This window comes from Vibrio hepatarius, assembly GCF_001274785.1.
Taxonomy (GTDB): domain Bacteria; phylum Pseudomonadota; class Gammaproteobacteria; order Enterobacterales; family Vibrionaceae; genus Vibrio; species Vibrio hepatarius.
Genome location: NZ_LHPI01000001.1, coordinates 576,715 through 692,057, shown reverse-complemented (window position 1 = coordinate 692,057; position 115,343 = coordinate 576,715). Strand labels below are relative to the sequence as shown.

93 protein-coding genes (1 of these 93 running past the window's edge) are annotated in these 115,343 nt (G+C 45.4%); 43 read left to right on the top strand and 50 right to left on the bottom strand.

From position 1 onward, the window contains the following. A protein-coding gene (locus AKJ31_RS03075) for an inosine/guanosine kinase (RefSeq protein WP_053407607.1) crosses the window boundary here: on the top strand, positions 1 to 262 show its final stretch. Its footprint begins 1,043 nt before the window's first position; 262 of the gene's 1,305 nt are visible here — the last part of the coding sequence; its start codon lies off the left edge, out of view; its stop codon occupies positions 260 to 262. Between the two features lie 45 nt (positions 263 to 307). On the opposite strand, the gene AKJ31_RS03070 is transcribed toward AKJ31_RS03075, so the two are convergent. Continuing rightward, complete coding sequence (locus AKJ31_RS03070; RefSeq protein ID WP_053407606.1) at positions 308 to 919, bottom strand: beta-phosphoglucomutase family hydrolase; 612 nt, start codon at positions 917 to 919, stop codon at positions 308 to 310. 136 nt (positions 920 to 1,055) lie between these two features. On the opposite strand from AKJ31_RS03070, the gene AKJ31_RS03065 reads away from it, so the two are divergent. Next, positions 1,056 to 2,816 (top strand): methyl-accepting chemotaxis protein, encoded by a 1,761-nt coding sequence (locus AKJ31_RS03065; protein ID WP_053407605.1) that lies wholly within the window; start codon positions 1,056 to 1,058, stop codon positions 2,814 to 2,816. 50 nt (positions 2,817 to 2,866) lie between these two features. Here AKJ31_RS03065 and AKJ31_RS03060 read toward each other — a convergent pair whose 3' ends face one another. The 4 genes from AKJ31_RS03060 to AKJ31_RS03045 all read right to left on the bottom strand — a co-directional run bounded on the left by AKJ31_RS03060 (position 2,867) and on the right by AKJ31_RS03045 (position 9,635). Continuing rightward, on the bottom strand, positions 2,867 to 4,480 hold the full coding sequence (locus AKJ31_RS03060) for a peptide ABC transporter substrate-binding protein (RefSeq protein ID WP_053407604.1): 1,614 nt from the start codon (positions 4,478 to 4,480) through the stop codon (positions 2,867 to 2,869). A 202-nt stretch (positions 4,481 to 4,682) separates the two neighbouring features. Next, positions 4,683 to 7,835, bottom strand: coding sequence for an efflux RND transporter permease subunit (locus AKJ31_RS03055; protein ID WP_053407603.1), 3,153 nt, complete (start codon positions 7,833 to 7,835; stop codon positions 4,683 to 4,685). A 10-nt stretch (positions 7,836 to 7,845) separates the two neighbouring features. Continuing rightward, positions 7,846 to 8,973, bottom strand: coding sequence for an efflux RND transporter periplasmic adaptor subunit (locus AKJ31_RS03050; protein WP_053407602.1), 1,128 nt, complete (start codon positions 8,971 to 8,973; stop codon positions 7,846 to 7,848). A gap of 101 nt (positions 8,974 to 9,074) precedes the next feature. After that, entirely contained in the window at positions 9,075 to 9,635 is a 561-nt protein-coding gene (locus AKJ31_RS03045) for a GNAT family N-acetyltransferase (protein ID WP_053407601.1), read from the bottom strand. A gap of 164 nt (positions 9,636 to 9,799) precedes the next feature. Here AKJ31_RS03045 and AKJ31_RS03040 point away from each other — a divergent pair, with 164 nt between their 5' ends. Further along, positions 9,800 to 10,927 carry an acyl-CoA desaturase gene (locus AKJ31_RS03040; RefSeq protein WP_053407600.1) on the top strand — a complete coding sequence of 376 codons (1,128 nt, stop codon included), beginning with the start codon at positions 9,800 to 9,802 and terminating at the stop codon, positions 10,925 to 10,927. 34 nt (positions 10,928 to 10,961) lie between these two features. Here the strand turns inward: AKJ31_RS03040 and AKJ31_RS03035 are convergent, their stop codons facing one another. The 5 genes from AKJ31_RS03035 to AKJ31_RS23515 form a co-directional block, all read right to left on the bottom strand. Further along, the gene (locus tag AKJ31_RS03035) at positions 10,962 to 11,375 is read right to left on the bottom strand and encodes a GFA family protein (protein WP_053407599.1); all 414 of its coding nucleotides are present in this window, start codon (positions 11,373 to 11,375) and stop codon (positions 10,962 to 10,964) included. Positions 11,376 to 11,389: 14 nt separating this feature from the next. Continuing rightward, positions 11,390 to 11,923 (bottom strand): GNAT family N-acetyltransferase, encoded by a 534-nt coding sequence (locus AKJ31_RS03030; protein ID WP_053407598.1) that lies wholly within the window; start codon positions 11,921 to 11,923, stop codon positions 11,390 to 11,392. A gap of 24 nt (positions 11,924 to 11,947) precedes the next feature. Continuing rightward, positions 11,948 to 13,204: a DEAD/DEAH box helicase gene (locus tag AKJ31_RS03025; protein ID WP_053407597.1), complete on the bottom strand. Its 1,257-nt coding sequence runs from the start codon at positions 13,202 to 13,204 to the stop codon at positions 11,948 to 11,950. Between the two features lie 36 nt (positions 13,205 to 13,240). Next, positions 13,241 to 13,816, bottom strand: coding sequence for an acyl carrier protein phosphodiesterase (locus tag AKJ31_RS03020; RefSeq protein WP_053407596.1), 576 nt, complete (start codon positions 13,814 to 13,816; stop codon positions 13,241 to 13,243). Positions 13,817 to 13,913: 97 nt separating this feature from the next. After that, complete coding sequence (locus tag AKJ31_RS23515; protein ID WP_281173327.1) at positions 13,914 to 14,036, bottom strand: hypothetical protein; 123 nt, start codon at positions 14,034 to 14,036, stop codon at positions 13,914 to 13,916. 334 nt (positions 14,037 to 14,370) lie between these two features. Here AKJ31_RS23515 and AKJ31_RS03015 point away from each other — a divergent pair, with 334 nt between their 5' ends. The 3 genes from AKJ31_RS03015 (at position 14,371) to AKJ31_RS03005 (ending at position 17,741) form a co-directional block, all read left to right on the top strand. After that, complete coding sequence (locus AKJ31_RS03015) at positions 14,371 to 15,573, top strand: aromatic amino acid transport family protein (protein WP_053407595.1); 1,203 nt, start codon at positions 14,371 to 14,373, stop codon at positions 15,571 to 15,573. 127 nt (positions 15,574 to 15,700) lie between these two features. After that, positions 15,701 to 16,837, top strand: a complete 1,137-nt coding sequence (msrB, locus tag AKJ31_RS03010; RefSeq protein WP_053407594.1) for a peptide-methionine (R)-S-oxide reductase MsrB — start codon at positions 15,701 to 15,703, stop codon at positions 16,835 to 16,837. Positions 16,838 to 17,009: 172 nt separating this feature from the next. After that, on the top strand, positions 17,010 to 17,741 hold the full coding sequence (locus AKJ31_RS03005; protein ID WP_053407593.1) for a MipA/OmpV family protein: 732 nt from the start codon (positions 17,010 to 17,012) through the stop codon (positions 17,739 to 17,741). A gap of 61 nt (positions 17,742 to 17,802) precedes the next feature. Here the strand turns inward: AKJ31_RS03005 and dbpA are convergent, their stop codons facing one another. Continuing rightward, entirely contained in the window at positions 17,803 to 19,179 is a 1,377-nt protein-coding gene (gene dbpA, locus AKJ31_RS03000; protein ID WP_053407592.1) for an ATP-dependent RNA helicase DbpA, read from the bottom strand. A 110-nt stretch (positions 19,180 to 19,289) separates the two neighbouring features. After that, positions 19,290 to 19,943: a GTP cyclohydrolase I FolE gene (gene folE, locus AKJ31_RS02995; RefSeq protein ID WP_053407591.1), complete on the bottom strand. Its 654-nt coding sequence runs from the start codon at positions 19,941 to 19,943 to the stop codon at positions 19,290 to 19,292. Between the two features lie 178 nt (positions 19,944 to 20,121). Here folE and moeA point away from each other — a divergent pair, with 178 nt between their 5' ends. The 8 genes from moeA (at position 20,122) to AKJ31_RS02955 (ending at position 29,656) form a co-directional block, all read left to right on the top strand. Continuing rightward, the gene (moeA, locus tag AKJ31_RS02990; protein ID WP_053407590.1) at positions 20,122 to 21,357 is read left to right on the top strand and encodes a molybdopterin molybdotransferase MoeA; all 1,236 of its coding nucleotides are present in this window, start codon (positions 20,122 to 20,124) and stop codon (positions 21,355 to 21,357) included. Positions 21,358 to 21,366: 9 nt separating this feature from the next. Beyond that, positions 21,367 to 22,116: a molybdopterin-synthase adenylyltransferase MoeB gene (gene moeB, locus AKJ31_RS02985; protein WP_053407589.1), complete on the top strand. Its 750-nt coding sequence runs from the start codon at positions 21,367 to 21,369 to the stop codon at positions 22,114 to 22,116. A gap of 31 nt (positions 22,117 to 22,147) precedes the next feature. Beyond that, positions 22,148 to 22,462: a hypothetical protein gene (locus AKJ31_RS02980; protein WP_053407588.1), complete on the top strand. Its 315-nt coding sequence runs from the start codon at positions 22,148 to 22,150 to the stop codon at positions 22,460 to 22,462. Positions 22,463 to 22,804: 342 nt separating this feature from the next. Continuing rightward, entirely contained in the window at positions 22,805 to 24,850 is a 2,046-nt protein-coding gene (locus AKJ31_RS02975; protein ID WP_053407587.1) for a GGDEF domain-containing protein, read from the top strand. A gap of 283 nt (positions 24,851 to 25,133) precedes the next feature. Then, positions 25,134 to 27,080: a methyl-accepting chemotaxis protein gene (locus AKJ31_RS02970; protein WP_053407586.1), complete on the top strand. Its 1,947-nt coding sequence runs from the start codon at positions 25,134 to 25,136 to the stop codon at positions 27,078 to 27,080. Positions 27,081 to 27,178: 98 nt separating this feature from the next. Beyond that, positions 27,179 to 28,003: a sulfurtransferase gene (locus tag AKJ31_RS02965; RefSeq protein ID WP_053407585.1), complete on the top strand. Its 825-nt coding sequence runs from the start codon at positions 27,179 to 27,181 to the stop codon at positions 28,001 to 28,003. A 169-nt stretch (positions 28,004 to 28,172) separates the two neighbouring features. After that, the gene (locus AKJ31_RS02960) at positions 28,173 to 29,000 is read left to right on the top strand and encodes an AraC family transcriptional regulator (RefSeq protein WP_053407584.1); all 828 of its coding nucleotides are present in this window, start codon (positions 28,173 to 28,175) and stop codon (positions 28,998 to 29,000) included. A 50-nt stretch (positions 29,001 to 29,050) separates the two neighbouring features. Beyond that, on the top strand, positions 29,051 to 29,656 hold the full coding sequence (locus tag AKJ31_RS02955; RefSeq protein WP_053407583.1) for a LysE family translocator: 606 nt from the start codon (positions 29,051 to 29,053) through the stop codon (positions 29,654 to 29,656). Positions 29,657 to 29,733: 77 nt separating this feature from the next. On the opposite strand, the gene AKJ31_RS02950 is transcribed toward AKJ31_RS02955, so the two are convergent. Beyond that, positions 29,734 to 31,032, bottom strand: coding sequence for a glycoside hydrolase family 18 protein (locus tag AKJ31_RS02950; RefSeq protein ID WP_053407582.1), 1,299 nt, complete (start codon positions 31,030 to 31,032; stop codon positions 29,734 to 29,736). A gap of 253 nt (positions 31,033 to 31,285) precedes the next feature. Here AKJ31_RS02950 and AKJ31_RS02945 point away from each other — a divergent pair, with 253 nt between their 5' ends. After that, the gene (locus tag AKJ31_RS02945) at positions 31,286 to 31,933 is read left to right on the top strand and encodes an alanyl-tRNA editing protein (RefSeq protein WP_053407581.1); all 648 of its coding nucleotides are present in this window, start codon (positions 31,286 to 31,288) and stop codon (positions 31,931 to 31,933) included. A gap of 61 nt (positions 31,934 to 31,994) precedes the next feature. On the opposite strand, the gene AKJ31_RS02940 is transcribed toward AKJ31_RS02945, so the two are convergent. Further along, complete coding sequence (locus AKJ31_RS02940) at positions 31,995 to 33,005, bottom strand: sugar-binding transcriptional regulator (protein WP_053407580.1); 1,011 nt, start codon at positions 33,003 to 33,005, stop codon at positions 31,995 to 31,997. Positions 33,006 to 33,470: 465 nt separating this feature from the next. On the opposite strand from AKJ31_RS02940, the gene tal reads away from it, so the two are divergent. The 8 genes from tal to AKJ31_RS02900 all read left to right on the top strand — a co-directional run bounded on the left by tal (position 33,471) and on the right by AKJ31_RS02900 (position 42,229). After that, positions 33,471 to 34,421 carry a transaldolase gene (gene tal, locus AKJ31_RS02935; RefSeq protein ID WP_053407579.1) on the top strand — a complete coding sequence of 317 codons (951 nt, stop codon included), beginning with the start codon at positions 33,471 to 33,473 and terminating at the stop codon, positions 34,419 to 34,421. 80 nt (positions 34,422 to 34,501) lie between these two features. Further along, a complete protein-coding gene (tkt, locus tag AKJ31_RS02930; protein ID WP_053407578.1) occupies positions 34,502 to 36,508 on the top strand; it encodes a transketolase in 2,007 nt (668 codons plus the stop codon). A 453-nt stretch (positions 36,509 to 36,961) separates the two neighbouring features. Next, entirely contained in the window at positions 36,962 to 37,405 is a 444-nt protein-coding gene (locus AKJ31_RS02925) for a PTS sugar transporter subunit IIA (RefSeq protein WP_053407577.1), read from the top strand. Between the two features lie 16 nt (positions 37,406 to 37,421). After that, positions 37,422 to 38,822 (top strand): PTS mannitol transporter subunit IIBC, encoded by a 1,401-nt coding sequence (locus tag AKJ31_RS02920; protein ID WP_053407576.1) that lies wholly within the window; start codon positions 37,422 to 37,424, stop codon positions 38,820 to 38,822. A gap of 49 nt (positions 38,823 to 38,871) precedes the next feature. Further along, on the top strand, positions 38,872 to 40,143 hold the full coding sequence (locus AKJ31_RS02915) for a zinc-binding dehydrogenase (protein ID WP_053407575.1): 1,272 nt from the start codon (positions 38,872 to 38,874) through the stop codon (positions 40,141 to 40,143). 58 nt (positions 40,144 to 40,201) lie between these two features. Next, the gene (locus AKJ31_RS02910) at positions 40,202 to 40,720 is read left to right on the top strand and encodes an MltR family transcriptional regulator (protein ID WP_053407984.1); all 519 of its coding nucleotides are present in this window, start codon (positions 40,202 to 40,204) and stop codon (positions 40,718 to 40,720) included. A 10-nt stretch (positions 40,721 to 40,730) separates the two neighbouring features. Then, the gene (locus tag AKJ31_RS02905) at positions 40,731 to 41,465 is read left to right on the top strand and encodes a nucleoside/nucleotide kinase family protein (RefSeq protein WP_053407574.1); all 735 of its coding nucleotides are present in this window, start codon (positions 40,731 to 40,733) and stop codon (positions 41,463 to 41,465) included. A 17-nt stretch (positions 41,466 to 41,482) separates the two neighbouring features. Beyond that, on the top strand, positions 41,483 to 42,229 hold the full coding sequence (locus tag AKJ31_RS02900; RefSeq protein ID WP_053407573.1) for a phosphatase: 747 nt from the start codon (positions 41,483 to 41,485) through the stop codon (positions 42,227 to 42,229). A 77-nt stretch (positions 42,230 to 42,306) separates the two neighbouring features. Here the strand turns inward: AKJ31_RS02900 and fhuB are convergent, their stop codons facing one another. The 4 genes from fhuB to AKJ31_RS02880 are packed head-to-tail and all read right to left on the bottom strand — an operon-like array spanning position 42,307 to position 48,143. Then, positions 42,307 to 44,277, bottom strand: a complete 1,971-nt coding sequence (gene fhuB, locus AKJ31_RS02895; RefSeq protein ID WP_053407572.1) for a Fe(3+)-hydroxamate ABC transporter permease FhuB — start codon at positions 44,275 to 44,277, stop codon at positions 42,307 to 42,309. Continuing rightward, on the bottom strand, positions 44,274 to 45,215 hold the full coding sequence (locus tag AKJ31_RS02890) for an iron-siderophore ABC transporter substrate-binding protein (protein ID WP_083439945.1): 942 nt from the start codon (positions 45,213 to 45,215) through the stop codon (positions 44,274 to 44,276). Before AKJ31_RS02890 ends, fhuB begins: the two co-directional genes overlap by 4 nt. Continuing rightward, entirely contained in the window at positions 45,206 to 45,991 is a 786-nt protein-coding gene (locus AKJ31_RS02885; RefSeq protein WP_053407571.1) for an ABC transporter ATP-binding protein, read from the bottom strand. Before AKJ31_RS02885 ends, AKJ31_RS02890 begins: the two co-directional genes overlap by 10 nt. 46 nt (positions 45,992 to 46,037) lie before the next feature. Further along, positions 46,038 to 48,143 (bottom strand): TonB-dependent siderophore receptor, encoded by a 2,106-nt coding sequence (locus AKJ31_RS02880; RefSeq protein WP_053407570.1) that lies wholly within the window; start codon positions 48,141 to 48,143, stop codon positions 46,038 to 46,040. Between the two features lie 142 nt (positions 48,144 to 48,285). Between AKJ31_RS02880 and AKJ31_RS02875 the strand changes: the two genes are divergently transcribed. From AKJ31_RS02875 to leuE, 3 genes are all read left to right on the top strand, one after another. Further along, complete coding sequence (locus AKJ31_RS02875) at positions 48,286 to 50,109, top strand: ABC transporter ATP-binding protein (protein ID WP_053407982.1); 1,824 nt, start codon at positions 48,286 to 48,288, stop codon at positions 50,107 to 50,109. A gap of 234 nt (positions 50,110 to 50,343) precedes the next feature. Then, positions 50,344 to 51,825, top strand: a complete 1,482-nt coding sequence (locus tag AKJ31_RS02870; protein ID WP_053407981.1) for an alkaline phosphatase D family protein — start codon at positions 50,344 to 50,346, stop codon at positions 51,823 to 51,825. A 144-nt stretch (positions 51,826 to 51,969) separates the two neighbouring features. Next, positions 51,970 to 52,611, top strand: a complete 642-nt coding sequence (gene leuE / locus AKJ31_RS02865) for a leucine efflux protein LeuE (protein WP_053407569.1) — start codon at positions 51,970 to 51,972, stop codon at positions 52,609 to 52,611. A gap of 26 nt (positions 52,612 to 52,637) precedes the next feature. Here the strand turns inward: leuE and AKJ31_RS02860 are convergent, their stop codons facing one another. The 6 genes from AKJ31_RS02860 to AKJ31_RS02835 all read right to left on the bottom strand — a co-directional run bounded on the left by AKJ31_RS02860 (position 52,638) and on the right by AKJ31_RS02835 (position 59,289). Then, positions 52,638 to 53,852, bottom strand: coding sequence for an acetyl-CoA C-acetyltransferase (locus AKJ31_RS02860; protein WP_053407568.1), 1,215 nt, complete (start codon positions 53,850 to 53,852; stop codon positions 52,638 to 52,640). Between the two features lies 1 nt (position 53,853). After that, a complete protein-coding gene (gene fabG / locus AKJ31_RS02855; RefSeq protein WP_053407567.1) occupies positions 53,854 to 54,588 on the bottom strand; it encodes a 3-oxoacyl-ACP reductase FabG in 735 nt (244 codons plus the stop codon). A 57-nt stretch (positions 54,589 to 54,645) separates the two neighbouring features. Next, positions 54,646 to 56,199, bottom strand: a complete 1,554-nt coding sequence (locus AKJ31_RS02850) for an acyl CoA:acetate/3-ketoacid CoA transferase (RefSeq protein WP_053407566.1) — start codon at positions 56,197 to 56,199, stop codon at positions 54,646 to 54,648. Between the two features lie 128 nt (positions 56,200 to 56,327). Further along, on the bottom strand, positions 56,328 to 57,278 hold the full coding sequence (locus AKJ31_RS02845; RefSeq protein ID WP_053407565.1) for a LysR family transcriptional regulator: 951 nt from the start codon (positions 57,276 to 57,278) through the stop codon (positions 56,328 to 56,330). Beyond that, entirely contained in the window at positions 57,278 to 57,907 is a 630-nt protein-coding gene (locus AKJ31_RS02840; RefSeq protein ID WP_053394707.1) for a response regulator, read from the bottom strand. Before AKJ31_RS02840 ends, AKJ31_RS02845 begins: the two co-directional genes overlap by 1 nt. Then, the gene (locus AKJ31_RS02835; protein WP_053394706.1) at positions 57,904 to 59,289 is read right to left on the bottom strand and encodes a cache domain-containing protein; all 1,386 of its coding nucleotides are present in this window, start codon (positions 59,287 to 59,289) and stop codon (positions 57,904 to 57,906) included. Before AKJ31_RS02835 ends, AKJ31_RS02840 begins: the two co-directional genes overlap by 4 nt. Before the next feature lie 212 nt (positions 59,290 to 59,501). Here AKJ31_RS02835 and AKJ31_RS02830 point away from each other — a divergent pair, with 212 nt between their 5' ends. The 11 genes from AKJ31_RS02830 to AKJ31_RS02780 all read left to right on the top strand — a co-directional run bounded on the left by AKJ31_RS02830 (position 59,502) and on the right by AKJ31_RS02780 (position 70,838). Beyond that, the gene (locus tag AKJ31_RS02830) at positions 59,502 to 60,575 is read left to right on the top strand and encodes a TRAP transporter substrate-binding protein (RefSeq protein WP_053407564.1); all 1,074 of its coding nucleotides are present in this window, start codon (positions 59,502 to 59,504) and stop codon (positions 60,573 to 60,575) included. A 61-nt stretch (positions 60,576 to 60,636) separates the two neighbouring features. Beyond that, positions 60,637 to 61,179 (top strand): TRAP transporter small permease subunit, encoded by a 543-nt coding sequence (locus AKJ31_RS02825; protein WP_083439944.1) that lies wholly within the window; start codon positions 60,637 to 60,639, stop codon positions 61,177 to 61,179. Then, entirely contained in the window at positions 61,166 to 62,551 is a 1,386-nt protein-coding gene (locus AKJ31_RS02820) for a TRAP transporter large permease (protein ID WP_053407563.1), read from the top strand. Before AKJ31_RS02825 ends, AKJ31_RS02820 begins: the two co-directional genes overlap by 14 nt. A 202-nt stretch (positions 62,552 to 62,753) precedes the next feature. Beyond that, positions 62,754 to 63,365 carry a thermostable hemolysin gene (locus tag AKJ31_RS02815; RefSeq protein WP_053407562.1) on the top strand — a complete coding sequence of 204 codons (612 nt, stop codon included), beginning with the start codon at positions 62,754 to 62,756 and terminating at the stop codon, positions 63,363 to 63,365. Between the two features lies 1 nt (position 63,366). Beyond that, complete coding sequence (locus AKJ31_RS02810) at positions 63,367 to 64,842, top strand: AMP-binding protein (protein WP_072161205.1); 1,476 nt, start codon at positions 63,367 to 63,369, stop codon at positions 64,840 to 64,842. Positions 64,843 to 64,873: 31 nt separating this feature from the next. Next, on the top strand, positions 64,874 to 65,554 hold the full coding sequence (locus tag AKJ31_RS23170; RefSeq protein WP_053407979.1) for an iron-containing redox enzyme family protein: 681 nt from the start codon (positions 64,874 to 64,876) through the stop codon (positions 65,552 to 65,554). Between the two features lie 8 nt (positions 65,555 to 65,562). After that, a complete protein-coding gene (locus AKJ31_RS02800) occupies positions 65,563 to 66,369 on the top strand; it encodes an SDR family oxidoreductase (protein ID WP_053407561.1) in 807 nt (268 codons plus the stop codon). Positions 66,370 to 66,380: 11 nt separating this feature from the next. Continuing rightward, the gene (locus AKJ31_RS02795; protein WP_053407560.1) at positions 66,381 to 67,016 is read left to right on the top strand and encodes a tetratricopeptide repeat protein; all 636 of its coding nucleotides are present in this window, start codon (positions 66,381 to 66,383) and stop codon (positions 67,014 to 67,016) included. Beyond that, a complete protein-coding gene (locus AKJ31_RS02790; RefSeq protein ID WP_053407559.1) occupies positions 67,016 to 67,672 on the top strand; it encodes a response regulator in 657 nt (218 codons plus the stop codon). The genes AKJ31_RS02795 and AKJ31_RS02790 overlap by 1 nt, the downstream gene beginning before the upstream one ends. Beyond that, the gene (locus tag AKJ31_RS02785) at positions 67,662 to 69,056 is read left to right on the top strand and encodes an ATP-binding protein (protein ID WP_053407558.1); all 1,395 of its coding nucleotides are present in this window, start codon (positions 67,662 to 67,664) and stop codon (positions 69,054 to 69,056) included. The genes AKJ31_RS02790 and AKJ31_RS02785 overlap by 11 nt, the downstream gene beginning before the upstream one ends. Before the next feature lie 189 nt (positions 69,057 to 69,245). Next, positions 69,246 to 70,838: a phosphoethanolamine transferase gene (locus tag AKJ31_RS02780; RefSeq protein WP_053407978.1), complete on the top strand. Its 1,593-nt coding sequence runs from the start codon at positions 69,246 to 69,248 to the stop codon at positions 70,836 to 70,838. A 76-nt stretch (positions 70,839 to 70,914) separates the two neighbouring features. On the opposite strand, the gene AKJ31_RS02775 is transcribed toward AKJ31_RS02780, so the two are convergent. From AKJ31_RS02775 to AKJ31_RS02765, 3 genes are all read right to left on the bottom strand, one after another. Further along, entirely contained in the window at positions 70,915 to 72,600 is a 1,686-nt protein-coding gene (locus AKJ31_RS02775; protein ID WP_053407557.1) for a sensor domain-containing diguanylate cyclase, read from the bottom strand. A 229-nt stretch (positions 72,601 to 72,829) separates the two neighbouring features. Beyond that, complete coding sequence (locus AKJ31_RS02770) at positions 72,830 to 73,045, bottom strand: helix-turn-helix domain-containing protein (RefSeq protein ID WP_053407556.1); 216 nt, start codon at positions 73,043 to 73,045, stop codon at positions 72,830 to 72,832. Between the two features lie 11 nt (positions 73,046 to 73,056). Beyond that, entirely contained in the window at positions 73,057 to 73,584 is a 528-nt protein-coding gene (locus AKJ31_RS02765) for a DUF2975 domain-containing protein (RefSeq protein ID WP_053407555.1), read from the bottom strand. A 161-nt stretch (positions 73,585 to 73,745) separates the two neighbouring features. Between AKJ31_RS02765 and AKJ31_RS02760 the strand changes: the two genes are divergently transcribed. Then, positions 73,746 to 74,069, top strand: a complete 324-nt coding sequence (locus tag AKJ31_RS02760; protein ID WP_053407554.1) for a hypothetical protein — start codon at positions 73,746 to 73,748, stop codon at positions 74,067 to 74,069. A 120-nt stretch (positions 74,070 to 74,189) separates the two neighbouring features. On the opposite strand, the gene AKJ31_RS02755 is transcribed toward AKJ31_RS02760, so the two are convergent. Further along, entirely contained in the window at positions 74,190 to 74,567 is a 378-nt protein-coding gene (locus AKJ31_RS02755) for a VOC family protein (RefSeq protein ID WP_053407553.1), read from the bottom strand. A gap of 332 nt (positions 74,568 to 74,899) precedes the next feature. On the opposite strand from AKJ31_RS02755, the gene AKJ31_RS02750 reads away from it, so the two are divergent. Beyond that, on the top strand, positions 74,900 to 75,283 hold the full coding sequence (locus tag AKJ31_RS02750) for a hypothetical protein (protein WP_053407552.1): 384 nt from the start codon (positions 74,900 to 74,902) through the stop codon (positions 75,281 to 75,283). A gap of 127 nt (positions 75,284 to 75,410) precedes the next feature. On the opposite strand, the gene AKJ31_RS02745 is transcribed toward AKJ31_RS02750, so the two are convergent. The 19 genes from AKJ31_RS02745 to tssB form a co-directional block, all read right to left on the bottom strand. Further along, positions 75,411 to 76,619 carry a GGDEF domain-containing protein gene (locus tag AKJ31_RS02745; RefSeq protein WP_245639014.1) on the bottom strand — a complete coding sequence of 403 codons (1,209 nt, stop codon included), beginning with the start codon at positions 76,617 to 76,619 and terminating at the stop codon, positions 75,411 to 75,413. A 165-nt stretch (positions 76,620 to 76,784) separates the two neighbouring features. After that, positions 76,785 to 77,381 carry a response regulator transcription factor gene (locus AKJ31_RS02740; RefSeq protein WP_053407550.1) on the bottom strand — a complete coding sequence of 199 codons (597 nt, stop codon included), beginning with the start codon at positions 77,379 to 77,381 and terminating at the stop codon, positions 76,785 to 76,787. Beyond that, the gene (locus AKJ31_RS02735; protein WP_053407549.1) at positions 77,374 to 78,546 is read right to left on the bottom strand and encodes an EAL domain-containing response regulator; all 1,173 of its coding nucleotides are present in this window, start codon (positions 78,544 to 78,546) and stop codon (positions 77,374 to 77,376) included. The genes AKJ31_RS02740 and AKJ31_RS02735 overlap by 8 nt, the downstream gene beginning before the upstream one ends. Beyond that, on the bottom strand, positions 78,536 to 82,180 hold the full coding sequence (locus AKJ31_RS02730) for an ATP-binding protein (protein WP_053407548.1): 3,645 nt from the start codon (positions 82,178 to 82,180) through the stop codon (positions 78,536 to 78,538). Before AKJ31_RS02730 ends, AKJ31_RS02735 begins: the two co-directional genes overlap by 11 nt. A 320-nt stretch (positions 82,181 to 82,500) precedes the next feature. After that, positions 82,501 to 83,676, bottom strand: a complete 1,176-nt coding sequence (locus AKJ31_RS02725) for a type VI secretion system ImpA family N-terminal domain-containing protein (protein ID WP_245639021.1) — start codon at positions 83,674 to 83,676, stop codon at positions 82,501 to 82,503. Positions 83,677 to 83,735: 59 nt separating this feature from the next. Next, positions 83,736 to 87,284, bottom strand: a complete 3,549-nt coding sequence (gene tssM / locus AKJ31_RS02720; protein WP_053407546.1) for a type VI secretion system membrane subunit TssM — start codon at positions 87,282 to 87,284, stop codon at positions 83,736 to 83,738. Between the two features lie 15 nt (positions 87,285 to 87,299). Beyond that, complete coding sequence (gene tssA, locus AKJ31_RS02715; protein ID WP_053407977.1) at positions 87,300 to 88,718, bottom strand: type VI secretion system protein TssA; 1,419 nt, start codon at positions 88,716 to 88,718, stop codon at positions 87,300 to 87,302. A gap of 38 nt (positions 88,719 to 88,756) precedes the next feature. Next, entirely contained in the window at positions 88,757 to 89,419 is a 663-nt protein-coding gene (vasI, locus tag AKJ31_RS02710) for a type VI secretion system-associated protein VasI (RefSeq protein ID WP_053407545.1), read from the bottom strand. After that, complete coding sequence (locus AKJ31_RS02705; protein WP_053407544.1) at positions 89,419 to 90,993, bottom strand: sigma-54 interaction domain-containing protein; 1,575 nt, start codon at positions 90,991 to 90,993, stop codon at positions 89,419 to 89,421. Before AKJ31_RS02705 ends, vasI begins: the two co-directional genes overlap by 1 nt. A gap of 1 nt (position 90,994) precedes the next feature. Continuing rightward, entirely contained in the window at positions 90,995 to 93,592 is a 2,598-nt protein-coding gene (tssH, locus tag AKJ31_RS02700; RefSeq protein ID WP_053407543.1) for a type VI secretion system ATPase TssH, read from the bottom strand. 46 nt (positions 93,593 to 93,638) lie between these two features. Further along, positions 93,639 to 94,418 (bottom strand): type IVB secretion system protein IcmH/DotU, encoded by a 780-nt coding sequence (gene icmH / locus AKJ31_RS02695; protein WP_053407542.1) that lies wholly within the window; start codon positions 94,416 to 94,418, stop codon positions 93,639 to 93,641. Positions 94,419 to 94,420: 2 nt separating this feature from the next. Beyond that, on the bottom strand, positions 94,421 to 95,755 hold the full coding sequence (gene tssK / locus AKJ31_RS02690; protein ID WP_053407541.1) for a type VI secretion system baseplate subunit TssK: 1,335 nt from the start codon (positions 95,753 to 95,755) through the stop codon (positions 94,421 to 94,423). 2 nt (positions 95,756 to 95,757) lie between these two features. Next, the gene (gene tssJ / locus AKJ31_RS02685) at positions 95,758 to 96,231 is read right to left on the bottom strand and encodes a type VI secretion system lipoprotein TssJ (protein ID WP_053407540.1); all 474 of its coding nucleotides are present in this window, start codon (positions 96,229 to 96,231) and stop codon (positions 95,758 to 95,760) included. Beyond that, positions 96,231 to 97,745 (bottom strand): type VI secretion system-associated FHA domain protein TagH, encoded by a 1,515-nt coding sequence (gene tagH, locus AKJ31_RS02680; protein ID WP_053407539.1) that lies wholly within the window; start codon positions 97,743 to 97,745, stop codon positions 96,231 to 96,233. The genes tssJ and tagH overlap by 1 nt, the downstream gene beginning before the upstream one ends. Positions 97,746 to 97,756: 11 nt before the next feature. Next, positions 97,757 to 98,776: a type VI secretion system baseplate subunit TssG gene (gene tssG, locus AKJ31_RS02675; protein WP_053407538.1), complete on the bottom strand. Its 1,020-nt coding sequence runs from the start codon at positions 98,774 to 98,776 to the stop codon at positions 97,757 to 97,759. Beyond that, a complete protein-coding gene (tssF, locus tag AKJ31_RS02670) occupies positions 98,740 to 100,503 on the bottom strand; it encodes a type VI secretion system baseplate subunit TssF (RefSeq protein ID WP_053407537.1) in 1,764 nt (587 codons plus the stop codon). The genes tssG and tssF overlap by 37 nt, the downstream gene beginning before the upstream one ends. Then, on the bottom strand, positions 100,503 to 100,943 hold the full coding sequence (gene tssE / locus AKJ31_RS02665; protein WP_053407536.1) for a type VI secretion system baseplate subunit TssE: 441 nt from the start codon (positions 100,941 to 100,943) through the stop codon (positions 100,503 to 100,505). The genes tssF and tssE overlap by 1 nt, the downstream gene beginning before the upstream one ends. After that, the gene (tssC, locus tag AKJ31_RS02660) at positions 100,943 to 102,421 is read right to left on the bottom strand and encodes a type VI secretion system contractile sheath large subunit (RefSeq protein ID WP_053407535.1); all 1,479 of its coding nucleotides are present in this window, start codon (positions 102,419 to 102,421) and stop codon (positions 100,943 to 100,945) included. Before tssC ends, tssE begins: the two co-directional genes overlap by 1 nt. A 60-nt stretch (positions 102,422 to 102,481) precedes the next feature. Then, the gene (gene tssB, locus AKJ31_RS02655) at positions 102,482 to 102,979 is read right to left on the bottom strand and encodes a type VI secretion system contractile sheath small subunit (protein ID WP_053407534.1); all 498 of its coding nucleotides are present in this window, start codon (positions 102,977 to 102,979) and stop codon (positions 102,482 to 102,484) included. Positions 102,980 to 103,760: 781 nt separating this feature from the next. Here tssB and ylqF point away from each other — a divergent pair. The 4 genes from ylqF (at position 103,761) to AKJ31_RS02635 (ending at position 108,700) form a co-directional block, all read left to right on the top strand. Further along, the gene (gene ylqF / locus AKJ31_RS02650; RefSeq protein WP_053407533.1) at positions 103,761 to 104,705 is read left to right on the top strand and encodes a ribosome biogenesis GTPase YlqF; all 945 of its coding nucleotides are present in this window, start codon (positions 103,761 to 103,763) and stop codon (positions 104,703 to 104,705) included. Positions 104,706 to 104,818: 113 nt separating this feature from the next. After that, the gene (locus AKJ31_RS02645) at positions 104,819 to 105,793 is read left to right on the top strand and encodes a CobW family GTP-binding protein (protein ID WP_053407532.1); all 975 of its coding nucleotides are present in this window, start codon (positions 104,819 to 104,821) and stop codon (positions 105,791 to 105,793) included. 423 nt (positions 105,794 to 106,216) lie between these two features. Continuing rightward, the gene (gene clcA, locus AKJ31_RS02640; protein WP_053407531.1) at positions 106,217 to 107,617 is read left to right on the top strand and encodes a H(+)/Cl(-) exchange transporter ClcA; all 1,401 of its coding nucleotides are present in this window, start codon (positions 106,217 to 106,219) and stop codon (positions 107,615 to 107,617) included. Positions 107,618 to 107,731: 114 nt separating this feature from the next. Continuing rightward, positions 107,732 to 108,700, top strand: coding sequence for a TDT family transporter (locus AKJ31_RS02635; RefSeq protein ID WP_053407530.1), 969 nt, complete (start codon positions 107,732 to 107,734; stop codon positions 108,698 to 108,700). 12 nt (positions 108,701 to 108,712) lie between these two features. Here the strand turns inward: AKJ31_RS02635 and AKJ31_RS02630 are convergent, their stop codons facing one another. The 3 genes from AKJ31_RS02630 to AKJ31_RS02620 form a co-directional block, all read right to left on the bottom strand. Continuing rightward, positions 108,713 to 110,767, bottom strand: a complete 2,055-nt coding sequence (locus tag AKJ31_RS02630) for an ATP-binding response regulator (protein WP_053407529.1) — start codon at positions 110,765 to 110,767, stop codon at positions 108,713 to 108,715. A 115-nt stretch (positions 110,768 to 110,882) separates the two neighbouring features. Beyond that, entirely contained in the window at positions 110,883 to 113,924 is a 3,042-nt protein-coding gene (locus tag AKJ31_RS02625) for an SbcC/MukB-like Walker B domain-containing protein (protein ID WP_053407528.1), read from the bottom strand. 9 nt (positions 113,925 to 113,933) lie between these two features. Next, the gene (locus tag AKJ31_RS02620; RefSeq protein ID WP_053407527.1) at positions 113,934 to 115,064 is read right to left on the bottom strand and encodes an exonuclease SbcCD subunit D; all 1,131 of its coding nucleotides are present in this window, start codon (positions 115,062 to 115,064) and stop codon (positions 113,934 to 113,936) included. Between the last annotated feature and the right edge of the window lie 279 nt (positions 115,065 to 115,343).

Genomic DNA, 115,343 nt, shown 5'->3' with positions numbered 1-115,343 from the left:
AGAGATCAAAAACACCAACGGTGCTGGTGATGCTGCACTTTCTGCCCTGCTCCATGATATGGCGGCGAACAGCCACCACGCGAACAACGTGCCGAATTCATCAAAGCATGACAAGCCGTATCTGACTTACTCCTCGTTATCGCAAATTTGTAAATACGCAAACCGAGTGAGCTACGAAGTATTGACCCAGCACTCGCCACGCTTGACTCGCGCTCTGCCAGAACGTGAAGACAGCTTGGAAGAAGCATACTGGGACCGCTAGTCGCAAATATATTAAAGCCGCTCAGTGAGCGGCTTTTCGTTATCGTTAATTGGATACATTATTCACTGGATAAAACACCAGTTTATCCCCTTCAACCATAATACAATCCATACCGCCTGCGTGTGCCGCTTGTTTACCTAATTCGGTATCTTCAAACACAACACACTGACTAGGCGCTAACGACAGCAGACTCGCGGCTTGCAAAAAGGTATCCGGCGAAGGCTTATGATTTTCTACATCCGTTGCGGTAACAATTGCATCTAACTTATCGATTAAGTTTGCCTTGTTTAGAATGCGCATTGCACCGTCTCTGTGGCTGCCCGTCCCTACTGCGAGTTTTCGCTTGCCGTAGAAATAATCCAGGACATCGTTGGTGCATTGAATCGGTTCACCGTGCTCTTCTAAAGATGCAAACGCGGCCATTTTAAAGCGCGACACTGCTTGTGGGTCTAGGTTCATGCCGTACTTCTGATTGATTTGATCGGCAATCTTAAAGCTTGGCATTCCGCCTAAACTATGGAGCCATTCCACTTGGCACGGAAAATTAAAATGTTCTGCTGTTTTTGTCCACGCTTGCATATGTGCAGGCATGGTATCAATCAGCGTTCCATCCATATCAAAAATAAGTCCTTGATAAGTCGAAACTATCTCTAACATATTGAAAACATCCAGTTTTAAAAATTTAACATGACAACCCTAGCACTTTAGTCGTTATTGCAATTGATAAACTAGTCATTTGCGACTAACATCACGACAAAGCACACACAATTTTATCCCAGACCTAGGTAATCTTATGAATATTAAACACAAAGTATATTCATTAGGTGCAGTTGCCATTTTGGGCGTTGTTTCTCTACTTTTTTCAACGTCTCATTTTGCCAAGACAACCTATCAGCTAAACCACGCGAACCTTCTCGTTGCCGACTTAGAAGTTCGTTTGCTGAACTTGCGCCGTAATGAAAAAGACTTTTTGTTGCGCAAAGACATGAAGTACCTAACCCGCTTCAATGAAAACATGGATAAGTTCCTCGCAACTGAGGCTGAGTTATCCGGTATTCTAACATCTCATGATATGGCGAGCAGCGCGCAACTTAAAAAAGACATTCTTAAATACCAGTCTGGCTTTACCGCGCTGGTTAACGCTTATGATCAGATGGGGTTAGACCCAGAATCCAAATTGATCGGCAACTATAATGCTGAACTTGAGGATGCACGTACTCATCTGTCTAGCGACCAACTCGTCAGCTTGTTTGAGTTTGATGAAAAAGTCGAACGTGGCGAGCTTGATAGCAACTTAGTACCTGCTGAATCAGAGAAGCTACTGGCTGCTGCACAGGCGCTTATCGCTCAAAAAGAGAAGATTGGCCTTAAGTACAATGTTGGCCTACTCGGCGAAACACGCGCACTCTCTCATACTGTTGAAGAGCAATTTACTGATTTCGTAAACACCTTGGCGACACAATCTGAAGAAACCAGTAATAGGCTTGCGACATTCAAAATGATCGTCACTGCATTGGTCATTTTGGTCATCGTTTTGTTTATCCTGCAAATCTCGCGCTCTATTAACCGCCAGGTATCTAGTTTGCTTGAGATCATTCAGGAGATTGCCCGTTCAAACAACGTCTCTTTGCGTGCAAACTTAAAAGGTAAAGACGAGCTGGTTTCTATTGGCAATTACTTTAACCGCCTACTCGAAAAGCTAGAACAGCTTATTTCAGGTACACAGATGAAGTCGTCTGAGCTATCTGCAAGTACCGCCAACATGCATAATGAGCTTGAAAACGTTATTGAGCAGTTCAACGTTCAAGCCGACCATACCATGACAATGGCAACCTCTGTTCAGCAAATGGTGTCGACGATTCGCGAAATATCAGAAAGCACCGCTGTAGCCGTTGAAGGCGTGCAGCAAGCGGCTGTAAACGCTGGTTCTGGTCGTGACGTGGTGAAATCGACGGTTGAGAATATTGGCCAGTTATCGATGATCCTGGGCGACAGCCAAACTTCAATTAACTCGCTTAACACGCACGTCGATAAGATTGGTGATGCGGTAAACATCATTCAAGAAATCGCCGAGCAAACCAACCTACTCGCACTTAACGCTGCAATCGAGGCAGCACGTGCTGGTGAGCAAGGTCGCGGGTTTGCCGTTGTGGCAGACGAAGTACGAGCGCTCGCAAGCAGAACGCATCAATCAACTGAAGAAATCACTAAAGTGGTTACCGCTATCCAATCGCAGATGCACACCGTAGTGATTAATATCGACCAATGTAATGAGCAAGGCCGTCAAACCCTTGATTCATCGGCGTCATTGGATGACAGCCTAACGCAAATCATCACCGATATGGACAATATCCAGGCGAACTCTGAGCGTATTGCGTCAGCAATTGAAGAGCAAGGCATCGTGATGAATCAAGTGAGCGATTCAATTACCGAGCTAAACAGCATTTCGGAAAGCAACATGCACTCAGCGCAGCAATGTCTGAACGAAGTCGACCGCGTATCAGCTCAAGCTATTGAGATGGACAAAGCCGTCGCCGAATTTAAGACTTCATAGATGAAGCATCATTAAACAAAAAGCCCGCGTAACGCGGGCTTTTTTTCGTTTTATTCAGCGATGAAATACATATCTTTTGCGTAGATATTGCCTTTCGGGTTGTTTTCCGGGAAACCTTTTAATGTATTACGCACTAAACGAGTATGATTGTAGTGATAAAGCGGAATCATCGGAGCTGCCTCGCCAAGTAATGCCTCAGCTTGAGCATACAATTTATAACGTTGCTGCTGTGAAGGCGCTTCTGAGGCTTTCACCATCAGTTGATCAAACTGCTCGTCACAATAACCACTCTCATTCGCGACATGGCCACAAGTAAACGCTTCTAGAATCGAAGATGGCTCTGGATAATCGCCAAACGCCCAAGAACGTGCCAACTGGTAATCACCGACACTTTTCGCCGAGACATACGCTTTCCATTCCATATTCTGCAGATCAACTTTAACGCCGAGAGGTTTCCACATCGAGGCAATCGCCAGTGCGATCTTCTTATGGTTCTCGCTGGTATTGTACGTCAGGGTAAAAGTAAGTGGATTCTGCGCATTGTACCCCGCTTCAGCCAAGAGTTGTTTTGCATTCTCCAGGTTTTGTTCACGCGTCAAAGTTGCGAAACTTGGCGCGGGTGCTTGATAAGATGGAATCGTAGTTGGCACTGGTGAAAATGCTTTTGGCTCGCCCTGTCCCGTGATCTTTTCAACTAAGATATCTCGGTCAACTGCCATACTGAGCGCTTTACGAACCTTGACGTCGTCAAACGGTGGCTGCTTGGTATTAAACGAATAAACGTAAGAACCCAACAGCGCCTGAGCTTTTATCTGCTCTGGGTTGTTCTTCATGTATCTTTGATATTGCTCCAATTGAACTCGGTTGGTCATATCAATTTCACCAGCTTGGTAACGTAACAATTCAGCGTTTTGAGAATTGAGCCCGAGATAAGTGACTTTATTGATCACCGTTTGGCTATTGTTCCAATACTTGGTGTTGCGCTCGACTTCAACGTACTCGTTCGGCACCCACTTAACCAGCTTGTATGCGCCGTTGGTGACGATATTCTCTGGTTTGGTCCAAGCGTCTGCATGCTTTTCAACTGTCGTTTGCGGTAACGGGAAAAAGGTTTTCACACTCAAAAGGCTAAGCAAATAAGGCGTTGGTTTTGCGAGAGTGATTTCTAATGTATCGGCGTCTATTGCTTTAATGCCTAGAGCTTGTGGCTGCTTTTCACCCTCTTGAATGGCTTTTGCATTGGCGATATTCGCGGTGACAAAATAGTGGCCAGTGTTGTTACCTGTCTTTGGATTAACTGCGCGCTGCCAAGCAAAAACAAAATCATTCGCCGTAACAGGTTCGCCATTAGACCACTGAGCCCCTTTACGTAAATTGAAGGTGTAAGTTAAGCCGTCGTCAGATACTGTCCATTGGGTCGCTTGGCCGGGAATAACTTGTCCTTGAGAATTCTCGATCACCAAGCCTTCAAACATATCGTTGGCAATGATATCGCCAGGCATACCAGAGTTAACAAATGTTGGGTCAAGCGTGCTTGGCTCAGCACCGTTACCGCGCACTAAATGTTGTTCTTTAGCCAGTTTGACGTCACTTGGAAGCGTTGCAGCGTAAGCAGGCGCGCATAATGCAGCAGAAACAAGAATCGCGATGGATGTTCTATTCATTATTGTATTTCCTATACGACAAAGACCATACCTTGGTCTGAATTGGATTGTGTTCTTCAATATGAAGGCAATGACATAGTAATAGCGAACACGCGCAGAAAACAGTGCTAACTCATAGATTTGTTGGTATGCAGGTGTAAACATAGAAACAAAAAGCCAACGTAGATACGTTGGCTTTTGTTGTCATGAGTGGCTTAGCTTGTTACTCATCATCTAACGGGATAAGTTTGGTGTTACCACCATGTACTTTTTCACGTTGACGCTGAACCAGAGCATAAAAGCCTGGGATCAGGAATGTACCTGCGAGTAACACACACAGTAGACCGCCAACCAGCGAAATGCCCAATGAGTTTTGGCTCACGTGCCCCGCACCGGATGCAAAGATCAGTGGGAAGATACCTAAGATGAACGACCAAGACGTCATGTTCACAGCACGGAAGCGTAGCTTACCGCCATTTACCGATGCCTCATCAATTGGGATATCTTTCTCTTCTCGCTCTTGTTTAGCGAACTCCACAATCAAAATTGCGTTCTTCGCCGCCAATGCTATCAAGAGAACCAAACCAATCTGCGCGTATAGGTTTAGTGGCGTACCTGTTAGATTCAATGCGAGGAATGTACCCAGCGTTGCAACTGGCACAACCAAGATGATTGCCAGAGGAATACTCCAACTCTCATATTGCGCCACCATAAACAAGTAGATAAAGATCAGTGCCAAGGCAAACGCATAGATAGCTTGGTTGCCTGCTAGCACCTCTTGATAGGCCATACCCGTCCATTCGTATTGGTAGCCTTGCGGGAGAACATCTGCCGCAACACGCTCCATCGCAGCGATCGCGTCACCACTCGAATAACCCGGCGCTGGCTGACCTTGAATAATCGCACTGCGGTACATGTTGTAACGCCATGCGACATCCGGCTCAAACACTTGCTCATAACTCACCAACGTGCTGAGTGGGATAAGCTCACCTTTTGAAGAGCGCACATGGAAACGCTCTAGGTCTTCCATTCCGCTGCGGTATTCGCTATCTGCCTGCATGGTCACGCGGAAGTTCTTACCAAACATGGTAAAGTCGTTCACATAGAGCGAACCCAAGTTACCCTGTAGCGTTTGGAAAATGCTGCTGAGTGAAATCCCCAGTTGCTTTGCTTTCTCACGGTCAATATCGACATAGTAATGTGGCACATTCGCACGGAACGTACTGAAGGCATAAGCGATTTCTGGCTGCTTAGTCGCCTCTTCAATCACCTGGCCCATCACCATAGCCAAATCGGTACGGCTGCGACCTAGTGTGTCTTCCAACACAAATTCAAAACCCGAAGCCGCGCCCATACCCGGTACAGCAGGTGGTCCCATCGCGAACACAACAGCCTGAGGAAGATCCATAGCAGCTCGACCATTGATGCGTTGTGCAATAGCGTTTGCTGCATGCTCACCATCAAGCGCGTTTCGTGTTTCCCAGTCATGAAGCTTAATGAACAAGGAGGCTCCGTTAGATGCCGCCGCGCCCGTCATAAACGCAAAACCGTTCGCAACGGTCACGCCGTCCACACCCGGTTCTTGTTCAACCATGGCAACCAACTGCTCAGTCACTTCTTCCGTACGCGAGAGTGAAGCCGAATCAGGTAGCTGAACGTTTACCAATAAGATGCCTTTATCTTCCTGCGGTACAAACGCAGAAGACGTGTTTTTGGCGAAGAAAGTTACTGCAGAGATAGCGACGATAAAGAACACCACTAGCAATGCAGATTTCTTGACTAAGAAACCCGCCACTTGGCCATAACGGTGTGTGATCCGTTCTAAACCTTCGTTGAACGCGACAAACCAGCGAGCCGTATTACCGCCGCCCTGCTTTAGAACCAACGAACACAACGCTGGGGACAGCGTCAGCGCGTTGATTGAAGAGATAACAACGGAGATACAGATGGTCAGCGCGAACTGACGATACATGATTCCAGTGATACCCGGTAGCATCGCGACTGGCAGGAATACTGCAAGCAGAACCAAGGTTGAGGTGATAATAGGCCCCGTGACCTCTTTCATCGCCAGTAAGGTTGCCTTACGTGGGCTGATACTTGGGTCTTTTGCCATTGTGGTATCCACGTTTTCGATTACCAAGATCGCATCGTCGACCACAATACCAATCGCCAAAATCAAACCAAACAGCGTAACCGTGTTAATCGTAAAGCCAGTCATTTGCATCACTGCAAACGTACCGATTAATGACACAGGAATCGCAACAACCGGAATCAACGTCGCTCGACCACTACCTAAGAATAGATAAGTCACCGCAATAACCAGCAAGATCGCTTCAATTAAGGTTTTGACAACGCCTTGAATCGACTCTGCAACAAACAGCGTTGTGTCATAACTGGTTTCGTAAGCCATGCCATCCGGGAAGTTAACGCTCAACTTCTCAAGCATTTCCATGACCGCTTGACCGCTTTCTAGCGCGTTTGCATCGGATTGAAGTGAAAGTGCAACGATAGACGCTTGTTGGTCACGGAACTTACCACTACCGTCGTAGAACTTCTTGCCCAACTCAACGCGAGCAATATCTTTGAGGTATACAGTTGAACCATCGCTATTGGCGCGTAGAACGACGTTCTCGAACTCACTCACGCTCTCTAGACGGCCTTTGGTTACGAGGTTGAACTGCACTTCCTGCACATCATTGTATGGCGCAGCGCCAATGCGACCAGCCGCGACCTGAACGTTTTGCTCCGCTAACGCCGCATAAACGTCAGATGTGGTCAGTTTTAGGCTCGCCATCTTATCCGGGTCAAGCCAAACCCGCATCGCGTACTCACCGCCGCCAATAACGTTGACTTCACTGATGCCTTTAACACGCGCCAGTTGGTCTTTGACGTTAAGGTTGATGTAGTTGATCAAGAACTGATCGTCATACTTACCATCTGGTGAATAGAAGTTCAGTACCATCAACAAGTCAGGTGAACGCTTTTTCACCGTCACGCCGACCATACGCACTTCCTGCGGCAGCTTCGACTCAATCTGCGCCACGCGGTTTTGCACGTTCACCTGCGCCATATCAGGGTCCGTACCGACATCAAACGTGACATTGAGGCTGTACGAGCCGTCATTCGCACTTTTAGAGGACATGTAGATCATGTTCTCAACGCCGTTGACCGATGTTTCTATCGGGTCGGCTATCGCTTGTTCAACAACTTCTGCACTTGCCCCAGTGTAATAAGCCGTGACACTAACGGAAGGAGGACTGATTTTTGGGTATTCCGCCACCGGCAGTACCATTAAAGCTATCGCCCCTGCCAGAGTAAGAATAATCGAGATGACCAGCGCAAACTTAGGACGCTGGATAAAGAAACGACTTAACATTTAAGCACCTTTATTCAGCGGATTGCTCTGATTGTTGGATTCGAACCGGAACACCATTACGGATACGTTGTAGGCCTTGAGTGATCACAATATCGTCTTGAGTGACACCGTCACTAACGATAATTCCTTGTTCTAATTGACGTCCTAGTTTGACGTTGCGGCGTTCTGCGACATTCCCTTCTGCCACGACCATAACAAAGTTACCTTCGAGGTCGGTCTGCACTGCGCGACGCGGCACGACTAAAACTTGGCTAGATTGTTTTTGTCTCAGCTCGACACGCACGTGTTGCCCTGGCAGCAAGCGATAATCCGGATTAGGTACTTCAGCACGCATCGCAATCGTTCCCGTATCGGTATTGACTCGGTTACCCAAGTAGTCGAGCTGACCTAGATGCTCAAATTTCTCGCCATTTTCAAGTACCACTTGAACTTCTACTTTGCTCGCTTCCACTTCGTCATTGGACTTAATGCGATCCATGCCCATTTCAAGGCGTTCGCGTTCACTGATACTAAAGCTCGTGTGCACTGGGTCTAAGCTCACCAACGTGGTTAATATTCCAGCTTGTGGCGAAACCAGATCACCAGTACTGACTTTACTTTGTGCGATACGGCCAGAGAATGGCGCTTTGATTTGTGTATAAGACAGGTTGACTTCAGCTAAGTGAAGTTGCGCTTTGTTTGCTTCCAGTTGGGCTTTAGCGCCTAGCAACGCAGCATTTAAGTTATCAAACTCCGACTGAGAAATACTCCCTTTCGGTAATAGGTTTTTGCCGCGTTGGAAATCCAGTTCTGCTTTTTTCAGCGCAGCTGTTGCTTGCGCCACAGACGCTTTCGCGCTGGCAACCTGAGCTTTGAAAGAAGAAGGCTCGATACTGTAGAGCAACTGACCTTTTTCGACCATTTGGCCTTCTTCAAAATGGCGTTGCTGTAGGTAACCAGTAACTTGAGCGGTAATGTTGGTGTCTTCAACCGCTTCGACACGGCCGATATAAGATTTACTTGCCTGATGAGAGACCATTTGCGCGGATTCCACGGCCACAAGTGGCGCTTGCGCTTGGTTCGGTCCTTGATTCTGTTCTCCACACCCTGACAACAAGATTGCGCTAGAAAGAGCGCTCAATAGAAGTGTTTTTTTCATGAGTAAACCATTAGGCAATAGCGTATTTTTAGCTAGAGCAAATTACCTAACGGTTTACCACACAATGTCCGAGAAATATCAGGATGGATAACAGAAATGTATCAGTTTATTACTAAATCGCATTTACTGTGACTGTGTAGCGATTTACGCAACTCTGAAGCAGAGTTCCAAGTGTAAACCAGCTCCGGCAATTGGTTACCACATGGCGATTCCCACAAGCGTTCGAGGGTGTGTTCACCACCAATATGCTCGTAAAACTCAATTGCTTGCTTGTTCTTTTTCATCACTTCCAGATAGACACCAGTCTCTGAAAAGTACTGTTCGATCCATTTAGCCATCTCTTCGATTAAACGAGCGCCAAGTCCTTTGCCACGATACGCATCATCCACATGTAACGCATCAATGATGGTGCCCTTTTCAAAGTCATGATTACCGAATGCGCATATAAATCCACACAACTGCCCGTTTTCTTCCAACAAAAGTACGTGTTGATTGAAAGGAGGATTGATTAGACGGGTCTGCCAAATTACTAAGCGGTCATTAAGCACTTCTTCTTCGAGGTAATCTCTTCCTAAGATGCCTTGGTAGTGCTTCTGCCAGCTCTTTGCGTGAAGCTCTGCAATACGCTGGTAATCGCTATATTCAGCTACTTTTAGTTCCATTATTAGTTCCTTTTTACTTCCTGTAAGGATGTTGTACCCATTCATACTATTCATTCACAATCCAAAAGCCAAACATTCTGTTCACATTGTTAGCCTTTTTATTTGACTTACACATGTACGCTGATATTCTGGCGCACAACTGTTAGCTGAAATGGAAATGAAAGATGTCTCATAAGGAAAAGCCACCTTTGATCTGGGTGAATGTCCTACTGTTTTTGGTGAGCTTTGCTTGTGCCGTTGTCGTCGCGCCTTGGTATGGTTATCAATTTGGTTATTCAATTGAGCATTGGTTGTGGCTGGCTATCACCTATTCCTTCTGTAATCTGTCAATTACTGCGGGTTACCACCGCCTTTGGTCACATAAAACTTACGAAGCGCACTGGTCATTGCGTTTGCTATTCGCCCTAGGTGGCGCTTTTGCCTTGCAGAATAGCGCGTTGCACTGGAGCTCTGATCACCGTGTCCACCACAAACATGTCGACAATAATGACAAAGACCCTTACTCGGCGAAGCGTGGTTTCTGGTTTTCGCATATCGGTTGGATGCTGAGACAGTACAATAAAGACAGCTACGCGGATTACACCAACTCTCGTGACTTACAGAAAGATAAGATAGTTATGTGGCAGCACAAACACTACTTGTTGCTCGCGTTGGTGACCAATATTGGTATTCCACTCGCATTAGGCCTTATCTATCAAGATATCTGGGGCATGCTTTTGATGGTGGGTGTTGTGCGTTTGGTACTTAGCCATCACTCTACATTCTTCATTAACTCACTCGCGCACATTTGGGGCTCTCAGCCTTACACGGACAAAAACACCGCTCGCGATAACGCTGTGCTTGCTGTATTTACGTTCGGTGAGGGTTACCACAACTACCACCATATTTTCGAGAATGATTACCGAAATGGTATCTATTGGTGGCAGTACGATCCGACTAAATGGCTGATCAAAAGCTGTTCATGGCTCGGATTAGCCAACAAATTGCGTGTTACACCTAAGATTAAAATCGAAAAAGCGAAAGCGAAGAAGGCGCTGACAACCGCATCGAATAAAATCAGCATGTTACCTAACGCCAAGCAGCTTAATGAAGCATTAAACGAAGAGTTTGAAGCGTTAGTCAGTAAGCTATCAGACTACTACGAATTGAAAAAGCAGCTCGTAGAAGCGAAGAAAAGTGACTTAGTGAAAAAATATGAACACTCGGTTTTGCTACTGCGCTATAAGCAACTTAAAAAAGATTTGGAAAACCAGCGCCGCAGTTGGAATAGCTTAGTTGCACAATACGCCTAGTTCAAAAAAAAGGAGCGAAATCGCTCCTTTTTCTTTATGGCTGTTTATCAAAGCACTTCATGCCTTGCGGGATGTCAACCCAATCCAATTTCTCACTTACCCAAACATGAGCCTGTGGTTTAAATACCGAGTCATGTTTCATACCAACAGGTTTGAGTTTAAGTTTCACCGTTTCTGGCGCGTCTGGATTGTAGTGATAGATGCGATTCCCACATTGAGGGCAGAATTTGGCGTGATTCTTATTACCGCTTTCTGCAAGTCGCGACCACTCACCCATTTCACCAGAAAATTCCACATCGTTGGTGTCGCAAATTGCGGTAACGCTATATGCACTGGTTGCAAGTTTCTGGCACTCCTGACAATGGCAAGCAAACACTTTTAACGGCTGAGCCTTGAGTACATAACTGACTTGTCCGCACTGACAAGAAGCATGAATCGGAAATTCCATTTCTCTATCCTTGATTAACTGAGTTGGCAGCTAAACTCTATACAACTAATTGAACGGCCGTGCAACTCTGCGAAATCGTCGACCACGCGTATGCTACGAAAACCACTCGATGTTAACACGCGTTGCGAGGCAATATTAGATTGCTCTGCGTAGGCAAACAGCCTTTTCATTCCTTGCTCTTGCAGCTCAGATTTTGCTAGTGCCAGCGCACGTTTGGCGACGCCTTGTGAGGTAAATGCTTTGCCAACACGATACCCAACGTGCGCGGTGCCTTTTTTGGCATTGATACTAGTAAAGTTCATTCGGCCAACAATCTGTTTTTGTGCGTTTTTGATTAAAAATGGCACCAATTGTTTGCACTGATAATCCAATAGAAACTCTTGAATATGTTCCGTGACGCCTTGGAGTGAGTAAAAGTCGGATTCGCGAGGCGGAATAAACTGATCGAACCAATCTTTGTTTTCAGTTTCAAATGCCAAAAGCTGCTCCGCATCATCGATGCTAAGCAGCTCTAACGTTAACGGGTGTGTATCCTTACTGCTTTGCAATGGTCACTCCTTTCTGGCCATCTATTAGCGCTTTTTGCCACGATTAGCGTGAATCTTAAGCTTAGCTTTCATCTTGCGCTTATCGGATGAGCGGCCTTTCTTTTTCGGCGAGCGGTCAGGTTCTAAATCTTCAATTAGACTCGGTTCGAAGCCTTGCAGCCATTCTTGCGGTAAACGCGTGTCCAGCAGTCGCTCAATCGCTTCTAGCAGGTATTCTTCGTCACGACTCATTAGAGACGCTGCAAAGCCCTCTTTACCTGCGCGACCAGTACGTCCGATACGATGGACATAGTCTTCCGCTTTGTATGGCATGTCGAAGTTCACCACTTGCTCAAGCTGGTTGATATCTAAACCGCGAGCAGCAACGTCTGTGGCAATCAGTGCGCGGATTTTACCGTCTTTAAAGTCGTCCAGAGCCTTCTGGCGAGCACCTTGGCTTTTATCACCATTAATCGACGCTGCTTTAATACCGTCTAATTTAAGCTCTTTTGCCAGTGCGTCGCTACCTTGTTTGGTTTTAGTAAACACCAGTACTTGCTGCCAGTTACGTGAACCAATTAGGTAAGCTAGTAACTCTGCCTTACGTTTCTTATCTACTGGATAAACAATCTGCTTAACGGTTTCAGCGGTGCTGTTGGTTGGCGTCACTTGCAACTCGACCGGTTCTTGCAACATTTTGTAAGCAATATTTTTGATGCGTTTGTCAAAGGTCGCGGAGAAAAACAACGTTTGGCGCTCTGGCGAAACCTTTTTCAAAATACGTTGGATATCAGGCATAAACCCCATATCTAGCATCCGGTCTGCTTCATCGAATACAAGATAACCCGTCTTACGCAAATTGATATTTTTACAGAACAAGTGATCCAGTAATCGACCCGGAGTTGCGATCAGAATGTCACAACCATTGGCTAGATTTCTCGTTTGGACGTTCATGCTGGTTCCGCCGTAAGCGGCCACAATATGGATGTCGCAGCCTTCAGCATATGAAATAAGGTTGTCGAATACTTGCTGCGCTAGCTCACGTGTTGGAACGAGGATCAGCGCGCTGACATCGTTACCTTGTGGATCTCGGCGAACATTACTTCCAGACAGCATTTGAATCAGAGGCAAACCAAACGCTGCCGTTTTTCCGGTTCCTGTTTGCGCCCCAGCTAAAACATCTTTGCCTTCCAATACATGCGGGATCGCGTATTGCTGAATTGGCGTAGGTTGACTAAAACCAAGTTTTTCAATCGTGGTCAATAAAGCTGGGCAAACACCCAGTTGTTGGAATGTAGACATGAACAGGTACCGAATAAAACAGAACGTGCGATTCTATCAGAATCGCTGCGCAGCGTTTAGTACATCTGGGTACATCGCTTTAAATACTTTTACGAGATCAGCGTAATTTTTGTCTAAGGTGTTAAAACAGTTGGCCAGTTCACCCATTCTTGGGCTGCGATTCGACATCCGCTGCAAAGCATACTCGATATTTTCGAGATCTTGGTAAGACTCCATCCAACGCCCCTGCCACATCGCAGCAGTTACTCGCGTAAACCGTTCAGGTAGTTCTGCGTCGTGTTCTCGTGACACCAACACGCGTTGCTGCTCGCAGAACTTACGCAGTCCATGGTCGTGGTATTGCTGCCAATTCGACGCTAAGCAGTGGTCCCAGAACATATCGAGTGCGATACCCGAAAAGCGCCTCTGCTTACCCGCGAACAACTGCCTTGCTTCACGCACAAGTTCATGGCTATCCGTATAAGAGTCGACAAAACGATGCAGGCGGATCCCCTGCACGACGTCATTATCGTATTGATTGTCTGGGTTCCCTTTTACAAAGTCACCCAATAGGTTACCAAGCGCGTTGGAATTACAGTGGTCGGCGATATGTAAGTGGGCAAGATAGTTCATCGATTACAACAGCTTTTCTAATTTGTCTTTTCATAAAAGCACAAAGCCAGCGCGATTGCACTGGCTCTTCTGGTTTCACCCTTTTTAAGCAGGGTAATTAGCTGTTGAAGATTTCTTCTGCAACGTCTTCGATTGACTGGTCATAATCTGACAAATCAAAGCCAATCTCCATTGCATCTAAAAGCTCTAGGCTTTCTTCATTAAATCTGTGGTCACTCATCCTGGACCTCCTATAACTAGAATTGAATTAACTCCACACCTCTATGTGTGGACGATTATCCCTTTTTAAAGGACTTATATGACAGTTTTTTGAAAGCACAAAGCAAAATATCCTTTAGGTATGATTTTTGTCTCAGGTAAACGATTACTTTTGACGAATAGCCATCAATGTAAATATAAATTTACATCAATGGTAATTAATCTGTACATTTTGCTTGAAAATACGGTTTTTATCTTACACAATGCGTCCATACATGGTGAGTCGAACCACTTATTGCTTTAAAATTGGTCAATTCATCTAGATAACAAATTAAACAACGTAAAGAATTGTATACATGACAAAATCAAAGGTTTTAGGAAGTACTTTGATCATTGCTGGCACAACCATTGGTGCTGGCATGCTCGCTCTACCACTCGCTTCTGCCGGAATCGGCTTCTCCACATCATTGATGATTATGATCGCGCTATGGGCATTTATGGCTTACACCGCGCTGTTAATGATTGAAGTCCACCAGCACGCAGAACAAGACGCCACATTGCATACACTGGCTAAACAGTTTCTCGGTACTAAAGGGAAATGGGTGGCGAGCTTCGCCATGATGTTTTTGTTCTACGCTCTTTGTGCTGCGTACATTGCAGGCGGCGGCGCCCAGTTTGGTGAACGTATTGCAAGCTTTACTGGTATTGAGGTGTCATCAACGACAGCAACACTGCTATTTACTTTAATTGTCGCGGCGATTGTCACCGTCGGCACAGCAACCGTTGATAAAGTAAACCGCGTGCTGTTTTTAATTAAGATTGTCGCAATGGCGCTAGTGTTAACATTCTTAGCTCCCAATGTGACTGAGTCTTACCTGCTTAGCATGCCTGTAGAACAAGGTTTGGTTATTGCCGCTATTCCAGTAATTTTTACCTCTTTTGGCTTCCACGGTAGTATCCCTGCAATCGTTAACTACTTAGACGGTCACACACCATCATTGCGTAAAGCGATTTTGATCGGTTCAGCGATTCCTTTGATCATCTACATCTTCTGGCAAGTCGTGACTTTGGGCGTAGTGAATCAGTCAACGCTATTAGAAAATCAAGGTCTGAGCGCACTGATTTCAACGCTTTCAACCACGGTTCATCAGTCAAACCTAGGGCAAGCGATTGGTATCTTTGCTGACTTGGCGCTACTTACTTCTTTCTTGGGTGTTAGCCTCGGTTTATTTGAGTTTCTAGGCGATACGATTAAAAAGCGTACCAATGGCAATTCACGTTTGGTTGTAGGTCTGGTGACATTTTTACCGCCAATGGGCTTTGCAATGTTTTACCCGCAAGGCTTCATTATGGCACTTGGTTACGCAGCTATTGCCCTTGCGGTACTGGCTATCTTCCTACCAATCATGATGGCGAAGAAAGCACGCTCACAAGCGCAAGAGTCTCATTACCAAGTATTTGGCGGCAATGTTGGCTTGGTTGCGAGTAGCGCAATAGGCGTGCTCATTATCGGCGCACAAATCCTCATTACTATCGGCGTGTTACCGGCACTAGGTTAACTCTCCGAAAACAGAAAAGCGGCTCATTGGGCCGCTTCATATCAATAAAACTATTAGAACTGTGCAATTTTTTTTGTGGTTACTCGTTCTTTATATGGCGATAACGAAAACAATCGATGAGGTTGATATGAAAGTGAAGTTGAAGTTTATTTTCCCTGTAGTCGCTGCGGTTGCTGCCCTAGCTTCTTTTATCGGCGTTGCGGACAGTGATATGTCCAAAACAGATGCAAATGCCAAGATCGAAGTCGCGACTCTTGCTGGTGGCTGTTTCTGGTGTACCGAATCTGACTTGGAAAAACTTCCGGGCGTTGTCGATGTTGTCTCTGGTTATGCAGGTGGTAATGTAGACAATCCAAGCTACAAACAAGTGTCATCGGGCAAAACCGGGCATATCGAGGTGGTCGAAGTCAAATACGACGCCAACAAAGTCAGTTACGAGAATGTCTTAGACCAGTTTTTCCGCCACATCGACCCTACCGATGATCAAGGATCCTTTGTCGATCGCGGCTCACAGTATCGCCCTGCCATCTTCTATCACAATGAACAACAAAAACAGACTGCAGAACGTTTTATGCAAGAAATCGAAGCGCTTGGGGTATTCAAAGCACCGCTTAAAACTGAGCTGATCAAATTCGATAAATTTTGGCCTGCAGAGGATTACCATCAGGACTACTACAAGCGAAACAAAATCCGCTATAACTACTATCGCCACGCTTCAGGGCGCGACCAATACTTAGATAAGATTTTTGGTGAAGACCGCAACGAAAATCCAGTAACGCTGCGCGAGCTGATTGATCGTAGTAACAACAAAGCTGCGAAAAAAATGTACACCAAACCAAGTGACGCTGAGATCAAAGCGAAACTCACAGAGATGCAATATTACGTGACGCAAGAAGACGGCACTGAGCGTGCGTTTCAAAATGAGTATTGGGACAACAAGCGCGAAGGTATTTATGTAGACGTGGTTTCTGGCGAACCTTTGTTTTCCTCTACAGATAAATACAAATCGGGCACGGGTTGGCCAAGCTTTACCAAGCCTATTAAAGACGACTTCGTCGTGACGCAAACTGACTTCAAACTGGTGTATCCACGTACTGAGGTTCGCAGTAAGTTTGCCGACTCTCACCTTGGTCATGTGTTTAAAGATGGCCCTAAACCAACGGGTTTGCGCTACTGCATGAACTCGGCAGCGATGCGCTTTGTTGCCAAAGAAAGCATGCAGCAGGAAGGCTACGGCGATTATCTCTATTTGTTTGACCGTTAATCCATCCAAACTCGGTCTTAAAGCCAGCTTTTATAGTTGGCTTTATTTTTGCGGTAAGGCTTATACCAATCGTAGTAAATAGCTGTTCATATTAAAAATTAAAATCTTTGAATTATAAGGAAATTTATTATCCTTTTTCTCGTTCTTCTTATTAATCGATAAGGAGAATCATATGCTGAAATTAGTCAAATTTGCGCCACTGGTAGCGCTTACTTTGTTGCCTACTTCTAACGCCTTTTCACAGCAGCAATACCAAGATTTTGCATTTATCGGCATTAGTGGCGAACTGGGAAAGTCGGTGTTTACCGATGGCAGTAAAGCGAAAGCTTCGGTGCAACCTAACCTTTTTTACAACGGCGAGTATGGGTTTATTGATGGTAGCCTCGCCAACGTTACATTATTCCCTTATGTCGGACTGAGCGGACATTGGCGTTTTGCTGAGGTATCCGACGATTTTGATGACATTTCCAATGGCATTGAAAATCGAGATGGTAACGGTGAGCTTGGGATTACTTTGGGTACAGTTGGCGCACGAGTGACGTTTCTGCAAGATGTCACCAACCAACATAACGGCTATGAAGTGCAACTACACTTGGGCCGCACGTTCGACGTCATCGACAATTACTTTACGATCACTCCTTACGTCGAAGTAGATTATCGCAGCCGTGAGTTATCACAGCATTTGTACGATATCTCTTTTCAGGAATCCACGGCTTCAGGGCTAGAGCAGTTCGAATCGGGTCATACATGGGTCTACCAGGGCGGGCTTATTGGCTTAGTTGATGTTAATACCAATTGGTCTGCGCTAGGAAAGTTAGAGTTGCAACATCACGATTCAGATAGTCCATTGATACAGCGTGATCTAGGTTGGTCGTTTAGCCTTGGTGCAGTTTACAAGTTTTAAAGTAAAGCCCTAGAAACAGACGTTACCTAGGGCTTTTGGACTTGGAGTAAATTTGCAGGAGTTACTTCATTACACGCGCTTTGAAGTTTCGTCCTTTCATCTTGCCGGTTTGCAGTTGTTTAAGTGCTGGTTTCACCACGTCATGTTCTACTGCAACGTAAGACACCATCGGCAAGATATTGATTTTACCGATTTTCTTGCCGTCGATACCGGCTTGTTTAGTCAGTGCACCTAGAATATCGCCCGCACGTACTTTCTGCTTTTTACCACCCAAGATCTGGATGGTTTGCATGCTTGGGTAAAACGGTCGCTCTACTGGCTTTTCTGGCAATGTTGAAGGTGAAATCGCGATATCCATGTACTCATCGATACGCGCAACACGATACTCTTCTTTGTCGCTGTAAAAGCTAAAAGCGATGCCTTTTGAACCCGCGCGACCTGTACGACCAATGCGGTGTACATGAACTTCTGGATCACGTGACAGTTCAAAGTTGAACACCGCGTCTAGGTTATCAACATCTAGGCCACGAGCTGCAACGTCTGTTGCCACCAAAATCGAAATACTCTTGTTAGCAAACATGGTCAACGCTTGTTCACGCTCACGTTGCTCCATATCGCCATGCAATTCAACCACACTGAAACCACGATGGCTCAGCTCATCGGTTACGTTCTGCACTTCTTTTTTGGTGTTACAGAACACGACTGATGATTCAGGCTTATGCGTCAAAAGTAACGCTTCAAGCGCATCATCACGCTCTTCTGTGGTGTTTAGCTTAAAGAAACGTTGCTCGATGGTGCTGTGTTGATGGGTAGATTCCACTTTCACCATTTCTGGTTGCTTCATTACCTTCGCCGCTAGCGTCTCGATATCGTGCGGGAAAGTCGCACTGAATAGCAATGTCTGACGATCTGACGGCGCTTGTTCAATAATGGTATCGATCGCGTCTTCAAAACCCATATCCAACATACGGTCTGCTTCATCTAGTACCAAAGTATTGAGTTCATCTAAGCTGATGCGCCCTTTTGACATATGGTCAAGGATTCGTCCAGGCGTACCAACCAGTATGTGCGCACCGTGCTCCAATGAACCAATTTGTGGTCCCATTGGCATACCGCCGCACAATGTCAGTACTTTAATGTTATGTATGCCGCGTGCCAGAGTACGAATTTCTTTTGCTACTTGGTCAGCCAACTCACGTGTTGGACACAATACCAAGGTTTGTACGCGAAAACGCTGTACATTTAAGTTGCTCAGTAAGCCAAGCGAAAATGCTGCCGTTTTTCCTGAACCCGTCTTACCTTGACCAATCACGTCTTTGCCTTGTAAAACGATAGGCAATGCTTGCTGCTGGATCGCGGTCATTTCTGTGTAGCCAAGTGAGTCTAATGTTTCTAGTAATTCTGCTCTCAGGCCCAGTGTTTTAAATGAATTTGTCACATTTATACCTTTAAAAGATTCGCTGAATTTACAGTGTGAACTCAGCAAAACGAAAAACCGCTTCGACTGGGAAGCGGTTTTAAAATCAATCTGTTGTCAATCTTAGCAGACTAGCGAATTCCGTGGAGAAATTCGTGTCTTGTCGCTGGATTCGACTTAAAAATACCACCTAAAGCTGTGGTTGTTGTCTCGCTAGTTGCGTCCATTACGCCACGTGATTTCACGCAGTAGTGCGTTGCGTCGATCGTTACCGCCACATCATCTGATTCAAGCAACGTTTGCAACGCTACTAAGATTTGCTGTGTCATGCGTTCTTGGACTTGCGGACGTTGAGCAAAGAAACGAACAATACGATTGATCTTTGAAAGACCAATAATCTTACCGCGAGGAATGTACGCCACCGCAGCGCGACCATCGATAGTTACCAAGTGATGTTCGCAAGTACTGGTGACAGTGATGTCTTTCACACGCACCATTTCGCTCACGTCCATCTTATTCTCAATCACAGTGATCTTTGGAAAGTTAGAGTAGTCTAGACCCGAGAAGATCTCGTCCACGTACATTTTCGCAATACGGTGCGGCGTTTCTTCTAGGCTGTCATCAGAGAGGTCGAGCTCTAACAGAGACAAGATTTCACGCATATGGTGTTGAATCTTCTCTTTTTTCACTTCTCTGCTGAACTGATTAGGCACCATTGGCGTCTCTAATCCTCGACGTTCTAGCGCATCTTTTACCAACTTCGCTGATTCGCTAAGACCTGACATTCCACTTCCTCTCATTTGTCAAGAATCCCAATACGAGATTACCCCTTTAGGATGGCAGACAAGGATACTCGGATTTTTGAATAATTACACCCATATTTTATAGGGGGTCATTATTGCCATAGTCAATTCTATGGTAGAGTGACGGCAACAAATTATTATAAACATTTAGGATTTTGTTATGGGCTGTTGTGATGCGCCGGGCTTAATGCCACTTGAAGAAGCGATGGAAAACATGCTATCGCGTATTAAACCAATTCAAACCACATTACAGTTACCTCTCGCTGAAGCCATTGGCTATGTGTTAGCGGAAGACATCCTCTCTCCTATTTTCGTTCCTCCATTTGATAACTCTGCGATGGACGGATACGCAATTCGCATTGCTGACCTAAGCAACAATGCCACGATGCCAGTGGCGGGCAAATCCTTTGCAGGGCAACCGTTTGAAGGTGAATGGCCACAAGGTAGCTGCGTGCGTATTATGACTGGTGCGAAAATTCCTGACGGATGTGATGCGGTCATCATGCAAGAGAACACCGTTGTCAGCGAAGATGGCGTTACTTTCACGCAAACTGAGGTGAAGCCACAAAACAATATCCGCCCTACTGGTGATGATATCCGTAAAGGCGACATTGTGTTGCCGAAAGGCTCGCGTCTTACATCCCGTGATATACCGATGATCGCTACGCTAGGTATTAGCCATGTAACGGTGGTGCGCAAACCGCGCGTTGCGTTCTTCTCAACCGGTGATGAGTTAAAGCCGCTGGGTCAACCTTTGGCTGAAGGTCAAATCTACGACAGCAACCGCTATGGCATCAAACCGCTAATTGAAAACTTCGGTTGTGAGCCGATCGATCTTGGTATTATCCCAGATTGTCCTGAAACACTAAAAGCGACCTTTGAACAAGCGCAATCCTTGGCTGACGTGGTGGTCACTTCAGGCGGTGTGAGCGTTGGTGAGGCAGACTACACCAAAGATATCCTTGAAGAACTGGGGGAAATCGGCTTTTGGAAATTGGCGATTAAACCAGGTAAACCATTCGCATTCGGCAAACTGTCTACCGCTTGGTTCTGCGGTTTACCGGGTAACCCTGTCTCAGCAGTGTTGACTATGTACGTATTGGTTCAACCTATGCTTGCTAAGCTTTCTGGTCACACTGAATGGAAAGCACCAGAGTCTATTCCTGCAACCACCAAAACCGCATTTAAGAAAGTGCCGGGACGAACCGATTACCAACGCGGGATCTACACGATTGAAGATGGTAAGTTTGTTGTCGAAACCACTGGTAATCAAAGCTCAGGTGCATTCCGTTCGATGAGCTTGGCAAATTGCTTTGTGGTGCTTGAAAGAGAACGTGGTCGCGTAGAAGTTGGCGAAACCGTCAATATTCAGCTATTTAACTCAACACTTTACTAGGAGCTTGTTTTGGAGATCTTGTCTGATCAAGAAATGCTTCGCTATAACCGTCAAATTATCCTTAAGCAGTTTGATTTTGAAGGTCAAGAAGCACTGAAACAGAGCTCTATCTTGGTGTTAGGTGCCGGCGGCTTAGGCTGCGCTTCTAGCCAATACTTGGCAACGGCTGGCGTAGGCAAATTAACTTTGATCGATGACGATGTGGTTGAGTTATCCAATTTGCAGCGCCAAGTTTTACACCATGACGCTGATATTGGTAAAAAGAAAGTGCTGTCAGCGTCGGAATCACTGACACAGCTTAACCCTTATCTAGAAGTTGCGACTATCGACAAACGTTTATCTGATAGTGAGCTGAAAGATCTTATTGCTCAACACACTTTGGTGTTGGATGCATCAGACAATGTTGAAACACGAAACCAACTTAACAAGTTGTGTTTTGAGTTGAAAACACCTCTAGTCTCAGGCGCAGCAATTCGTATGGAAGGACAAGTAAGTGTTTTTTCATACCAAGACCCTACCCAACCCTGCTATCAATGCCTAAGCGCACTGTTTGGCAATGCAGCGCTTAGCTGTGTGGAAGCCGGTGTCATGGCTCCCGTTGTAGGCATAATTGGCGCGGTGCAAGCGATGGAGGCAATCAAAGTCATTGCTAATTACGGCACGCCAAAACAAGGCAAAATCCTCATCTTAGACGCGCTGACGATGTCTTGGCGTGAAATGAACCTGATGAAAATGCCTAACTGCCCTGTTTGCAGCTAGACGTTTATCAAGTAGCGAATGGAGTCATAAGGTGAACAGTCCAAAAGTCTTCATCGCTACTTTATTTTTGCTGGTCGCCTTACTCGCTGCCTTGTTCTACTTAATGCCAGACGAGCCACAAGAGCGATTACAAGCAGAGGTTGTCACACAAACTCTGACGCAATCCCTAGATGGTCATCGCAAATACCTGAATGTACAACTCGCCGATGGCTCACAACAGCTCCTGTCCATTCCACCAAGAATTGACTGCCCAGCGGGTTCAATCGTTGAACTATCGACAAAAATGCCTATCACAGCAGATAAAGCACGCTACGAACTTGTTCAGTGTAAACCTGGTAAACAATAGAATATTCATCCCCACTCAACATCCCACTATTTTCACAATGATGCCTGCTTGCAATAAATCTTCATTGTTTAGCGTGATGTATACCATTGAGAAACCATAAGTAAAGCAGATACTAAGATCACAATTTTAGCCATCATTTTGTCTCCAAAATGAGATTTTAGAGTTTATATTCAAAATTTTAAAAGTAACTGGCGATTGACCTTTCGCCCGCTAAAGTTGGTGATTTACTATTACCCTAATAATTAGGGAGCGATGTTTGGCTACAATCTAACATCAACATATAAAAAGATAATTTACCTATCCCATTACACTGAGTTAGCTGCCCATTAGGGAACAATAATAATGTCAAAATTCTATATGCAGATTGCATTAGCGCTTGCATGCTCGTTTGCTCTTGCGACTACACCCGCAGTAGCGGAAAATTCTGAGTCAAAAAGCAAATTCTTGCAGTCGCTTGAGGGGATCGAAAGCCAAATTTATTCTCTGCCACAAAGTTCACTGGCGCAGATAGAGTCTCTCGAGGAAGAGTCTTTGGTACAAAACCAACCAAAGGAACTACTGGTTCGCTATTGGCTTGCTAAGGCAACTGTACTGGAGTTGCTCGGCCGAAACGAAGAAAGCTTAGCAGTGACGAACAAAGGCCTTGGCTTGGTTGCCAAACAAAGCAACCAATACCTACAATTTAAGTTACTCCAAGTCCGAGCCATGATGGGCAAACATGATATAGAGGACGCGCTTTCTTCGATTGATTCCCTACTGGAAACATCCCGCAAAGAGAGCAATAAGCAACTTGAATCGGAAGTGCTGCTACTCAAAGGCCGTTACTACAACGATCAAGGTGACTTCAAAAAATCTTATGCTGCGCTAATGTCTTCAATGGAAGCGGCTGAGTCTTCTGGCGTACAGGGACTCGTCGAGCGAACGGCGCTAGAGCTTGGCGGCGTTCTGGTAAGAATCCAAGGTTATGAACGCTCAGAAGTTATCTTGGAGCAAGCTTATCAGTACTTCAAAACACGACGCATGTCGTTTAATGAGCTACTTAGCGTGCTAACCATTGCCAAGTTACACAAAGCACAGTTTCAGTATGAAAAGGCCATCGATTCTTATCAAACCGCACTAAAACTCGCACAGGTGATCGGCGACGGACGCTTCCGCTTTCGCATTAACCTTGAGCTTGCGTCTTTGTACCGTGAAACTAACGACGATAAGAATATGCTACGCCACTTAAGTCTCGCGGAAAACTTGCAGTACCGTGAAACATCGAGCGCTTACTTGGCAACGTTTAAACTGCTGCACGCGGAATACATGTTGGAGCGTAAGCAATATCAAGCGCTATTAGAGATGATCACGCCAATGCTCTCCGACATCATTAATCAGCGTTACATACAGCAGCAACAAATGGAGTTAATCAAAGTCGCAGCGATGGCGTACGCGGGTGAGAATAACTTCCAGCAGGCTTACCAAACCTACGGCCAATATCACGAGAAGTTTATTCAGTTCAGTAATCAACGCGAAGTTGAAAACCTAGAGCTACAGAAGACACTGTTTGAGCTAGAACGACTAGAATACGAAAACGAGAATTTAAATTGGAACAATGTCTTACAGCGATTAGAGCTTGAAAACAATCAGCGCACATTTTTCTTTCTCGGCGAAGCATTGCTCGTCATGCTTGGAATTCTATTGCTAATGACATTGGTATTCTTGGCAGTTAACCGATCGCGTTTGAGAATGCGTCGCCTGGCGAAAACTGACACCTTAACCGGACTATTCAACCGTCGTTTCTTGGAAGAATGGTTTGTTCAACCTAAAGAGCGTCAGCCAAAGCCATTAACGAAGCCTGTATCTCAATCAAACAAAGAAATGCTCATTTACTATATAAGCAAACAAGTGTTGCGCTTACAACACGGCTTCCTCACTCTCAATCACTGGATTGAACGCAAATTGGACAAACAAAAGCTCGTCGCCAAGAAACCAGATTCCGGTCCAATAACGCTAGTGATGATGGATGTTGACCACTTTAAACAAGTTAACGATACCTACGGACATGCATTTGGCGATACGGTCTTAACCGGTGTTGCGGGAGTGTTGGAATCGACAGTGCGCAAAAACGATATAGTGGCACGCTTTGGTGGCGAAGAATTTGTCATCGTATTGCCTAAGACCGATTTACAAGAAGCGACAAAGTTAGCGGAGCGCATGCGTCTTGCACTCTCACAACACACATTTACGACAGATGACGATCAGCCTGTTAGTGTCACTTGTAGCTTCGGCGTGATCACAACCAAAGACGTTGATATCGCATTTGACGCGCTGTGTAATCTCGCCGATAAGTTACTGTATGATGCCAAATCAAGTGGCCGTAACGCCGTCAAAGGTCAATACAGTTAGTTGTTCAGTAGAGCCGTGAAATGCGGCTCTTATTCTCAGTTGTTTAGTAATTAACTTGTCCTCTCTATCCACACTGAACTTTCAAGCCTTTCTAATACGGCTCTCATCGTTGAACTAACCACGACAAATACCAAGCAACAAGCGCAACTCTGAGCCAATTTTTATCGAGATATTCAAAAAATGATAAAAATCAGCGATTAAATTAGATATTAATCAGATTACATATAAGCTTATAAAAAAAACAAGAATATACATTCAGAGCTATGTGTGTAACGGAGGGCTCATGCTCAATCTAACTATTGCAAACAAAATCAGGCTAGGATTTGCATGTTGCGTGTTATTTTTTGCCATTTCAAGTAGTTACAGTTACTTTGGGATGGTGGGTGCATCAAATAACTTTCGACAATATGGACAACTGGCTTCAGAAACCACTTTATCAGGACGAATCCAATCTGGCTTTCTTAATCTCCGCCTTACAGCGATGAATTATACTTCAAGCCTTTCAGAGGAGCAGTTAAATTCGTACAACCAACAACTTACTGACTTAAGAGCGCTAGTAAACTCAGACCTTGAAAGCAACCACGATTCAGAAAGTGCAGGACATCTTGAAAGTGCTCTAGCCGATATAAATCAATTTGCCGAACAATTTGAGGTTGTGAAACGCGCAAGTGAAACTGTCGATACAAAAATCTATACCGATTTCGCTCAGCTAGAAAAACAAGCCATATCAGGGCTTGAAACCATGATACACACCGCGCGTAACAGTCCTGATGTGGACGTAGAGTATTATTCGTCAATTTTGGTTGAGCAGTTCCTGCTAGGCAACAATGCCGTATTGAAATACGTGCACAATGCACCCAATCAGGACATCGACCAAATCAACAACTATTTTACCAACGAATTGCCTAATCTAGAGATAATCTTAGGCTCGTTGATATCAACCTCTCAAGACCGCGCCATTTTGGCGGACTTTACCCAATACCGCCAAGCTTATACCAAAGGGGTTGAAGAAGTGATTGCGCTGAAAGGTGAACAAAAAGCCGCAGAGCAAGCGATGCGTGTACTAGGCGAAGAAATTTCACAGCACCTAGATATGATTAAACAGCAATCTGCAAGCCAGCAGGTATTACTAACCCAAGATCTACAAGCGCAAAAAGAGTCGACAATTAATGTCATCACGACGCTAGTGACCATCTCTATTGTTTTCGCGACTGCTATCGCGTTCTTCATCACCCGTTCAATTCGTGTTGGCATTGATACCGTCAAACGTATTTCTACTGAGCTAGCGGAAGGTAATTTGGCTGTCGACGTAAAAGTCACAGGCAAAGACGAGATTGCCGATTTATTGACGAACATGCGCAACACGATTTTGTCGCTACGCGAGATTGTCACGGGCGTAAACGACTCCTGCGTTAAAGTTGGTCAAATGTCGGAAGAGCTTTCTGCTGTGACTCGATCAAGTAATGAAGCGCAAGAGCGCCTGCGTGTAGAGATGGAGCAAATTTCGTCTGCAGTACAACAAATGTCGACCACCACGACTGAGATCGCGCACAGTACCAATGATGCCGCTAACTTTACTCAAAATGCCTCCAATAACATTACAAGTAGTTTGGATGAAGTCACCAAAACGTTGGAAGCGATTAAGCGCGCGGAAAAAGAAATGTCGACAGGGTCTGGATTAGTGGTGCGATTGTATGATGAATCTATGAACATAGGCTCGATTCTTGAAGTCATCCGAGGCGTCGCAGAACAAACTAATCTACTCGCATTAAATGCTGCAATTGAAGCCGCTCGCGCTGGTGAACAAGGTCGCGGATTTGCGGTCGTCGCCGATGAAGTTCGCTCATTAGCAAGTCGAACGCAGGAAGCAACCGGTCAGATTGAATCCATGATTCACTCTTTGCAAACGGGTGCGGACAGTGCGCGTAATGCGATCGATTCTAGCCATACAACCGTGACCAATGCGGCTTCACAAGCAGCGTCTGCTTCTGAGAATCTCACGACTATCAACAACACCATCTATGAGCTGACTGATACCAATACCCAGATTGCAACCGCGGTTGAGGAACAGAGCGCGGTCAGCGACACCATTAGCGAAAATATCACCGAAACCTACAACATCACTAGAGACAATAGCGAAACCTTTAAACATGTTGCTATGTCAGCTTCTGAGTTAGCTCAGGTGGCGCAATATCTCGACTTACAGATGAAGCGCTTTAAAACCGCATAATGAACAACTTAGAGAGAATTTGGGGCAGCGGTTAGTTGCCCCTTTTTATTTACTGTTGTAGCTTAAAAATAACTATTCAATCATCGTCAGGCTAATTTATGAATCCACTCATTTCACCGCAGCAGCTGTTACAACTTGAGCAGTCCGAATCGGTTGTGATCCTCGATGCAAGTATCGACTTTCAAATACCGTCAGAAAGCGAGAAGGACAAAGAGAACATCATCCCCAACGCTAGACGTTTTGATTACGACAAAGTTTTCTGCGACCCAGACTCCCCACTTCCTCATATGATGCCATCCGAGCAGCGCTTTAATACGCTTGCACAGCAACTCGGCATCAACCAAGATTCGACCATTGTTGTTTATGACAATAGCGGCACGTTTGCCTCGCCAAGAGCTTGGTGGATGTTTAAAGCCATGGGACATAACAAGGTTTATATTTTAAATGGCGGTCTGACTGAATGGAAAAAAGCGGGATTTCCAGTCGTTCAAAAGTACCTTGAATCCCTTGAGAAAGGTGACTTCGACGGAAAACTTAATCCAGATTTCTTCGTGGACGCCGCGTATGTACTAGGCAAGATTGACGCCCCAAGCAGCTTAACGCTTGATGCTCGCTCACAACAACGCTTTGATGCTCAAGTCCCCGAGCCAAGACCTGGTATTCGTAGCGGTCATATCCCTAATTCTGCATGCTTGCCTTTTGCTTATGTCATGGACGGACACAAGATGAAATCACAGCAAGAGTTACAACCTCAACTTGAAGAGCTGCTAGCAGGTAAAGAGCAATATCTATTCAGTTGTGGTTCTGGCGTGACAGCATGCATTATCCTGCTAGCGGCTTATATCTGCGGTTACCAGAACTTGTCTGTGTATGACGGCTCTTGGACTGAATGGGGCGCGAGAGAAGAACTGCCGATCGCTTAATTTATACGGCCTGCGTATTTGGTTCTGAGCTCGAGAGACACGTTTGAGTTCAGAACGCAGGGAACGCATAAAAGTTAGCTGTTGATAAAAGCAATTTTATTCAAGTTTTCTCAGCCGTACGACTTTATAGTGATGTAAGTTCAACGCTAACACCGAAAAGGAATTCATTTTGGAAAATGGTAATCGCTTTCAATTTACGCCCAGCAAACAGCAAGACAACGTGTCGTTGCTAAGCGCGACGATGAGCGATTTTACCTACCCAAAACATGCCCATGAAGAATACTCGATAGGCTTAACGTTACAAGGTCGACAAGACTTTTTTTGTCGTGGCTCTTTCCACAAAAGCTCGCCTGGATGTGTGATGTTGTTTAACCCTGAAGACGTCCATGATGGCCATTCTGGAGTAGAGCAAGACCTTGAGTACGTGATGCTTTATATCCACCCGGATGAAATCTATCCCCTATTCCAGTCTCTCGGCTATAAGCAGTCATCCACACTACGCCTGCAAAATACTTTGTTTGACGATGCAATGCTCAGACACCATGTGGCGAATATGTCACAACTATTAAAAACGACCTCTTACACCCAGATTGAGTACGAATCGAGTCTGTATATGCTGGCGCAATCATTGGTTAATCAACATGGGAGTTTGGATTTAGCTGAGCGCCGCAGCAGAACAGACACACTATTATTCAGAGCCAAAGAGTATATTTTTGCCAACCTACATAATGACATTTCAATCGAAGATATCGCCAATGCAGCAGCGATGTCGAAATTTCATTTCATTCGTCTGTTTCGCGCGCAGTTTGGCATAACGCCCTATCAATATGTACTGAACTGTCGCATAAACCATGCGCGCAAAGCCTTACAACTCGGTAGCAACGCCACGCTCGCGGCCTTAGATTCAGGGTTTGCGGATATTAGCCACTTGAACCGTAACTTTAAGAAGATGTTTGGTATGACCCCGAAGCAATTCCAGCTTCAATGGTCACGCTAAACGACACCTCCTTCAATTCTGCATTCAAATAAACTCAAGTAGGCTTAGCTATGTCTGAAATTTTTGCCTATGCCATTGGCATAATGTACACCCCTGGTCCAATCAATTTACTCGGTCTTCACAGCGGGCTAAACAAACGTACCTATAACCACCTTGGATTCTTTATTGGTGTTGGATGCGCAATGTTGATTTTATTTGTCTTTCTGGGATATCTAGGGCGACAAGTCATTAATCCTCATATTTTGCCTTTTATCAGTTTCGCTGGTTGTAGCTACATTCTTTACGTCGCTTATAAGGTCGTTAAATCGAACGTAAACATCCAAGAGGCGGCTTATGACGATAATCAGTTGAGCTTTCGTGACGGGCTGTTTATGCAGCTCCTTAACCCTAAAGCACTAGTCGCAACTTTGCCCATTTCGACCATTCAGTTTCCTAGTGCTGGCATCACAGGCGAAGCCATTTTACTTTGGTCATTTGTTTTAGCGGTACTGGCGTTTGGTGCGCCAACGAGTTATTCCATCGTTGGTTCATTGTTGGGTAAGAAAATTGAAAATCCGAAGTATTTGAGGGTGTTTAACTATTTAATGGCGGCGTTGCTGATTTATGTTTCACTCGCGATCGGTTACGAACATGTGCTGCTGCCACTGATTAAATAACAACTGCATACCATTACAACGCCACTATTGAGCTGAAAACAAAAGGTCACTTGGATTAAAAAGTGACCTTTTTATTGTTACTGCTTGTTCATTTCCTGATGCATGACGTCAACTAACTCACCGCTCGGATCACCTGATAATTCCCAAGTAAAGATACCGCCGAGGTTAGCTTGCTTCACCCAATCCGCTTTGGCTTTGATCGAACGTTGGTCTTCGAATGAGATAAACACTTTTTTGTTCGGGTGCCACAAATATGGCGCTTGAGCTTGTTCATCGTACTTATACTGATAACCCTGCTTCGCGCTGTAGTTTTGCATCAAATCCCAGAACATAAAGTAACCATTCTCACCTGTTCCAAACTGTGCACCTTGATCAGAAACCAGCGTTTGTGTCGGTAACCCACCATCAAAGTCTTTCGTACCTTGCCAGCCGCGCCCATAAAACGCAGCGCCAAGTACAATCTTTTCACTGGGTACGCCCAATTCAATCATCTGGTTAATAAACACATCTGCGCCCATTCCCCACCAACTTCTTTCGGTCGCATGTAAATTGGTCGTGTGTCCGGTCTGCTGCCCCCAGCCACCCAAAAAGTCATAGGTCATCGCGAACATATTGGTCAAGTATGGCTGAGCAGCCTGCCAATCGATTTGAGCCGCTTTCGCGCCAACGCCTACCGCCGTCGACAGTTCGTACTCTCTGCCAGTAGTTTGCTCCAATTCGTCAAGCTCCCCACGCAATGTTTTCACTAAATACGTAAATGCTTCACGCTCACTGGCTTTCTGCTCATCACTTAGCTTGGTTTCAGGGTTCCAAGGTGATGTAGTCAAACCGCCACCTCCGGGGTATTCCCAATCCAAATCGATACCATCAAAAAAGTCATATTGCTGAATTAAATCAACAGCGGATGTAGCAAATTGTTCAATCGACTTGTTATCTTTCGCCATAGCATGGAACGGCTCAGACATCGTCCAACCACCAAACGAAGGCAGAATCTTCAGCTTTGGGTTCTCTTTCTTCAGTTGTGCCAACTGCGCGAAGTGACCTTGATAAGGGACATCAACGTTCACCTTACCAAAGTCCTTCTTTAGCGCAGCTTGGGTATCTACCACAATCGCAGTGTAAGGCGCTTTGCCTTCACATTGCTCGGCGACTAACTGCTGAATCTCGGCAGATGCACCAGTATGCGGACCACACATGCTTAAGAACGCGTAAATAACGTGAGTGAGTTGTTCTGCAGGTATGTCTTCCACCACATAAGGGTTATCAGCATTTTTGTATTGCCAATCGGCGAAGTAACCAGCAACGACCTTTTGCTCTGCGGATACTGTGCCACTTAACGTAGCCAATAACGCCGTAACGAGAAGTTTCTTGTTCATAAATCCCTCCTAATAATCGAATTAAAATTACCCTTGAGGAAACTGAACCGCTGAAAATTCACATCACGCTGCGAGAGACTATGAAGTAATACCAAGCATATTACATTGGTTGCATTTAATTTGCTGACTACGCTTTTCTGAGTCGGAACTTAAAAGCTAAAGCAAACGCTGAATATAGCTGCCGCGTTTACTATGGATATTTTGATAGTTTTGTTATCTTGGTAGCCAAACAGAGAAAAGCATAGGTTAAACAATGACGGAAAAGGAATTCTGGAATGACCCATACCTCACCGAACTGACATCGCAGGTAACGCGTATTGAAGGCAATGACGTTGAGCTTTCCCATACTATTATCTATGCCGAGTCAGGCGGGCAAGAAAGTGATGCGGCAACCATCGCTGGGATTCCAGTTGTTGTTGCTATTAAAGACGAAAAGCGCATCATCTACACGCTACAATCGCCGCCCAACTTTGCTGTCGGTGATAATGTCGTTAGCCAGATCGATTGGAACAGGCGCTACGCCCTAATGAAGTTACACTTTGCCGCAGAAGTGGTGCTTGAACTGTTTACGCAGCGCTACCCAGAAATCGCCAAAATTGGCGCGCATATCTCGCAAGATAAAAGCCGCATCGACTTTGAGTGGCATGAAAACATTAATCCATTATTAATTGGTTTCACACAGCAAGCACAGGCGATCATCGACGCAGATTTACCGATAATAAGCGCGTTCGCCGATCAAGAGCAGCAGCGACGCTACTGGAGAGTAGAAGGGTTTGCTCAAGTGCCTTGCGGCGGCACTCACCTAAAGCGCACTTCGGAAGTGGGTAAAATAGCGCTAAAGCGTAAGAACATTGGTAAAGGCAAAGAACGAGTTGAAATCACCTTGTTGGTATCGGAGTAGTCATTCCGTACTCAGGGGCTCTTTGAACTCCCGAGTACGGAAAAGTTTTAACGCCGAATACTCAATCTCGTTTTGTTAGATTTGCTTGAGCGTCGTGCATTTGCTCATCAAGGTTTAAAACCGTCAGTGCGTTACTCACGCTGGTCGCAATGACATCGATCGCCCCAGTTCTCAGAGCACCTAGCAAAGCCAGTGGCTTACTGTTTTCCGCCGCGATAGCAATCACCTCTGATACGGAACGAAACTCATCAATGCCTAGGCCGATAATTCGGTCGCTCATCACCGTCTTAGCTGACTCACCATTGATGTCAAAGAAGTCGTATCCCGCAAAGTCGCCAACCACGCCTTGCATCATACGTGATTGAACCACTTCTTCTGCTGTAAACCAGCCTAAGTCGACCATGTAGCTGTTTTCACTCATATCGCCGATACCAACTAACGCCACGTCTGCTTTTCGCGCAAGGTCTAAAGTCTGTTTGACGGTCGCATTTTGCATAAAAGCGATCTTTTGTTCGCGGTTTTCTGCATACGCTGGCGCATACAAGGTTTCAGAGCTTCCGCCGTAGCTTTTAGCGAACTGACGGCAAATATGGTCAGCATTGTACATCCCCCCGCGTGGGTGAATGCCGCCAATCCCACACACAAACTTCACATCCTTCTGTGGGATGACACCAACGTGGTGCGCCACTGCTGACACATTCCGTCCCTGGCCTACCGTCACCACCGTACCGTTTTGCAGCGTGCTCGCCATGTATTTCGACACTAACCCTGCAACTTGCAGTCGCTGCTGCTCTTCGCTCGGTTGGTCTAACGCAACAAGTGCGCGCTTTACTCCAAAGCGCTCAATAAGGCGCTGTTCTATCTTGGCACTGAATACTGGATGGTATTTCACAGTGATCTCGACAATGCCTTCGTCTCTTGCTTGTTTTAGCATGCGCCCCACTTTTGCTCGTGAAACCGCAAACTTCTTTGAAATCTCTTCTTGTGTCGCGCCGTCTTGGTAATAAGCGACCGATATTTCAGTTAGTAGATCGGTGCTCTCGTCAGACACATCATTAGTGGATTTACTCATGGTCAACCTAACTTATGTTGTTCGCGCCCCTAAAAACTGGGCATATACTCAACGCTGTTACAAGCGCTCATGTGCGTAGCATATGTCACTAGGGTGGAAAACATCAACATTTGCTCATCACAAAAACAAATTCTCACGCGTAAATTTAGCACTTTGTGTCGCTCCGCAAGCTATACGCTATCTAGGCAAACGTTTATTTATGCAAACCTAGGTCGACAATAAAAAAAATAGTTGATGAATGTCACTTTACCCCTAGATCAACAATTGACTTTCGGCTCAGATAAGATAATTATGAACCCATCATTTACTCAGCGTTCGAGCAAATGTTCACAACAAATGCTCAAACGGTGAAAAGTTAAAAGCTGGCTGATAGAACAAACTTGTACTTCTATTGTCTGGCACGCTTGCAAATGCACTCTTCATGCTTACAGCAAAGTATGAGCCCCATGAAATAGGATGATCGTAATGAGCAACAAATTAGAGCAACTTCGTAAACTAACGACTGTAGTAGCTGACACTGGTGAAATCGACGCAATTAAAAAGTACCAACCAGAAGACGCAACCACTAACCCATCTCTGATTCTGAAAGCTGCTCAAATCGCTGAGTACGCACCTCTAATCGACGCTTCAATCGCTTACGCAAAAGAGCAAAGCAACGACAAAGCTCAACAAGTTCAAGACACTTGTGACATGCTTGCTGTAAACATTGGTAAAGAAATCCTAAAAACTATCCCTGGCCGTATCTCTACAGAAGTTGACGCACGTCTTTCTTACGATATGGAAGGCAGCGTAGCGAAAGCTCGTCAGCTAGTTAAGATGTACAACGATGCAGGCATTTCTAACGACCGCATCCTAATCAAACTGGCTTCTACTTGGGAAGGTATCCGCGCAGCAGAAATCCTAGAGAAAGAAGGTATCAACTGTAACCTGACTCTTCTATTCTCATTCGCTCAGGCGCGCGCATGTGCTGAAGCTGGCGTATTCTTAATCTCTCCATTCGTTGGTCGTATCATGGACTGGTACAAAGCGAAAGAAGGTCGCGACTTCGAAGCTCAAGAAGATCCAGGCGTATTGTCAGTAACTAAGATCTACAACTACTACAAAGAATACGGCTACAAAACAGTCGTTATGGGTGCAAGCTTCCGTAACATCGGTGAAATCCTTGAGCTAGCTGGTTGTGACCGTCTAACTATCGCACCTGCTCTACTTGCAGAACTTGAAGCGGCTGAAGGTGAAGTCGTTGAGAAGCTAGTTGACTCTAACGGTGCAAAAGAGCGCCCTGCTCCAATGACTCACGCTGAGTTCCTATGGGATCACAACCAAGACCCAATGGCGGTAGAGAAGCTTGCTGAAGGTATCCGCAACTTCGCGATTGACCAAGGCAAACTTGAAGACATGATCGCAGCTAAGCTGTAAGACACAGAATCAAAAAGGGGAACGTTTGCGTTCCCCTCTTAATATCCCTTTCCTAGAATTAAACATATTCGGTAATTATTATGGATCGCTCCTCTTTATCAAACAAACAGCTAGCAAATGCAATCCGTGCGCTAAGCATGGACGGTGTTCAACAAGCTAACTCTGGTCACCCTGGTGCGCCTATGGGTATGGCTGATATCGCTGAAGTTCTTTGGCGCTCTCACCTAAACCACAACCCATCGAACCCAGAATGGGCTGACCGCGACCGTTTTGTACTATCAAACGGCCACGGCTCTATGCTGATTTACTCTCTACTGCACCTTGCAGGTTACGAGCTATCAATCGACGATCTAAAGAACTTCCGTCAGCTGCATTCTAAAACTCCGGGTCACCCTGAGTACGGTTACGCACCTGGTATCGAGACAACAACAGGTCCACTAGGCCAAGGTATCACTAACGCAGTAGGTATGGCGTTGGCTGAAAAAGCGCTAGCATCTCAGTTCAACAAAGAAGGCCACGACATCGTTGACCACTTCACTTACGTGTTTATGGGTGACGGCTGTCTGATGGAAGGCATCTCGCACGAGGCATGTTCTCTGGCTGGCACGCTAGGTCTAGGCAAACTGATCGCGTTCTGGGATGACAACGGCATCTCAATCGATGGCGAAGTAGAAGGCTGGTTCTCTGACGATACACCTAAACGTTTTGAAGCGTACGGCTGGCATGTAATTCCAGCGGTAGACGGCCACGACTCTGCAGCAATCAACGCAGCAATCGAAGCGGCTAAAGCAGACCCACGCCCTACTCTAATCTGTACTAAAACGATTATCGGTTTTGGTTCTCCTAACAAGTCTGGTTCTCACGACTGTCACGGTGCGCCACTAGGTGCAGAAGAAATCGCAGCAACACGTAAAGAACTAGGTTGGGAGCACGGTCCTTTTGAAATTCCGCAAGAAGTTTACGCAGAATGGTCTGCGAAAGAAGCAGGCGCAGCTAAGGAAGCAGCGTGGAACGAGAAATTTGCAGCTTATGAAGCAGCATATCCAGAGCTTGCAGCAGAATTCAAACGCCGCGTAAACGGTGAGCTACCAGCACAGTGGGAAGAGAAAGCAAGCCAAATCATTTCTGACCTTCAAGCAAACCCAGCGAACATCGCATCACGTAAAGCATCACAAAATGCGCTAGAAGCGTTCGGTGCGTTACTACCTGAGTTCATGGGCGGCTCTGCTGACCTTGCGCCTTCTAACCTAACCATGTGGTCTGGCTCTAAATCACTTGAAGCGAACGACTTCTCTGGCAACTACGTGCATTACGGCGTACGTGAGTTCGGTATGACGGCAATCATGAACGGCATCGCGCTACATGGTGGTTTCGTTCCTTACGGCGCAACATTCCTAATGTTTATGGAATACGCACGTAACGCAATGCGCATGGCATCTCTGATGAAGATTCAGAACATCCAAGTGTACACGCACGACTCTATCGGTCTTGGCGAAGATGGTCCGACTCACCAACCAGTTGAGCAAATGGCGTCTCTACGTCTAACGCCAAACATGAGCACATGGCGTCCATGTGACCAGGTTGAATCAGCAGTGGCTTGGAAACTGGCAATTGAGCGTAAAGATGCGCCAACAGCGCTTATCTTCTCGCGTCAGAACCTAGCACAACAAGAGCGTACAGCTGAGCAAGTTGCGGACATCGCGAAAGGCGGTTACATCCTGAAAGATTGCGCAGGCAAGCCAGAACTTATCCTTATCGCAACAGGCTCTGAAGTTGAGCTCGCAGTAGAAGCAGCAGCACAGCTAACAGCAGAAGGTAAGCAAGTACGCGTTGTTTCAATGCCATCGACTGATGCATTCGACAAGCAAGACGCAGCTTACCGTGAAGCAGTACTGCCATCAGACGTAACAGCGCGTATCGCTATCGAAGCGGGCATCGCGGACTTCTGGTACAAGTACGTAGGCTTTGGCGGCAAGATCATCGGTATGACAACCTTCGGTGAATCTGCACCAGCGGGTGAACTGTTCAAGATGTTTGGTTTCACGACTGAAAACGTAGTAAACACAGCAAAAGAACTACTCGCTTAATCAACGATTAGCTACAAACAACAAAGCCCCGCTCACATAGCGGGGCTTTTTTATGTCCAAACGAAGAGTGTAAATTAGTTTCAAAATATATTCACAAAACTAACAGTGTGATTTTGATCGTTCAATATCGCATAAAAATCCGCTCTAACGCTCTTTCCCAGCTTGAGCGAAATCACGTTATAAATTCAGTCAAGAACACAAAAGAGATCCAGATCATTTAAATGAAAGTTTGATTTTTTATTGAGTTTATTAATGGGATCAAATTATGGGTCTTGATTTGTAATTCAAACAAAATACGTTGTTTTATTTCTATATTGAAATGTGATTGACGTTCGAATTAAAGAATTGACAGCGCGTATTGCGAGACTTTAATCACAAAACCTTCTCAGTTTTCAACCCCGCTCGGCTTACTGATAATAAGCCTATCAACAACAAATCTAGCGGGAAACCACTATGCTGTATGACCTTATCGACCATGACCTCATTGATGTAATTGATAGTAAAGAATATCAATGGGCTGAGGCGGTGAAAGTAACGACTGCTTACCTTGAAACAAAAGGCTACGTAACATCAGATTACGCATCCGCAATCATCCAGTCTACCATTGATAATGGTCCATATTACGTTCTTTGTCCTGGAATAGCTATGCCCCACGCTCGCCCTGAAGCTGGAGTATTAAAAACAGGACTTGGCATTCATGTTTTCCCGACCGCAGTGGATTTTGGCTCTGATATGGGGCCGGCGAATGTGTTGCTAACGCTAGCTGCCACAGACTCTGATACCCATATAGAAGTCATTCAAGCGCTGAGCGAAATGCTTGTCGATGAAGCGAACATCACCAAGCTTGCTGCCGCATCTTCGAAAGAAGATGTCCTCAACATCATAAAATCATACTAAAAAGAAGGAACATAACGTGACTACAAACGTAAGAGCAAAAGTGCAAGCCTTCGGTGGTCATTTGACCGCGATGGTTCTGCCGAACATAGGCGCCTTTATCGCATGGGGCTTTATTACCGCGTTATTTATCCCAACAGGCTGGATGCCTAACGCTTACTTCGGTGAACTCGTTGGACCAATGATCACCTACCTACTGCCATTATTGATTGGTTATACCGGTGGTCAAATTGTCGGTGACAAGCGCGGTGCGGTAGCAGGCGCGATTGGTACAATGGGTGTTATCGCTGGCGCGGAGATACCAATGTTTGTCGGTGCGATGATCATGGGCCCACTTAGTGGCTGGGTTATCGTGCAAATCGACAAAAAGATCGAACATAAGATTCCTTCCGGTTTTGAAATGGTGGTCAATAACTTCTCGCTAGGCATTTTCGGCATGATCATGTGCTTATTTGCTTACGCGATCGTTGGCCCTGCAGTAACAGCGGCAAACCTTTTCGTTAAATCAGGTATCGAAGCGCTTGTAGCAACAGGTTTCCTCCCTTTACTCGCCATTATTAATGAACCTGCAAAAGTGCTGTTCCTGAACAATGCTATCGACCAAGGTATTTACTACCCATTAGGTCTACAGGCTGCGGCAGAAACGGGTAAATCCATCTTCTTTATGGTTGCGTCTAACCCGGGTCCTGGTCTAGGTATGTTGCTTGCGTACGCAAAGTTTGGACAAGGTTTAAGTAAACGTTCTGCACCGAGTGCGATCATTATTCACTTCTTTGGTGGTATCCATGAGCTGTACTTCCCGTACGTTCTAATGAAACCAATCATGATTGTGGCAATGATTGCCGGCGCAGCAACGGGGATTGCAACGTTTAATCTCCTTGATGCTGGTCTGGTAGCGGGCCCTAGTCCTGGCTCAATCTTCTCTTACCTAGCATTGACGCCAAAAGGCAGCTTTATCGCCACCATCGCAGGTGTGACAACTGCAACTATCGTTTCTTTCTTAGTGGCCAGCGCAATCTTGAAAGTCAGCAAAACGGAAGAATCAGAAAATGAATTTGAACGTTCAGTAACGGATATGAAAGAGATGAAGGCTGAGGGTGCGGTAAAAGCGACAACCACTCAAGCCTCTCCAGAAGCTACAAAGATCAAGTTCGTCGCCTTCGCTTGTGATGCTGGTATGGGCTCTAGCGCAATGGGCGCGTCAACGTTCAAGAAAAAACTCGTAGATGCTGGATTCGATGTCGAAGTGAAAAACTACGCGATTGAGAAAGTGCCGTCACACGCTGATGTTGTTGTCACTCACGAGAGCTTGGAAAGCCGAGCAGTCAACGCGACAGGATTACCCGTGATTACGATTAAAAACTTCCTGCACGATCCAGCTCTAGATGAGCTAATCACAACGATTCGTCAACAAGCTTAATTTAACTTTTTGGGGCCTTATCTCGGCCCCTTATCTCCGGGAGAAAATCATGGTTCAAACGACTGCAGCCGTTATTTGTGGTGAGAAAGATGTCCAACTACGCACTTTCGAATTGCCAACAATCGGCGATGACGAGCTATTGGTAAAAAACATTTCCAACAGTATCTGTTTATCGACTTATAAAGCCGCACTACTTGGTAGCAAGCACAAGCGTGTACCAGACGATATCGACCAAGTACCAGTGATGACAGGCCACGAATACGCAGGCATCATTGTCGAAGTTGGCGCTAACCTAAAAGATAAGTATCAACCTGGTCAACCGTTTGTGCTTCAACCAGCGATGGGCCTACCTTCAGGTTACTCTGCTGGCTACAGTTACGAAACATTTGGTGGCAATGCGACCTACTCTATCATTCCAAAAGTCGCCATCGATCTAGGTTGCGTATTGCCATACAACGGCAGCTACTTTGCCAACGCATCTTTGGCTGAGCCTATGTCTTGTATCATCGGTGCTTACCACGCGAGCTACCACACGACGCCATACGTTTACGAGCACCAAATGGGCATCAAACCGAACGGTTCTCTAGCGTTATTGGCTTGTGCCGGACCAATGGGCATTGGCGCAATTGATTACGCAATTAACGGACCGGTGAAACCTCGCCTATTGGTGGTGACCGATATCGATGAAAACCGCTTAAGCCGCGCTCAATCGTTAATTCCTGTTGAAAAAGCGGCGGAAAATGGCGTTGAACTTCACTACATCAATACGGCTAACGTCGATAACCCAGTCGAGTACCTGAAAGAACTCAACGGCGGTAAAGGTTATGATGACGTAATGGTCTACGCGGCAGTACATCAAGTCCTTGAACAAGCGGACGAGCTACTCGGCAATGATGGCTGTCTCAACTTCTTCGCCGGACCGACTGACAAGCAATTCAAAGTGCCGTTTAACTTCTATAACGTCCATTACGAATCAACGCATATTGTTGGCACTTCAGGTGGTTCAACAGGTGATATGGTCGAGTCAATCGAGCTTTCGGAGCAAAACAAGATTAATCCGTCATTTATGATCACGCACGTTGGTGGGCTTGAATCTGCGCCTCATACGATTCTCAACCAGCTTGATATTCCTGGCGGCAAAAAGCTGATTTACCCGCATATCAATTTACCGTTAACGGCGATAGACAACTTCTTATCACTTGCGGATGTTGACCCGTTTTTTGAAGATCTCGACGCGATATTGAAGGCGAATAACTACGTTTGGAACGCTCACGCAGAAAAAGCGTTACTCGAGTTTTACGATGTCAGCCTCTCTGTTTAGCGCTGACCTACTGTGTGGTAGCCTAGAGCTGCCACATTCTAAAAAGGTTAATCAACATTTGTCCCGAGAAGAAGAGCTGTTTGATGCAATAGACCATTGTGAGACTGCAACCTGCTTTCTCCAAGTATCGAACAAGATTATCAACTTAAAGCTGAAAGAACTATTGCCACAAGTCTTCGTTCAAGACGAATTTGTTATGCAATACGCCGTTGCACCGTTAATCAAAGAAGATGGTCCGTTGGTGACTACCGATGTCGTCTCGAAGCTTATCTTCGCAATGGGTAAAATTTCGCTCGAAACGTACGCAGATATTGGCCTTTACGACCAAATGCTCGACTATGCGCTCAATCAGCCAGCTAAGCTGAGTTATGACGACGACATGGTGTACGAGTTTATAACTAATCAAGCGACGTTGACCAAAGGCGAAGACAGTTTTTATCTCGATTCGATTAACCAGCTTAAGTTTTCTTCGTTCGAGTCATTCTCACAAATGCGCTACGAATCGCTGATCAAAACAGTATTGAAGCTCTCTTGTGAAATGCTTATCGAACGGGTCACCAAAGAGATTTTAGAATAAGGCTTACACTATGAAAGTCACATTAGATGTCAGTGGCTTCGAAACTCAAGCAAAGTTTCCTGACAGCGACGTCTCACTGATACACAAACCCTTGGTCGAGAAATTCTCACGCTTGTTTGAGCAAAAACAAGAACGAATTGTTGTGTTTCTATGTGCCCCACCCGGCAGCGGAAAATCCACCCTTGCGGCGTTCTGGGAATATTTATCTTACCAAAGCGAAAACCTTGAACCACTGCAAGTATTGCCGTTTGACGGGTTCCATTACCCAAATGAAATCCTCAACCATAACTTTATCGAACGAAACGGCGAGAAGATTTGTTTAAGAGAAATCAAAGGCTCCTTTGAAACCTTTAACCTGAGTGAGCTTATCCGCAAGCTAAAACTACTCAAAACCAGCGATCCACTTTGGCCATACTACGACCGAAATTTGCACGATCCTGTCGAAGATGCGATCCGAGTTAAAGACAATATTGTTGTCGTTGAAGGTAACTGGTTGCTACTCAATGAGCCAGTTTGGAATGGATTACACGAGTTGGCTGACTTTACCATTTTTGTCGATACCGACCCTAAGTATCTCGAAGAAAGACTGGTAAACCGCAAGATTCGTGGTGGTAGCTCGCCCGAAGAAGCGCAGGCGTTTTACGACAATTCAGATTCGCTCAATGTGGATAAAGTGCTCAACCACTCAGTTCCTGCGGACCTTACTTTGTTTATGAACCAAGATGGTTCTTTCGAAATCAGATAGCCACACAAGGAGACAGTATGGACATAGTCGTGGATAGTCATACACATACTATCGCCAGTGGTCATGCCTACAGCACCATTATTGAAAACGCCCTCGCGTCTAAGAATAAGGGGTTAAAACTTCTTTGTACTACGGATCATGCTCCTGAAATGCCCGGTGCCCCCCACTACTGGTATTTCAACAACCAAAGAATTTTGCCCCGCTTTTTACACGATGTCGGCATTTTGCGAGGTGTCGAAGCCAATACGCTTAACCATGCAGGAGAGCTTGATCTGCCGCCATCGTCTTATCCACATTTAGATTGGATCATAGCCAGCTTTCACGAACCTATATTCGCTCCAGCGTCAGTCAAAGAGCATACCCAAACCCTGATCAATGTGATTGAAAGCGGCAAAGTCGATGCCTTAGGCCACTTGGGCAATCCGAATTACCCGTTTGAGCTAAAACCCGTGTTGCAATGTGCAAAAGACAACAATGTCGCAATTGAAGTTAACAACACCTCTCTGACGGGCAAAAGCCGCAAAGGCAGTGATGTCCATTGCTCAAACATCGTCGAACTCGGCAATGAAATTGGCGTTTACTTTACTACAGGTTCCGACGCGCATTTTTGTGAAGAGATCGCTCGTTTAGACCTGGCAATTTCACTGTTAGAAAGACATAACGTGCCTGAAGAAAGAGTAATCACAAGCTCGGCATCTCGGTTTTTGAATTTTCTTTTGCTGCGCGGCAAACCTCGCATCTCAGAGTTTGAAGCGCTTTATTAGACTTTTTCTTTCAAGTAGATCAACAAAGCCCCGCGTTTACTGCGGGGCGTTTATTTAATAGATGCTTGTGTCAAACTCTAACGAAACTTGCCTTTCAACATCAGTAATAGAAAATAGCCACTGCCCAAGGTTGCCACTAGCGTCCCTGCGGCAATTTGATTTGGATAGATGAGCGCTTGCCCTGCCCAGTCTGCCCAAATCATTAACGTTGCACCGATAAGCGCCCCCGTCACGAGCTGAGTTTTAATTGTTTTAGCGCCGAGCATCGATGCCATATGCGGAGCGACTAAACCAACAAATGAAACTGGCCCCATTGTCGCGGTTGCAAATGCGCACATCAACGCGACGATGGCTAGGCTAACACCACTCACTTTCGCGCTGCTGAGCCCTCGAGCTGTCGCAAATTCACGCCCTACCGATATCAATGTCAGCCAGCGAGAGATCCCAAATACCACGACTAGCAACACGGACACTGCCATCGCTAACACTAACGCATGTGACGCTGTCACTCGATACGTAGAGCCTGTCAACCACAATAAGGTCTTGTAGCTGTCGCCCGTCCCTTGCGCCAACGTAAACTGCACCAAAGCTTGAAGAAGCGCCGTTAGCGCGATACCTGATAGGATAAAATTCGATGGATTGTAGTTGCTCTTTCGACCTAACAACAGCAGTAACAACAATACCGATAGACTTCCTGCAAACGCTACGCCCCAACTAAGCGCCGACAACAGGCTACCGCTCACCACACCGAGGACAATGATGGCAAATGTCGCGCCAGACGAGACACCGAGTATGTCCGGACTCGCCAGCGGGTTGTACACGACACGCTGCAAAATGATCCCTGCCACCGCCAACGCGACACCTACGGATAGAGCAGTCAGCATTCTTGGCCAACGTAGCTGCCATTGGAACTCTCCCGGCAAGCTGAATATGCTGCTCGTGTCTCCTAAAGAGATAAACGAGTACGCCAAAATGCCCAATACTCCAAACGTGGCGATCAATAGAATCACAAAGCGGCTTATCGGCGTGCTCGACTCGGACATCGTCATGTTTACTCTGTCGCTCGCGGAAGCAACACGCTGGCGACTAAACCATATCAGTGCTGGTGCACCAATCGCCGCAGCTGCGACACCACTTGGTATTGTTGTCGATAAAGACACGCTCAACCACATCGCAAGACTGTCGGTAATAAGAAGCAATGCCGCGCCTAAGATTAAACTACTGAGCAACTCTTCGCGCGGCGTACGTGCACCTAGCGATCTGGCGATATTTGGCGTCAATAATCCGATAAAGCTGATCAATCCCACAGCGGTGATAGAGACCGAAACCAACCAAATGCCGATCACCATCAAAAGAGCAAATGCGGGTAACACAGATAGACCTCGCGCTTGAGCGCCATCTTGCCCCAAACGCAGTAAAGTCAAAACTCTCGGTGCAAACAAAACCACCAGCAACGCAATAGAAACGCGTGGTAACAACCAATTGAACCATTCCCAACTGTTCTGCGCTAAATCCCCTGCGCCCCACATAAAGATGTTTTGTGCGAACTGCTGATTTAACGCCACCAACGCAGCGGCAATCGAACCAAGTAAGATGTTGACCACCATGCCTGAAACGATCAGCGGCAAGCCCATCATATTGCGAATACCAGCAATCGCGACAATCAAACCAAATGCAGCGATTGCGCCTATCATGGCAGCAAGGGCGGAATAATCGGCTACCCAATCGACAAACCAGATATTGACTATCACCAGTGCAAGCCAAGCGCCTGATGAGGTTCCCAAGGTTAACGGCGAAGTCAGGTTATTTTGCGTCAGCTGTTGCATCAAGCTGCCCACCATACCGAGCATGGCGCCAACCAACAAAGTCACCGCTAAACGCGGCAGTTGAGATTCTACAAAAAAGATATCTGCGAACGAGTGAGCAGAGTTTGGCGATACCAGTAACTGCCATTGCTGATTTAGGTGTAAATCGGTATCAATTTGCAAGCTAAGTCCACCAAGCAATAGCGTAAGCAAGCACACGCTTAAATATGTGAATGTTTTCATTGCTCAGCCCCCAGCTCTAACAGACTGTCTGTGATTGCTTCAGCCATATAGAGCAACGACATCGCGCCTCCGTAGGTCCAAACCGGTCTCACAGAGTTGACGTGGTTCTTCTGAACAAAAGGCATCGCTTGCCACAACCGAGATTGCTTTAGCTGCGCCTCTGCAGGAAATGGATGGATGTAGAGCACGTAACCGTCTTCAACGTATTTCAGTCGGTTAATTCGCTCTTGCTTAATACCCCATGCGCGTGGGCCAATGTGAATAGGATTGGTTAAACCCAACTTCTCTAATACATATTGGGCGGTAGAGTTTTCTGTGGTCATAAATACCGAGTTCAGAGAAGCAAAACGCATCACCACCACTTCAAGCGGTTTTTGTTGGTGTTGTGGATACTGATTCTCGATTTTTTCGCGTAACGCTTCGAACGACTCATCCATTTGTTGCAGTCGTTTCTCCGCTAATTCTGTTTTACCCAACAGTTTTGCTATCAAACGATAATGATGAATCGCGGTTTGCGCAGCGTTCTCTTTCTCAGAAAAATTCGGCAAATAGACAACCGGCGCAATCTGTTTTAACAGTGGTAGTAGGTCTTGCTGAGTGGAAGCTGCCAAAATTACATCTGGCTTTAACCGAGCGATCATTTCCAAGTTCGGTTCAGCGCGCGTGCCAATGTCCTGAATCTCATCAGGTGCGACCGGGTTGACCACCCACTGACGGTACGCAGGCAGATTAGGGGCAGCAATCGGTACCACATCCAGCGCCAATACCTGCTCTAGAATATCCCAGTTCAACGCCACCACTCGCTGCGGATGTTTAGTAAAGCGTTGTGTGCCGAGAGCATCTTCAATCACGATGGTCTCTTTTGCCAGACACGCAATCGAAGTCATCGCCAGAAGTAAACTCGACAACACAATGCTGATGTGTCGTGTTACGCGCATACCACCGCCACTTTTTGACTGGTTGCGCTCAACGCTGGCTCTGGATGGTCAATGAGCTTAACGCTTGATTGATACAAGTCAGATAAACGAGCTTCATCAAGCAGAATTTCAGCGCCACCTTCAAACGCGACCTGACCTTGCTTTAACGCGACAATATGCGTTGCATAACGAAGAGCCAGGTTAATGTCGTGAAGAATCACGATGATCCCCACGCCTTCTTGGCGGTTCAACTCAGACAACAAGCCCATAAGCTGAAACTGGTGATGCACATCGAGCGCAGAGGTTGGCTCATCAAGAATCAAAATCGGCGACTGTTGAGCCAATAACATCGACACCCAAGCGCGTTGGCGCTCACCACCAGAAAGCTGATCGGCTAATGCGCTCGAGAAACGTTCCACGCCAGTTTTTTCCATCGCAGACTGGATAATTTGCTCATCTTCTTTTTTCCATCGACCTAATGTTCCGCGCCAAGGAAAACGACCTAATCGAACCAACTCTTTTACGGTCAACCCCGCAGATGAAGGCAGCTTTTGCGGTAGATACGCAACTTGCTTAGCTAGATCTTTGGTTTTGTATTGACTTAAGTCTTGTTGGTTAAGACGAACCAAGCCCATATCTGGTGTGGCTTGCCCAGAAAGCAAATTCACCAAAGTCGATTTTCCCGAGCCGTTATGACCAAGCACAACGGTAAGTTCTGAGGTTGGGATCTCAAGATGATCTATCGCGAGGATTTCTCTTCCATCGCGAATAATTTTTATATCGGATAATTGAAACATGGGGATTCACAAATACTAAGCCCCCTCAATGGAGGGGGCATCAAGATTACCAGCGGTAGTTCGCGTTAAGCATCACGCTTCGAGACTGACCGAAGTAGCACCAGTAGTCACAGCCTGAAACGTATTCCTTGTCTAGGATGTTGTTCACGTTCAATTGAGCTTGCCACTGTGGCGTAATGTCGTACGCGATGGACGCATCCCATAGTGTCACGCTCGGAATGGTTTCATTAGTGCTCTTAGGATTGTCTTTTGACTCACCAACGTAACGAACACCCGTTCCGATATTCAATCCCTCGATAAGTGCTCTTGCGTTGTAATCGACCCAAGCAGATGCCTGATGCTCAGGAATCAAAGCAGGACGTTTAGTCCCTTTTCCTCCTGTTTGATCGGTCTCGGCATCGATGTAGGTGTAACTTGCCAAGAGTGTTACGTCATCCAGCGGTTTTACCATCGCCTCGACTTCTACGCCTTGAGAGCTGATTTCACCTGTTTGTGTTGCGACAGTCGATGTGCCAGACGTCACCATCGCGTTCTTCTGAGTAATGTCAAACCACGCAACGTTTAACGAACCGTCAATAAACGCTGGTTCATACTTAACACCCACTTCAAACTGCTGACCATCAAGCGGCTTGTAAATATCGTTAGTCGCAGCATCAATCGTACTCACTACCTCGAACGACTCTGAGTAACTTGCGTATGGAGAGAGACCGTTATCAGCAAGGTACATCACCCCTGCACTTAGCGACACTTCACTGTCACTACGGTCAAAGTCTTGGTCAACGGTCTCGGTTGCCGACTTCATTCCTTGACCTTGGTTCTCTGTTTTCACCCAGTCGTAGCGTGCGCCTAAAGATGCAATAAATTTCTCATTCAGTTTCAACTGATATTGCGAATAAACACTTGCTTGAGTCTTGGCAATTTCACGGTCAATGTTGTATTGCGGATCTAACGGGTTGAAGTTGCCATAAACCGGATTGGTTGGGTTAATTACGCCAAAGTCGTACTTATCCTGCTCCTTGCCGTCTGTTTTATGGTGTTGCAGATCTAGACCAACTAGCACCATATGTTCTGCGTTATCGCTTTGCCAATTCGCCACACCGTTGTTATCTAGGGAAATACTCTGGTTATCGCCATCTCGATAAACTAGCCCTTGCCCTAACTGAGAGACAGCCGGGTTATTGTTAAAGAACGCATACGAGCTTTTTAACTTGAGCTTGTTATAACCGTAGTTGAAGGATTGGTTTAGCGTCCAAATGTCATTTAATTCGTGTTCAAGCTTATAGCCGACCGAGATTTGTGTACGTTGGTAGTCATCGTAGTCTGGTTGACCTAGATTGGTCTCAGGGTCAATGCTACCGAAATTGGAATCCGTCAGCGTACCAGCCATTGGGAAGAACGGGTTGGTCGGAATACCGTCATCTTGTAAGTAGGTTGCTAACAGCGTTAGGACGGTTCTCTCAGATACATCAATTTCTACGCTTGGCGCTAGGTACAAACGCTCATTTTCAGTGCCATTGAGTTCACCGTCTGCGCTTTTTACCAGACCAACGAGACGATAACGGACAGTGCCATCTTCGTTAGCGTTGTCAGCAATATCAAAACCAATCGATTGATGGTTGTTGTTGCCCAACTCAAGACGCACTTCCCCTTGCGGAGTAAACGTTGGCTTTTTCTGCACCGCGTTAACGACACCACCCGGAGCCGATTCACCAAACAGAATCCCTGCTGGGCCTTTTAATACTTCAACGCTTTGTAAGCCGTACGGCTCAATTAACCATGTGTAGTAACCGTCTCGGAACAGGCGATTGCCATCAAGGTAAGTGGCAGCATCAAATCCACGGACTTTGAACCAATCCGTATCGTTGTCTGAGCCGTAGGGTTGCGCAGTTACACCCGCGGTATAACGCAAGGCTTCATCGAGCTTTTGCGGAGCGCGTTTACGAAGGTCTTCTTCGCTAATCACAGACACCGAACGAGGCGTTTCTTTGGTTGGTGTGTCGACTTTGAGTGCTTCTGCGGTTACGGTCACAGATTCAAACTCAGTCACGCCCTCTTCTGCATTGGCAGTTAGGGTGAACAACGCCGAGGTTGGCGCCACTGCAAAGATAAGTGCATGGCGGATAGCGGCAGCAATTTTATTTTTCTTAATCATTAACTAACTTCTATGGTTGTTTTTTAAACGCTTAAATGATAATGATTTGTATTATACATATTATTTACTCTCAATCTACTGACTTTTGTGTCAATTGGTAGTACAAAGTGCGCCTATTTATTAAATGCAGATTTGTACGCTTATGTTTTCTTGGTTCGAAAAGCTGACTCAGCCCTTCCCCGACAACGACACACAAAAGCCGCCTAAAAACCTGTTGGGCTTTTGTCTTCACTACACAAAGGGATTTGAACGCCCACTGATCGTTATGGCGCTATTAAGTGCTTCGATTGCTTTTGCAGAAGTGACGTTGTTACGTTACATGGGAGAATTGGTCGATATTCTCAGTAACCAAGATCGCGCGACATTTTGGCAAGACCAAAGCAGCACGATTTACACCATGCTGTTTCTCATTGTTGTCGTGATGCCAGTGCTTGGTATCACTCACTCGATGATCATGCATCAGTCTTTGCTGGGAAATTACCCAATGTCGATTCGCTGGTTGATTCATCGCTACTTACTTAAGCAAGCAGTTGGTTTCTTCCAGCGTGACTTTGCTGGCCGTGTTGCCACAAAAGTGATGCAAAGTGCCCTCGCCGTTCGTGAAACGGTAATGAAACTGGTCGACGTGTTGGTTTATATCTCGGTCTATTTCATTTCAATGATTTGGATGATGGGTGAATCGGATACCATGATGATGCTACCAATCATCATTTGGCTTGGCGTTTATGTGCTAATCCAGTTCTACTTCATACCAAAGATGAAACAAGTCGCGACAGAACAAGCAGACGCACGTTCACTGATGACTGGTCGAATTGTCGATTCGTACACCAACATTTCGACGGTTAAGTTGTTCGCCCACTCTCAGCGCGAACTTGAGTACGCAGAGAGCAGCATGAAACTGTTCCTTAAAACCGTATACAAACAGATGAGAATGGTCACTTGTCTGTTGCTCAGCGTGGATGCATTGAACTACCTGCTGCTGCTTTCCATTGCGGCGATGTCCGTTACGCTTTGGTTAGATGAAGCGGTCACCATAGGTGCGATTGCGGTGGCGATCAGTATTGCGCTGCGCGTACAAGGCATGTCGAAGTGGATCATGTGGGAGGTCAGCGCACTATTCGAGAACATCGGTACCGTTGTGGATGGAATGAACACCATTTCAAACGATGTCGAGGTCAAAGACGTGCCGAATGCAAAATCACTCTCGGTTTCACAAGGCGCTATCCAGTTCAACCAGGTTGATTTTAACTACAGCGGTGAAAAAGCGGTATTTAAGCAGTTGAACCTCAACATCAAACCGGGTGAAAAAGTCGGCATCGTTGGCCGTTCTGGCGCAGGCAAGTCTACATTAGTCAATCTGCTGCTACGCTTCTATGACGTCAACCAAGGCAAAATCTGCATTGATGGACAAGACATATCGCAAGTAGAGCAAGAATCGTTGCGTCAACATATCGGCATGATCACACAAGATACGTCACTGCTTCACCGCTCTATTAAAGAGAACATTCTCTACGGTGACCCTGATGCAGACATGGACGCGGTTATCCATGCTGCCAAGCAAGCCCACGCACATGAATTTATCTCTGAGCTGAAAGATGAACAAGGTAACCGAGATTACGACGTAGAAGTGGGTGAACGCGGAGTGAAACTCTCTGGTGGACAGCGTCAGCGTGTTGCTATCGCGCGCGTGTTACTTAAAAATGCGCCGATACTGATTATGGACGAAGCGACGTCTGCACTCGATTCTGAAGTGGAATCGGCGATTCAAGAAAACCTTGAGGCTTTGATGGAAGGGAAAACCGTTATCGCTATCGCCCACCGCTTATCAACCATTGCAGCGATGGATCGTTTGATTGTTATGGATCAAGGGCAAATCATCGAACAAGGTTCACACCAAGAACTGCTTTCACAAAACGGTGTTTATGCACAGTTGTGGAAACACCAAACTGGTGGATTCTTAGGTTAATCTAAAGACTCATTGAACTTTAAGGGCACATCAGTGCCCTTTTTACTGCCTATCAAACACTTAACTATATCGCCTCAATCCTATTCCCACGCATTTTCACAAAATTGCATATTGACGCAGAACTGAACCATTAAGCCTGAGATGATATACAACGTGATGAGCATGAATGAGTTTTCTATCGGTTTTCGTGCTTACACATGTTCAAGCAACACCAACAATGACAAGGAAGTGAGCATGCAAACGAAAATGGTACTTGGTCCAATACTTGGGCTCGAATCCGACCACCACTACACCGTTGTGGTCGTGACGTCTAAAACCGCAAATTCTGTCAGCGTCAGTTACCCTCAACATTCTCCTGTGCCTGCGACCCTTATCGGCGAAATCAATGATGGTAAAGTTTGGCGTATGGAACTCAATATCGAAGGCCATGGCGCAGAAACCATCACTTATGCTCTACAGCAAGATGGCGAAGAGTTGTTGGACAAGCGCGGCAATCGCGAATGGTCTTTCTACGTTCCTGGTCCACAAGAGAAACCAAAGTTTGCCTATGCCTCGTGTAACGGTTTTTCAGACCTAAAAATAATGAACACCACTGAAAAGCCATACCGCTTATGGTCTGAGATGGCGAAAGAGCACCAACAAGAACCGTTCTCTTTGCTATTAATGGGCGGAGACCAAGTTTACGCCGATGCGATTTGGACCGAAGTCGACACACTAAAAGCATGGAATGAGAGAGATCGCGAGGTCAAAGTAAAACGTCCAGCGAGCAGAAAAATGGTCGCCCAACTCGACCGCTTTTACAGCAAACTGTATGTCGACCGTTGGAACAAAGAACCAATGGCGTCGATGCTTGCGTCTATTCCGTCGGTAATGATGTGGGACGACCACGATATTATTGACGGCTGGGGCAGCTATCCTGACGACATCCAAAGCTGTGACGTTTACAAAGCGATTTTCAGCGCAGCGCGTAAACACTTTGAGCTGTTGCAGATTCGCGGTCCACAAAACCGTTCACTATTACAAACCAGCCACTCTGTCCGTGACCACTTTGCCAGCGCATTGAAATTCCACGGTTACGATATCCTCGTCTTGGACAATCGTGCACAACGTACGCTTAAACAAGTCATGAGCAAAAATCAGTGGGACTTGGTTATCGAGTATCTCAAAAACCTCGAAAGCGATAACCTACTCGTATTGAGCGCAGTTCCTGTGGTTTACCGAGATTTCTCATTTGCCGAAAACACCTTAGACACCACGCCATGGGAAGAAGAACTGACTGACGATTTAAAAGATCATTGGCGCGCGAAAGAGCACGAAGGCGAACGCTCGCGACTCATCATGCGCTTGCTCGATTACTCACAATCAAGCAAACGCCGCACCGTTATTCTATCTGGTGACGTACATGTTGGCGCACTTGGTGTGATTCGCGACTCTAGAGATAAGCAGCAACGTTCGGTCCATCAGGTCATTTCTTCCGCCATTGTCCACCCTGCACCAAGCTATATGCAGTGGCTAGGCGTTTGCGCTATCACCAATGACCGCACCGAATATCTGGATGAGAACAATCAAGTGGCTGCGGATATGTTGCGCCCGTATGGCTCAGACAAATACATCCGCGCGCGCAATTTTGCGACGCTGCTTGAAGGGACGGACGGCAAACTGTGGGTTAACTGGCGCACGGAAAATGACGACACTCCTGCTTTCCCGATTCAGTAGATTTGATCAAAAAAAGCCGGCAGTGTCCGGCTTTTGTTTCTCGAATTATTTACTGTCTGAATAATCACCAACTCTTCAATAGACTTTAATCACGCTTTGCGTTATATCTCTTTCATTGGCAATTGAGTTTTTGCGAGGGACCGCATGTTAGAAGCGTTTGGCGTTATCAATATTTGGACGTATTTGGTTGGGCTTTTGATGATTATCATCGCTCCGGGACCAAACTCTATCTATGTGCTTAAGTCGGGCTCTTCGCTGGGTGTGAAAACTGGCTACAAGGCTGCGATGGGCGTGTTAGTCGGTGATGCGATCTTAATTCTGCTCTCTTATCTTGGAGTCGCTTCGCTTATCCAAACCTCTCCGGTTTTATTTACTATTATCCGTTATTTAGGTGCGGCTTATTTGCTGTATCTCGGCCTTAAAATCATCCATCAGTACTGGTCTAAACATGCAATGGATGAATCTGGTGTTGCTCGCCCGCAAAAAGTTGAAAACGTCTTCGCTAAAGCCCTAACCCTGAGCTTAACCAACCCGAAAGCGATCCTGTTTTACGTATCGTTCTTTATTCAGTTTATCGACTACACCTACGAACACACTTGGATTTCATATTTGATCCTCGCCACCATCTTAGAGATCTTTAGCATTATCTATCTCAGTGCGTTGATATTCGTTGGTACCTCGCTTACTCAGTTGTTCAAAAACAATCAAATGTTAGCCAAGTTGGGCAATGGCCTGTTAGGGTTGCTCTTTATGGGATTTGCCGCGCGCCTTGCCAGCCTTACCTAAACAGGCAACGCGCGAAGCCATAATGATTAGTTATTGGCGATGGAGAGGATAATCGCGGTTCCCATTCCACCGCCAATGCAGAGCGAAGCTAATCCTAAATTCGATTCTGAGCGAACCATCTCATAAATCAATGACGTGACGATTCTTCCCCCAGACGCCCCTATCGGGTGACCAAGCGCAATCGCGCCGCCATTGACGTTGGTTTTGTCGGCAAACCATGAATAGTCGACGTTGTGCTGACTCGACAATCCTTTCATCACACCAATCGCCTGAGCGGCAAATGCTTCGTTGAGCTCAAGGCGTTTAATGTCAGATAAGCGTAACTGGGCTTTATTCAACGCCTGAGTGACGGCTGGTACTGGCCCTAATCCCATCACACTCGGATCTACGCCCGCTTGTGCAATAGAAACCACTTCCGCCAGTGGCGTTAGCGCATGCGCCTTTAGCGCCGCTTGGCTAACTAGCACTAACGCAAACGCACCGTCATTAATCCCAGAAGCATTACCTGCGGTGACTGTGCCTTGTTTATCAAACGCTGGGCGCAAGGTAGACAAGCTTTCTTGAGTAGTGCCATAGCGAGGATGCTCGTCAGTATCTACAACGTATGAGCCTTTACGCGTCGCGACTTCAACCGGAACAATCTCTTGCTTGAAGTGACCAGCCTGGATCGCGTGCTCTGCCCGTTGCTGACTGGTTGCGGCAAACGCATCTTGTTCTTCACGACTGATTTCGAACTGCTTAGCGATGTTCTCCGCTGTGATACCCATATGGTAGTCTTCAAATGCGTCGGTCAGGCCATCTTTCAACATGGTGTCTATTATCGACACGTCACCCATTCTGTGGCCAGAACGAACACCCCCATCCATCACAAACGGCGCGTTGCTCATGCTTTCCATTCCAGCGGCAACCACAATATCGACTTCTCCTGCTTTAATCGAATTCACGCCATTTAGTATCGCTTTCATCCCACTGCCACAGATCATATTGAGCGTATAAGCGGGTGTCTCCACCGGAATACCCGCATGAACCGCGGCTTGCCTACCAACACCTTGTCCTTGACCAGCACTTAATACATTACCCGCGATGACTTCATCGACCAATTTAGGGTTTACCCGTGCTTGCTCCAGCGCCGCCTTGATAGCAATGCTGCCGAGTTCAACCGTTTTCATTGACGATAAGCTCCCCATAAACGTGCCAATCGCGGTGCGCTTTGCTGCGACTACATAAACTTTTTCGCTCATCTTACAACACCAACCCACCGTCAATTTTCAGCACTTGTCCGGTGATAAAGCTCGACTTATCGCTGGCAAGAAATTCCACTCCATTCGCAATATCATCAGTGGTTCCCATACGTCCTAACGGCGTTTTGTCTTTCATCATCGCCAGTACTTTTTCTGGTAGATCCGCCGTCATTGGTGTTTCGACAAAACCTGGCGCGACGCAGTTTGCCCTCACCTGAGCACCTTTGCGAGCAAACTCCTTCGCCCAACTTTTAGTCATGGCAATAACACCACCTTTTGTTGCCGCGTAGTTGGTCTGGCCGATATTGCCGTCTGTGCCGACAACGGAAGACATGGTAACGATTGAACCGCTGTTGTTCTCCATCATCAATGGCGCAACAGCTTGAGTAAGATTAAACACGCCCTTAAGGTTTACATCGATGACCATATCCCAATCTTGCTCTGTCATCTTGTCGATGAGGGCGTCTCGGGTAATCCCTGCATTGTTAACCAGCACATCAACTCGGCCGTGTACCGCTTTGATCTCTTCGATTAACGCCTGAATTGTGACGCGGTCACATATATTAATCGTAACCGTCTTAATGACTTCCGATGGTGGAAAAGCAATCGCTAAGGCATGTTGGTTCATGTCGAGCGCATACACGGCTGTTGCACCCTGATTGGCAAATCGCTCAACCACAGCTTTACCAATTCCTTGCGCTGCTCCGGTAACGATACAAACTTTGTTCTTAAACATAGTGATTTCCCTGTGACTATTCGTTTTGTTATTTGTTTTGTTGTTGCTAGGGCTGGGCTACAAAACCAGCTTAAATTCTGCTTCAAAAATCGCGCGATCCATTAGGGTGAGATTCGCGCTGACTTTAGGTTGAAATGACATTTGATTCAGTACGTCTTCGGTAAGGTCGATGCCCGGCGCGATTTCTATCAGTTCTAATCCTTGCTCCGTTAAACGGAAGACGGCGCGTTCGGTAATGTAAAGGACGGGCTTGTTATTCTTGAGCGCTTGAGCGGCACTAAAAGTGATTTGTTCGACTTGTTGGATGAACTTGTGTTGCGCACCTTCGTTTTTAATCACTAAGTCGCCAGCTTCTGCAACTACCGCAAGTCCTTTAGCGGTAAACGTGCCGCAGAAATACACCTCTTTTGCGTTCTGGGTAATATTGATAAACCCGCCACATCCGGCAATTTTGCTGCCAAAGCGCGAGACATTGATGTCTCCGTTCACATCGCATTGCGCTAAGCCCAAGAACGCTTGGTCGATACCACCGCCATCATAGAAATCAAACATCTGGTCTTGGCTAATAATGGCATCAGGGAAATGAGATGCACCGAAATCCAAACCACTCGCTGGAGTACCGCCTACCGCGCCGGGTTCAACCGTTAGGGTAAAACTATCGAGTATCCCGGCTTGTTGGGCGACCTTGGCGATGTATTCCGGTGCGCCGATACCAAGATTAAGAATGGAGTTCGCTTTGAGCTCCATCGCGGCGCGTCGAGCGATAATGGTTTTGGCATCCAGCGAACTTTGCTCTTCCTCAACGTGAAGAGATTTTCTTTGCCCTTTGCCAACAAACTCAGGATTCATCATGCTGGCAAATGTCTGCATGTGTTCGTTCGGGTCTTCACACACCACGACCGCATCAACAAATATTCCGGGTATTTTTACCGCGTGGGGATCAAGCATTCCCGCTTCCACCACGCGTTTAACCTGCACGATGACCTTGCCGTTGTTGTTCCTTGCCGCTTGTGCCGCTGCAAGACTTTCAACAATCAAGCACTCGTCTTCCATGGTGATATTGCCGTTTTCGTCCGCGGTAGTGCCACGGATAATCGCTACATCAAGCGGCAGCTTGTGATAGAAAAGGTATTCTTCACCCGCAAGGTTGATAACTTCAACCCAATCACGATGAGTAATACTGTTGATCTTTCCGCCTTCGATGCGCGGGTCGACAAATGTCCCAAGTCCGACTTTGCTGACAGTTCCCGGTTTGCCTGCTGCGGTGTCGCGCAATAAGTGAGAGATGATGCCTTGCGGTAGATTGTAAGCTTCGATCAAGTTATCAACTGCCAACTGCTGCAACTTGGGGACTAACCCCCAGTGACCGCCAATGGCACGCTTAACCAAGCCTTGTTGTGCAAGATGGTTAATCGCTCGGCTTTTTCCATCGCCTTGCCCTGCAGCGAAAAGCAGCGTGAGATCCTTAGGTGAGCCTGAATGTTCGAAGCGCTCACCAATCGCACGTTCAATCGCTTCTGGTACGACACTGCCGATAAAACCACCGAGTAATACTGATTGGCCGTCTTGAATCCATTGCGCGGCCTGCTCTGGCGTTAATTTTGTAACCACGATTCACCTCCCTTAGTAATGAATCTCAGATTAGACGTTGGCTACGCATTTGTTAATTGCACAAATAGAGATTGTGAATTTCATATTTGCAATTATTCAACGGTTTCTTGATAAGCGAGTCGTTACGCCTATTCCGACTGAGCGTGTTGATTGTTGAGCTCTTCAACTCGCTGAATCAGATAGCGTTTAAAGCCATTGCAGCGCTCTGGCATTGGCGTGCGTGGTCGATAGAACATGTCAATATCGAAACTGGCACATTGATAGCTATCCATAATCTGGACTAAATCACCGTGTTCAATGTGTTGGTAAACCAGAGAATGAGGGAGGTAAGCGACACCAGCACTTTCCATCGCCAGATCGAGCAGCATTTCGCTATTGTCACACTCAAGCGTATCGCGGATGGTGACGATATCTTGCTCACCACTTTGCTCAAAACACCATCGGTTTCCGCCCAGTAGTGTTCGTGCATACAAACATCTGTGTTCACTGAGCGCTTTGGGCGTATCTGGCATACCATATTCTGCGAGATACTTGGGCGCAGCACAGAGGTAGAGCGGTTCTCTTAACAAGCGTTTGCGCACTAGAAGCGAGTCTGGCGAATGTTCGCCTTCATAACTGGCGCTGGCGCGAAACGCGAAATCAATCGTTAGCGGGTCAAACTCCCCTGCCTCAATGAAGATGCGAAAATTCACCTGTGGGTGCAAATCCATATACTCTGCGACAATCTTCGTCAGATATTGACGCGCAAACAGTGGCGTCGACGAAAGGCGAATCTCCCCTTGTTGTTCTTCCGCTAAGTTCTGCACTTGCTCAACAAGGTTATTGATGTCTGGCAGCAGTGGAGAGAAGCGTTCGTACAACAACTGCCCGGCTTGCGTCGCTACAAGTTGTCTTGTACTGCGCTTGATAAGCTCTACCGATAAGGTCTCTTCTAGTTCTTTTACCCAACGACTCCCAGCGGCGGCTGAAATGCCTTGTGTCTCGGCTGCTTCACGGAATGAGCCCGCTCTGAGCACTGCACAAAAGAAAACGATCTTATCAAGTATTGGTTGACGACTAGAGAGCAGATTTTGCGACATTAGCTCACCAAGCCCTTTTCTAACGCTAGCTTAACCAGTGCTGCGGTGGAGTTGGCACCAAGCTTCTTTTTGATACGTAGTCGATGCGTTTCCACCGTGCGGACACTAATATGCAGCGCGTCGGCGATGTCTTTGTTGCAAGAACCATTGACGATCTCTTTCAATACGTCCGATTCACGCTTTGAGAGTGTGTCATCTTTTGTCTCTGGCTTTTCATTGATTTGTTCCAGCAATCGGTCCGAAGCCTGAGGACAAAGGTAAGAACGGCCTTGCGCAACTTGGTTAATCGCCATTACCAGCTCTTCGGATCCCACATCTTTTAACACGTATCCTTTTGCCCCCGCTTTGACAGAGCGGACGACGTAGTCTTTGCTATCGTGCATCGACAGCATGATCACCGCCGTCTCGGATTTAGACGCGGCAAGCTTCTCCAGTACCTCAATGCCGTTCAGGTTCGGCATATTGATATCGAGTAACAACACATCCGGCTTTAAGGTTAATGTGGCTTGTAATGCTTCAGTCCCCGTTCCGACACAAGATAAGATATCGAGGTTATCCTCACGTTCGAGTCGGGATTTGAGTCCGTCTTGCATCAGACGATGGTCATCCGCCAGTACCAATTTGATCATATTAACTCCATGTTTAAACTCACGCGTACTTCCGTACCTTCTCCTTGCGTGCTGGATACAGTGAAAGTGCCCCCAATCGCTTGAATGCGCTCTTTCATGTTCTGTAATCCCATATGTTCCAGTGTAGCTGGGTTGTGTTTACCAGACTTTAGTTGTTTGGCAGGAATGCCCACGCCGTCATCACTAATTGTCAGAATCAACAATCGACCTTCTCGCTGCATGATCACGTCGACGCCTTGAGCATTTGCGTGTTTTTCAACGTTGTGCAGCGATTCTTGCACCACTCGGTATAAGGTCGTTTCCACTTCGGGAAGCATTTCCACCCCGTCGATATCATGTTCAAATACCAGCTCTAATTGCGTGCGCTGGCGCAGGTCGTTGATGTAGGCTTCAATTCCAGCCACCAGCCCCAAGTCATCCAATTGCGGCGGACGTAAGTCTCGTGAGATTCGACGCAACTCCACAATCGCTTGCTCCATCGCGTTCTTGCTCGCGTTGAGTTCTTTAGTCTTCTCATCTTGATTTTGTTCTTTGTCGACATTATCGAGGCGGTACTTCGCCGCCACCAATAGCTGGTTTACCCCGTCATGTAACTCACGCGATACGCGCTGTCGTTCGTTCTCTTGTGAGTCGATGATTTGCTGATTGAGGACGCTGAGTTGTTCATTCGCCAACCGACGAACATTGAGGTTTAAAGACGCGCCCAATGCCGCAATGACCGAGACCGACAGGAACATCACCACAAATAACGCGCTGCTGGTTTTGCCCACGTTTTGGTCGTAACCGTTCTCCATGTGAGAAACCTGACGTTCAATGTCGTCTAAATAAACGCCTGTGCCGACCATCCATTGCCATTTGTCTAAAGACACCGCGTAACTTAGTTTAGGTAATGGCTCTTTCATTGATGGCTTATGCCATAGATAGTCAACAAAGCCGCCACCTTCACGGCCAACGCGAATCAGCTCTTGCAACAGTTTTTTTCCGCGTACGTCTTCGACTTCCCACCAATTTCGACCTATGCGCTCTGGTTGATATGGCAACACCAATGCGTCACCATCCCAAGTGTACGCAAAAAAGTATCCGTCGCTTCCGTACGTGAGCTGACTCAACTTTTCCGCAACTATTTGCTGCGCTTGTTCGGTAGAAAGTGACTCATCTAGGTAGTAAGGCTCGATGCTTTTCACTGCCATTTCTACGTACTGCTTCAATTCTTGTTTTTTCGCCGCGAGTATATTGCTGCGCGTCAGTTGAACTTGATCTTCAACTAATTGTTTTGCTTGGCTAAATAGGATTCCCGCCACAATAACCACGACCACAATCAAGGGCACGATCGAAAGCAAAATGATGTTGATTGTTAATCGCCTGTTACTAACAAAGCCCATATATCCTTCCCGAGCCAGTACGTAGTTTTACTGACATTTTATTTGGAAAACTGCATGAAATACCGACAAAATTTGCGCAATTTCAACAATAGAGAGTCATTAATCCCCTCACTACACTTAGGCTCAAATGTAACATTGCGTTAACACAAATATCTACCCAATGTTCACATTTCTTGATATCGACGGGAATAAAGCCTAACAAGGAGAAAGTTATGAACTTCAAGAAAGTTGCTATCGCATCGGCACTGGCGCTCGCAGCGACTGGGATGTCAGTCAGCGCTCAAGCAGCGGATAAAAAAATTCTGCTGAAAACACCGATCGCGTTCGGTAGCCACCTGCCCGCGCTGGGTACACCCATCCAATGGTATGCAGACCACATCACCACGACATCTGGCGGAACGATCAAAATGAAGATCTACGAGCCGGGTAAGCTGGTTAACCCTGCTGAGATCCTTGATGCCGTATCTACAGGTAAGGTCAACTCTGGCTACGCAACTGCAGGTTACTGGCAAGGTAAACTGCCAGCTTCGGCACTCTTTTCTGCGGTTCCTTTTGGTCCAGAAGCTGGCGAATACATGGCATGGCTTTACTTTGGTAACGGTTTAAAACTTTATCAAGAAATGTATGACCAAGGCGGCTACAACGTGAAAGTACTGCCGTGTGCGATCATTTCGCCAGAGACGTCGGGCTGGTTTAAGAAACCAATCGAAAAACCAGAAGATCTTAAGGGACTCAACATGCGTTTCTTCGGTCTTGGTGCTTCTGTGATGGAAAAACTTGGCGTAGGTACAGTGCAGCTGCCGGGTGGTGAAATCTTTGGCGCACTTGAGAAAGGCGCAATCGACGCATCTGAATTCTCTCAACCTGCGATTGACCAACGTTTAGGCTTCCACAAAGTGGCTAAGTACAACTACTTCCCGGGTTGGCACCAACAATCTACGGTGTTTGAGCTGCTGATCAACAAAGATACTTGGAATGGTATGAGCGAGACTCAACAGTCTGCGGTTGAAACAACCTGTATGGCGACCATGACCTACTCGATCGCTGAAGGTGAAGCAATGCAGTACTCCGCGATGGAAAAAGCCAAAGAGAACGGTGTTGAAATCCGTTACTGGAATAAGGAAATGCTCAACCTATTCGAAACCACTTGGCTAGAAGTGGTGGATGAGAAAAAAGCTGCAGACCCATTCTTCGACAAAGTGTGGCAAGACCTTTCTCAGTTCCGTAAAGGTTACGCATTGTGGCAAGCGAACGGTTTCTTACCTCGCGCAACACAAACTCAATAACCCCTGTGAATTGGACCTGTGGTCAGCCTAAAAGCGGGCCACAGGTTATAAGGAGTGACCAATGAGCAAGGTGCTAGTTTCCACCCCCACCGTCCCACTCTACTGTCAGGTAGAGAAGTTCATCACCTCAATCAGTAAGTTCTTTGCTTGGACCAATGTGGCTCTGATTGGCGTGATCATTTTGCAAGTTGTCTTGCGTAAAGTCTTTTCCAACGGGCAAATCGCGTTGGAAGAGTTGCAATGGCATTTATACGCGACTGCCGTGATGTTCGGCACCGCCTACGCGCAAGTAACCAACTTACACGTGCGTGTTGATTTGTTTTATCACAAGTTCTCAGAGCGCACTAAAGCTGTTGTTGACCTATTCGGATTGCTGCTGCTTGCGATTCCTTTTGTCGTCGTCGTGATCCTGCATTCTTACGACTTCGCTTACGAGTCGTGGCGCGTCAACGAGAGCTCTGCTTCGCCTTCTGGGTTACCTTTCCGTTGGCTGATTAAAAGCGTTATCCCTCTCAGCTTTGCACTGCTGCTGCTTTCTATGTTTGCCAAAGTGTTGAGATCGTTAGAAACCATTTTCAAAGGAGCGAATCATGGAACCGAATGAGTGGATTGTCATCGCCATGTTTGGCTCGTTTATCCTATTGCTGTTTACCGGTATTCCTGTGGCTTATGTACTTGGCGGGATTGGCGTGGTATTTGGCGCAGTCGGTTACTTTGCCGATTTGTATTTGGATACGTTTACCGGGCTTGATTACACCAGCATGGGTCTGGTCGTAAACCGCATCTACAAGATCATGGATAACTGGATTTTGGTCGCGCTGCCCATGTTTATCTTTATGGGGAACATGCTCGATAAATCTGGTATTGCCGAAAAACTGATGTCTTCCATGCAGGCACTGTTTGGTAAAGTCCACGGCGGTCTCGCGATTACCGTCATGGCGATCGGCATTATTCTCGCTGCATCGACTGGCATTATCGGCGCGTCCGTCGTGTTGCTCACCGTGATGTCACTGCCGAGTATGATGCGTCAGGGATACCACTTACCGCTGGCGCTGGGTACGGTTGCCTCTGCGGGTACGCTGGGGATTCTACTACCACCATCAATTATGTTGGTGATCATGGCTGACCAGCTTGGGCTTTCAGTTGGTGACCTATTTATGGGTGCGATCATTCCTGGCTTGCTGCTCGGTGCACTCTACATCGTCTACATCCTTGTCGTCGGTAAAATGTCGCCAAGCAAAGCGCCGATTCCTGAAGATGTTCAGCCTGTTGAATGGCGACTGATTATGCAGGTATTCAAAGATATTACGCCGACGGTAATTTTGATCTTCGTGGTACTCGGCTCTATCTTTGCCGGCGTCGCGACGCCAACAGAGGCATCTGGTATTGGTGCGTTGGGCGCAACATTGCTCGCTGCGTACAACAGAAAACTCAATCTTAAAGTCCTCAAAGAAGTGATGCTCGCCTCTTATGGCACCACCGCCTACATCTTTATGATTTTCCTTGGCGCGTCGTGCTTTGCATTGGTGTTGCGTGAACTTGGCGGTGATGAACTGATTGAATCGTTTTTAAGTGGATTACCGTTTGGGCCTTACGGCATCATCGCGTTCATTCTGATGATTGTGTTCTTCCTTGGATTCTTCTTAGACTGGATTGAAATCACTTTGATCGCCCTACCATTGCTCGCGCCTGTTATTGCGAGTTTGGGGATTGAGTTGGACGGCCATGGCGTGGTTGATAACCCAAGTTTGGTGTGGTTTGTCATGTTGGTCGCGATGGCGCTGCAAACCAGTTTCTTAACGCCACCGGTTGGCTTTGCGTTGTTCTACCTTAAAGGGGTTTGTCCAGAAGGCGTCGCGCTGAAAGACATTTACCGCGGCGTTATTCCGTTTATTTTGATTCAATTACTTGCTCTGGTTTGCTTGGTGGCTTGGCCTCAATTGGTCCTTTGGTTCCCAAGTGTCGCTTACGGCTAGACAATCTATGGCGGTTTAATTCTAACCACTTAACGAAATTTAAGGCGAGCCGTTCTGGTTCGCCTTTTCTTTTGATTACCCCGCTCTAATCAGCCCTACAAGCCCATCTGAGCAAAGAAATTTCAATTATTTTTCTTTCCTTAAGTGTTTCTTAAGTTTCGTCCCTTAATTTGTCATTACTAACTCAGTAAAGGGGCATCCGATGAGGCATCCAATAACAACACCCAAATTTAAACTGGAAATCGTTGCACCAAATCACCCTTTGTGGCCACAAGTGACTCAACAGCTCTCCACCCGCTATGAGCAAGCGTTTGACGCAAAATTGGCCACGTTTATGCCTGAATTTATGACGCTAATGATTGGCGACGAAATCAAATCGTTATGCGGATTTCGCAACGCGGGGAACGAGCCTCTTTTTCTTGAGCAATATTTAGATGATCACGCTGAAGTTATCCTCAACCAACATTTTGACGCAAACATTACCCGCGACAGCGTGATTGAGTTTGGTCAGCTAGCATCCTTTGCACACGGAAACTCGCCAATCCACTTTTTCCTGATGGCCGAAAAGCTGGTTGAGCAAGGATACGAATGGTGCATCTTCACCGCCACCGACCCTTTACACGCCTTAATGAAACGCCTTGGCCTGACGCCAACCGTGATCGCAGAAGCAAGTGCAGAGCGAGTACCAGAGGCCGAGAAAATCTGGGGCACCTATTACCAGCATAAACCGCGTGTTCTAGCCGGTAACTTAGTTGAAGGCTACCAGCATTTGTTAGCTTTGTTCCAACAAGCCAATGAAACACAGAGAGGCTAAGATGAGCCAGATTATTCAAGCGATTTATCGCAACGCTCAACTCAACCCAAACCAAATTGCACTGAGCGGGTTGGACGCAGAAAACAACGCTACCTCTGTGACTTATCGTCAGTTAATCGATAAGCTCGAGAACACCGCCAACAGTATTAAGCAGTTGGGTGGCCGTTGTATTGCACTTCGCGCTGAAAACTCGATTGATTGGGCCATCGTAGACTTAGCCGCCATGATGGTAGAAATGCCGCTAGTACCTATCCCAACGTTCTTTTCCAACCAACAGATCGAGCATGTGCTGACTAGCACTGGTGCAGATATTTTAGTTGGAGATTGGAACGAGCAGTTTGACCACCAAGACAGCGTTTGCCACTTGGAGGGATTACCTGCTTATCGCATTTACGCCGAGCCATGTGGTGCACTGCTTGAAGGAACCGTAAAAGTCACCTTTACGTCAGGCTCAACGGGTACACCCAAAGGCGTTTGCCTGAGCGAAGATAATCTATTTCGCGTTTCAAGCTCGCTGGTTACTGCTCTGGATGTCGATGTGGCTCGCCACCTAGTATTACTACCGCTCTCAACGCTACTAGAGAACGTCACTGGCGTTTATGTTCCATTGATTCTCGGTGTCACCAGCATGATATTCCCGGGCGAGCACGTTGGTTTAACCGGCTCTAGCAAGTTCAACGCACAGTATTTTGCGCAAGCACTAGCGCAATATCAGCCAAACAGCTTAGTGCTTACACCTGCTCTGTTGATGGCACTGATTCAAGTCGTAAAACACAATCCGCAATTGGGTGAACCACTACGTTTTGTCGCGGTTGGTGGCGCTCGAGTCGCAGCTGAGATCATGGAGACGGCGCACCAGCTTGGCATTCCTGCTTACGAAGGTTACGGGCTGTCTGAAAGCGCATCTGTGGTGTCATTGAATGCGCCAAACCGAGTAAAGCATGGCAGTTGTGGCGTAGCGTTAGAACATATTGAAGTGAAAGTCGCCGAAGACAAGGAACTGTTAATCAAAGGCAACATCGCACTCGGTTACTTAAATGAACCGTTTAATGATGAATGGTTGGCCACTGGTGATTTGGTCAACATCGACCCAGACGGTTTTATTCATATTCATGGCCGTAAAAAGAATCAAATCATTACCAGTTACGGGCGTAATGTTTCGCCAGAGTGGATTGAATCTCAAGCGCAAGTCTTCATACCCGCAGCAAAACTGCTTGTGGTTGGCGAAGCGCAGCACTCGCTGTCCGCGATTGTTGAACCGTCAGATTATATCGTCGAGCGTATTCACTTACTCAACGGAAGTTTGCCTGATTACGCTCGTATTCAACGTCTGATCCTGACCTCGAACTTAGCCACTCACACCCATTGGTTTACCAAAAATGGCCGCCCGAGACGGGACGTGATTGAAACATGGGCAAGCGAACTGATTTCTGGTCGCAATACCAACACCGACCATCAAATTATTGAATTGTATTAGATTTAAACGAATAGATTTTAAGGAGCAAGCGATGAGCTTTTTCAACACACTTAAACAGCAAACACGTGAAGCGCAATTAACAATGCTTAATGCACCGATTTTCCAAGCTTGTCAAAATGGTGAAATCGACCGCGACACTTACGTTGCCTTTCTCACCCAAGCGTTTCACCACGTTAAACATACCGTGCCACTGCTAATGGCGTGTGGTGGTCGATTGGACGCGGAACACGAATGGGTCCGTGAAGCACTGGCTGAATACGTAGACGAAGAAAAAGGTCATCACGAATGGATCCTTAACGATATTCGAGCGTGTGGCGCAGACGAAGAGCTTGTTCGTCACAACCAAGGCGTTGGTCGTGTTGGTGACGCAATTGAACTGATGACCTCTTACCTGTATCACCAAATTGACCGTCACAATCCGATGGCGTTGTTTGGCATGGTATGGGTACTTGAAGGCACGAGTGTTGGCGTTGGTGGCCAGATTGCCAAGTTGGTTAAAGAGACGCTAGGTCTACCTGATGAGGCCATGAGCTACCTGACATCTCACAGCATACTTGACCAAGACCACATCCAATTCTTTGAATCGTTGATGGAAAAAGTGACTGACGTTAAGGACCAACAAGCAATAATCGATTCAGCCAACATGGTATTTAAGCTTTACGGCCAGATGCTCGAAAGCTTACCTCACACCGCTGTCTCACACGCAGCTTAGGAGGAAACATGGACTTAAATGGCAAATACGTATTGTTGACAGGTGCCTCTGGCGGCATTGGTAAAGCACTTGCCAACAGCTTGGCTGTACAGGGGGCCAAACTGTTATTGGTCGCTCGCAATGGTAACAAGTTATCCGAGTTGATTCAGTCACTGCCTAACTCAGAAGAACATCAATGTCTGAGCGCAGACTTAGCAACCCAAGATGGCTTGATACTGCTGCGTAACAAAGCGCGCGAGTACTTGCAGCAAAACAAAAAAATTAGCGTCGTGATTAACAACGCTGGAACCAATCAGTTCCGTTTTCTTGCTCAGCGCGAGCCCAACTCAATCAAACAAGAAATCGAGCTCAACTTAACCACACCGATCTTGTTAACGCAAAGTGCCCTAACCTGGCTGCAGCGCCCAGGAATCATTTTGAATATTGGGTCAACTTTCGGTTCTATCGGTTATCCGGGCTATTCAACTTACTGCGCTGCTAAATCTGGCTTACAGCGATTCAGCGAAGCGATGGATCGTGAGCTGGATGGCGCAGGCGTCCGAGTGTTGTATCTCGCACCGAGAGCAACGGACACTGAACTCAACAGTGACCGAGTGAATCAACTAAACAAAACGTTAGGGAATCATTGCGACTCTCCACAAGTCGTTGCTGACCATGTCGTTACCATGCTGCAAAAAGAAACATCAGCGAAGTGGATCGGCTGGCCTGAAAAGCTGTTTGCCCGCATCAACCAGATTTTCCCAAGCTTGGTAACCAGTTCGATCCGCAAGCAACAACAGACGATCCATGACTTTATTCAACAAGCAGAAAAGTAGAGGTAACTGAAATGAAACTTCTTTCTATCACAACCATCGCTACCGCAACCGTACTTGCGAGCAGCAGTGCTTTTGCTGCTGTTCCAACCCTAAACAGCATTCAAAAAGAATGGGCCCAGTGCCAATATCAGGTCACCGACAGTGACGAACAGGAGAAGTGCTTCCAAGTCACTATCATGCACACATCGCAAGCGCTTTATGCCAATCCAGACAACCCTGAATTAACCGTGTGGCTAGCAATAAACAAAGCGTCACTCGCGGGTGCAAAAGGTGGTTTAGGCGCGCTGTCACTAGTTAAAGAATCGAAAGCACTATTAGAAAAAGTGATTGATTCAGCGCCCAAAACATTAGATGGCTCAGCTTATACCAGTTTGGGTTCGTTATACTATAAAGTACCGGGATGGCCGATTGGTTTTGGCGACGATGAAGTCGCGGAAAAGATGCTGAAGAAAGCGCTTGAAATCAATCCAGATGGCATCGATCCTAACTACTTTTATGGTGACTTCCTTGCAGAAGATGGACGCCGTAGCGAAGCAATTAAGTACTTGACCAAAGCGCAACAAGCCGCGCCGCGTCCTGACCGACCAATTGCCGACCAAGGCCGACAACAAGAGATCACCCAACGACTTGAGAGTCTGACTAAATAATGCGAATACTGCTGGTAGAAGATGATAACTTACTGGGCCAATCAATGGTGACGTCTCTAAGTCGTCACGGTTACACGGTTGATTGGCTCACCCTCGGCGGCGGCGTAAATGCCGCCCTGAAAACCGAACAATTCACCGCCGTGATCCTCGACCTTACCCTACCTGATATTGATGGATTGGCTGTACTTAAGCGCCTTCGTGACGCAGGATACGACCTACCAGTAATGATTTTAACCGCGCGTGACGACATCCAAGACCGAGTCAAAGGGCTTGATGGTGGTGCAGATGAATATATTGGTAAGCCGTTTGCGTTAGAAGAGTTGCTCGCTCGTTTACGCGTGTTAATCAGACGACAAACTGGCAGTGCTAGCGAGAAAATCCAAATCGGCGATTTATCATTGTCTTTGTCGGAACAGGTTATCACCTTCCAACAAGAACCGCTTAAGTTAACTCGTAAAGAGTTTAAGTTGCTCGCAAGTTTGATGACCAACGCTGGGCGAGTGATGAGTAAGGAGCAGTTGCTTCAATCGCTGCACGGCTGGGAAGACAGTAGCAACGACAATACCATTGAAGTCCACATCCATAACTTACGCAAAAAAGTGCCAAATATGCTGATAAAAAACATTCGTGGTGTGGGGTATATCATTGAAAAATAACGTCCCTTTTTCCATCAAACGCCGACTGATCGGCGTTGTGATGATCTTGACGCTCACTATGGTCTCGCTGGCACTACTCTTTAGCGCCATGTCGACAAAGCACGAAACTCAAGAAGTGTATGACGCAAGACTTGGGCAAACCGCCAAATTGTTGCTACTCACCACGTCTTCGTTTGAATCTCAGCTTTCAAAAGCATCCATTCAAAGTCAATTTGAAGCCTGGATGCAAAAAATTCGTCAGCTTTCTGATTCCGATGATGATCCAACAGAATACGGCCACCCATACGAGAACAACATTGTTTTTCAGCTGTATAAAAACAACGCTTTGGTTTGGAGTTCGCGCAAAGATGCTGGCGTGCTTTCTCCCTCTCCCGAGTTTTCCGGCTTTGGCGACCGAGAAGTAGATGGTAGAGAATGGCGTATCTTCCAACTGCACTCAACGGATTCAGAGTTCGTTTTAGTTGCTGAGAAACACTCCATCAGACAAGAAATCATCAATGAAGTCGTGTTGTCCGCGATTTTACCGCAGATGATTCTTTTCCCCCTGTTTATCGTTATTTTGATCTACTTTATCGGCAAGAGTTTCCGCCCTATTTCAGAACTTAGATTGGCGATTTCGCAACGAAGCATCGAGAAACTTGACCGTATTTATGTCTCCAACCAAACGCTAGAGTTATCCCCGTTAGTCGATACGCTCAACCAACTGTTGGAGCAGTTAGAAATGGCGTGGCAACGTGAAAGACAGTTTACGCGTATGGCGGCACATGAAATCAAAACGCCGTTAACGATACTAAGGCTTAACGCCGAAAACGCTCTGCATAGCCAAGACAAGGAGCAACTGGAACAAGATTTAAGTAATCTTCTCAAAGGGATTGACCGCACTGACCGAGTCCTCCACCAGTTGTTAACCTTGGCAAAAGTCGACAGCATTACCAACCTAGAAAAGCAGGAGGTTGTGCTTAACAATGTGTTGCAGTCAACCCTGTCTGACTTAGCACAATTGGCACTTCGCAATGATCAACATCTAAGCTTGGAAGGCGATACTTGCTCAATCCAAGGTGATGCGTTTTTGCTCGGGCTGCTATTCCGCAATCTCATCGACAATGCAATTCGCTATTCGGGCAATGGCAGTAACATTGATGTTCACTTAGTGGCATCCGATTATTGGTACGAAGTGTTTATCTCTGACACGGGGCAAAATATCAGTGACGAAGCAAGAGAAAAGCTGTTTGATAGCTTCTATCGTGCCAATACCGAAAAAGGCGACGGCGCAGGTTTAGGTATGTCCATTGCCCGCGATATCGCCCAATTACACAATGCGACGCTTGAGCTTATGCCTCGAGAGGACAACCGAAACACCTTCCGCATCCGTTTTAAACGATAGCCAAACCAGCGCTTGTGAGACACAAGCGCTGACATCTGATATCCCAATATTTTCCTGCGCAAATATAGATTTGATTGATTTCTTAAGTAAACCTTAAGTTTAGCTTGCCACAATAGCATCATTGTTTAAAACGGAGTTATCTGGATGTCTATTGCAAAAGCGATGTCACTACCGCGGATTGAAATGAGCATGTCAGTTCTTGTTGTCATCTGCTCTGTTTATTTCGGTACCGTCCTTAATTTTCCTGTCCTCTACAGAGTTTTCCAACTTAGTGCGGGCGTCACTAATCCCTTGTTTGCTTACTCCTCACCGGTGTTGTTGACGTGCGCGTTCATCATCATCTTTTCGGCGTTTGCTTGGCCTTATTTCTTCAAACCATTTATGGCGTTTTTGTTCATCAGTTCTGCCGCCGCACTGTATGCACAAATTAACTTTCAAACAGTGTTTGATATGTCGATGATGGAGAGCATCTTTGAAACCAACTCTTCAGAAATACTCTTCTACTTAAATAGCTCCACCCTGCTCTATCTGTTTTGCTTTGGTATTTTACCGTCCGCCTTCGTGTTTATGGTTCGAGTCAAACCTCATCGCACTTTATTAAGGGCAATCGCATCACGATTTGCGATTGTCGTGCTGGCTTGTATTGGCATCGGTTTAATTGGAGTAACAAGCTACAAAGACTACGCATCCGTCGGTCGAAACAATCACGACCTAAACAAAATGATCATCCCAGCCCACGTATTCAACAGCGTGAGATACCTTAAGCAAACGTATTTCACGCAGCCAATCGCCTTTAAAAGCCAAGGAACTGACGCAAAGATCAAACCAAACCCTAATGGCAAGCCGACCTTGATGGTTGTCGTGTTAGGCGAAACCGCACGCGCGATGAATTTTGCCTACAACGGATATCAGCGTAATACCAACCCTTATACACAAGGCATGGGATTAATCTCGTTCCAAAATGTGTCTTCATGCGGCACCTACACCGCGCTATCTGTTCCTTGTATGTTTTCAAACCTGACACGCAGGGATTACGACAAGAAACGCGCCTACGCACAAGACAATGTGTTCGACGTAATTAAGCACGCAGGAGTGGATGTTCTTTGGATTGATAATGATGGTGGCGATAAGGGTGTCGCGAGACGCTTAGCGCAGACATCTCTCGATACTTCGTTAAAAAATGAAGATTGCAACGGCAACACCTGTTTTGATCTTGCTATGCTACAACAAGCTCAGCAGTTCATTTCAAATAAAAGGAGTGATAAATTGCTAGTCTTGCACACTATTGGCAGCCACGGCCCGACTTATTGGCAACGCTACCCAGATCAGATGGCGCCTTTCCAGCCCGCATGTAACCGCAGTGACATTGAAAACTGCAGTGATTCAGAAATCGTCAATGTCTACGACAATACGCTGGTTTACACTGATTATGTGTTGGCACAAACCATTAATCAGTTAAAAGCGGTATCTGACGATTACAACGTGATGCTCACTTATATTTCTGACCACGGTGAGTCTTTGGGCGAAAGTGGGCTTTATCTGCACGGCGCACCTTATGCGGTTGCTCCTAAAGAGCAAACTCAAGTTCCTTGGTTACTTTGGATACCAGAGCAATACGCCCAGCAAAAACAACTGAATCTGCAATGCATCGAAGACGAAGCCGAAAGCGCTGCTATTTCACACGATAATGTCTTTGATAGTTTACTTGGACTATATGGAATCAGTACTTCGCTACACGATACAAGGTTAGATATTACCAGTGGATGTGCGGCTAACTCATAACTATGATCAATCCGCAGAAGTCGTAAGGCGAGCTCACTACTCGCCTTATCCGCAAAAAATCTGTAATACCATTTGTCTAGGTGCCGCTTAAACGAATATTACTGGCGAGCTTTTTCGCATTCTTCGATTCATACATTCGCGCATCTGCCAGCAACAATAGCTCCTCAGGATCCGTACCATCTAGTGGGAAGAATGCAGCGCCAATGCTGACACTCACAGGCTCTAACGTACCAAAACGTTTGGCGATTTCATTTATGTTATCTTCAAAACGCTGCACGATTCGATCAGCAAGCTCCTCACTGTTTACTGATTCAATCACGGCAACAAACTCATCACCGCCTACTCTCGCCAGCATGTCCTTTTCTCGCATCTCTTTGCTTAACTTATTTGCAATATCGGTCAGCATTTTGTCCCCTGATGCGTGACCAAGAGAGTCATTAAGCGCTTTAAAGTTATCTAGGTCAAAATAGATGATGGTAAAGAAGTCTTTCTCATCTCGGGCACTGCGTGACTTTCTCTCCAACAGAGTATCGAGTGCACGACGGTTAAATAAACCCGTTAACGGGTCTTTATTGACGAGATCAGTTAGCAGCTCTTGCTCGGCAATCATTTCAGAAATATCGCTAAAGACACAGATGTAGTTGGTCACTTCGTCACATTGATTTTTAAGTACATCGATAGTGACCAATACAGGGAATGCTTCGCCCGTTTTCTTACGATTCCAGACTCGACCACGCCAGTGTTCTTGTTCAGATAAGGTTTGCCACAACTCAAGATAGAAGTCTTTGGAATGCTTACCAGATGAGAGTTTAGATGGCATTTCGCCGATGATTTCCTGTTTTGAGTAACCGGTTAAGACTTCAAATGCGGGGTTAACGTCAATGATACGAGTGTGTGCATCAGTAATCATTATTCCTTGCGTAGTAGCCGACACCGCCGCAGACAGCAAACGTATTTGTTCGTTCTGGTTTCGCTCTTCGGTGACATCATGCAAGTAACCGTGCCAAATGGTATCGCCGTTTGCGAGTTTCTGCGGAGAAGATTTCCCTTCAAGCCAAATCTCACCTTTTAATGGATGCATCACTCTGAAGGTTTGATGCCATTCGGACATCTGCTCTTTTGACTGTTCAATACTGACTTGGACCGTTTCGAGATCATCAGGGTGCACCGCCCCCATCGCAAAATTCGCATCTTGTAAAATTTGTTCGGCTGAGCAGCCATAGATTTCCGCAACTTTCTTGGTCGCAAAAGGAAAGTAGAATGTTCCGTCTTCGCGCAACACGTATTGGTAAACGAAGCCTGGTAGATTATCGGTTAGTAATTCGAGTTGAGTTTTTAGCTCTGTGACTTGTTGTTCTTTGTTCCACAGTTCTGTTACGTCTACATGCACGCCAAACATCCATAATGGCTTGCCGTCGTCATCCCTAATTAGCACTTTGCCTTTATCAAGAACTTTGACCCAATGACCTTGTTTGTGTTGCATTCTCGCTTCACAAACATACTGTTTAGTCTCGCCTGAAAAATGCTGATTAAGTTCGAGCTCTGAGGTTTTTAAATCATCAGGGTGTACGTATTTGAGCCAAGTATCTATTGAAAGTGGCTTTAGTTCATCAAGAGAGTATCCAATAATATTGGCCCATGCCTCGTTGAATATCGTCTCACCGGTTTGAACATTCCATACCCAAGTGCCAATATTGCTGCCCTCTAGTATTAAGTTCGATATGTATGAGCCCCAACGATATCCTTTATCTAGTTGTGACATTAATTGCGTATCGCCCTAAAAACTAAGATCAAATTAATATTAGCACTGGCTTATCTAAACGCGAACCAACCCTAAAGGGTTATATTTAAACGGTGATCGTGGACACACTACATAGATACTAATTGCATAAAACATAAGCAACAAATAGCAACTGGGTGCACATTAAATGGTACAACTAATCTATAAAACCAGAGTATAACTACTCTGGCTTTTTTCTGAGCATATAGAATTATTCATCAACATCTGGTGTGTATTCCAATATATCGCCAGGCTGGCAATCAAGATGTTTACAAATTGCTTCAAGTGTTGCGAGTTTGACCGCTTTAGCTCGACCGTTTTTTAATATCGACAGGTTTTGTTCGGTGATTCCGATGAGTTTTGCCAGTTCATTAGAACGCATTTTTCTCTTGGCTAGCATCACATCGAGATTAACTATAATTGCCATGCTCGCCCCACTTAAATGGTCAATTCGTTTTCTTCTTTAAGTTGATTTGCTCTGTCCATCACGACAGCTATGAATCTAACAATGAAACCGATGATCATCATCGTAATATCAACGTCATCGACATTGAAAAAGAACTCCCAGTAACCGTCACTGTATGACAGTACCAATGTCAGCAGTATATCTGCAAGTACGCCCACAAACGGTGTTGCAATCAACAAGTAGCTGAGTCTCTTGTAACACTGAGTGTTCTGATGCTCGAAGATCAGCCCCTTTTCGTAGAGACGGAACAGAATAATCAATTGCCACAATAGTGCCATCGTCAAAAATGTGTTCAACATACTTGGGATAAAACCGACCAATGAACGAGTGACTGACATTGGCAGTGACACCTCGACTGGAAACGAGGCTTCAAACCAAGAAGCGTCGAACAATGTCGCGCCAAACCAGAAAGCAGTATTAAGAACGGCGACAAATATAAGCGAAAACCAAAACAAGACAAGTAACTTGCGACTGAACTGGCTAATGGAATTTTGAGACATATTAAAACCTTTTTGCTTTTTTGATGTGGCTATCCTAATCATAGAAAAGTTAACTTTCAATAAAAACTTATCGTTTTACGATAATTTTTTATTGCTTTAGGATTCAGGAAAGGATAATTTGTCCGCAGTTACTCCACTGTCTATCCATTGTTGAGGTTGTTATGACGTTGAATCGTTTGTTTGTCTTATCTATCTTTTTTATCTTGCCTTCTGCCAGCTTTGCCAATAGTTACAGCTATGACGACACCTACTCTACGCAGGTAAACCCCTATACCTTTGAATATGAGCAAAACAATGATTGGTACGCACCGGATGATTGTTTGAGCAAGCCACATTATAGCGCCGATACTAACCAGGATTTCGTCACACCTAACGGCAGCAAGTGCTATGTAAGAAAGATTCCGAAGGCTGATGCGCAGACTTACTTAAAATCCGGTGCGGATGGGAGTTTTGGCGCTGGTTTTATCTGGAATTTCGAGGACTGACTCCAATATCCCAAGGTATAGCGACAGATAGTAGGTATCCCGATAAGATTCAGAGTGCAAAAAAGCCAGACTTAAGGTCTGGCTTCTAATCATTTTGTTCATCGCGTTATTTAAACGCGATTACATAAAGTGCGTCGCACAAATCTTGTTACCGTGAGGATCGCGCAAGTACGCCAGATACATACGACGCTCACCTGATTGACGCACTCCTGGTGGGTTCTCAATACTGGTGCCGCCATTTGCAACACCAGCAGCATGCCATGCATCCACAACTTCAGGACTTGTTGCAGCAAAACCAATAGTCATACCGTTACCGTGGGTAGCAGACTCACCGTTAATCGGATTAGTCAGCACAAAAACTCCCGTATCAGTAAAGTAGATGCAACGCCCATACTCGTCGATGACTCCCTCTTTATGACCCAGCACTTCCATCAACGCATCGTAAAACTTTTTTGATAGCTCTACGTCATTAGAACCCAGCATTACATGACTAAACATTGAATATTCCTTCGTTAAGTAAATACTCAAACAATGTAAATGACGAGTAACATAGAAGTCTAGGATCTCAGTGCAAATAGATTTAATCAGCGTCAACTAGTGTTTACAAACACAATGAAATGCGCCCGTTCGCAAGCAACTTTTTTTGTTTACGAACATCCTACTCGAGATGAGCGTACTTTCCTTTCTCGGCGTAATACCTTTCCCACAAACTAGGCTTTTACAATCAAAAACAATCTCTTAGGTACTTTTCAAATTCTTGCAGTATTTGACTGGTAACTTATGCCACGTAATCTCTGGCTTTTCTAAACCAAACACTAACGAGAATAGACATGCTCAATGCAACCTTTGATGCTGGCAAGCACGACATCAACAATATCTACACCGATTGGCTTTATCAAACGCCGAGCGACGTTCGCTTATTGATGGCTATTATTTACGTTGAAACCATGTCGGATGAAGTGCAGTGCCTAAATCAACTCCCAACAGACCTAAATGAATCTTTAGAAGTCATACGCCGTATCAAGGACGGTGCTAGTCAAATAGGTTTAGTTTGCATCGAAGAGTTAGCTAGTGAAACGGAAACCTTGGGGAAAGCGCACTGTTCTTCATACATATCTAGCTTGGTATGCTTAGTCCAATCTATAAAAGAGAGTATCGCCATTGTCGAAGCTTGGATCGATAACCAGCATGCAGAGCTTGTCGCAGTTGCTTAAGACATTTTGTAAATGGATTGAATCCATTTGCCCCATTAAATGAAAAGGTACAGCGGTTGTAATTAGGAAAACAACCCTCTGTACCTTCGTAGATAAACTCAAATTTAACGCTTACTTAAGCAGCAAACTAATCCCTTTGCTTTTTTGCCTCATACAACGACTCATCTGCTCGAATAATGACTTCCTTCAGCGGCTCTCCCTCGTTACTGCTTGCGATACCGACACTAACGCTAAACTCAGCGTCTATGCTTGCAAGGCGTCGTTTACTCACTGCACGTTTAAGTTTTTCAGCTAACATCGTGGCATTGGTTGTGCTGCAACCTGAGAGTACCGCTACAAATTCGTCCCCACCTGTACGAATCAAATAATCTGAGCTTCTAAACACTTTGCGCATGCATTCGGCAATCACAACGATCACTTCGTCACCCACATGATGTCCGTAAGTGTCATTAATGCGTTTAATTCGATTGCCATCGATCGCCAATACCGTATAAGGCGCAGACTTCAATAAGCGAACAAAAGACTCATCTTTGAACACCTTCCGATTGTAGAGCCCTGTCAGTTCGTCCTTTTTGGCATTGAAAAGTGCCGTCGTCAGTTGGTTTTTGCTGGTTTTTGACTCTTCCGATTTGATGTAATACGCCAAAATCGCAACAAATAGAACGATATAAACAAAGAAGTAATCTACCACCAGCTTGATGAATGGATACTGATAAGTGATCAGGTTTGTGTTGTCTACTGCGTATGATTTCGAATAAGAAAACGTATTAAACAGGTAATTGCGGTGATAAATGATACTGTTCTTATAGCCCCCTTCTAACTCAACTCGCACGTCTCGCCCCTGTTCGTACAAACCGGTGAACGTTTGCATAATGCCGAACTCTCCTACTAATCGACCTTGATAGTAGACAGGGCTGAGTATCAGGTAGTATTTCTTATCTTTAGCGTCATTTTCAAATGGATAAGAGACAAGGATTTTATCCTCTAGTTGCTCTCGCCAAGCATGTGACGTACAGCTTAAGTGCCCCTTGCACCACTGTTCACTGAACAGCTTGTTGGAAAACTCATTTACCTCAAAACCGTGTTCAAATATGTACTTATTATTTGTGTATGAGCGGTAATACAAAACGATGTTTTCACTGGCAAATACTTTTGAAAAGTAACCCGAAGTGTCATGCATGACCTTTCTTGCTACCGTTTCGAAATAATCCATTTGTAAATTATCGGTCAGACTATACACACTATCATCAAAAGATAGTTCCATCGTACTTTCAATCTCATCGATAGAATAACCTATAAATCGCTCCATTTCTGACTCAGCTAATAAACTGAGCATAATAACTTTCTGTTTTGTTCCGTCGATATTATGTTTATAAATATTAAACTGTTTCAGCTCGTTAGAAATCACATAGAAACCAGCTGAAACAAGAAAGATCAAAAACAAAAGTGTCGAAAAAAACAGCGATATATAAACACTCTTTAGTCTCATATTATTTCAACTCTAAGTAGTTGTGACTCGCGCGAGTTCCATAATGTTGTTGACGTTATATTTGTCTAACACACGACGCTTATAAGTACTTACGGTTTTATCGCTGATATTCAGTACATTAGCGATTTCCCTGTTGGTCTTACCTTGTAGCAGATGTTTCATCACTGCGCTTTCACGGCTGGATAGCTCAGCAAGCGGTTTAGAATCTGTGGTCGTATGTTTGAATTTAAAGAATGAATAGCCTTTCGCAACAGCTTCTATCGCGTCCTTCAAGATCGAGTAATTTTCAGATTTACATACATAGCCATCGGCTCCTAGGCGGAAAGCCATTTGACTGTATAGATGACTACTTTCACCGGAGAAAAAGATCACTTTTCCTTCATAACCATGCGAGATAATGCGGCGGTAAAAATCGTAGCCATCACAATCTTGCAAGTTAATATCTAAAATAATTAAACCTACATTTTCTGATTTAATGGTTTCTAATGCTGACTTTGAAGAGGTCGCGGTATGAACAGCGTTTACCACTCCTAAACTTTCTACTAATGATTTTATTGCGACACACACAAGCGGATGATCGTCAAATATAAGGCACGAAAAATTAGACATATTTTTTCTCTTTATTTAATACTGTGATTGCTTCTAATGGCATTGGCTTGTCAATAAAATAACCTTGAGCGAGGTTTATTCCGTATTCTTCCAACAATGAAAATGTCTCTTCGTCTTCAACTCCTTCTGCAACTATTGAGATATTCAAACTCTTCGCTAACCCGCATATAGAGCGAACGATGTTCTTATCTTTTTGTTCTGTGGTAATTCCTTGAATAAAAGAACGGTCAATCTTAAGTTCGTTAAACGGCAACTGAGACAGTTTTTCTAAAGACGAAGATCCGGTACCAAAATCATCAATAGACACACTGACGCCGTTTAACCTCAACTTAAGGAGGTTTTTGTATAGATTCACGTTACTTGAATAGCTCTCACGCTCTGTAATCTCGATAGTGAAAGTTTTTGGATCGATGTTGTTTTCACTACAGCGCGCTAAGAAGCGATCAGAAAACAAGGCATCTTCTAGATTGTCTTGAGCGACATTCAGCGAGATCGAATGTTTGATGCCATGCAACTTAATATCCTGAATCGCGTTACTAAACACGGTATCAAACAGCTCAGGCGACAAGCCACATTTCTCAACAATAGGCAAAAACACGTATGGCAAAAGCAGACCGTAGATCGGATGCATCCAACGCGCTAAAGCTTCATACCCAACAAGTACCCCGCTTTTAGTATCCACAATCGGTTGATAGTAGTTTTTCACGCGGCCTTCCGCTAAAGCGACTAAGAATTCCCGCTCATCTACTTCAATCTGTTTCTGAAACGAGGCTTTTGATTGATGCTTATCGCATACACATGCAATCAGCTTATCGATATCGTCTTCAAAGTAAGGTTTCGCAAGTTTCCCTATTACATTGAAAGTAAAGGGGCGACACATACAAGTAAGGGACGAAATGATGGTATCGTCCATCGCACTGACGAACACGACAGACCCCGAATAGCCGTGCTTGTTTAGTAACAGCATCATATCGATGCCGTCTTTACCAGGCATTTGTAAATCACAAAAGATGATGTTGTAGGTGTTGCCTTGTAGTGAGCGTAGCGCTTCAGTCACGTTGCCAAATGTCGTGGCATTGACGCCTTTATTCGCCAGATATTGTTTGATAATGGTTTGGTGTATCGGATGGTCATCAACCACCATCGCCTTGAGTTTAGTGTTCATAAGCTTCTATCCAAGATTCAACATGCTCGATCTCCTGCTCGATGTTATTTATTAGTCCTGTTACGTGATGTTCGAAATCACTTTCCGCGCTCTGCTCGGCTCTGATGCACATTTCAGCAACTGCTGATACACCCACCGCACCCAGTGCGCCCTTAATGCCGTGAATAATTTTTCTTGTTTCGCAAGCGCGAGTACTTTGCTTGAGCTGCTGAAGATCCGCTTTCATTGAGTCAATAAATACTCTCGCGACTTCTAATGCCTCTGCGCCACTAAAGCGTTCAAGCCAGGTCGGCGAACGCTTTTCAGCAGGCTGTTCAGTGTAATACTTCAACAACATCGCTTTTAACTCGGTCAAACCATAAGGTTTGTAAAGCACATCCGTGATTCCGCTGACGCCAATTTTCTTACTCGCCAAACGAGCGTCTTCTGCTGTCACACCAATGACTGGCAAGTCGCACAAGGATTCATGCAATTGCAAACGACTGGCTAGCTCATAGCCATCCATTTCTGGCATATGAAAGTCTGTCAGTACCAAACTCACGGTGCTGTCAGTTTGCAGGTATTCCCACGCTTCTTGGCCGCTACTTACGATGACAGGTGTGATGCCGAGCTGATTCAACTGCATACGGATCACGCTTTGGTTAATTGGATTGTCTTCGGCAACGAGCAGTGTGCCTTGTTTCCAGCTCACCGCGTCTTCTTCTGCAAGACACTCTTCGAGCGTGCACTTTTCTTTGTCAAAGAGCATGAACAGCGCGTCGGGATATTTGGCATCTTTCGCGGTGATCATCGGTTCATCGTGTAGTGCTAAACCAGCAAACGTGCCGTGCTCGTCATTGAATGGCGTCACGTCTGCGTGCAGATTGTCGAGTTGCATTTGCCATGTTTCACACCATTTACGTATCGATGCAGGAAGCGTCGGCGCGTAAGTTTGAGTAAAACGCGTTGCTTCTTGTTGATCACAGAGTTCTATCGGCAGGCTGACTTTTATAGTTGTGCCAAGGTCAATCTGAGAGTCAATAGCCAACTCCCCTCGCATACATTTAACCAAGCGATCGACAATGCTTAATCCAAGGCCTGTACCACCATATTTGCGCGTGATTGAGTCGTCTGCCTGAACGAACGGTTTAAATATACTGTCTAGCTGGTTTTTCGTCATACCGATGCCAGTATCAATAACTTTGACGATCAAGTTCGATTCTGACACCGCAACATGAACAGCGATTTCACCTTCGGCGGTAAACTTGACCGCGTTAGATAATAAATTGGTCAAAATCTGGGTCAGACGTAAAGAATCAACCATAACCCAACGTTTAGCGAACGGTCTAATCACCACTCGATAATCCAAACGCTTACTCTCCGCCTTTGCTTCAAAGCTACGAAGAACATCACTCACCAATGACACCCAATCTGTACGTTGTGGATTGATCATCAGCATGCCGGCATCTAACTTGGAGTAATCGAGAACCTCATCCACTAGCGTGTTTAAGTGGTTGAGTGAACGAATTGCTTGACTAACTAAGCCTTTGTTAGATTCTTCCTCCAGTTGCCCGTCAAGGAGATCCAATAAGCCATGCACCGCTGACAATGGTGTTCTCAGTTCATGGCTCATCGTGGCAAGGAATTTCTCTCGCGCCTGAACCGCACTTTGTGCTTCTAGTTGTGCATCAATGAGCTCTTGCTCGCGCGTTTTTTGTTCTTCGATATCTTGCAACACCGTCAACACAAAACGTTTGTTACTGCTTGGTGCAGAAATCACTTTTCGCTCTCGGTAAACATAAGAAACACCTAAAGCGCAGTCCCTTGAGGGCGTACTATCGGCTATGTTGTGGCCTCTGAGCACTGAACTGAGCTCATTAGGGTTATCCACCAGCAGCTCCTCACTTTCAGACGCTTTTATCTGACACCCTTTACAATCACCGCTCAGGAACATGCCGCAGTTGCTCATTTTAAGCTTGTTGTCTTCACCGTGAATGAACACCAAGCTATTGATTTCTTGTATGATACCGGTGAGCCATTTACGCTCTTTCTTTTCGTTGTCTGCGGTAACTTGCGCTAGGTTTACTTTTAGACGTAAATGGGCGAGGACAAAATAACCTACAGCGATCAGTACTAAGAACACCGTCGCGACAACACCGATCATTTTGGTGACGTCTTGGTCGCCATAACCATAAATCAAGTTGAAGTTACGGTAGGCTCGGCTGAGCTTTTCGATCTCTTTGGCATCAATGGTGACGATGATGCTATCGAGTATTTCTTTTAGCTTGGTGTTACTTTTAGATACTGCAAAAGCAACCCAAAATGTCAGACTATCTTTCTCGCTGATGTGAAGACCTTCCGCGTTATCGCGCACAAGCAAGCTATGAACAATATCATCTGGTACATAAGCAACACTGATTTTGCCAGCTTTCAGATCGGTCAGTAGGTTTTTCAAATCGTCGTAGCGCGCAAAGTCATCTTCTCGCCACGACTCGAGATGAATCATTCCTTGTTTCTTTAAACTGACTAGAATTCCCCTTTTAGCGTTTTTCGCCAAGGAGCGAGTCAGTTTATTGGCTTTAATCGCTAAGTAGGTTGTCTGCATAAAAGGCTTGGTGAGCAACCATTCTGATGACAAGGTCTTATTACGGTATGCCACTGGCACCAAGTCTGCTTGGAAAGCGGTCAAGCCACTTCCTAAACTTTTCTTTGGCTTAACATACTCAAACTTCAAACCTGTCCTTGCTTGAATCAAGTCTAAAAAATCCGGCAAGAACCCTTCCAGCTCACCACCAGTATGGTTACGAAAGAGAAAAGGATTGGCATCTTCGCTCGTACTATAAGTGATTGAGCTATCACTAAAGTCGTTTCTACGATAATCAAGTAACAGCTTGTCATTGATGTGATAAGGATTCTTCGAAGCCACTGAGCGGACGTTTTGTCCGGTTTTTTCCCACTCCAAAATCTTATTGATGTCATCAATGAGGAATTTCTTCTCTTTTGACGTAATAAAGCTGACTTCTTCTTCTTTCAGCCAATCAGGGACATCAACAGCGCCACGAACAATATCGTTATCATCGAGGTACTTATTGATCATTACATAAGTAGAAATGAGAGCATTCGCACGCCCACTCGCTACCGTCTCAAACGCTTCTGCTTGAGTACTAGCAAAATAGATATTGTCGAAACCTTGCTTAACGAGAGTTTGGCAGTAAACACTGCCTTCAACACATGCCCAGCTAAGATGTGGGGCCGGAATGGTTTTGTAATTGCTATTGCGATACCAAACAGCAATTGTGCTTGAAAAGAAGGGTTCTGAGAAAAGGAAACGTTCTAAGCGGTCTGGCGTCTTACTGAAACCCACCGCACCATCGATTTTACCACTTTCTATATCATCGAGCAGTGGGTCTATGTAGGGGTAAGTTTTCAGTTCGAGTTGGTAATCCAGTACATCAGCAATGTTCTTTAAGTACTCGAGGTTAATACCATAGAAAGTGCCAATACTATCTTTGAGCTTATCTTCCCACTGGGATTGGGTGATAACACCAATGACGATTTTATCTTTTTGACCATGAGCTGCAATGCTAAAAACACTCTGCGTAACGCCAAATACAGCGAGAGTGATAAGTAATACTTTTCTTAGCTTGTAGTACATGTGAACTTCCTCGAATATTGGAAGCTCAATCTAAATCTTAACGAAAAAATGTCAACTTAGTCTCATGTCAATAATATATCTTAATTATTTGTTTTAGTTATATTTTTGTTATTCTCGTGCGAACATTCCTACACGACAATCACCAAAGGACTACACAAAGTAAGAACGATAAAGTAACAGTTCGATAATAATTTGAGAGGAACCAACCTAGCACTTCGGTTGTAAGAAGGTCCTCACTCGGACCTTCTTCGGATAATGAAACGCTAGGTTAGCTTATGCGATAGTGAAATGAGGTTTAGCTGAGAGATAGTGATTTCCCATCAATCAGCCAAAGAGTGATTAAGCAAAGTAATCTGCTTGTCCGACATATCTTTTGCGATTCGAGTAACTCTAGAGTCCAGTATTAGCAGCTCTTTTTCCGCTTCACGGTAACTTCCCTGCTCTATTAAATTTTCGACGTAATCCAAACGCGCGTATATTGGAGAAAGGCTCAACACGTAGCTTTCTAAGGCTTTAGCTGAAACGGAGTTGGCATCACTTGCGAGCATTTGTTTGGCGATGTTAGCTGCACTTGTTCGTGCAAGATAGAAACGTTCCAGTTCTTCGTCAAGCAATCTGCCCTGTTCAGCACTGTATTGTTTAAGTTGCTCCCGTTGAGTTTCAAAACTCTTCTGCATTTCATCATTGTTAGACGAAAACATTTCAATATCAGGAACCGCTTTTACCCAATCGGCATTTGACTGCAATATCGACTGATTCATTTGTCGCTTCATCAACACCATCAAATCTTGAGGTGTGTTTTTTGAAGTCCCTAAAATCTCGTCAAATACATGTGGGTTGTACAACCAATAACCGACAACCAGCGCGCCGACCATAACCACAAAAGCGAGTGATTTTTTGAGATACGATTTACGCTTTGGTCGATGTACATCAGACTTCTGAGTGCCACTTGCCTTTTGCGCGCTGTCACTCGTTGATACTTTTGATTCCGCTGTTTCCAGCGCATCGATGTACTCAAAGATAATGAAAGCGACAGATTCAATATTAGGCAACTCTTCAGGCTGGTAGCGTTTACAGAGTTCATACAGTTCTTGCAACGCTCGTTCACAGCGATACAGTTCGCGAAGCGACTCTTTGTTAGGGTTAGCTACTTTTAAATCGCTAAGCACCTTACTAATCATCCACTCGATCATCTCTTTTTTACGATGAGACGTGAGTTCTTTGTGTTCAATATCCTGAGCGTAGCAAGCAAGCATTAACTCTAAACCGTCAGCCAAACCTTTTAGTCCGAGCACCTTTAGCGAAGCAACCGAGTAATAACTTGAAGTTAGAAAATCCAGTCCATCTGTTGTACCGAGTGAGGTGCACATATCGTGCACCTCTTCCCAGTGAGTTACACCAAATAGAAAGCTAGTACGGCTATTTATTGAGTCTTTTATTTTGTGGTAAGTGTCGTTTTCCCTCAACAATGTTGATTGACTTCCGACCGTAAACACACTTTGGTTTATATAGACATTTGTTGTCACTAACTAACCTTTAACCATTCCCAGTATTATTAATAAAGTGTTTCTGATAGACGGAATGAGTGAAGCATTCTTTCGCGGAACAAGTTACTCGATGCGTCTGTAGAGATCCTAAATGCAAACTCACCTTTATCCAGTTTCACGTTGTAATCCACTGAAGACTCCGTCCCCCCGACGACTTCACTGCTATCCAGTAAGCGGAACAGTGACCATGGACCTTTACGCACGATACTGCGTGGTGAAGAGTTAGACTGATTGGGTACCAGCGTCATCTTCGACTGTGCGCTATCACGTAAAGTATTTGGCCAAATCAGCCCCACCGAATGCCTTGGACCATGGCTGTACTCTACAAACTGACCATCAACGTTCACTACGACACGACGTTTATTCGAGCTAAGACGTATTGGCTCCAAAGAGAAATTCACATCCAAAATACCTTTGCGGTTAAAGAACGCATCTCCAATTTTCTGCGCTTGGCTTAGCTGAGAGATAACGTCGCTACGAATCAATGATTGCTCTAAAGAAGAGTCACTCAATGAGATGTTTTCATCGATAAACATCTTCAGTTGATTGTTGTAAAAGCTTGCCAGAGTGCCCGTAGGTGAGAAGAAGCTTTCAAACTCACGCAGATCCACATCCTGTTTTGACGAAGGATTAAACGGATAGCGGTCGGCAAACTTCTGTTCAAACTCACCATAGACTTCACGTTGCCAGCGCGCTTCTAAGTGCTTGACCGCTTCTTGTTTCACCACATACCAACTCTCGTCAGCAATTTTGTTGATCATGCTATCTAACGGACTTGGCAGACCAGAAGCAATACGTTTTAGCGCGTAAATCGGGTCAGCGTTACTCAAGCTTAATCTCGCTCGAGTCGCTTCCAATGCTGCGCGACCAGCGTCTGGAGCATCTTGAATTGCTTTTAAGTAGTAAAGCAATTGAACCACAGAGTTCTGAACTTCATCAAAGTATGCAGGTTGCTTGCCTCTCGCATCAAACATCGCGTTAAGGTCAGAAAACGGCGTATTGATCATTGAAGCAACTTTATATTTAGATGACTTCAACACTTCTTCTCGTGCTTCCTTACTTTCAGGAATGTCGTCAAACAAACGTGTGTTGTCTTCTAAGCTCGATAGCAGTCGGTCAAACGGCTGCGCATTACCAGTCAAGTTTTCTAGCACCATGATCGCATTGTTGATATCAACAAAGTACTTTACGTCCACTTCGTTTAGCGCGTTGCGCCAAGCACTGGTGTAATCGACCACATAAAGCGCCAGGATTTTGTTTTTCAACGCAACTTTATCCGCAGCGCTGAATTCGGAGACTTTGGACTGGCCTAGAACCCAACTATCGATTAACGCCAACTCAGAAATTGAATCTACTTGCTCAAGGAAGTAGCTTTCATACCCTTCTTTGGTCAGCATTTTCGGGATCATTAAGCTCTTGCTATCCACTTCGCGCTCTTCAAACACAAGCTCGAAAACTGGGCCAATTTGGTTTTTCAAATTAACAGGAGCACCTAGATAAGTCGCTGAGTTCAGCTTCAAGCTACGATAAACACGCTGCTCGATTGGCATGCCACTTAACTCTTGCTGCGTTTTCGCGATTAGCGTTTTGTATGGTTTGATGATTTTGCGTGCAACGTCGTCACCACGCTTAGCTTGCGCGGCAATATCCGTTTGTTCCATCGCATAGTCTAAGTGTCCAACCAAACTTTCTTGCGTGACACGGTCACCTAAATATTGGGTTTGCCATTTTTTGCCAAAGTAATCCGTGACGAAATCTTTGTAACGACCACTCTTGTCGATCATCATGCGGAATACACGCAGAACCTCTAGCTTCTCGTCATCGTCTTTCGCGTTTGACATATCAACGGCCAACTCGCGCATCAACAAAGGCATAAAGCGCGACTCTAACAACGCCAAGTAAGTCTCTTCTACTTTAGGTCCAATCACGTGACCTTGGTAAAGCCCCATATCCGAAATGTACTTTGGTTTATCACGGAAGAAACCCACTTCCAACGTTGCGTCTCGAATCGTATCCAACACTTGCATCATCTCCTTCTGCGTCAGAGATGCATGTTCTTCAGGGTAACTGTCGCGGAACTCGTTCACTTTGGCCAACACAGCGTCAGCTTGGTTGACGTTCTTGATGTAGTAGTTATGCCATGCGCCAATAAGCAACGCACTTGCGACTAAACAAACCACATTCGACAGTGCAACGATTCTGCGCTTTTGCTTAGCGACACGGAAGTTGTCAGATGCCAAACCCGCCTCAGGGTAGATAATTTGGCTAAACAGTTTGCTTGTAAAATAAACCGTCGAGTTAGCAGCATCTTGCGCCCGGTTGATGGCGTGATTCAGCCCATAACGACGTGATGCTGCGTCATCAAACGCATTCGACGGCACACCTTGTTGGAAAACAGACGTGAAGTACACGCCACGTACCAATGCTGAGGTTGAGAACTGATCACTGCCAAATGCGTCGGTAAGAAAGTCGTGTAGAACTTCTTTTAGCCCTGATAACTGACGAGCAAAGCTGTAGATTTTTCTACGGTCCTCATTGCTAGCAGTTTCCAGTAATGATTTAGTCAGGGAATCATTAACGCGGTCGACAAATCGGCTATAGTCATGAGAGAACTCTTCTAACCATTTGTCTACATCATCAACAGAATCGAGTGAGAACGTGAAACCAAGCACTTCGTCACGCTTACTCTTTGGGTAATGTCTAAAGTACGCATCAAAGCCATCCAATAGGTCCATTTTTGTCAACGTAACGTACACAGGCATGCGCGTAGAAAGCGTCTCCATCAACTCACGTAGACGCGCACGCAACAAAGTGGCATACGCTTTACGCTCAGAAGTGTTACCCGAGGCTAAGTTCGCCACATCAACCGCTATCACTACACCATTTAAAGGACGTCTGCTACGAGTACGCTCCAACCAATCAATAAAGTGAAGCCATAGGCGGCGTTCCATTTGACCGTCATTGTTTTCGTCTTTAAACCCTTGCGTCAGCAGTTCACCATCAGGATCAATTAGCACCGCTTTTTCACCAATCCACCAGTCGAAGCTATAAGGGTTTTCGCTGGTTTTGCCGCTTGACGCTTTCATCACCGACGAAAAAACGTAGTTTTGTCCTGAACGGTTAATAAGACTGGTCTTACCCATATTTTCCATGCCTAGTACAAGGTACCAAGGCAGTGTATATAAGTAATTTCGTTGGTTGAGGTTCTCTTTCATGTTGACCATAACGCGATTTAGCTCAGCCTCTTGTCTTTCTTCATAGACAAGAAGCGGGTCAACTTTGATTTGGTCTTCACGCTTTTGCGTTGCTTTGAACTTATTAAGCGTATTCCACTGATAGAAGCCCCAAACCACGAGACATAAAAGTACAAAGATAACGCTCGCAATGGCACGAGACAAAATTGAAGCCAGTGGTTTGGTTTGTTCGTATTCGAACATCGGTCCTGCCCACCAGATCGCGACTAGTGTTAAAACGCACAATGCGATCAACAAAACTGGAATAGCGGATTTAAAGCTCGACGCTATTTTTTTAAGTAAGCCGGAGATAAACTTTCTCATGGTTCTGACCTTGTATTATTCCGTAACAACGATTTTTTCTAATTGATTAATGAGCGTTGGTTCCCAGTCTTGAACGCTTGATTCCAACGCCATTTTATAAAGTGACTGATAATGCTGACGTGCAATCGCATCAAGTCCTTGATTCGCCAATAAGTCTGCAGAGATCAATCGCCAATAAAACTGATCTCTAGGTTCGCTTGCTGTTGCAAGTCCGTCATTTAACATCGCCATCGCAACAGATAGACCACCCTCTTTGGCTAATGTGATCGCCTCTTGACGCTTATCGTCCCAACTACTGACACTAGAGATAGCGTTAACTTTCTCGTTGGAGGCGAGCCATTCACGCGTATCTTTACTCAAAAATGGCGTGCCACCTTTAAAGCTCATATCCGCAAGTTCTGGAACGCGCGATAAGAAGTTTTGTGTTTCCTCAAGAATGGCACTCGCCCATTCGGCCTTACCTAGCTTTGTGGCAATTTGCGCACTAAGGTATTGGCCATCAAACCAGAAAGGTGCATTAGTTAAGCTCTGTTCTACCTTTCTCCACAATGCCAGATCCGGTCTAGCCTGAGACTGTTCAAGATATTCATTAACTCGATCTGCTGCCATTGCTCGTAAAGGCGTTTCTCCTTGCGCGTTTGCATCGGGAGGCGTAGTAATCGACATCCAAATCGCAAACCGTCTTAACCGGATACTTTGCGCATATCCGTGCTCAAACTCGGCTAAGTAGTCTGCAACTTTTTTTAATGACTCTTTGGTTGCTTTGTCATTACTGGTATCAACAGCAACTGTACTTGCAGGCGAAAATTCGCTTGAGTCATTGGCAGAAGCTGAACTTTGAGTGTTGCTATTGCTCTGAGCGCTTGAATCCACCAGCGCACATGACTCTAACCAACGCTCTGCCTTTCGGATGAACAACAGGGATTCTTCGCCTTCAACGCCAGCTTCATTGGTCACTTGTTGGAACAGTGCTAAGGCTCCTTTTAGCTCACGCTGATTGGTTTCAGAAACATACTCTTGTTTTGAAACGAGCTTATCGAGTGCAGCATCAAAGCGCTGTGATATTTGATTAAAGTACTTTTTACGCGGTAATTGACCACGGCTACCCGGAGCAGGAAAGCACGTTTCCCAGTACTGGCTCATAAAATCAGAGAGCACTTGGAGGCTGAGAACAAAGCGACCGACCGAGCCATTGCTTTGGAAACATTGAAGTAGATGGACCAAGAGTTTTAAGTCTTTGGTTTTGTTTTCCATCAAAGACAGAATCGCCGTTTCTACCTCATTCCAACGCACCTCTCCGTGAGACAATGAACCCACTTTCATCATTTGGCTTTCAACAAAGTCAAAAAGTGGATCATCCATAACACGCTCACCGACAGGATTGTCTTGAGAGATTGGTGTACTAATAGCCGCTCGAATTTTTTGCACCGTCATGTCTGTATCAGACGGTTCAAGCATTTGGTTATCTAACGCTACCATCCGCACAACTCCTGCAACTCTCCAATACTTTGTTTAGCGTTTGGGGTTTGGAAAACCAAACCATCGAGCTGTTTGGCATTGGATCTTACTAATACGGAATCCTTTGACTTCATAGGACGCATCAGCGAGATAGCACTCAATCCTCGGCCAGAGCGAAGCACGAAACCTTGCTCATCGTAGGTCCATCTCTGACGCTCTCTATCTAGAAAAATTTCAGCACGCGCGCCTTCTGCAGCCTTTGGTAGCACAAGTTCAAGACGAGAAATACGGTTAATACAACTCGCCATCAGAATAACGGGAGTATCATTGCTTGACTCGGGTTGCAATGCCGCTACCGTAAACCACAAAGACTGAGTTCCACGCGAGCCTGTAGCTTCGTTGCGGATCCATCCAAGGGCATCCTGACGCTTTGTTTCGCTATCCATTGCACGTTGCCACGCTTCTGAGCGAACGATTTCGCTCGTAATCAACGGTCTTTCGACTTGACCTGTAAATGCCGCGTCAAAACATTCAAGGCGTTCGATACGAGAAACCACGTTGATACACTGCTTGGCCTTTTCGAGTAATAGGACATCAGAGTTCGCTGTTGCAGTAGCGTCTGCAAAAGACAAGCTCGATACCGAGCACAATGCGATTGCTAAGATTCTATGAATCATCACAATACAATCTCCATTTTGGTGCACTTGTCAGCAAGAGTTCGCTTAGGGATACCCAAGCTTTCCGCTGCAAGTGAACGATTCCCTTTGAACTGCTTAAGGCGCATCGCAATGATCTTTGATTCGTAATCTTTCACGGCAGAACGTAAGTCTGAAATAGACACCAGTTCTTGCTCTTCCTCGACACCTAACTCCTCACTGCTTTCTGCAACAACCGATTCGTTTTGAGCATTGAGGTAGTGCGATAGATGGTTGTACATCAGTGGTTCACCGTCATTAGCGTGCGAACAACCAAACTCAATCAAATTCCGTAGCTCACGCACATTACCCGGGAAGTCATGCTGAGATAACGCGTCTAATACCTCAAAGTGGATACCGACCACATTCGCATTGTTATCTTGGTTGAACTTAGCAATAAAGTGCTTAGCCAAGATATGAATGTCATCGTCTCGGTCTTTGAGACAAGGAACATGAACTGGGAATTGATAAAGTCGATAAAACAAGTCTTGTCTAAACAGCTTTTGTTCTATCTTTTCTTGCAACGCAACGTGCGTCGCCGCCAAAAGTCTGAAGTCAGACTCTTCTTCCTTATCTGAGCCCAAAGGTCTGTACTTTCGAGTTTCTAGCACACGTAAAAGCTTCGCTTGGAGCATCAATGGCATATCGCCAATTTCATCTAGAAACAGCGTACCGCCATCCGCGAGTGCGATCAGCCCGGTTTTGTCCGTTGTTGCTCCGGAGAAAGCTCCTTTGCTGTAGCCAAACAATTCACTTTCCAATAGGTTCTCTGGAATCGCTGCACAGTTAATAGCGACAAGTGACTGACGGCTACGCGAAGATTGTTCGTGGATAGAGGCCGCAACGACCTCTTTACCGACACCGGTATCGCTTTGTATCAGAACGGTCATATCCGACTGAGACGCAACGGCTACTTGTTCGCGCAGCTTCTTCATGCAAGCGCTATCACCGACCAAATTCTGCTTAATCAGATCTGATTTGTTCGAAATAGCCTGAGTTTGCTCCACGAGGTTCAAAGACTCTCTTAATCTGCCTTTGAGCGTGGTGGCCTTCTCTAGCTCGTTTAATTTTTGCCAATGATGCGTGTATAGCTCAATAAAGCGAGGAAAATGCAGGTTCCAATTATCTTGCCACTGAGTATTATTCCAACTAACAACGTCAACTACGTAGACGGCTAACGCCATCACATGGTCACTAGCTTCACTGACATCATCTTTTAAAGGCGTAATCAGTACCTTATCACCGTCACCCACATGACCCAGCAATGACGAAAACGCTTTGTCTTCCTGCCAATAGATCAGGTGCTCTGAATTGATCACTTTCTGTTGGCCGCTTTGCAAGACATGAGCAAGTGGCGATACGAAATCGCCAACATTCCAACTTTGCTGAATATCATGGTTGAGCGTCACTAATTGGCGACCATCTGGTGTAACGCCAATAAATACGCAGCGCTTTGCATTAAAGTCATTTGTCAACGTATGACAAAACACTCTGATCAGTGTCGAGAGGTCATTCGCTGCCGCTAACTGGTTTGCAACACCTAGCCAATCCGTCATGTTACTCAACCTTACCAATGAACTGGTTGTTCTCAACTTCGATTGCGATATGAGACACCACTTCTTGGTTCGCCAGTTTATTGAGTAGCGCCAGTGAAATCGGTGGAAGTACTTGACCTTCAATGATTGCTTCCAACATACGAGCGCCGTTTTCGCTACGGTGTGTTCGAAACAAGATTTCATCAATCACTAAAGGTGAAATTTCTACTGTCGCTTTGTATCGCTCTTTAAGCAGTGATTCGAGTTTGCTCAACTTACCGCGCACGATTTGGCCAAGAACCTCTTCACCCAACGGTAGATATGGAATAGTTTCCATACGAGCCAGTAATGCAGGTTTAAAGAACGCCGCCAATTCTGGATAGAGAGCATCATCCATTTCATCTAGGTTATCGGCATAATCAACAATCGTTTGGTAACCGAGATTAGACGTAAGGAAAAAGACGATGTTCTGACAATCGATCAGGCGCCCTTCACCATCCGCCAATTCGCCTTTATCGAACGCTTGATAAAACAGATTGAGAACTTCAGGATGCGCCTTCTCGACTTCATCCAGTAGCACAACAGAATACGGCATTTTTCGAATCGCTTCTGTTAATACGCCGCCTTCACCGAAACCAACATAACCAGGAGGAGAACCAATCAAGCGTGATACGGTGTGTTTCTCTTGATACTCAGACATGTTAATTGTGGTAAGGAATCGTTTACCGCCGTAAAGCTGCTCAGCCAATTGAACCACGGTTTCTGTTTTACCCACACCACTTGGACCAACAAGCAAGAATGCACCTTTTGGTCGCCCCGAACGACGAAGATCCGCGCGAGCCGTTAACAAATGTTTATGAACACGTTGAATCGCGCAGTCTTGCCCTTTGATCGCTTCACCTAAAATGTCAGGTAGGTGCGTTAACTTAGTTAATTCGTCAGTGTTCATTTGGTCGATTGGTACACCCGTCCAGTCAGCAATCACTTCTGCGATTTGCTGTTCATCAACACTTGGGTGAATCAACCGGTCTTTAAACGGCAGCGCTTCTAGCGTCTCATACAGCTCGGCCAGTTGATGTTTCACTTCACTTAGCGCACCTTCATCAAGCTCATCGCTCATCACCTGTCGACGCAATTCAATCATTTTCGTTACGTCGTCACGCTGACTTGACCATTTGGCGTTTAAATCGTGATATTCGCTTTCACAAGCTTGTTTCAATTCATTGAGAGACTCTTGTCGTTCAATATCAACAGGCAGGCCCAACTGCTCCTGCCTTTTTAGCATCTCTAGTTCCAATTGGTACTGATGCTGCAGAGTTTGTAGCTCGGCCATACGTGGCGGCGGAGTACTAAGGTTAATAGAGATACGCGCACAAGCGGTATCCAAGACATCAATCGCTTTGTCAGGCAGTTGACGCCCAGAAACATAACGCGCAGAGAGGAAAGATGCAGCTTTTAACGCACTGTCAGAAATAAGAACTTGGTGGCTGTTTTCGTAAACATTGCACAAACCGCGCAGGATATTGACGGTTTGCTCTGCAGAAGGTTCGTCTAGCTTCACTAATTGGAAACGGCGGCTAAGCGCAGGATCTTTCTCGAAGTACTTTTTGTATTCTTTCCAGGTTGTTGCGGCAACGGCACGCAGTTCACCACGAGCCAATGCTGGCTTAAGTAAGTTTGCAGCGTCACCACCGCCTTCTTGATTCCCCGCACCAATTAAGGTATGCGCTTCGTCGATGAACAAAATAATTGGCGTTGGAGCGGACTTAATTTCATCAATGATGGCTTTTAGTCTTTTCTCAAACTCCCCTTTTACCGCTGCACCGGCTTGAAGCAAGCCTAAATCTAGGCTCATTAGTTCTATGTTCTTCAAACGGTCAGGCACTTTCCCGTCAACGATTCTAAGCGCAAGTCCTTCTACAACGGCACTCTTACCGACACCTGCGTCACCCACGACAATTGGGTTGCTTTTTCTGCGGCGACATAGGATATCAATCATCAGATTGATTTCTTCATCACGACAAAGCACAGGGTCTAACTCATTCGCACGTGCTTGTTCGGTCACATTAGTACAGTACTTGTTAAGTGCTTGTTGAGCGTTATTTGAGGTAAGTGGATTGCTCGCCTTTTTACCGTTTTCAACCGGTGTTTCCGCCGAGTCTTTCAAAACAGCAAAGAACTCTCTGCGCAACGTTTCTCGATTGAAGGTTTCGAACTTCTTATAAACCGACGGTGCAAGATAACGTTCCGGTCGCATTAGTGCAGCTAAGAAAATGATGCCTGAACGCAGATGGTCGAGGTTCATTTCCGTCGAGGCAAGCAGCCATGCATCTTGCAGCAGTTCAATTAATAAAGGAGAGAATACTGGATAAGTTTCGTGTCCAGATTCACGTGGTAACTCACCAAAAACTAAATCTTGAATTTCAACGTGGTCAATATCGCTGCTGCGTAAAATCTCACGAATATCACAAAGAGGATTATTCAAAGACACATGCAAATAATGTTCAAACGTTACTTCTGAATGTTGGTGTTCTAAACACAGAGAAGCCGCTTGCTCTAGGGCTAATTTACTTTGTTCGTTTAGTTTGCTAATTAGCGTTGGCAATTCTATTTTGATCACATCAAAGCCTTTTGAAATTATTTATTCCGAAGTATTAAAATCAGTCTTATAGAAGCTGAGTTAATTGATTGAGCACATCTAAAGATTTAGCGCTGAGCAAGTAACGGTAGACAATGAAAGCCACACCCCATAGCCCGGCAAAGCCTGCGAAGATCATCCAGACTGGCATTTGGTTACTCAAACGGTACTTAGTCGCCACGACATGTTCTGTCGCACACGTTAACGACTCAGGCTCTTTATCATCAAAGCTGTTTAACGTTTCGTAGAGTTTTAGTGCGACGCGCTCTCTTTCTTCTTTACCGCCTTCGACGACCTTGTATTTACCTTCAAATCCCAGCATTAGGCATAGGTAGATGAACTCCAAGAGCATTCGATAGCGAGGAGGATCGGCCAACAGACGATTCAAAATAACGAACACCTTTTCACCACCCCACGTTTCGTTATGGAAACGAGTCAGCAAAGAGTGCTCAGCCCAACTACTTTCAGCGCCCCAATCCGTGCTCATCACTGCTTCATCAAGCACTGCACAAAGTACGTAACGGTATGCCATCACCGATGCATGTTCGACATCGGCTTGAATCAATTCCATCTCAATGGCTTTGATCTCTTCTTGGACTTGTTTATAGATAGCTTCAACGTTATCGCACTTGGCTAAAGAACGAATGCGTAGCGACAAACCCAACAACGGTGTCGCCGCATCGATCATTTTATTTTCGTTATCACCGCGTAGCTGGAACCAATAATCCTGATCGGCATCGATGCTTTTAACCTGATCAAATAACAGTTCATCGTAACGGTCGTTGGTGAATTCATGCGTAACACTCATGATTAACTCCTAATAGCCCAGAATTGCAGATCGAGTTCTTCAAATTCGCCCGCAACGTGGAATGCAAAACCGCTCGAATTCTGCAACATGCGCCAAGCATCACTGGTTTTGTCCAATTGGTAATAGGTATAGCCAGCGTGGTATGGCAGTTGTCGCGGCGCGACAGGAAGCGGATTAACCGGAATACCTGGAAGCTGAAGCGAAATAAGTTCGCGGATCTTCTCAACAGAAGACGCTTTCGTTTGCTGCACGAACAATCTGCGCAGGTCTTCTAGTGGCATACGAGCGCGAACCGCTAGGATAAAGTCGGCAGAGTCCAGTAGAGACTGATCTTGAATCGGCGCTACCATTAAGCCGTAACGACGTTTTTGCAACTGAATAGAAACCGCTCTTGGCTCCAACACGATGCTGAGTGACTGACGCAGTTTCATCATCAGCGTTCTGAACGATTCCGTCGGCATCTCGTGTTGGTAGACTGTAAACTGAGGCGGCATACGACTTTCATCGGTGAATGTCGCTAACTCACCACAAATTGTACTCAGAGCTTGATACAAACGTTCTGGATGGAGACTACGCAGAGAGGCTAAATGCTGAAGATTGGGTTGTAAGCGATTTAGTGCTTGCAACAACATGAAGTCTGATACATCCGCAACACCACCTTGGCTTGGAGATCCAATACGCGTGGCAATGTTCTTTGCACGCTCGCGCATTAACCCAGACATTTCATTGATGAATCGATGCAGTGTCGGCACACCTACCACATTCAGATGGCAAGGAATAAAATCCGGGTCCAACATGACGCTTCCGTCTGGGCGCTTTTCTAAAATACGAGCAATCGCGATCGATGAGAAAGAACTTCTGTCTTGCTTCTCTAGCATTAATCTCGGTTGCACAGGAGACACATCCATCAGTGCAGTGTCACCTTGAGGGGTATGCACATCTCGAACTTCCTGTTTACTCGCAATATAACGACCAGTACCTTGTGCATCCGCATGCGAAATTTCCATTAAGGAATCACTGCGTAGTGGCAATGCCAAGTACACAATCTGGTTTGCCAATGAGTCATCCACAACTTCAAGTGGATCTGGCATTTGGTCTTCTTGCGGGATACGGAAGACGGTGCCATCCGGCATCACACCAACGGCACGTTCAATAGCAATACGGCCAAAACTCAAGTATTCAGGGTTTAACGACAGTTCTGATACCCCAAACAAGTACTGGCTAACTGACGACACTCTTTCGTCAACAATGTATTCGTTGTATCTCTGTTGCTGTTGGAAATGTTGTGGTTTGATAAATAAGCCCTCGCTCCAAACCACTCTATTGCGCGAAACCATACTTACTCTACCTTCTGTAATTCAACATCATAGTCTTTAAACAGCATCAACAGATGGTATCTATGACCTAGATTGATAATCTTCACTGCTTTTTTCCAATCACTGAGTTCAGGCTCAGCAAACTTAGCTAACACTGCGATGTAGCGAGTGTCTTCGTCGACTTCTATATCTTCGACAAACTTGAACTGTCCGGGCGTTAACACATAGTCATAAACGTCGACATAGTTGCTCTTGAGCACTTTTTTGTAGTCTTCATTGATTTGGTCAAAATCTGCTGAAAGAAACATCGAATCATCTTCCAGTTCAAATACTTGCAGTTCGATTGGTGACGGCTCACCATAAACATTCGGATTGACTCCTTTGTCTGCAACCAAACTGAAAGTGACGACTGTCGGTTGCTCAGAGACTTTGTCACTTGAGCTACAACCGGTTAGCGCTAATATCCCTAAAAGAAAAACCAAGATGTGCTTTAGCATCATGACTCCATTTGTTTCTCGCGTAGTAGACGGTCATATGCTTGATCAAACACTTCCCAGAAAAGCTTTTCGAAACCTTGTTGGCGGTCAGACGTTAGCTCTCGGTAGTAGCTTTGGTACATTTCCCACGCCCAAGCATTTTGGTTTTGTTCAGGAATTTCGTATGAACGACGGTAGCGCTCAAAGCGTTTCATCAGGGTTTCTGGAGAAAATGCTTGTACGATTTGACCTAATGCCAAAGTTGTCGCGACTTGCACGACATCATTGTGATCTTTGAGGTTCTTTAAGCTCTCTGAAATTGCTGACGGCGCAGACAAATGAACAGAACCAGTGTCATTACTGAACATCGTCTTAACAGTCTCTTCGTAAGGCAAGCCAAGACGTAAAGGGTTGTCTTCGATTGGTTGTAAGTTCTTATTGATAACACCATAGCGGCCACTATCAACATGTTGATGAAGTTCCAGAAGACCTTTTACTGCGGCCTGTAGCGCTGCGCCAATCTCTTCCGAAGTCATCTGAACGTCTTGCGCTTGACGGCTGTCTACCACTGATACGCCCAATCCACGGAACAACGGTCCAGAAAGCATGTGGTTTTGTTCACCCGTTACCAGCAAGTCATTATCTAGCCTTTCCTGTTTGGAAAATTCTTCTTCGAGCAGGTCCAACGTTTTGTCGTCCATCATCAATTCCTCTTTTTGTATATCACCTAGCCCATCGTTCACGTACATTGGCTGCTTTGGTTCTGAATGGGTCGTATTTATAAGTTGGTTATGTTCTTCGACTCGATTGTTGCTGCTAGTTGTATTTTCAATAACAGCGTCGGTGTCAGATTTGGCAAAGAAAGAAAACGGGTTAAAACGGCTTTTTTTCTTCAATTTGATTGCTGATGACATTTCGAACTCGCTATCAGCTTGTGGCGTCACATCTTGCGTCTTGTTCTTCTTTTGGTTAGCCAACAACCATTCTGAGTCATCTGTATCGGTTGTAATATCTTCGTGGTCACCGAGTAGGCTTTGCGCTTCTCTGTCTTTCACATCAACTTCAAGAAGGTCTAGAGGATCGATATGTTCCGTTTTCTTTTTCGGCGCTAAGACCAGTTCTTCGTCTTCATCAAAAAGTTCGTTTTCTTGGCCGAATAACTGTTCAAGGCTTTGATTACTCGAATGCAAATAACTATCGGTCGATTCACTAGTGACCATTAACTGGTACAAACCGACCTTAAACGTGTCTTTATGATGAATTTGCGCCATCTTTCCAATGCCCAGAGGCATCGTTGCACCATTTACATAGGTTTCACCGCATAAATCTTTAATACAGAAATGATTATCTCGAACAAGGATTTCACAGTGTTGGGCGTAAACATTTGTGTTCTGACCTTTTAATGGCCAACTTGTGGCGCCACTTGAACCAATAACTCCGCCCTCTTGATTGAATTCATAAGAGGCGCTGACCCCAGGCTCGAGGTCTTTGGTATTCGTCACAATGACATTCAAAATTTTATTGTGCTGTTCCACTCCATTTCCCTCTATTGGCGCACTTGAATCGTGACACTTTGTTGACCATCACCTTCGCCAAGAAAGGTTGACCAACCCAGTGGTGTGGCTTTATTTCTGTCTAGCATTAATGAAGAGGTTTCCCCTTCTTTTAAGTGCAGTTCTAGGTCGTAAGCCATTTGTTCTCGAAGCACAAACTCAACAAGTTTGCACAGCGGTAAATACTCTTTGCCCGTAGGTAAAAAGTCTCGGTATCGCTGCTGACTTAACCCTCTTAACACCAAGGTGAACTTGCCATTACACTCTGTAACTTTTTCACCAATTACGGTGTTTTCACCCAAGCTCATATTTGCAGCGCCCAGTTTCATCTGCTGATCGCGGCTAATATCGACACGCCTTGTCACCCATTGGCGAATTTCAACGTCTTCAATGTCAAAGCAGTGCGCGATAATGCCCGATACCACCTGAGGAGAACGGCTTCGACCAGCTAGCATTCCGGCGTAAGACAACATCTTGCACCAGTTAATTGGGGTCTCACCGCGCATATCTGGGTCAGCCAGTCCCACCAATGCAAACAACTGAGCAGAGAACTTATCGCTCGCGCCTTCTTGGAAACGAATGTAGTACCTGTACTTACGCCACACTCGATAAACTAGCGTGATTAGATGGTTGTTGAAAAAATCGAGAAACAACCCGCGCAGTCCGAGTTCACCTTCCGTTGTAATGTGTTCAAGTAGATAACCAGGTAGCGGCGATTGGGCTCCGGTTAAACCAAAAAAAGTCGTCTCCAGTTCCATCCGCCCCGCAGAGTGCTGCGTTAATCCAGAGATATCAGACGTAGAAAACCCCAAACTAGGATTGGACTTGAACATCAACTCACATTGGCGTTCCCAATCATCATCTTCAGGGTCGAGTTCATTTAACGTCAAAAGCAACTCAACCAACTGGTAAAAGTTGAAGCTCTTTACATCGAGGTCCGCAACGTTGTTTGGTAACGGTTCTAAGGCAGTTGATCTCATATCAGTGGCTGCAATCCGTGTTGCGTACCCCAGCGGTACTCTTCTCGACTTTCCGCGTTTACAACAAATAATTCATGGAACGAGTTTATGCTGGCATATAAGGCAAAAAACTGGCTGAGTACGGTGCCAAACAAATAAAGATCGCCTTCTGAACCAAATGCGTTCGGGTCCATGGTGATTTTCGAGATCAGCCCACGAACAGGCATGCCTCTTATCAGCTTGTCTAATGGTTGCGTTTGGATATCGACAATACCTTCCATTCTCTGACGTGAAATTCGTGCAGCACGCTGATCCACCAGCGCTCGGAAGTCGTAAGCCCTTAACACTGAACTGAGCGCCTGCTTATCCAAAAGCGACAAATAGTTGAGCGATAGATTAGAAATTAGCGTCCAAAGCAGGCTGCCGTCTAATACTGGTCTCAATGTTTGAGTCGGGATGGTGATATTGCCAAATTCAGCAAACGGTGGTGAGGTATCTGTGCTTACACACACATCGCCTACGCCTAGCTCCGCAGGAAGTTGTCTGTTGGTACATGTCAGCTCTAGTGTTACCGCTTCGTCTTTCGCATAACTGGTTGTTTCATCACCGCGAACGAACGAAATGTAGTGGTCGAAACCATCTTTGCGGATACTATCTTTCACGCGAACTCGGTAATACAACGCGAGGCGATTGCGAGATAGCTCTATTTCATGCTTGAAACTCTCAAACGGTGTATATACACGTCGTTGCCCGCGAACTCGACCATCCGATGTATCCTGCCAACCTTCCACATGATTAACGCTAAAGATCTCGTAATGGCTAGGATATCGACTTGATGGCTTAACACGGTACTCTGTTTGTCTACCGGTTAAATCAATCGGATCAGCATCGTGTTGGAACAGATTAACAATCGGTGTCGCATAGAGAATAAAACTGTCATTGGTTATCTGCGCGCTGGTCGGTAACGTCTGAGAAAAGTTAAAGCAAATCTTAAAGTTTCCTTTCACTTGCCCTGGAATATATTGACCAATTTTCTTTAAATCGAAAAAGTGGAATGCCTCAGGAAACGCGAGGTACTCTTGGAAAATTCGATAACCTTGGTAAACGTTTTTTGGATACGGCAGTAGCCCATCATTATCGAAGCCAACTACGCCAAAAACGTCTTTAGGAACTGTAACTTTGCCACCGTCGAATTCAACGTCGATAGATTCAAGGTAATGTCCCAACCAAAGATATAAACTCTGCGCACTGAAAGTATCGCCACCTAAATAAAACCGCAGCGACTCTAAACCAATCGATTTAACTAATTCATCTGGATTGAGCATTGAAAGCTCAAGAATCACCTTACTAGTATCTTTCGAGTGAATGGCTTGAACTCGTTCGCACTCAATTGGGTAGATTTCTACATCACGGCAAGTATTAAAATGACACGCGGTACCAAATACAGGTTTCGAGTCTACTTGAGTCGACTGAGAAATGACCTGACGAGTATGAAAGTTATTTTTGGGATGGAATCGTAAGATGCTCAAACTCGGTATTGGGCGAAGATAATTCGGCCAGAGCATATTAATAATCGAGTGTGTTAACTCAGGAAATTCATCTTCAACTTTCTCGCGCAGTTTGCCAGTTAAAAACGCAAACCCTTCAAGCAAGCGTTCAACATCAGGATCGGTATTTCTACCGTTAAGAAAACGGGAAAGTTGGGGATAAACTTCAGAAAACTGCTTTCCCTGTTCTTTAAGAAAAGCCAGTTCGTCTCGAAAATATTTGTCTTGTGCCACTAAGTTATTACTCGGTATTTTCTATTATTATCAAGAAGTAAATCGATTTTTACTTTTTCATGGATTGCTGAGGTATTCACGACTGCGGCTACGCTAAAGCGCAAGTTCAATGGTTCAGCGTCGTCCTTGATGACTAGGACGTTGACATTGGTTAACCGTGGTTCAAATTCCTCTAAACAACGTTTGATTGAGAGCTTTATACGAATAGAGAGATCTAGAGTCGCTGCCGTCGCGTCATTAAAATCGACCAGCCCGAGTGTAGGAGAGCTCAATGACTCTCCTACTCGGGTATTGAGAATGTTAGAAACATTTCTCTTGATAGAACGCAGCACCTCAGAGCTTTCTGGACCTTGAGATAAAGAAATTGGTTTGGAGTCAGCCTCTAAACGTTCGAAGAGACTAACGCCAAAAACGCTTTCTTCTGGTTCTATGTAACCCATTAAGCCTGATCCAATCGACCGACAAGAGACAGTTCGAAGTTCGCACCCATGTACTTAAAGTGTGGACGGACAGACAGAGATACTTGGTACCAACCTGGTTCACCCTGTACATCATGAACTTCAATGCTTGCAGCGCGTAATGGACGGCGGCTACGTACGTCCGCTGGCGGGTTCTCTTGGTCAGCAACATACTGACGAATCCAACCATTCAGTTCACGCTCAAGATCTTGGCGCTCTTTCCACGCACCAATTTGCTCGCGTTGCAACACTTTGATGTAGTGCGCCAAGCGGTTGATGATCATCATGTAAGGCAGCTGTGTACCCAACTTGTAGTTGGTTTCGGCTTCTTTGCCTTCTTTGGTATTCGGGAAGACCTTCGGCTTTTGAATTGAGTTTGCAGAGAAGAACGATGCGTTATCACTGCCTTTACGCATTGTCAGAGCAATGAAGCCTTCTTCTGCTAGTTCAAATTCTTTACGGTCGGTTACCAGTACTTCCGTCGGAATCTTTGACTGTAGAGCACCCATCGATTCGTAAACATGAACCGGAAGATCTTCAACGGCACCACCGCTTTGTGGACCAATGATGTTTGGACACCAGCGGTACTTCGCAAAGCTGTCGGTCAAACGCGTAGCAAATGCAAATGCAGTGTTACCCCAAAGGTAGCTTTCATGGGAGCCGCTAACGTTTTCGCTGTAAGAGAACGACTTAACTGGGTTCTCTGTCGGGTCATACGGTGTACGAAGTAAGAAACGTGGTGCGGTCAAACCGATGTAACGAGCATCTTCGGACTCGCGCAGTGAACGCCACTTAGTATATTTAGGGCCTTCAAAGGTCGACTTAAGATCTTTTTGATTTGGTAGTTCTTCAAAAGAATCAATACCAAAGAATTGAGGTCCAACACTTGAGATGAATGGCGCATGTGCCATCGCGCCTAATGCACCCATGTACTGAAGCAGCTTCATATCTGGTGTAGAAGGAGTAAAGCTATAGTTCCCGATGATCACACCTGTTGGTTCGCCACCAAATTGACCGTAACCAGAAGAGTAAACGTGCTTGTATAGACCAGACTGAGTAGTTTCTGGAGCGAACTCGAAATCATCCAGAAGCTCTTCTTTCGTTACGTGCAACACATCAATTTTGTTGTTTTCACCAAAATCGGTGCGGTCAACAAGGAGCTTTAAGCCTCTCCATGAAGATTCAAGGTTTTGGAATGACTCGTTGTGAAGAACTTCATCCACCTGAGCGCCAATTTTTCTATCTAGCTCGACAAGCATTTGATCAACAAGAGCCTTGTTTACAGGCTGTTCGGTGCGGTCTGAACCAACGAGATTTTCAATAAACGCTGCAACACCTTTTTTCGCAATATCGTATGCTTCTTCATTCGGTGTTAGGCGCGTTTGAGCCATAATTTCATCAAGCAGGTTACCTGTCTGTTGTTCCTGCGGTTTGTCTGCAATCGCTTCATTCGTTGCCATTGGAGTAATCCTTTCGTTCCTATTTATCACTTGATTTAATAATGCCTTGCGTTGTTCTCATCATTCTTTTTCAGGAGCGACAAGATTTAACTCTGACAAAAGCTTTTCTCTCGATTCATCTGAAGCAAGTAATTCTTGTAGTCGAGAACGAAATGCAGGAACGTTACCTAAAGGACCTTTTAACGCTAATAGTGCTTCACGTAACTCTATTAATTTGTTTAGTTCTGGAATTTGTTTAACGATCGAATCCGGTGAGAAATCGGCAAGCGATTCAAACGAAAGTTCAACTGGCAAATCCGCATCTTCTTCATCAACAAGCTTATTTGATACGAAAGTAGAAAGAGTTAATTTGCTCTCTTTCATAACCGATTCAAAGTTGTTTTTATCAATACTAACTGGCTTACGCTCCTCCAAAGGTGCCTCTTCTGGATGGCCTTTAAAGTCGCCCACTACCAATGTTTTCAAAGGTAATTCAACTTCAGCCTGAGCATCCCCTGTAGCAGGAATATACTTAATATTGATTCTTTCTTTTGGAGCTACACTTCCATTCTTAGTCATACAATACTCTCTTTTGGCGACACAATATTGCTTAAAAACCAAGCCAAAATTGTTAAAGCCATATATTTCACTAAACCTATGTGAAAACTCTGAGTTCTGAGCCTTCCAACGTTAAACAAAAAACACTCGGCGATTATTCCACAACACACTTATTTTTTAAGTGAAAATGAGGGTTATTAATTAGAGGTTCATTCCAAAAAAATAATGAAATGGATTGCTTATTACTTATTAAATTAACAACAAGTCTTACAAATAAGACCCACTTGGATGCTCTGCCCAGAAATAGAAGATATAAATGACAAATTAATAAACAGATATTATTTACAAATCAGTAAATAATACTTATATAAAACTAAAGAACTAGTTCAGGATATAGGAAATTTACATTACAAATATTTATACATCCTATTTATTTTATGAGTGATATATATGTGACTCGTCATGTTTATTATTAAATTAATCATTAAGTATTTATCAAACCTCTATCTAGCTATCTTTGATTGAAATAGACAGAGAAAAAATTGGGATAATTTGAGGCGCTTTTACTTACAATACATAAGCATATAACGCTTCTTCTATTTGTATATTTGACTCACACCATAAGTAGTCCGAACGCTCGCTGTTCGTTAGGTAAACAGGCCGTAAGGGCGATGATGGATACCATCTCAAATCTCAAGTACAATACCCACCACTCTAATTGACCAAAGAGAATCTAAGCTCAGCATGTGAGAATTGAGCACTGCGAAGTAGGCTTGGATTACGACTAAGGTATAAATTTCAAATGGTTAACAATACTATTCAATGGTTTCCTGGGCATATGCACAAAGCCCGTAAAGAGATCGAAGAAGCCATCCCTCAAATAGATGTCATTATTGAAGTACTGGATGCGCGTATCCCTTTCAGTAGCGAAAACCCGATGATTTCTCAGCTACGCGGCGAAAAGCCAGTAGTCAAAGTGCTGAACAAGCGAGATTTAGCCGACCCGGAGATGACTCAGCTTTGGATCGACCACTTTGAGAAAGAGAACAATGTAAAGGCGATGGCAATTACCACCACCATTCCTCAAGAAGTGAATAAGATCCTCGAACTGTGCCGCAAGTTAGCACCTCACCGTGAAGAGATTGGTAAGAACATTCGCACGATGATCATGGGGATTCCAAATGTGGGTAAATCGACCATTATCAATACCCTAGCTGGCCGTACTATTGCGCAAACAGGTAACCAACCTGCCGTCACTCGCCGTCAGCAACGAATTAACCTGCAAAATGGTATTGTTCTTTCAGATACACCGGGAATTTTGTGGCCAAAGGTGGAAAACCCTCATAGTGGTTTCCGATTAGCGGCAACTGGGGCTGTGAAAGACACTGCAATGGAATACGATGAAGTTGCCTTCTATACCGTTGAGTACCTTGCCAAAGCCTATCCTGAGCGCCTAAAAGAACGCTATCAGATTGAAGAACTTCCAGAGACTGATATTGAGTTAATGGAAGAAATCGGCCGACGTCGCGGCGCTTTGCGCTCTGGCGGACGAGTTGACCTGCACAAATGTTCTGAGATCTTGTTGCACGAGCTACGCAATGGCACCTTGGGGCAACTGACTTTAGAGCGACCTGAAATGATCACTCAAGAGTTGATTGAAGTAGAAATCGAAACCGCTCGCAAGGCAGAAGAGAAAGCGAAGAAGAAAGAAGAACGTCGCAAGCGTTACCTTAAAAACAAACGCTAATTCTCAAACGAAAAATAACAAGGGCAACGTAATGTTGCCCTTTTCTTTATCTGCCGTATATCAATGACTTTTGCTATAGTAACGCAAGGAAAATCACAACGAGACCTTAATCTATGAGAGTGCCTACCAACATCATCACTGGTTTTTTAGGAACAGGGAAAACCACCGCTATCTTAAATCTACTGAAAGAAAAGCCCGAAAATGAAAACTGGGCCGTTTTAGTCAACGAGTTCGGTGAAATCGGTATCGATGGTGCGATGATGACGGACCAAGGAGCGCTGATTAAGGAAGTACCAGGGGGCTGTATGTGCTGCGCAGCGGGTGTACCGATGTCTGTTGCAATTACAGCCCTACTGCGAACTAATCCGGATAGACTTATCGTTGAGCCAACTGGACTTGGCCACGCTCATAAAGTGTTGGCGACATTAACTTCTGCTCAATTTGCTGACTACATCGATTTAAGAGCGACCATTGGTTTAGTTGACCCACGCAACCTCTCTAACCCAAAGTATCTTGAGAATCAGAACTTTAATGACCAACTGGCCATTTCAGACATCATCATTGGTAACAAAGTTGACCAATGTCATGTAAGCGATATTGATACGTTTAGTGACTGGGTAACCGATCAAAACCCTCCAAAGATGTTCTCTCAGCTCGTTAAACAAGGCCGTTTCCCGATTGAGTTGCTTGATAGCCACCGTCGTGATGAGTCGCCGTCCGGTAATATTGAAGAACACCACCATGAACATGCTGAGCAGGAGCCTCAATTCCAATTACCGCCTAACCAACAACTGGTGCGTAAAGAGAATAAAGGACAAGGTTACTTTAGTTGCGGTTGGATTTTTGGTGCTGAAGTTGTATTCAATTTTGATGATCTGTTTTCAGTGTTATCCGACATTACGGCTGAGCGAGTAAAAGGCGTGATGAATACAACCAACGGCTGCTACGCGTTCAACGTGAGTAATGGCGTTGTATCTGTCAATGAGATGAGCTTGGACGGATTTGAAAGCCGTTTAGAAGTGATAGACAGTCAGTTACTCCCTTGGGACGAGTTAGAAAGCGTCCTAAAGAAGATCTCGAGCATATAATAGAATTGCCAAAATGACAAAAGGCGCACCTTAGAAGTGCGCCCTATCCCTCGTTACTCAATCGTGAGTCTGCGAATCAGGTCATCTATATCGTCGCCTGACTATAAACGAGGACTTGAAATAGCTTGTTTGAATCCATCCAAATTGTAGGTAAGGCAGCAATTCCTCCATGCGGGTTGGTTCAGAATGCCTTACACCTTAACTATGGTTCAAATCGCAAATTATGCAAGGGAAGCATGCTGATAAAGTAAGCGATATTGTGATACCTATCCCGAATTTTTTACCGCTTCCTCGCTGTAACAATCCATTCCATCAATTCTGAAATTCAAAATTGCATTCTTGCCGCTATGGTTAATCAAGCACGAGCGTATAATTCTTTGTACATCTCGTCCCACCGACGCACCAAACGAGGCATTTTATTCTATGACCAAGAGAGAGAAAATTAAGCAGTCCCTTATCGCTACTATGCCTAAGGATGTCATTAATCAATTTCTCTCTAAAGACAAAACACCGCTTTCGGTTCTTATTCTCTCCCTTGTTGTGGGAATACTTGCTGGTTTTGTCGGCACCATGTTTGAGTTAGCGGTACACTTTGTTTCTGAACAGCGCACTGACTGGCTAAAAGAAGCCATATCAGGGGTTTTACCACTTTGGCTGGCGGCGTTTTTGATAAGCGCTGCGCTCGCATTCATTGGTTATTTTCTTGTTCATCGATTTGCTCCTGAAGCGGCTGGCTCTGGTATTCCCGAGATTGAAGGCGCCATGGACGGTATTCGCCCAGTCCGTTGGTGGCGCGTCTTGCCAGTTAAGTTCTTTGGCGGGATGGGTGCGTTGGGTTCAGGTATGGTGCTCGGCAGAGAAGGCCCAACCGTGCAAATGGGCGGCGCGATTGGTCGAATGGTCACCGACGTATGCCGAGTTAAAAATGATGATACTAAACACTCGTTACTCGCGTCTGGTGCTGCGGGAGGTTTAGCCGCAGCGTTCAATGCTCCGCTTTCCGGCATCATGTTTGTCGTCGAAGAGATGCGTCCGCAATTTCGCTATTCACTTATCTCAATTAAGGCTGTGATTATTTCGGCAGTATCAGCCAATATTGTCTTCCGTTACATCAACGGACAGAGCGCTGTCATTACCATGCCTCAATACCAGCCACCAGAATTACCAGCACTATGGTTATTCCTACTGCTAGGCATAATGTTTGGAATATTTGGCGTGATTTTTAATCGCCTCGTGACTCTATCTCAAGATTGGTTTGTACGCATCCACCGAAACGATAGAAAACGCTATCTCATCACTGGTAGTTTAATTGGTGGTTGTTTTGGTATTACGTTGCTGTATTTACCCGAAGTGACCGGTGGCGGTATCGGATTAATCCCGAACATTACGAACGGCGGCTACTCAGCTGCGTTCTTGCTGCTGCTCTTCGTTGCGCGCATCGCTACGACGCTGATTTGTTTTGGTTCTGGCGCTCCAGGTGGAATTTTCGCACCAATGCTCGCGCTTGGTACGCTGTTTGGTTACGCTTTTGGACTCATCGCCAAAGGCTTGCTACCTGAATTAGACATCGACCCGGGCATGTTCGCTATTGCTGGTATGGGAGCCCTCTTCGCTGCCACAGTTCGCGCTCCAATTACGGGTATATTGCTTGTCATTGAGATGACCAATAACTACTACCTAATCCTACCGTTAATCATCACCTGCCTTGGCGCGGTTATTTTCGCTCAAATGCTCGGTGGACAGCCAATCTACAGCCAACTATTACATAGAACTTTGAAAAATGAGAAGTTAAGACAGGTAGACCTCCCCAACGAGACGAAATGACAATTGCGTAGCAACCGTTTGGCTTGATATCATCACCGCCAGATTTTTATCGGTTTAATGCTCTGCACTCTCTATTTTTAGAGCATTTACTCATAGCACTCTAGGGATAGATTTGTGAACTGGAAACGTTTCACGCAGTTTCAAAGTGTACCACCGTCACAGGCAGCATTAGCGCTTGGTGTAATCGGTTTGAGCCAGGCATGGGCTCTATATGTACCTGAGGTTGGCGTACCAATTAGACCATTTCTTGCTGGTTTTGGCGCTATCTTACTGTTTCCAGTTCTGGTCAAATACCTGTCTAACTTCAAGACCTTTATCAACGATATTCGCCATCCGCTAAGCGGGAGCCTCATGGCCCCAATGAGTATGGCTTTGTTGATTTTGTGTGATTACCTCGCGGTAATATCACCGATCATCGCTTATCCGCTTTGGTTTGCTTCCTTGCTACTCCATCTCACTATGATGGTGTTATTTTTCGGTTTCCAACTGACTAACTTTAAAATTTCCAACATAGTACCTAGCTGGTTTCTTTATCCCGTTGGCGTAATCAGTAGCTCGTTAGCGGGCAGTCAATTTGGCCATACTGTCTTATCGGAAACCTTAGTTAATACCTGTATAACCATCTATTTCTTCATGCTGCCGCTGGTATTGTATCGCCTTGTTTTTGAAGGAACGTTGCCTAGACGAGCTCGCCCAACACTGGCGATTATGGCCGCGCCAATCAACCTAACACTCGCCACTTACTTGGTAAACTTTGCTGAGCCTGATCCTATCCTAACTGGCGCGTTGGCAGGCATCGCTATCACAATGACGTTGCTAATCTATCTGTGTTACTTCCGCTTGTTACGACTGAAGTTTCAGCCTTCGATTGCTGCCGTTACCTTTCCGTCCGTCATTAGCGCGATCGCCATGTTCCGACTCACGAGCTTCTTTGCAGAAAACTACCCGCGTTGGAGTTGGTTACATAAGTTCGGTTTATTTGAGCTGACGGTAGCGACGGCTTTGGTCATTTGGGTTTCGATTGGCTATGTCAAAATGTACTGGCCTGAGATTTTCACGTCAGAGCACACCAATCAAAGCTAAGCGGAGAAGGCTTTATAGCCAATCGGCTATTTTTCCCAGCAACACATCTTTCCCTGCCGGTTTGATAACGTACCCATCCATTCCCGCTTGGTAAATCTGATTAACCGCCACATCTGAAGAATTGCCAGTATGCGCCAAAATCGGCACGCGTGAATAATTGCTCGTAGAGTTGCGTATCGCATTAGTAGCCTCAAAGCCATCCACGCCCGGCATTTCAATATCCATTAAAATAAGATCGACTGACTGTTGTTCTAATGCTTCCAGTACTTGGCGTCCATCTTGCGCTTGAATGACTTCAAAGCCCTGCTGCTCGAGTATCAGCGAAGTGTAGCTTCTTACCGAACGGTTGTCGTCCGCAATCACGATTGTCTTTTTGCATTCAGGCAACTTGATTGCCAACTCGTCCTTATCTTGTAGAGCTTCAAAAAAGAGTTGGTCTAATACAATGCCAAAGTCTCGCAACAATGTGTTCTTATCAAGTGGATGCGCTGCTAACGATGTTTGTTCAATGAAATGAGATGGTTTGCCCGACTCACCAAGGAAAATTAATCGTCCTTCGGTAAAGTGCAACTTACTCTCTAACGCTTTGAACTCACACTCGCTTATTTGAGATGGCTCAAGATCGATCAAAATAAGGTCATATTCAAATTCATACTCTTCACACGCCAACGCGGTAGCAATATCAACGTTGACTAGTCGGAACCCTTTGTAAAAAGCATGTTCATTAAACATACGCGATACTCGGCCAGTGTTGCCGACATAAAGTACTGATTTTGACTTCATTAGATCCATCTTTATACGATCAACTGCATCCGATTCGTATAATGGAAAACTGAGGGTAAACTCGGTCCAACGCCCTAACTCAGAACGACAAGTAATTCGTCCACCCAACGATTTCATCACCTTTTTGCAAAATGGCAAGCCAAGGCCATAGCTGCGACTTTTTCCATAGGTGTAGAAGTCTTGAAAGACGTGTTTAATGACATCAGGTGGGATACCCGCGCCATTATCAGTAAAGATGAGATGGTTACAATGGGCGTCCTTCTGCAAGCGTATTTCGATCTTAAAATCGTTACCTTCTTGGTAATAAAACGAGTTTTTAAGCAGATTAAACAGTACATATTTCGCCAAAGTATCACTCCCGAAGAACTCGAAATCTTCAGCGCCATTAATGACGATTGCTTGTTTATCTTCTTTACTCTTAAAGGCAAAACTAGACAGTGCACTTTCTATGACCGATTTAATCGAATGCTTTTTAAATGACGATGGTGAGACACGATTTTCGTCAATCGAAGTAAGCAACAAGTCTATCGCTTCGTTACCATTGTCGATCACGCTATTCGCATCACTCAGAACTTCATGAACCGTCTTCAATTCATCAGCCGTTAACTGGGCTCCTTCCGGCTTGCTCATCAATATTGAGTTGACTACTTCAACCGAAGACTTGAGCGCACTAAGTGGATTACGCATTTCATGGGCTATACCAGCACCAAACGACTTTGCAAATGAGACTTTGCTCTCGTGCTCGGTCTGGTTTCTAAAGTAAAACATGTTGCCAAACACATAAGTAAACAAAAAGATGGGCACATAAGGCCAAACAATGTCATTGGCTAACTGTTGCAAGTTAAAACCATACGCAGCAATTCCAGCGGCTAAAATCGCTCCAGTCGCTTGCAATAATACGATCCGAGTTTGATGCACCAAAAGAATATGCAAGAAAATAGACGCTAAAAATGACATCACCCACACGGTATTCCAACCATTTTTAAACATCATAAAACTGAAGAAAAATGGCAGACATATACTCAAAATCACCAGATAAAATTGCGGCATCAGTCGACGCAAAAAAGCAGGCAGATAGTTTCTGACTAGAATAACCGAAAATAGTAAAGTGCAGAACGTACGTAACAATGCACTCTCATATGGTTGAGGGTACAAATAGCTCCAAATATAGTAATAGGCAGGAAATCCAATCGCACCAAACCATCCCACAATGGTGAGATTGGGTTCAGCATATTGATACACCTTACGAATAGCGTCTGAAGTTGCGCCACTCACCGCTTCCATTCTGATTCCAGATTCCAACTTACTCAATTGTTATTATCTTCTTTCTAATGAGTTTGTTTTAGCCAAATTGTCCCTAACGTTATAGGTGACAATCTGGCCACTGTCTAACTTAACACTAAGCCGCGATCACATTTACTGAACTGCCTAGCTTGGTTGACTCTACGTCAATGCGCAGCGACATCTGCTCTTTAAGTTCAGATACGTGCGAAATCAAACCAATAGTACGCCCCATTTGTTGCAAATCGATAAGCGTCTGGATCGCCAGATCTAAAGATTCAGGGTCTAAGCTGCCAAAGCCTTCGTCGATAAACAGCGTCTCTAAACGCACACCACCGCTGTAGGACTGAACAACGTCAGACAGACCTAAAGCAAGTGACAGTGCCGCCATGAAAGACTCCCCGCCGGATAGCGTCGCTACGTCACGTGTTTTGCCTGTATAACTGTCTTCAACTATCAGATCTAAACCACGACCTGCCGCGCCTTTAAAGCCATCGGTCTTGCGCATCAAAATGTAACGCCCTTTACTCATGATGTTCAGACGCTGAGACGCTTGGATCAAGACATCATCAAGCAGCACACCAAGCACAAATCGGTGTAGACTTACGCGACTACCCGTCTTGCCGCTCGCGACGTCATACAAAGTGCCGAAGACTTTATATTCTTGCTCGAGCTTGGTGTTTTGTTGATGAAGTTTGGCGATATCTTGTGCCACTTTATTTAATCGTTCATACGTAGAGCGAGTACTATCTAGCGAATTTCTCGCAACAAGATAGGCTTGCTGTGCATCTTGAACCGCTTGTTCAAACAAAGACAACTCAGGACATGTTTGCTCTGCCAGCGTTTGTTTCAGGTCAACTAAAGTCTGTTCGAGTTTGATGCGTGTTTGGTGGTAATCATTGACCTCTCGCTGCCATTGCTCTACTTGCGCTTCGCTCGCACAACTCGATAAATAGTGTTGTTCATCGCTAAAAGAGGTTGTGGCAAGTGCATCAGTCCAAGCTTGTTCCGCACGGCCTAAATCAGCTTGTGCAGCTTGCTTCGATTCTTGGAATGTCTTGAGCTTACTTTCCAGCGCAGAGTGATTAATGCTTAACGTCTGATGTTGCTGCTTGGCACTCTCCAACTGCTTAGTATATGTTTCAATTCGTTGTTTAACGTCCAGCAAGGCCAGATTAACCGATTCCACATTGTGGTACTTAGCATCAATGCTAGCAGACAATTTATCCAACCGAGCACTGATGTCCTTAAGCTGAGATTCTGTCGCTGCAATGTGCTGGCGCAACTCAACAATTTTCGCTTCACCATTTTCACTGCGTTGATTCAGCTCTTGTACGGCTTGCTCTGACTTAGCTAAATCAATCTTCGCAATCTGTTCCAGTTGGTGCGAGAGAGTCACTAAACGCTGCTCTAGTTCAGGCAGCTCTTGAGATGCATTTACACCAAGATCGGCAACTAGCTCGTCTATTTGAGTTTGGCTATATCTAACTTGAGACTGTTGCTGCTCAAGTGTTGAGTTCAGTTGGTTAAAGTGATTGAGTGCATGTCTCTCAAGTGAACGAGCTTGGTCAACTTCGGCTTTAGTAACTTCTTGCGTTGTGAACGCTGCTGGGCTCGGATGTTCAACGCTACCACATACCGGACATGGCTCACCCTGACTGAGCTTCTTAGCTAGGACGGCTGCTTGCGCACTGTGCCAGTTCATTTCTAGCTGGTCAGCTTGTTTCTGTTTAGCATCGAAATCAGCCTTAGCTACGTCCAGTTGCTGCTGAATTGGCGTTATCTGATTGAGCTGACTCTGATGCTCGCTACGCAGTCGGGCTAGTCTGCTCAGATCAGCACTTAAGCGCTGAAGACGCGACAGCTCCGCCTCTAGAGCTGGCTTTTCGTTCACTTGTAGCTTGAGCTTTTCTAATTCTTGTAACCCGTGTTGCGCTTCAGCGAGCAGCTTTTCTTTGTGTGTGATGTACTTTGTTAAGGTTTCACCTTGCTGAGCCTTGAGTTGTGTCGTCTGAGTTAACTGCCCTTCTAGCTCGGCTTTTTCCAACAATTTGGCTTTAATCGTTTCCAACTGGAACTGTTGCTCCGTTAGCAACGGAATGGCATTAGCTTGCTCTTCCGCTTGAACAACTTGCAGTGATTGCTGCTTAAGTTCTTCTGCAGATTTCGCCACATCTTGGTTTAGCTGGTTTATTTGGCTCTCCAGCTGCAATGAATGCTTGCGCGCATTTTGCCAATTCGAATAGGGAAGATTCAACTTATAGGCACTGTGTGCGATGTTAAGTTGTTGCTCAGTCAATTTAATCTGTTCTGCCAATTCTAAGTGAGAAACGAGCGCTTTGTCGGCGTTTGCTAGCTTCTCAAATTGGCCAACAGTCGTTTGTGCCTTTTGCAGCTGTTCTTTTGTCTGGTTGAGTTCATTTAGCGCTTTTTTTTCAAGTTCAGTAACTTGCTTAAGAGCTTCGGCTTGCACTTGTTGCTGTTGCTTGAGTTCATCTTCGCTACTCACTTCAGCAACTTGTAACGCGCCGCGAATCTGATTGTCGAATTCATCCTTGGCTTTGCTGATCGCACTTGCCTTATCTTTTAGAGCATATTCGATTTTTTTGTAGATATCGGTTTGAAACAGTTGGCCAAAGATCTCTTCACGGTCTTTTGAACTCGCCAGCAATAGTTCGCGAAACTTACCTTGTGGCAGTACCATCACCTGACGAAACTGAGTTTCGTTTAAGCCGATGATATTGGCCACTTCTGTTTTGACCTGAGCTGTTTTGTTGGTGATGAGAGTGTCTTCTTCACCCAACTGGTACAAAACTGCAGTGTGCTTACGTGTTGTCGTTCCCTCGCCCCGAGCTTTTGGCGCTTGTTGTTCCGGCGAACGAACCACTCGATAAACTTTTTCATGTAGCGAAAATTCAAACTCGACTTCTGTCGGTAAATCGATCGCTGCCAAATCACAGCGCATTTGCATACCCAAGCGCTCGTTGCTGGTCGTTTCACCATACAGAGCAAAACAAATTGCATCTAAAATCGAGGTTTTACCCGAACCTGTAGGCCCATTAATTAAGAACAGCGGATTGCTACCCAGCTTGGTAAAGTCGATCACCTCTCGCGTAGCAAAAGGGCCAAACGCCTGCATGGTCAGTTTCAAAGGTTTCATTGCGGGTCCTTACTGCTGATTCAATTGAGTGATGATTTGTTTTAACGCGGTTTCTTGTTCGTCACTCAACTCGCCGTTTTGCGCTTCAAAAAAGAAGTCCTTAAACATATCCATTTCACTACGCGCAAGCTTGGCCTGAGACATTTGCTGCTCAACACCCACTAGCATGCCTGGCTTTTCAAGATGCAGCACATTCGGATATACAGCACGGAGCTTTTCCATAGGATTTAAGATCGCATGATTATCGAGTAAGCGAACCAGCAAATAGTCATCCGGCTTTGGATCGGTCTTCGCGGCTTCAACAATCGCCTGCATTTCACCTTCAATAATTCGCATTTCATGAGGGGCCGTTAAATCAATGTGCGTCGCAGACTTGAATCCGTTTTCGTCTAACTCGACCAGTGTCATGCCTTTCTTCTGATGTTGCTCTGAGAAGCTATATTTCATCAGTGAACCTGAGTAACGAATAAAGTCTTCACCTTTTTTCTGCGGTTGGTGCAAGTGCCCCAATGCCACATAATCGAAGTCAACAAAGTGTTCGTGACTCACACGATCAGAGCCGCCGATAGAAAGCGGACGTTCGGAGTCCGACGCCATTGCTCCATCAACAAAACAATGGCTAACCAGCACATTTCTATGCTCAGGGATGAAGCACTCACGAATCTGCTGAGACAAAAACTGGTGGGCTTCATCATGGCTCGTCACCGACTGTTTGAAGTGATGGCGAACGACTTCTGGATCGTTATAAGGCATGCCATAAAACGCAACGGGGCCGGATTCTGAATCAATCACTACCGGGTTGAGCATATCTTCAAAACTCGAAAGAATATGCAAACCCGAGTCGCGCATTCGTCCAGAGCCAAACCCCAAACGTTGAGCACCATCGTGGTTACCAGGAATTAAGATAATAGGAAGTTTCAACTCACCGCAGACACGATTCACAAACTGATTCATCACCTCTATAGCCGCAGTCGGCGGCACCGAACGATCGTAGACATCACCAGCGATAACTAAAGCATCGACTGAGTTGTTTTCTATGTAGGCAATGATTTGTTCAAGTACTGCTTTTTGATCGTCGAGGAGAGAGACATTGTGAAACTGGCGCCCTAAATGCCAATCAGATGTGTGGAGAAACTTCATGTAAGCCCTGTGTTTTTATTATCGTTTGATTAACTATGATAAACCTCATTAACTGCGATCGCACTGATAAATTTGGTCAGTCATTCAAGTGGCGTTCATGCTGTGAAATTGTCACTGTCATCGACGGTTAAATTTTGCTGAAAACAAACTTCCCCACTCACTTTCAATGCGTAAATCAACTTTATCAAATTATGCAAAAACCGCATATTTTTCAGCTAATTATTCATAAATACAAATGCTATTTATGTGATCAATTGATGAATATTTGTTCTTTTTGGC

Coding starts and splice junctions, on each gene's coding strand:
- tssB (WP_053407534.1), bottom strand. CDS start 102,979: ATGACTAAGAATGGAAGTGTAGCTCCAAAAGAAAGAATCAATATTAAG.
- vasI (WP_053407545.1), bottom strand. CDS start 89,419: ATGATTCATAGAATCTTAGCAATCGCATTGTGCTCGGTATCGAGCTTG.
- AKJ31_RS02760 (WP_053407554.1), top strand. CDS start 73,746: ATGACGTTGAATCGTTTGTTTGTCTTATCTATCTTTTTTATCTTGCCT.
- tssC (WP_053407535.1), bottom strand. CDS start 102,421: ATGGCAACGAATGAAGCGATTGCAGACAAACCGCAGGAACAACAGACA.
- AKJ31_RS02735 (WP_053407549.1), bottom strand. CDS start 78,546: ATGAACACTAAACTCAAGGCGATGGTGGTTGATGACCATCCGATACAC.
- AKJ31_RS02970 (WP_053407586.1), top strand. CDS start 25,134: ATGCTCAATCTAACTATTGCAAACAAAATCAGGCTAGGATTTGCATGT.
- AKJ31_RS02945 (WP_053407581.1), top strand. CDS start 31,286: ATGACGGAAAAGGAATTCTGGAATGACCCATACCTCACCGAACTGACA.
- AKJ31_RS02885 (WP_053407571.1), bottom strand. CDS start 45,991: ATGTTTCAATTATCCGATATAAAAATTATTCGCGATGGAAGAGAAATC.
- tssK (WP_053407541.1), bottom strand. CDS start 95,755: ATGGTTTCGCGCAATAGAGTGGTTTGGAGCGAGGGCTTATTTATCAAA.
- AKJ31_RS02750 (WP_053407552.1), top strand. CDS start 74,900: ATGCTCAATGCAACCTTTGATGCTGGCAAGCACGACATCAACAATATC.
- AKJ31_RS02800 (WP_053407561.1), top strand. CDS start 65,563: ATGGACTTAAATGGCAAATACGTATTGTTGACAGGTGCCTCTGGCGGC.
- tssA (WP_053407977.1), bottom strand. CDS start 88,718: ATGACGGTGCAAAAAATTCGAGCGGCTATTAGTACACCAATCTCTCAA.
- AKJ31_RS03025 (WP_053407597.1), bottom strand. CDS start 13,204: ATGTCTACATTCCAACAACTGGGTGTTTGCCCAGCTTTATTGACCACG.
- AKJ31_RS02780 (WP_053407978.1), top strand. CDS start 69,246: ATGTCAGTTCTTGTTGTCATCTGCTCTGTTTATTTCGGTACCGTCCTT.
- AKJ31_RS03045 (WP_053407601.1), bottom strand. CDS start 9,635: ATGGAACTAAAAGTAGCTGAATATAGCGATTACCAGCGTATTGCAGAG.
- AKJ31_RS02620 (WP_053407527.1), bottom strand. CDS start 115,064: ATGAAGTTTCTCCACACATCTGATTGGCATTTAGGGCGCCAGTTTCAC.
- fabG (WP_053407567.1), bottom strand. CDS start 54,588: ATGTTTAAGAACAAAGTTTGTATCGTTACCGGAGCAGCGCAAGGAATT.
- AKJ31_RS02820 (WP_053407563.1), top strand. CDS start 61,166: ATGGAACCGAATGAGTGGATTGTCATCGCCATGTTTGGCTCGTTTATC.
- AKJ31_RS23515 (WP_281173327.1), bottom strand. CDS start 14,036: ATGAGTGACCACAGATTTAATGAAGAAAGCCTAGAGCTTTTAGATGCA.
- AKJ31_RS02815 (WP_053407562.1), top strand. CDS start 62,754: ATGAGGCATCCAATAACAACACCCAAATTTAAACTGGAAATCGTTGCA.
- AKJ31_RS02830 (WP_053407564.1), top strand. CDS start 59,502: ATGAACTTCAAGAAAGTTGCTATCGCATCGGCACTGGCGCTCGCAGCG.
- leuE (WP_053407569.1), top strand. CDS start 51,970: ATGTTAGAAGCGTTTGGCGTTATCAATATTTGGACGTATTTGGTTGGG.
- ylqF (WP_053407533.1), top strand. CDS start 103,761: ATGGTTAACAATACTATTCAATGGTTTCCTGGGCATATGCACAAAGCC.
- msrB (WP_053407594.1), top strand. CDS start 15,701: ATGAAAGTGAAGTTGAAGTTTATTTTCCCTGTAGTCGCTGCGGTTGCT.
- AKJ31_RS02955 (WP_053407583.1), top strand. CDS start 29,051: ATGTCTGAAATTTTTGCCTATGCCATTGGCATAATGTACACCCCTGGT.
- AKJ31_RS02795 (WP_053407560.1), top strand. CDS start 66,381: ATGAAACTTCTTTCTATCACAACCATCGCTACCGCAACCGTACTTGCG.
- AKJ31_RS02840 (WP_053394707.1), bottom strand. CDS start 57,907: ATGATCAAATTGGTACTGGCGGATGACCATCGTCTGATGCAAGACGGA.
- tssJ (WP_053407540.1), bottom strand. CDS start 96,231: ATGCTAAAGCACATCTTGGTTTTTCTTTTAGGGATATTAGCGCTAACC.
- AKJ31_RS02730 (WP_053407548.1), bottom strand. CDS start 82,180: ATGTACTACAAGCTAAGAAAAGTATTACTTATCACTCTCGCTGTATTT.
- AKJ31_RS02790 (WP_053407559.1), top strand. CDS start 67,016: ATGCGAATACTGCTGGTAGAAGATGATAACTTACTGGGCCAATCAATG.
- AKJ31_RS02905 (WP_053407574.1), top strand. CDS start 40,731: ATGAAAGTCACATTAGATGTCAGTGGCTTCGAAACTCAAGCAAAGTTT.
- AKJ31_RS02770 (WP_053407556.1), bottom strand. CDS start 73,045: ATGGCAATTATAGTTAATCTCGATGTGATGCTAGCCAAGAGAAAAATG.
- clcA (WP_053407531.1), top strand. CDS start 106,217: ATGACCAAGAGAGAGAAAATTAAGCAGTCCCTTATCGCTACTATGCCT.
- AKJ31_RS02900 (WP_053407573.1), top strand. CDS start 41,483: ATGGACATAGTCGTGGATAGTCATACACATACTATCGCCAGTGGTCAT.
- AKJ31_RS02810 (WP_072161205.1), top strand. CDS start 63,367: ATGAGCCAGATTATTCAAGCGATTTATCGCAACGCTCAACTCAACCCA.
- AKJ31_RS03070 (WP_053407606.1), bottom strand. CDS start 919: ATGTTAGAGATAGTTTCGACTTATCAAGGACTTATTTTTGATATGGAT.
- AKJ31_RS02940 (WP_053407580.1), bottom strand. CDS start 33,005: ATGAGTAAATCCACTAATGATGTGTCTGACGAGAGCACCGATCTACTA.
- tssE (WP_053407536.1), bottom strand. CDS start 100,943: ATGGGTTACATAGAACCAGAAGAAAGCGTTTTTGGCGTTAGTCTCTTC.
- tal (WP_053407579.1), top strand. CDS start 33,471: ATGAGCAACAAATTAGAGCAACTTCGTAAACTAACGACTGTAGTAGCT.
- AKJ31_RS03005 (WP_053407593.1), top strand. CDS start 17,010: ATGCTGAAATTAGTCAAATTTGCGCCACTGGTAGCGCTTACTTTGTTG.
- AKJ31_RS23170 (WP_053407979.1), top strand. CDS start 64,874: ATGAGCTTTTTCAACACACTTAAACAGCAAACACGTGAAGCGCAATTA.
- AKJ31_RS02825 (WP_083439944.1), top strand. CDS start 60,637: ATGAGCAAGGTGCTAGTTTCCACCCCCACCGTCCCACTCTACTGTCAG.
- AKJ31_RS02645 (WP_053407532.1), top strand. CDS start 104,819: ATGAGAGTGCCTACCAACATCATCACTGGTTTTTTAGGAACAGGGAAA.
- AKJ31_RS02870 (WP_053407981.1), top strand. CDS start 50,344: ATGCAAACGAAAATGGTACTTGGTCCAATACTTGGGCTCGAATCCGAC.
- tssM (WP_053407546.1), bottom strand. CDS start 87,284: ATGAGAAAGTTTATCTCCGGCTTACTTAAAAAAATAGCGTCGAGCTTT.
- AKJ31_RS02875 (WP_053407982.1), top strand. CDS start 48,286: ATGTTTTCTTGGTTCGAAAAGCTGACTCAGCCCTTCCCCGACAACGAC.
- AKJ31_RS02740 (WP_053407550.1), bottom strand. CDS start 77,381: ATGTCTAATTTTTCGTGCCTTATATTTGACGATCATCCGCTTGTGTGT.
- fhuB (WP_053407572.1), bottom strand. CDS start 44,277: ATGAAAACATTCACATATTTAAGCGTGTGCTTGCTTACGCTATTGCTT.
- AKJ31_RS03020 (WP_053407596.1), bottom strand. CDS start 13,816: ATGAACTATCTTGCCCACTTACATATCGCCGACCACTGTAATTCCAAC.
- AKJ31_RS02845 (WP_053407565.1), bottom strand. CDS start 57,278: ATGTCGCAAAATCTGCTCTCTAGTCGTCAACCAATACTTGATAAGATC.
- AKJ31_RS02835 (WP_053394706.1), bottom strand. CDS start 59,289: ATGGGCTTTGTTAGTAACAGGCGATTAACAATCAACATCATTTTGCTT.
- AKJ31_RS03040 (WP_053407600.1), top strand. CDS start 9,800: ATGTCTCATAAGGAAAAGCCACCTTTGATCTGGGTGAATGTCCTACTG.
- AKJ31_RS02745 (WP_245639014.1), bottom strand. CDS start 76,619: ATGCTCAGTTTATTAGCTGAGTCAGAAATGGAGCGATTTATAGGTTAT.
- AKJ31_RS02925 (WP_053407577.1), top strand. CDS start 36,962: ATGCTGTATGACCTTATCGACCATGACCTCATTGATGTAATTGATAGT.
- AKJ31_RS03050 (WP_053407602.1), bottom strand. CDS start 8,973: ATGAAAAAAACACTTCTATTGAGCGCTCTTTCTAGCGCAATCTTGTTG.
- AKJ31_RS02915 (WP_053407575.1), top strand. CDS start 38,872: ATGGTTCAAACGACTGCAGCCGTTATTTGTGGTGAGAAAGATGTCCAA.
- AKJ31_RS02860 (WP_053407568.1), bottom strand. CDS start 53,852: ATGAGCGAAAAAGTTTATGTAGTCGCAGCAAAGCGCACCGCGATTGGC.
- icmH (WP_053407542.1), bottom strand. CDS start 94,418: ATGAGTGTTACGCATGAATTCACCAACGACCGTTACGATGAACTGTTA.
- AKJ31_RS03055 (WP_053407603.1), bottom strand. CDS start 7,835: ATGTTAAGTCGTTTCTTTATCCAGCGTCCTAAGTTTGCGCTGGTCATC.
- folE (WP_053407591.1), bottom strand. CDS start 19,943: ATGTCAGGTCTTAGCGAATCAGCGAAGTTGGTAAAAGATGCGCTAGAA.
- AKJ31_RS02965 (WP_053407585.1), top strand. CDS start 27,179: ATGAATCCACTCATTTCACCGCAGCAGCTGTTACAACTTGAGCAGTCC.
- AKJ31_RS03060 (WP_053407604.1), bottom strand. CDS start 4,480: ATGAATAGAACATCCATCGCGATTCTTGTTTCTGCTGCATTATGCGCG.
- AKJ31_RS03015 (WP_053407595.1), top strand. CDS start 14,371: ATGACAAAATCAAAGGTTTTAGGAAGTACTTTGATCATTGCTGGCACA.
- AKJ31_RS03065 (WP_053407605.1), top strand. CDS start 1,056: ATGAATATTAAACACAAAGTATATTCATTAGGTGCAGTTGCCATTTTG.
- AKJ31_RS02950 (WP_053407582.1), bottom strand. CDS start 31,032: ATGAACAAGAAACTTCTCGTTACGGCGTTATTGGCTACGTTAAGTGGC.
- AKJ31_RS03035 (WP_053407599.1), bottom strand. CDS start 11,375: ATGGAATTTCCGATTCATGCTTCTTGTCAGTGCGGACAAGTCAGTTAT.
- tkt (WP_053407578.1), top strand. CDS start 34,502: ATGGATCGCTCCTCTTTATCAAACAAACAGCTAGCAAATGCAATCCGT.
- moeA (WP_053407590.1), top strand. CDS start 20,122: ATGGGCTGTTGTGATGCGCCGGGCTTAATGCCACTTGAAGAAGCGATG.
- AKJ31_RS02775 (WP_053407557.1), bottom strand. CDS start 72,600: ATGTCACAACTAGATAAAGGATATCGTTGGGGCTCATACATATCGAAC.
- AKJ31_RS02755 (WP_053407553.1), bottom strand. CDS start 74,567: ATGTTTAGTCATGTAATGCTGGGTTCTAATGACGTAGAGCTATCAAAA.
- AKJ31_RS02705 (WP_053407544.1), bottom strand. CDS start 90,993: ATGACGGATTGGCTAGGTGTTGCAAACCAGTTAGCGGCAGCGAATGAC.
- AKJ31_RS02890 (WP_083439945.1), bottom strand. CDS start 45,215: ATGCGCGTAACACGACACATCAGCATTGTGTTGTCGAGTTTACTTCTG.
- AKJ31_RS02880 (WP_053407570.1), bottom strand. CDS start 48,143: ATGATTAAGAAAAATAAAATTGCTGCCGCTATCCGCCATGCACTTATC.
- AKJ31_RS02975 (WP_053407587.1), top strand. CDS start 22,805: ATGTCAAAATTCTATATGCAGATTGCATTAGCGCTTGCATGCTCGTTT.
- AKJ31_RS02625 (WP_053407528.1), bottom strand. CDS start 113,924: ATGAAACCTTTGAAACTGACCATGCAGGCGTTTGGCCCTTTTGCTACG.
- AKJ31_RS02630 (WP_053407529.1), bottom strand. CDS start 110,767: ATGGAAGCGGTGAGTGGCGCAACTTCAGACGCTATTCGTAAGGTGTAT.
- AKJ31_RS02765 (WP_053407555.1), bottom strand. CDS start 73,584: ATGTCTCAAAATTCCATTAGCCAGTTCAGTCGCAAGTTACTTGTCTTG.